This window comes from Pontibacter litorisediminis (assembly GCF_029360645.1).
Taxonomy (GTDB): domain Bacteria; phylum Bacteroidota; class Bacteroidia; order Cytophagales; family Hymenobacteraceae; genus Pontibacter; species Pontibacter litorisediminis.
Window position 1 is genome coordinate 113223 of the sequence record NZ_JARDUA010000003.1, and the last position, 113261, is coordinate 226483.

Annotated in this window: 115 protein-coding genes, 4 tRNA genes and 1 riboswitch (2 of these 120 cut by a window edge); of the genes, 88 read left to right on the forward strand and 31 right to left on the reverse strand. The window is 51.6% G+C overall.

The features are described from left to right. Positions 1–770: the 5' portion of a TraB/GumN family protein gene (locus tag PXG97_RS10350; protein WP_276497688.1), read on the reverse strand. It extends 115 nt beyond the left edge of the window; 770 of the gene's 885 nt are visible here — the first part of the coding sequence; it begins with the start codon at positions 768–770; its stop codon lies off the left edge, out of view. Positions 771–969: 199 nt separating this feature from the next. Here PXG97_RS10350 and PXG97_RS10355 point away from each other — a divergent pair, with 199 nt between their 5' ends. The 4 genes from PXG97_RS10355 (at position 970) to PXG97_RS10370 (ending at position 10433) form a co-directional block, all read left to right on the forward strand. Then, positions 970–2643, forward strand: a complete 1674-nt coding sequence (locus tag PXG97_RS10355) for an amidase (RefSeq protein ID WP_276497689.1) — start codon at positions 970–972, stop codon at positions 2641–2643. A 123-nt stretch (positions 2644–2766) separates the two neighbouring features. Beyond that, positions 2767–5172, forward strand: coding sequence for a prolyl oligopeptidase family serine peptidase (locus tag PXG97_RS10360; RefSeq protein ID WP_276497690.1), 2406 nt, complete (start codon positions 2767–2769; stop codon positions 5170–5172). 441 nt (positions 5173–5613) lie between these two features. Then, positions 5614–8835, forward strand: a complete 3222-nt coding sequence (locus PXG97_RS10365) for a SusC/RagA family TonB-linked outer membrane protein (protein ID WP_276497691.1) — start codon at positions 5614–5616, stop codon at positions 8833–8835. 14 nt (positions 8836–8849) lie between these two features. After that, positions 8850–10433, forward strand: coding sequence for a RagB/SusD family nutrient uptake outer membrane protein (locus PXG97_RS10370; protein WP_276497692.1), 1584 nt, complete (start codon positions 8850–8852; stop codon positions 10431–10433). A gap of 82 nt (positions 10434–10515) precedes the next feature. On the opposite strand, the gene PXG97_RS10375 is transcribed toward PXG97_RS10370, so the two are convergent. Beyond that, on the reverse strand, positions 10516–11319 hold the full coding sequence (locus tag PXG97_RS10375; protein WP_276497693.1) for a phosphatase PAP2 family protein: 804 nt from the start codon (positions 11317–11319) through the stop codon (positions 10516–10518). Positions 11320–11321: 2 nt separating this feature from the next. After that, complete coding sequence (locus tag PXG97_RS10380) at positions 11322–12125, reverse strand: phosphatase PAP2 family protein (RefSeq protein ID WP_276497694.1); 804 nt, start codon at positions 12123–12125, stop codon at positions 11322–11324. Between the two features lie 258 nt (positions 12126–12383). On the opposite strand from PXG97_RS10380, the gene metK reads away from it, so the two are divergent. After that, positions 12384–13688 carry a methionine adenosyltransferase gene (gene metK / locus PXG97_RS10385; protein ID WP_276497695.1) on the forward strand — a complete coding sequence of 435 codons (1305 nt, stop codon included), beginning with the start codon at positions 12384–12386 and terminating at the stop codon, positions 13686–13688. 77 nt (positions 13689–13765) lie between these two features. Here the strand turns inward: metK and hpf are convergent, their stop codons facing one another. From hpf to PXG97_RS10405, 4 genes are all read right to left on the reverse strand, one after another. After that, complete coding sequence (hpf, locus tag PXG97_RS10390) at positions 13766–14068, reverse strand: ribosome hibernation-promoting factor, HPF/YfiA family (RefSeq protein WP_276497696.1); 303 nt, start codon at positions 14066–14068, stop codon at positions 13766–13768. A 28-nt stretch (positions 14069–14096) separates the two neighbouring features. After that, positions 14097–14975, reverse strand: a complete 879-nt coding sequence (locus PXG97_RS10395; RefSeq protein ID WP_276497697.1) for a tyrosine-type recombinase/integrase — start codon at positions 14973–14975, stop codon at positions 14097–14099. A gap of 71 nt (positions 14976–15046) precedes the next feature. Further along, positions 15047–15241, reverse strand: coding sequence for a 30S ribosomal protein S21 (gene rpsU / locus PXG97_RS10400; RefSeq protein WP_276497698.1), 195 nt, complete (start codon positions 15239–15241; stop codon positions 15047–15049). A gap of 153 nt (positions 15242–15394) precedes the next feature. Continuing rightward, positions 15395–16534, reverse strand: coding sequence for an acyl-CoA dehydrogenase (locus PXG97_RS10405; protein WP_276497699.1), 1140 nt, complete (start codon positions 16532–16534; stop codon positions 15395–15397). A gap of 257 nt (positions 16535–16791) precedes the next feature. On the opposite strand from PXG97_RS10405, the gene PXG97_RS10410 reads away from it, so the two are divergent. The 13 genes from PXG97_RS10410 (at position 16792) to uvrB (ending at position 31472) form a co-directional block, all read left to right on the forward strand. Continuing rightward, positions 16792–17529, forward strand: a complete 738-nt coding sequence (locus PXG97_RS10410) for a tyrosine-protein phosphatase (protein ID WP_338088605.1) — start codon at positions 16792–16794, stop codon at positions 17527–17529. A gap of 36 nt (positions 17530–17565) precedes the next feature. Continuing rightward, positions 17566–18558 (forward strand): NAD-dependent epimerase/dehydratase family protein, encoded by a 993-nt coding sequence (locus tag PXG97_RS10415; RefSeq protein WP_276497701.1) that lies wholly within the window; start codon positions 17566–17568, stop codon positions 18556–18558. A 66-nt stretch (positions 18559–18624) separates the two neighbouring features. Continuing rightward, positions 18625–20022, forward strand: a complete 1398-nt coding sequence (locus PXG97_RS10420; RefSeq protein WP_276497702.1) for a tetratricopeptide repeat protein — start codon at positions 18625–18627, stop codon at positions 20020–20022. Between the two features lie 6 nt (positions 20023–20028). Next, positions 20029–20811: a phosphosulfolactate synthase gene (locus tag PXG97_RS10425; protein ID WP_276497703.1), complete on the forward strand. Its 783-nt coding sequence runs from the start codon at positions 20029–20031 to the stop codon at positions 20809–20811. A gap of 96 nt (positions 20812–20907) precedes the next feature. After that, a complete protein-coding gene (locus PXG97_RS10430; protein ID WP_276497704.1) occupies positions 20908–21861 on the forward strand; it encodes a polyprenyl-phosphate transporter in 954 nt (317 codons plus the stop codon). Positions 21862–21865: 4 nt separating this feature from the next. Next, positions 21866–22594, forward strand: coding sequence for a shikimate dehydrogenase family protein (locus PXG97_RS10435; protein WP_276497705.1), 729 nt, complete (start codon positions 21866–21868; stop codon positions 22592–22594). 106 nt (positions 22595–22700) lie between these two features. Then, the gene (locus tag PXG97_RS10440) at positions 22701–23093 is read left to right on the forward strand and encodes a YkvA family protein (RefSeq protein WP_276497706.1); all 393 of its coding nucleotides are present in this window, start codon (positions 22701–22703) and stop codon (positions 23091–23093) included. Between the two features lie 319 nt (positions 23094–23412). Next, positions 23413–23991: an RNA polymerase sigma factor gene (locus tag PXG97_RS10445; protein ID WP_276497707.1), complete on the forward strand. Its 579-nt coding sequence runs from the start codon at positions 23413–23415 to the stop codon at positions 23989–23991. Then, positions 23975–25690, forward strand: a complete 1716-nt coding sequence (locus tag PXG97_RS10450) for a porin family protein (protein ID WP_276497708.1) — start codon at positions 23975–23977, stop codon at positions 25688–25690. Before PXG97_RS10445 ends, PXG97_RS10450 begins: the two co-directional genes overlap by 17 nt. 279 nt (positions 25691–25969) lie before the next feature. Beyond that, entirely contained in the window at positions 25970–26347 is a 378-nt protein-coding gene (locus PXG97_RS10455; protein WP_276497709.1) for a hypothetical protein, read from the forward strand. 339 nt (positions 26348–26686) lie between these two features. Beyond that, a complete protein-coding gene (locus tag PXG97_RS10460; protein ID WP_276497710.1) occupies positions 26687–28084 on the forward strand; it encodes a DUF4270 family protein in 1398 nt (465 codons plus the stop codon). 9 nt (positions 28085–28093) lie between these two features. Continuing rightward, entirely contained in the window at positions 28094–29098 is a 1005-nt protein-coding gene (locus PXG97_RS10465) for a Kelch repeat-containing protein (protein WP_276497711.1), read from the forward strand. Between the two features lie 346 nt (positions 29099–29444). Next, the gene (gene uvrB / locus PXG97_RS10470) at positions 29445–31472 is read left to right on the forward strand and encodes an excinuclease ABC subunit UvrB (RefSeq protein WP_276497712.1); all 2028 of its coding nucleotides are present in this window, start codon (positions 29445–29447) and stop codon (positions 31470–31472) included. Between the two features lie 405 nt (positions 31473–31877). Here uvrB and PXG97_RS10475 read toward each other — a convergent pair whose 3' ends face one another. Then, the gene (locus PXG97_RS10475; protein ID WP_276497713.1) at positions 31878–32435 is read right to left on the reverse strand and encodes a fasciclin domain-containing protein; all 558 of its coding nucleotides are present in this window, start codon (positions 32433–32435) and stop codon (positions 31878–31880) included. A gap of 403 nt (positions 32436–32838) precedes the next feature. Between PXG97_RS10475 and PXG97_RS10480 the strand changes: the two genes are divergently transcribed. Further along, on the forward strand, positions 32839–33099 hold the full coding sequence (locus PXG97_RS10480) for a TPR end-of-group domain-containing protein (protein ID WP_276497714.1): 261 nt from the start codon (positions 32839–32841) through the stop codon (positions 33097–33099). A 4-nt stretch (positions 33100–33103) separates the two neighbouring features. After that, complete coding sequence (locus PXG97_RS10485) at positions 33104–33766, forward strand: DUF6624 domain-containing protein (protein WP_276497715.1); 663 nt, start codon at positions 33104–33106, stop codon at positions 33764–33766. Between the two features lie 45 nt (positions 33767–33811). Here the strand turns inward: PXG97_RS10485 and PXG97_RS10490 are convergent, their stop codons facing one another. After that, positions 33812–36019: a B12-binding domain-containing radical SAM protein gene (locus PXG97_RS10490; protein WP_276497716.1), complete on the reverse strand. Its 2208-nt coding sequence runs from the start codon at positions 36017–36019 to the stop codon at positions 33812–33814. Between the two features lie 299 nt (positions 36020–36318). Here PXG97_RS10490 and PXG97_RS10495 point away from each other — a divergent pair, with 299 nt between their 5' ends. Next, positions 36319–36627, forward strand: coding sequence for a hypothetical protein (locus PXG97_RS10495; RefSeq protein WP_276497717.1), 309 nt, complete (start codon positions 36319–36321; stop codon positions 36625–36627). A gap of 84 nt (positions 36628–36711) precedes the next feature. On the opposite strand, the gene PXG97_RS10500 is transcribed toward PXG97_RS10495, so the two are convergent. Then, positions 36712–36936 carry a DUF2798 domain-containing protein gene (locus PXG97_RS10500; protein WP_276497718.1) on the reverse strand — a complete coding sequence of 75 codons (225 nt, stop codon included), beginning with the start codon at positions 36934–36936 and terminating at the stop codon, positions 36712–36714. Positions 36937–36989: 53 nt separating this feature from the next. After that, complete coding sequence (locus PXG97_RS10505; RefSeq protein ID WP_276497719.1) at positions 36990–37151, reverse strand: hypothetical protein; 162 nt, start codon at positions 37149–37151, stop codon at positions 36990–36992. Between the two features lie 184 nt (positions 37152–37335). Between PXG97_RS10505 and PXG97_RS10510 the strand changes: the two genes are divergently transcribed. Continuing rightward, on the forward strand, positions 37336–37605 hold the full coding sequence (locus PXG97_RS10510; protein ID WP_276497720.1) for a hypothetical protein: 270 nt from the start codon (positions 37336–37338) through the stop codon (positions 37603–37605). A gap of 90 nt (positions 37606–37695) precedes the next feature. Here the strand turns inward: PXG97_RS10510 and PXG97_RS10515 are convergent, their stop codons facing one another. Both PXG97_RS10515 and PXG97_RS10520 read right to left on the reverse strand, forming a co-directional pair. Further along, complete coding sequence (locus PXG97_RS10515; RefSeq protein WP_276497721.1) at positions 37696–38787, reverse strand: L-dopachrome tautomerase-related protein; 1092 nt, start codon at positions 38785–38787, stop codon at positions 37696–37698. Positions 38788–38810: 23 nt separating this feature from the next. Continuing rightward, a complete protein-coding gene (locus PXG97_RS10520; protein WP_276497722.1) occupies positions 38811–40727 on the reverse strand; it encodes a TonB-dependent receptor plug domain-containing protein in 1917 nt (638 codons plus the stop codon). Between the two features lie 108 nt (positions 40728–40835). Further along, positions 40836–41039, reverse strand: a riboswitch (cobalamin riboswitch). Between the two features lie 102 nt (positions 41040–41141). Between PXG97_RS10520 and PXG97_RS10525 the strand changes: the two genes are divergently transcribed. Next, positions 41142–41741 (forward strand): DNA-3-methyladenine glycosylase, encoded by a 600-nt coding sequence (locus PXG97_RS10525; protein ID WP_276497723.1) that lies wholly within the window; start codon positions 41142–41144, stop codon positions 41739–41741. A 653-nt stretch (positions 41742–42394) separates the two neighbouring features. Here PXG97_RS10525 and PXG97_RS10530 read toward each other — a convergent pair. The 7 genes from PXG97_RS10530 to PXG97_RS10560 form a co-directional block, all read right to left on the reverse strand. After that, positions 42395–42823 (reverse strand): DoxX family protein, encoded by a 429-nt coding sequence (locus PXG97_RS10530; RefSeq protein WP_276497724.1) that lies wholly within the window; start codon positions 42821–42823, stop codon positions 42395–42397. An 86-nt stretch (positions 42824–42909) separates the two neighbouring features. Beyond that, positions 42910–43395, reverse strand: a complete 486-nt coding sequence (locus PXG97_RS10535; RefSeq protein WP_276497725.1) for a GNAT family N-acetyltransferase — start codon at positions 43393–43395, stop codon at positions 42910–42912. 113 nt (positions 43396–43508) lie between these two features. Continuing rightward, entirely contained in the window at positions 43509–44660 is a 1152-nt protein-coding gene (locus tag PXG97_RS10540) for an alpha/beta hydrolase-fold protein (protein WP_276497726.1), read from the reverse strand. 120 nt (positions 44661–44780) lie between these two features. Next, positions 44781–44960 carry a hypothetical protein gene (locus PXG97_RS10545; protein ID WP_276497727.1) on the reverse strand — a complete coding sequence of 60 codons (180 nt, stop codon included), beginning with the start codon at positions 44958–44960 and terminating at the stop codon, positions 44781–44783. An 18-nt stretch (positions 44961–44978) separates the two neighbouring features. Further along, positions 44979–45239, reverse strand: coding sequence for a hypothetical protein (locus tag PXG97_RS10550; RefSeq protein WP_276497728.1), 261 nt, complete (start codon positions 45237–45239; stop codon positions 44979–44981). A gap of 96 nt (positions 45240–45335) precedes the next feature. Further along, complete coding sequence (locus PXG97_RS10555) at positions 45336–45554, reverse strand: hypothetical protein (RefSeq protein WP_276497729.1); 219 nt, start codon at positions 45552–45554, stop codon at positions 45336–45338. 91 nt (positions 45555–45645) lie between these two features. After that, positions 45646–46833, reverse strand: coding sequence for a THUMP-like domain-containing protein (locus tag PXG97_RS10560; protein WP_276497730.1), 1188 nt, complete (start codon positions 46831–46833; stop codon positions 45646–45648). A 161-nt stretch (positions 46834–46994) separates the two neighbouring features. Here PXG97_RS10560 and PXG97_RS10565 point away from each other — a divergent pair, with 161 nt between their 5' ends. Continuing rightward, entirely contained in the window at positions 46995–47693 is a 699-nt protein-coding gene (locus PXG97_RS10565; protein ID WP_276497731.1) for a DUF4397 domain-containing protein, read from the forward strand. 151 nt (positions 47694–47844) lie between these two features. Next, positions 47845–49152, forward strand: a complete 1308-nt coding sequence (gene ahcY, locus PXG97_RS10570) for an adenosylhomocysteinase (protein WP_276497732.1) — start codon at positions 47845–47847, stop codon at positions 49150–49152. Positions 49153–49254: 102 nt separating this feature from the next. Here ahcY and PXG97_RS10575 read toward each other — a convergent pair whose 3' ends face one another. Both PXG97_RS10575 and PXG97_RS10580 read right to left on the reverse strand, forming a co-directional pair. Beyond that, positions 49255–50001, reverse strand: coding sequence for a LytR/AlgR family response regulator transcription factor (locus PXG97_RS10575; RefSeq protein ID WP_276497733.1), 747 nt, complete (start codon positions 49999–50001; stop codon positions 49255–49257). A gap of 29 nt (positions 50002–50030) precedes the next feature. Beyond that, positions 50031–53045 carry a ligand-binding sensor domain-containing protein gene (locus tag PXG97_RS10580; protein WP_276497734.1) on the reverse strand — a complete coding sequence of 1005 codons (3015 nt, stop codon included), beginning with the start codon at positions 53043–53045 and terminating at the stop codon, positions 50031–50033. A gap of 236 nt (positions 53046–53281) precedes the next feature. On the opposite strand from PXG97_RS10580, the gene PXG97_RS10585 reads away from it, so the two are divergent. After that, positions 53282–54058 carry a glycosyltransferase family 2 protein gene (locus PXG97_RS10585; protein WP_276497735.1) on the forward strand — a complete coding sequence of 259 codons (777 nt, stop codon included), beginning with the start codon at positions 53282–53284 and terminating at the stop codon, positions 54056–54058. Here PXG97_RS10585 and PXG97_RS10590 read toward each other — a convergent pair. Next, positions 54034–55131: a glycosyltransferase family 4 protein gene (locus PXG97_RS10590; protein ID WP_276497736.1), complete on the reverse strand. Its 1098-nt coding sequence runs from the start codon at positions 55129–55131 to the stop codon at positions 54034–54036. The genes PXG97_RS10585 and PXG97_RS10590 overlap by 25 nt on opposite strands. A gap of 303 nt (positions 55132–55434) precedes the next feature. On the opposite strand from PXG97_RS10590, the gene PXG97_RS10595 reads away from it, so the two are divergent. Genes PXG97_RS10595 through nadD form a run of 4 tightly spaced genes read left to right on the forward strand, consistent with a single transcriptional unit; the run spans position 55435 to position 57497 of the window. Continuing rightward, positions 55435–56028: a sigma-70 family RNA polymerase sigma factor gene (locus tag PXG97_RS10595; RefSeq protein WP_140620869.1), complete on the forward strand. Its 594-nt coding sequence runs from the start codon at positions 55435–55437 to the stop codon at positions 56026–56028. Between the two features lie 27 nt (positions 56029–56055). Beyond that, positions 56056–56337 carry a zf-HC2 domain-containing protein gene (locus PXG97_RS10600; RefSeq protein WP_276497737.1) on the forward strand — a complete coding sequence of 94 codons (282 nt, stop codon included), beginning with the start codon at positions 56056–56058 and terminating at the stop codon, positions 56335–56337. A 6-nt stretch (positions 56338–56343) separates the two neighbouring features. Next, on the forward strand, positions 56344–56928 hold the full coding sequence (gmk, locus tag PXG97_RS10605; RefSeq protein ID WP_276497738.1) for a guanylate kinase: 585 nt from the start codon (positions 56344–56346) through the stop codon (positions 56926–56928). Beyond that, positions 56925–57497: a nicotinate (nicotinamide) nucleotide adenylyltransferase gene (gene nadD / locus PXG97_RS10610; RefSeq protein WP_276497739.1), complete on the forward strand. Its 573-nt coding sequence runs from the start codon at positions 56925–56927 to the stop codon at positions 57495–57497. Before gmk ends, nadD begins: the two co-directional genes overlap by 4 nt. A gap of 128 nt (positions 57498–57625) precedes the next feature. Here nadD and frr read toward each other — a convergent pair whose 3' ends face one another. From frr to PXG97_RS10625, 3 genes are all read right to left on the reverse strand, one after another. Then, entirely contained in the window at positions 57626–58189 is a 564-nt protein-coding gene (gene frr, locus PXG97_RS10615) for a ribosome recycling factor (protein WP_276497740.1), read from the reverse strand. Between the two features lie 55 nt (positions 58190–58244). Further along, the gene (gene pyrH / locus PXG97_RS10620; RefSeq protein ID WP_276497741.1) at positions 58245–59015 is read right to left on the reverse strand and encodes a UMP kinase; all 771 of its coding nucleotides are present in this window, start codon (positions 59013–59015) and stop codon (positions 58245–58247) included. An 80-nt stretch (positions 59016–59095) separates the two neighbouring features. Next, positions 59096–59596, reverse strand: a complete 501-nt coding sequence (locus PXG97_RS10625) for an acyl-CoA carboxylase biotin carboxyl carrier protein subunit (RefSeq protein ID WP_276497742.1) — start codon at positions 59594–59596, stop codon at positions 59096–59098. Between the two features lie 85 nt (positions 59597–59681). Here PXG97_RS10625 and PXG97_RS10630 point away from each other — a divergent pair, with 85 nt between their 5' ends. From PXG97_RS10630 to dnaK, 53 genes are all read left to right on the forward strand, one after another. Further along, entirely contained in the window at positions 59682–62225 is a 2544-nt protein-coding gene (locus PXG97_RS10630) for a M1 family metallopeptidase (protein WP_276497743.1), read from the forward strand. 150 nt (positions 62226–62375) lie between these two features. Further along, a tRNA-Tyr gene (locus PXG97_RS10635) sits at positions 62376–62461 on the forward strand. 82 nt (positions 62462–62543) lie between these two features. Further along, positions 62544–62616 (forward strand) — tRNA-Gly (locus tag PXG97_RS10640). 109 nt (positions 62617–62725) lie between these two features. Then, positions 62726–62797 (forward strand) — tRNA-Thr (locus PXG97_RS10645). A 72-nt stretch (positions 62798–62869) separates the two neighbouring features. Continuing rightward, positions 62870–64057: an elongation factor Tu gene (gene tuf, locus PXG97_RS10650; RefSeq protein WP_276497744.1), complete on the forward strand. Its 1188-nt coding sequence runs from the start codon at positions 62870–62872 to the stop codon at positions 64055–64057. 108 nt (positions 64058–64165) lie between these two features. Next, positions 64166–64238, forward strand: a tRNA-Trp gene (locus PXG97_RS10655). A gap of 31 nt (positions 64239–64269) precedes the next feature. Continuing rightward, complete coding sequence (gene secE, locus PXG97_RS10660; RefSeq protein WP_266203993.1) at positions 64270–64461, forward strand: preprotein translocase subunit SecE; 192 nt, start codon at positions 64270–64272, stop codon at positions 64459–64461. Between the two features lie 11 nt (positions 64462–64472). Next, positions 64473–65033: a transcription termination/antitermination protein NusG gene (nusG, locus tag PXG97_RS10665; RefSeq protein ID WP_276497745.1), complete on the forward strand. Its 561-nt coding sequence runs from the start codon at positions 64473–64475 to the stop codon at positions 65031–65033. 13 nt (positions 65034–65046) lie between these two features. Beyond that, the gene (rplK, locus tag PXG97_RS10670) at positions 65047–65490 is read left to right on the forward strand and encodes a 50S ribosomal protein L11 (protein ID WP_276497746.1); all 444 of its coding nucleotides are present in this window, start codon (positions 65047–65049) and stop codon (positions 65488–65490) included. A gap of 14 nt (positions 65491–65504) precedes the next feature. Beyond that, the gene (gene rplA, locus PXG97_RS10675; protein ID WP_276497747.1) at positions 65505–66197 is read left to right on the forward strand and encodes a 50S ribosomal protein L1; all 693 of its coding nucleotides are present in this window, start codon (positions 65505–65507) and stop codon (positions 66195–66197) included. 4 nt (positions 66198–66201) lie between these two features. After that, entirely contained in the window at positions 66202–66726 is a 525-nt protein-coding gene (gene rplJ / locus PXG97_RS10680) for a 50S ribosomal protein L10 (protein WP_276497748.1), read from the forward strand. 42 nt (positions 66727–66768) lie between these two features. Beyond that, the gene (gene rplL, locus PXG97_RS10685) at positions 66769–67149 is read left to right on the forward strand and encodes a 50S ribosomal protein L7/L12 (RefSeq protein WP_046310164.1); all 381 of its coding nucleotides are present in this window, start codon (positions 66769–66771) and stop codon (positions 67147–67149) included. 160 nt (positions 67150–67309) lie between these two features. Then, complete coding sequence (rpoB, locus tag PXG97_RS10690; RefSeq protein WP_276497749.1) at positions 67310–71182, forward strand: DNA-directed RNA polymerase subunit beta; 3873 nt, start codon at positions 67310–67312, stop codon at positions 71180–71182. 102 nt (positions 71183–71284) lie between these two features. Then, positions 71285–75601 carry a DNA-directed RNA polymerase subunit beta' gene (rpoC, locus tag PXG97_RS10695; protein ID WP_276497750.1) on the forward strand — a complete coding sequence of 1439 codons (4317 nt, stop codon included), beginning with the start codon at positions 71285–71287 and terminating at the stop codon, positions 75599–75601. A 6-nt stretch (positions 75602–75607) separates the two neighbouring features. Continuing rightward, a complete protein-coding gene (locus PXG97_RS10700) occupies positions 75608–75925 on the forward strand; it encodes a DUF3467 domain-containing protein (protein WP_276497751.1) in 318 nt (105 codons plus the stop codon). A 103-nt stretch (positions 75926–76028) separates the two neighbouring features. Then, positions 76029–76442: a 30S ribosomal protein S12 gene (gene rpsL / locus PXG97_RS10705; RefSeq protein WP_025609048.1), complete on the forward strand. Its 414-nt coding sequence runs from the start codon at positions 76029–76031 to the stop codon at positions 76440–76442. Positions 76443–76460: 18 nt separating this feature from the next. Then, positions 76461–76928 carry a 30S ribosomal protein S7 gene (gene rpsG, locus PXG97_RS10710; protein ID WP_046310169.1) on the forward strand — a complete coding sequence of 156 codons (468 nt, stop codon included), beginning with the start codon at positions 76461–76463 and terminating at the stop codon, positions 76926–76928. Between the two features lie 3 nt (positions 76929–76931). Beyond that, positions 76932–79037, forward strand: a complete 2106-nt coding sequence (gene fusA, locus PXG97_RS10715; protein WP_276497752.1) for an elongation factor G — start codon at positions 76932–76934, stop codon at positions 79035–79037. 9 nt (positions 79038–79046) lie between these two features. Beyond that, the gene (rpsJ, locus tag PXG97_RS10720) at positions 79047–79352 is read left to right on the forward strand and encodes a 30S ribosomal protein S10 (protein ID WP_007654312.1); all 306 of its coding nucleotides are present in this window, start codon (positions 79047–79049) and stop codon (positions 79350–79352) included. 180 nt (positions 79353–79532) lie between these two features. After that, positions 79533–80150, forward strand: coding sequence for a 50S ribosomal protein L3 (gene rplC, locus PXG97_RS10725; RefSeq protein ID WP_276497753.1), 618 nt, complete (start codon positions 79533–79535; stop codon positions 80148–80150). 1 nt (position 80151) lies between these two features. After that, complete coding sequence (gene rplD, locus PXG97_RS10730; RefSeq protein ID WP_276497754.1) at positions 80152–80781, forward strand: 50S ribosomal protein L4; 630 nt, start codon at positions 80152–80154, stop codon at positions 80779–80781. Then, the gene (gene rplW / locus PXG97_RS10735) at positions 80781–81068 is read left to right on the forward strand and encodes a 50S ribosomal protein L23 (protein WP_073853798.1); all 288 of its coding nucleotides are present in this window, start codon (positions 80781–80783) and stop codon (positions 81066–81068) included. The genes rplD and rplW overlap by 1 nt, the downstream gene beginning before the upstream one ends. A gap of 10 nt (positions 81069–81078) precedes the next feature. Continuing rightward, positions 81079–81906, forward strand: a complete 828-nt coding sequence (gene rplB / locus PXG97_RS10740; RefSeq protein ID WP_276497755.1) for a 50S ribosomal protein L2 — start codon at positions 81079–81081, stop codon at positions 81904–81906. Positions 81907–81909: 3 nt separating this feature from the next. After that, on the forward strand, positions 81910–82188 hold the full coding sequence (gene rpsS / locus PXG97_RS10745; protein WP_025609055.1) for a 30S ribosomal protein S19: 279 nt from the start codon (positions 81910–81912) through the stop codon (positions 82186–82188). A 2-nt stretch (positions 82189–82190) separates the two neighbouring features. Continuing rightward, entirely contained in the window at positions 82191–82586 is a 396-nt protein-coding gene (gene rplV, locus PXG97_RS10750; protein WP_276497756.1) for a 50S ribosomal protein L22, read from the forward strand. Positions 82587–82591: 5 nt separating this feature from the next. Beyond that, positions 82592–83353, forward strand: coding sequence for a 30S ribosomal protein S3 (gene rpsC / locus PXG97_RS10755; protein ID WP_276497757.1), 762 nt, complete (start codon positions 82592–82594; stop codon positions 83351–83353). 29 nt (positions 83354–83382) lie between these two features. After that, complete coding sequence (gene rplP, locus PXG97_RS10760; protein ID WP_266050566.1) at positions 83383–83805, forward strand: 50S ribosomal protein L16; 423 nt, start codon at positions 83383–83385, stop codon at positions 83803–83805. A 1-nt stretch (position 83806) separates the two neighbouring features. Beyond that, positions 83807–84007 carry a 50S ribosomal protein L29 gene (gene rpmC, locus PXG97_RS10765; protein ID WP_276497758.1) on the forward strand — a complete coding sequence of 67 codons (201 nt, stop codon included), beginning with the start codon at positions 83807–83809 and terminating at the stop codon, positions 84005–84007. A gap of 14 nt (positions 84008–84021) precedes the next feature. Beyond that, the gene (gene rpsQ, locus PXG97_RS10770) at positions 84022–84276 is read left to right on the forward strand and encodes a 30S ribosomal protein S17 (RefSeq protein WP_140620843.1); all 255 of its coding nucleotides are present in this window, start codon (positions 84022–84024) and stop codon (positions 84274–84276) included. Between the two features lies 1 nt (position 84277). After that, a complete protein-coding gene (rplN, locus tag PXG97_RS10775; RefSeq protein ID WP_025609061.1) occupies positions 84278–84646 on the forward strand; it encodes a 50S ribosomal protein L14 in 369 nt (122 codons plus the stop codon). A gap of 18 nt (positions 84647–84664) precedes the next feature. Beyond that, positions 84665–84988: a 50S ribosomal protein L24 gene (rplX, locus tag PXG97_RS10780; RefSeq protein ID WP_276497759.1), complete on the forward strand. Its 324-nt coding sequence runs from the start codon at positions 84665–84667 to the stop codon at positions 84986–84988. 1 nt (position 84989) lies between these two features. After that, the gene (rplE, locus tag PXG97_RS10785) at positions 84990–85544 is read left to right on the forward strand and encodes a 50S ribosomal protein L5 (protein ID WP_276497760.1); all 555 of its coding nucleotides are present in this window, start codon (positions 84990–84992) and stop codon (positions 85542–85544) included. 2 nt (positions 85545–85546) lie between these two features. Beyond that, complete coding sequence (gene rpsN, locus PXG97_RS10790) at positions 85547–85816, forward strand: 30S ribosomal protein S14 (protein ID WP_140620840.1); 270 nt, start codon at positions 85547–85549, stop codon at positions 85814–85816. A gap of 90 nt (positions 85817–85906) precedes the next feature. After that, positions 85907–86305, forward strand: coding sequence for a 30S ribosomal protein S8 (gene rpsH / locus PXG97_RS10795; RefSeq protein ID WP_276497761.1), 399 nt, complete (start codon positions 85907–85909; stop codon positions 86303–86305). Positions 86306–86319: 14 nt separating this feature from the next. Next, positions 86320–86874, forward strand: coding sequence for a 50S ribosomal protein L6 (gene rplF, locus PXG97_RS10800; protein ID WP_276497762.1), 555 nt, complete (start codon positions 86320–86322; stop codon positions 86872–86874). An 8-nt stretch (positions 86875–86882) separates the two neighbouring features. Next, positions 86883–87230, forward strand: coding sequence for a 50S ribosomal protein L18 (gene rplR / locus PXG97_RS10805; protein WP_276497763.1), 348 nt, complete (start codon positions 86883–86885; stop codon positions 87228–87230). A gap of 5 nt (positions 87231–87235) precedes the next feature. Then, positions 87236–87754, forward strand: coding sequence for a 30S ribosomal protein S5 (gene rpsE, locus PXG97_RS10810; protein ID WP_046310186.1), 519 nt, complete (start codon positions 87236–87238; stop codon positions 87752–87754). Between the two features lie 5 nt (positions 87755–87759). After that, on the forward strand, positions 87760–87939 hold the full coding sequence (gene rpmD, locus PXG97_RS10815) for a 50S ribosomal protein L30 (RefSeq protein WP_276497764.1): 180 nt from the start codon (positions 87760–87762) through the stop codon (positions 87937–87939). Between the two features lie 2 nt (positions 87940–87941). Then, a complete protein-coding gene (rplO, locus tag PXG97_RS10820; protein WP_276497765.1) occupies positions 87942–88388 on the forward strand; it encodes a 50S ribosomal protein L15 in 447 nt (148 codons plus the stop codon). Positions 88389–88400: 12 nt separating this feature from the next. After that, a complete protein-coding gene (gene secY / locus PXG97_RS10825; RefSeq protein WP_276497766.1) occupies positions 88401–89717 on the forward strand; it encodes a preprotein translocase subunit SecY in 1317 nt (438 codons plus the stop codon). Between the two features lie 3 nt (positions 89718–89720). Then, the gene (gene map / locus PXG97_RS10830; protein WP_276497767.1) at positions 89721–90494 is read left to right on the forward strand and encodes a type I methionyl aminopeptidase; all 774 of its coding nucleotides are present in this window, start codon (positions 89721–89723) and stop codon (positions 90492–90494) included. Further along, the gene (infA, locus tag PXG97_RS10835; protein ID WP_025609076.1) at positions 90495–90713 is read left to right on the forward strand and encodes a translation initiation factor IF-1; all 219 of its coding nucleotides are present in this window, start codon (positions 90495–90497) and stop codon (positions 90711–90713) included. A 5-nt stretch (positions 90714–90718) separates the two neighbouring features. Further along, complete coding sequence (gene rpmJ / locus PXG97_RS10840; protein WP_007654264.1) at positions 90719–90835, forward strand: 50S ribosomal protein L36; 117 nt, start codon at positions 90719–90721, stop codon at positions 90833–90835. A 9-nt stretch (positions 90836–90844) separates the two neighbouring features. After that, positions 90845–91222 carry a 30S ribosomal protein S13 gene (rpsM, locus tag PXG97_RS10845; protein WP_276497768.1) on the forward strand — a complete coding sequence of 126 codons (378 nt, stop codon included), beginning with the start codon at positions 90845–90847 and terminating at the stop codon, positions 91220–91222. Between the two features lie 10 nt (positions 91223–91232). Continuing rightward, complete coding sequence (gene rpsK / locus PXG97_RS10850; protein ID WP_046310192.1) at positions 91233–91625, forward strand: 30S ribosomal protein S11; 393 nt, start codon at positions 91233–91235, stop codon at positions 91623–91625. A gap of 23 nt (positions 91626–91648) precedes the next feature. Beyond that, a complete protein-coding gene (gene rpsD / locus PXG97_RS10855; RefSeq protein ID WP_276497769.1) occupies positions 91649–92254 on the forward strand; it encodes a 30S ribosomal protein S4 in 606 nt (201 codons plus the stop codon). 37 nt (positions 92255–92291) lie between these two features. Next, positions 92292–93281 carry a DNA-directed RNA polymerase subunit alpha gene (locus tag PXG97_RS10860; RefSeq protein ID WP_276497770.1) on the forward strand — a complete coding sequence of 330 codons (990 nt, stop codon included), beginning with the start codon at positions 92292–92294 and terminating at the stop codon, positions 93279–93281. Between the two features lie 73 nt (positions 93282–93354). Next, a complete protein-coding gene (gene rplQ, locus PXG97_RS10865; RefSeq protein WP_276497771.1) occupies positions 93355–93882 on the forward strand; it encodes a 50S ribosomal protein L17 in 528 nt (175 codons plus the stop codon). Positions 93883–93962: 80 nt separating this feature from the next. Continuing rightward, a complete protein-coding gene (gene carA, locus PXG97_RS10870) occupies positions 93963–95078 on the forward strand; it encodes a glutamine-hydrolyzing carbamoyl-phosphate synthase small subunit (protein ID WP_276497772.1) in 1116 nt (371 codons plus the stop codon). Between the two features lie 20 nt (positions 95079–95098). Then, complete coding sequence (eno, locus tag PXG97_RS10875; protein ID WP_276497773.1) at positions 95099–96376, forward strand: phosphopyruvate hydratase; 1278 nt, start codon at positions 95099–95101, stop codon at positions 96374–96376. Positions 96377–96464: 88 nt separating this feature from the next. Then, the gene (locus PXG97_RS10880) at positions 96465–96761 is read left to right on the forward strand and encodes an FtsB family cell division protein (RefSeq protein ID WP_276497774.1); all 297 of its coding nucleotides are present in this window, start codon (positions 96465–96467) and stop codon (positions 96759–96761) included. A 71-nt stretch (positions 96762–96832) separates the two neighbouring features. Next, complete coding sequence (locus PXG97_RS10885) at positions 96833–97609, forward strand: hypothetical protein (protein WP_276497775.1); 777 nt, start codon at positions 96833–96835, stop codon at positions 97607–97609. A 99-nt stretch (positions 97610–97708) separates the two neighbouring features. Next, positions 97709–99574: a molecular chaperone DnaK gene (gene dnaK / locus PXG97_RS10890; RefSeq protein ID WP_276497776.1), complete on the forward strand. Its 1866-nt coding sequence runs from the start codon at positions 97709–97711 to the stop codon at positions 99572–99574. Positions 99575–99679: 105 nt separating this feature from the next. Here dnaK and PXG97_RS10895 read toward each other — a convergent pair whose 3' ends face one another. Beyond that, positions 99680–100027, reverse strand: a complete 348-nt coding sequence (locus PXG97_RS10895) for a hypothetical protein (RefSeq protein ID WP_276497777.1) — start codon at positions 100025–100027, stop codon at positions 99680–99682. 11 nt (positions 100028–100038) lie between these two features. Beyond that, positions 100039–101106 (reverse strand): Ldh family oxidoreductase, encoded by a 1068-nt coding sequence (locus PXG97_RS10900; protein ID WP_276497778.1) that lies wholly within the window; start codon positions 101104–101106, stop codon positions 100039–100041. Positions 101107–101311: 205 nt separating this feature from the next. On the opposite strand from PXG97_RS10900, the gene PXG97_RS10905 reads away from it, so the two are divergent. Next, positions 101312–103690, forward strand: coding sequence for a tetratricopeptide repeat protein (locus PXG97_RS10905; protein ID WP_276497779.1), 2379 nt, complete (start codon positions 101312–101314; stop codon positions 103688–103690). A 561-nt stretch (positions 103691–104251) separates the two neighbouring features. Here the strand turns inward: PXG97_RS10905 and PXG97_RS10910 are convergent. The 3 genes from PXG97_RS10910 to PXG97_RS10920 are packed head-to-tail and all read right to left on the reverse strand — an operon-like array spanning position 104252 to position 107002. Then, positions 104252–105193 (reverse strand): Ppx/GppA phosphatase family protein, encoded by a 942-nt coding sequence (locus tag PXG97_RS10910; RefSeq protein WP_276497780.1) that lies wholly within the window; start codon positions 105191–105193, stop codon positions 104252–104254. 53 nt (positions 105194–105246) lie between these two features. Continuing rightward, positions 105247–106071: an abortive infection family protein gene (locus PXG97_RS10915; RefSeq protein WP_276497781.1), complete on the reverse strand. Its 825-nt coding sequence runs from the start codon at positions 106069–106071 to the stop codon at positions 105247–105249. Between the two features lie 37 nt (positions 106072–106108). Beyond that, entirely contained in the window at positions 106109–107002 is an 894-nt protein-coding gene (locus PXG97_RS10920; protein WP_276497782.1) for a class I SAM-dependent methyltransferase, read from the reverse strand. Between the two features lie 107 nt (positions 107003–107109). Here PXG97_RS10920 and dapF point away from each other — a divergent pair, with 107 nt between their 5' ends. The 4 genes from dapF to deoC all read left to right on the forward strand — a co-directional run. Then, the gene (gene dapF / locus PXG97_RS10925) at positions 107110–107886 is read left to right on the forward strand and encodes a diaminopimelate epimerase (protein ID WP_276497783.1); all 777 of its coding nucleotides are present in this window, start codon (positions 107110–107112) and stop codon (positions 107884–107886) included. Positions 107887–107990: 104 nt separating this feature from the next. Beyond that, a complete protein-coding gene (locus PXG97_RS10930; protein ID WP_276497784.1) occupies positions 107991–108506 on the forward strand; it encodes a GNAT family N-acetyltransferase in 516 nt (171 codons plus the stop codon). A gap of 978 nt (positions 108507–109484) precedes the next feature. After that, complete coding sequence (secA, locus tag PXG97_RS10935; RefSeq protein ID WP_276497785.1) at positions 109485–112859, forward strand: preprotein translocase subunit SecA; 3375 nt, start codon at positions 109485–109487, stop codon at positions 112857–112859. A gap of 120 nt (positions 112860–112979) precedes the next feature. Continuing rightward, positions 112980–113261, forward strand: partial view of a deoxyribose-phosphate aldolase gene (gene deoC / locus PXG97_RS10940; protein ID WP_276497786.1) — the start only. It continues 381 nt past the right edge of the window; the window shows 282 of its 663 coding nt (coding positions 1–282); the start codon lies at positions 112980–112982; its stop codon lies beyond the right edge, outside the window.

A 113261-nucleotide genomic window follows, 5' to 3' on the forward strand; every position in this document is an offset into this window, starting at 1 on the left:
ATGCGCTCCATCACCGGTATCCAGTTTTTGTTGCGCTGCACTAGAAACACCTCACTAAACTTGTTATAGTTCTCCTCGGAGTAGTCGCGCTTCATGAGCTCCTGTAGTCCCTTCAGGTCCTGGGCCAAATATAGGGTCACCATCTCCTGGTAATCGGCCTTGGACTGGGGAAGGTCAGTGGCAGTGCGCACCAGCATATCGGCATAAATCTCGTTTGGCAGCTTGTCTACAGCTTCCATCTGCTGCTGCACGCTTTCAATGCCTACCACCTCTTTCTGCTGGCTGTGTGCCAGCTCCATCAGCTTCTGCTCATAAGACTCCGGCGTGCATTCCGTCATTACCGGTATAAGCATGGTATATAGCATAAAGGGCTTCATGTTGTCCAGGTGCTGGATGTCCATGCCATAGCTCGTCGAAAAGAGATCTGCCAGCGCTTTGTACTGCTCTTCGTTAAACATGGCCTTCAGCGACTGCCCCGCTGGTAGCTTCACCAGCTGCATGATCTGTGCCGTCATCTCAGGGTCATCCATATCCAGCTCCAGCGACAGCTGTTCCGTTTGGCTCACGGAAGCTCGCAGGGCCTCCGAAATCGCCATTTTGTCCGGGCAAATGGCGTGGATGGTGCCATAAAGGTAAGACGGCTTCTTTAGTCCTTTGCCCGTAATCTTCCAGAGCAACGCGTTTTCATCTTTCCCGGGGCCGGCCCAGGCAGGGGGCAGCTGCGTCAGCACCAGCAGCAGGGCCAGCAGTAAGTTTAATTTTCTTTTCATGATTTAGGTTGATAACAGGCGCAAACTAATGAATTTCTGGAAGAATGCTGGGAATAAACTGAATTGTGACGCCTGGCTGGCGCGGCTGTTGGCAACTTAGGCTATGCTGTTATGCTTGGTGGAAGAGGGCAGGCTGGGATGGCTTCTCTTATTTGTGCGGCAAAATACTTATCTTAGAAGGTTCAAACTCCTAAACTACATGAAAAACAGAACCATTGCCTTACTTGGCGCCGCCTGCTTTCTGTCAGGTGCTTTCGTGGCCAGGGTGGCAGACGATAAGATAACCGTAGAGGTGCTGCAGGATGCCCAGAAGCTGATCGGGCTCAACTTTACGGATGCCCAGCTCGACTCTACCATATCCGAGTTGGAAGAGCTGAAAGAAAGCTACGAGGTAATCCGCAAGCAGAACCTGCCCAACAGCGTACCGCCTGCGCTCACGTTCAACCCAATCCCGGTAGGCTATACTTTCCCAACAGGCAAGTCGGCCTTTGAGGCGGAGCGGCCGCAAAATGTGAAGCTGCCGAAAAGGCGCGAAGAGCTGGCTTTTTACAGCATTCCGCAGCTGGCGGAGCTGATCCGGACGCAGCAGATATCTTCCGAGGAACTCACGAAGTTCTACCTCGCCCGCCTGAAAAAGTATGGCCCCACGCTGGAGTGCGTGACCACCTTAACCGAGGAGCTGGCGCTGCAGCAGGCGCGCCAGGCAGACCAGGAGATAAAGGCCGGCAAGTACAGAGGCTTGCTGCACGGAATTCCGTTCGGGGTGAAGGACCTGCTCTCCACGCGCAAGTATAAAACCACCTGGGGCGCCATGCCTTATAAAGACCAGGTGATAGACGAGGACGCTACCGTGGTGCAGCGCCTGCAGGATGCCGGTGGCGTGCTGGTGGCCAAACTGACCTTGGGCGCGCTGGCGATGGGTGACGTGTGGTATGGCGGCAAGACGCGCTCGCCTTGGGATATTAACCAGGGCTCCAGCGGTTCCTCCGCGGGGTCGGCGGCGGCAGTGGCCGCAGGCCTGGTGCCTTACGCTATCGGCACCGAAACACTGGGCTCGATCGTGTCGCCGGCTACGGCCACAGGCGTAACGGGGCTGCGCCCGACCTATGGCCGCGTAAGCCGCCACGGCGCCATGGCCCTGAGTTGGTCTATGGATAAGATAGGGCCTATGGCGCGCTCCGCCGAGGACTGCGCCATCGTGTTCAACGCTATCTATGGCCCGGACGGCAAGGACCAGTCGGTGTATGACGCGCCGTTTAACTATAACCAAAGTATAAACCCGAAGAAACTGCGCGTCGGTTACCTGAAAAACGACTTCGCCAAAGAGTATGGCTTTAAGCAAAACGACCAGGCGGCGCTGGATGCGCTGCAGAAGGCAGGCGTGGAGCTGGTGCCGATCTCGCTGCCGGACTTGCCGGCCCGCGAGCTGACGCTGACCATATCGGTAGAGGGAGCCGCCGCCTTCGACGAGCTTACCCGTAGCGGCCGCGACAGCCTGTTGGTGGCGCAGCACAAAAACGCCTGGCCGAACATCTTCCGTACAGGGCGCTTTATACCTGCCGTGGAGTACCTGCAGGCGCAGCGCGTGCGTACCCTGCTGGTGCAGCAGATGCAGGAGACGCTGAAGGACGTGGATGTGTACATCAGCCCGTCTTTTGCCAGCAACAACCTGGTGGTAACCAACCTTACCGGCCACCCCTGCGTGGTAGTGCCAACAGGCTTCCAGAAAAACGGTATGCCTACCACCATTACGTTCATGGGCAAGCTGTTCGGAGAGGCGGAGTTGCTAAGCTTTGCCAAGCTCTACCAAAGTATAACGCCGCATGAGGAGCAGCACCCAAGTATGAACTTCAGTAAAAAGAGGAAATCTTAAACGATAACCTCCTTGCCGCCGCCCCTAAGCGACACGCTCTTAGGGGCGGCTTTTTGTATACTTCGTGTTTATACTTTATTTTGAGGATCGAACCTAACAAATCTACCTAAACCTAAACCAATCATGCAACTGAAACAAAGAGTTGTGGCGCTTGCGGCCCTGCTGCTACTGGGCAGCGCCGAACTGCAGGCGCAGAACGACAAGCTGGAGCTCAGCGTGGAGAAGATCATGCGCGACCCGAAGTGGATCGGCACCTCTCCGAGCAACGTGTTCTGGTCTGAAGACGGCAAGAAGATCTACTTCAGCTGGAATCCGGACGGCAACCGGTTTGACTCCCTGTACAGCGTGAGCGCCGACGGCAGAAACCTGCAGAAGGTGAGCCCGCAGGAGCGCCGCAGCCTGCCTGCGCAGCGCGGGGTGTACAACCGTGCCCAAAACAAGAAAGTGTACGAGAAGAATGGCGACATCTACTTGTATGACGTAAAGTCCGGGAAAACGCAGCAGGTAACCAACACCGTAGAGCGCGAGAGCAACCCTGCCTTTAGCCACAACGAGCAGAAGGTGGTGTATACCAAAGACAGCAACCTTTTCTCCTGGAGCATCAGCAGTGGGCAAACAGCACAACTAACCGACTTCAAGAAAGGGCGCAAGCCGGCAGAGGAAGGCAAAAACCAGCAGCGCGACTGGCTGAAGGAGCAGCAGCTGACCCTGCTCCAGATTGTGCGCGACCGCAAAGAAAGCAAAGAGGCCAACGAGAAGCAGCAAAAGCTGGACGCACCCAATAGACCGAAAGAAATCTACGTAGAGGAGAAGGTCGTGAACAACGTGACGCTGGGGCCCAATGAGCGCTTTATCACGTATCAGCTGATCTCACGCCCGAAAAATGCCAAGGTGGCCATCGTGCCGGATTTTGTAACAGAGTCGGGCTACACGGAGGATATCAACACCAGGACCAAGGTGGGGGATGCGCAGAACGGCTACGAGTTCTTTGTATACGATACCCAGCGCGATACAGCCTATGCGGTGTTGATGAACGATGTGGAAGGCATTTACGACCAGCCTGCTTACCTGCTGCAGCAGGAGGCAAAGGCCAGCGCCTCGTCCAGTGCCGCCGACAGCAAGACCAAGAAGCCCGAGCCACGGGCAACCGCCATCTATGGCCCGTACTGGTCTGACAATGGCAAGCATGCGGTGGTGGTGGCCCGCTCCGCCGATAACAAGGACCGCTGGATCATGAAGCTGGACCCGGCAACCTCCAAGCTGACGGTGCTGGACCGCCAGCGCGATGAGGCCTGGATCAACGGCCCCGGCATCAGCTATGGGCCTGGGGAGATTGGCTGGATGCCGGACGGCGAGAGCGTGTGGTTCCACTCTGAGGAGAGCGGATATTCGCACCTGTACGCTGTAAACGTGAACAGCGGCAAGAAGAAAGCCCTTACTAGTGGCAAGTTCGAGGTGTCGGATGTGCGCCTGTCGGACGATAAGAAGCATTTCTACTTCACGGCCAACAAAGTACACCCGGGTGAGAAGCATTTCTACCGCATGCCGGTAAACGGCGGCGAGATGGTGCAGCTGACCAGTTTGCCAGGCGCCCACGAGGTGGAGCTGTCGCCGGACGAGAAAAAGCTGGCTATACGCTACTCTTACAGCAACAAGCCGTGGGAGCTGTATGTGATGGATAACAAGAAAGGGGCGAAGCCTAAACAGGTTACCAACTCTCTGACAGAGGAATTCAAGTCCTACAGTTGGCGGGAGCCGGAGGTAATTACCTTTAAAGCGCAGGACGGAGCGGATGTGTATGCGCGTGTGTATCAGCCTAAGAACCCGCAGCAAAATGGCCCTGCCGTTGTTTTTGTGCACGGAGCCGGTTATTTGCAGAATGCGCACAAGTGGTGGAGTTCCTATTTCCGCGAGTATATGTTCCACAACTTCCTGGCAGACCAGGGCTACACGGTGTTAGACATTGATTACCGCGGCAGCGCCGGCTACGGCCGTGACGTGCGCACGGGCATTTACCAGTTTATGGGCGGTAAAGACCTGAGCGACCATGTGGACGGGGCCAGGCACCTGGTGGAGAAGTACAACGTGGATCCGAAGCGCATTGGTATCTACGGCGGCTCCTACGGTGGCTTCATCACCCTGATGGCCATGTTCACGGAGCCTGATGTTTTTGCTGCTGGTGCCGCGCTACGCTCTGTAACCGACTGGGCGCACTACAACCACGGCTATACTTCCAACATTCTTAACACCCCATACACGGACAGCACAGCCTATGCCAAGAGCTCCCCGATCTACTATGCCGAGGGGCTGCAAGGTGCCCTGCTGATCTGCCACGGTATGGTGGATACCAACGTGCACTTCCAGGACGTGGTGCGCCTGACGCAGCGCCTGATCGAGCTGGGCAAAGACAACTGGGAGCTGGCAGTGTACCCGGTAGAGGACCACGGCTTCACAGAGCCAGCCAGCTGGACAGACGAATACAACCGTATTTTTAAGCTGTTTGAGGAAAATCTGAAAGAGACGAAGTAAGAGACTGCAGCTTAGTACAGGAAAGGCGTGTGGGCGAAAGCCCCCACGCCTTTTTTATTGCCTGAGTGCTGTGCAAGAGGTAAATATAGGTAAAAATGTATATGTGAAAAGTATAAAATAGCTAAAGGAGGGGGCTAGCTGTGCCTGAGGAGAGCTGTTTTGTGAATGGTGAAAGAAAATAGGATGGTAAATAGAACATATACCTTGTTTTATAAATGTTTTAACACTGCAGAGGAATAGTAATAATTAGTTTTGGGACAGTGGCAACTGTCTAGAAAATAGGTGTTTAGTCTGCGCATGAACATGGCTTTGGCATTAAAATATGCCTTTGGTTCATTGGCAGCGGCAATTTTTTTGATTTGGAATGGGAAGTGTTGCAACATTGATATATATTTGAAAAACAACCAATAACTATTTTACCAAACAATCTAATCTAACTTTATGAGAAAAGTTCTATTATTTAGTTTGGTGATGCTCCTAACGCTTGTTAACCAGGCATGGGCGCAAAGCCAAACTGTAACAGGTAGAGTGACCGACGCCAGTAGTGGGCAACCATTACCTGGAGTTGCTGTCATTGTAAAAGGTACCACAACAGGTACGACAACCGGGATAGAAGGCAATTACAGCGTGAATGTGCCTTCTGGAGATGCAACGCTTATATTTAATTTTCTGGGTTATGTAGCGCAGGAGGTTAAAGTATCTGGCAGAAGCACTATCAATGTGACTCTTTCTGAGGATGCCAAAGCACTGGAAGAGGTAGTGGTAGTAGGTTACTCTACGACAACAAAAGAATCCTTTACTGGTACTGCGAAAGTGGTAAGCGCGCAAAAGCTGGAAACCAAGAGCGTATCAAACGTTTCGCAGGCGCTAGCCGGTGAGGTTGCGGGTGTAAGAATCGTAAACACAAGCGGCCAGCCAGGTACCGAGGCTACGGTGCGTATCCGTGGTATCGGCTCTGTGAACGGTAACCGTGATCCGCTGTACGTAGTAGACGGTGTTCCTTTCAATGGTAGCATCAACTCTATCAACCCAGCTGACATCGAGTCTACCACAGTGCTGAAAGACGCTGCCGCGACAGCTATCTACGGTTCAAGAGGTGCGAACGGTGTAATCGTGATCACCACAAAAACAGGTAGAGGCAAAGACAACTACATCGAGGTAGATGCCAACTTTGGTACTAACCAGGCGCTGCTCCCTCGCTACAACACTATCAAGTCTCCTGAGCAGTTCATTGGCTTAGGCTGGGAAAGTTTGTACAATTATGGCGTGGCTGCAGGCAACTACAACGACGCACAAGCAACAGCTTATGCAAACTCAAGACTATTCTCAAACTCAGGTATCAACCCTAAGTATAACCTCTGGAGCGCCACTGGTGCTGAACTTATTGATCCAGCGACAAGAACAGTTAGACCAGGTGTAACAAGAAAATATAACCCAGAGAACTGGGAAGACTATGGTTTTCAGAACTCGGGCCGCTCTGAGGTGAACGTGAAGTTCGGCGGTTCTTCTGATAAAACACACTACTACTCTTCTTTCGGTTACCTGAAAGACGTAGGTTACCTGATCAACTCTGATTACGAGCGTCTTTCAGCTCGTTTAAACCTGACCCAGGAAATTAACAACTGGCTGACAGGTGCTTTTAACTTCAACTATGCCCGTTCTGAGACAAACAATAATGGTCAATCTTCAGACTCAGGAAGCATCTTCTGGTTCGTAGATAATATTCCATCTATCTACCCGCTGTACAGCAGAGATGCAGAAGGTAACTTCGTGTCAGACCCTATCTTTGGTGGCAATCAGTTTGATTATGGTGTAGGCCGTGGTTTTGGCGCTCTTACGAACGCTATCGCCGATGCTACTTATGATACGAACAGAAGCAACCGTAACGAACTGAATGGTAATGCCAGCCTGAACGTGAACATTGCTGAAGGCCTGACACTGGAGAATAGAATTGGTGCGCAGTACTACCACAATAAGTTTCTAAACAGAGGCAACAAATACTATGGTGGCTCTGCGTCACAAAATGGTAGCCTGTTCCACCAGAGAACAGAGGTTTTCTCTTACAACCTGCTGAACTTGCTGCGCTATAACAAAAGCTTTGGCCAGCACAATGTTGAGGCGCTTGCTGCCCACGAGGTAACAGATTGGGAGCTTAACCGCATCACTGCTTCAGGACAAAACTTGGTTGATCCAAACATCGAGGATCTTAGCAACGCAGTAGTGCATAACCCATCTGCTGGTTTTACAGAGCAGTATACTCTGGAAAGCTACTTTGCCCAGGTTAATTACGACTTCAGCAACAAATACTTCTTGTCTGCTACTATCAGAAGAGACGGTTCTTCCCGCTTCAGAAAAGACAAGTGGGGTACATTTGGCTCAGTTGGTGCCGGTTGGATGATCACAAGCGAAGATTTCATGAGCAACCAGAATATCTTTGATATGCTGAAACTGAAGGCGAGCTACGGCCTGATTGGTGACCAGGCCGGTGTAGGATACTATCCAGGTTATGACATTTTCAATATTGATAATCTAAATGATAATCCTGCTTTCTCTTTCTCTACGAAGGGTAACCTCGATCTTACTTGGGAGACTTCAAGACAGTTCCAGACAGGTATTGACTTTGAAGTGGCTAACAACCGCATCTATGGTTCCGTGGACTATTACATCAAGAACACGACTGACTTGATCTTCGAGAGAAGAGTAGGTCCATCACTTGGATACGCTTTGATTCAGGTAAACGACGGTAACCTGAGAAACCAAGGTCTGGAGTTTGACGTGACAGGTGATGTGTTCCAGGGTAAGGATTACCGCTTGAGTCTAGGTGTGAACGGTGAGATTTTCTCTAACAAGATTACTGAAATGCCTACCGATCCTGTAAAAGGTCAACCTAAGCCAATCGACGTGCAGGGACAGTATGCTTGGTCTAAAGGCCACTCTATCTACGATTTCTATCTGCGTGAGTGGGCTGGTGTAGACCCTCAGGATGGTACTGGTATGTGGAATGTGGTTTACAACGATGCTAACGGTAACGACATGCTGGACGATGGCGAAGGCATTGCAAACCTGAACGACTATCTGTACAACAACCCTGATGTAAGCGAAGGTGACCTGAAGACAACGACTACCAAAAAATATTCAGCTGCTACGCTGAAGTACAACGGTAAGTCTGCTATTCCAGACGTACGTGGTGCGGTTAACCTGAGCGGTGGTTACAAAGGCTTCGACCTGAGAGTTCAGATGCTGTACAGCTTTGGTGGCTACGCTTATGACGGCGCTTACGCGAACTTGATGCACAACGACCTAGTTGGTAGCAACAACTGGCACCAGGATATCATGAACAGATGGCAGAAAGAAGGCGACGTAACAGATGTGCCGCGTCTGTCTCGCGGCTACGATGCAAACGTTGCTTCTTCATCTACTCGCTTCCTGACCAAGGCTAACTACATGGTGCTGAACAACGTGCGTCTGACGTACACGGTGCCTAGCAACTTCGTGAGCAAGTATGGTATCGGTGGTCTATCTGTTTGGTTGTCTGGTGACAACCTGTGGATTAACACTGCGCGTGATGGCTTCAACCCATCAACTGCAGAAGCAGGTAGCTCCAGCACATACCGTTATTCTCCGCTGTCTACTTTCACGGCAGGCTTAAGAGTTAAAATTTAATTTGACTGATTATCATGAAGAAGAATTTATATATAATTGGCGCGGCTGCTCTCACTCTTACGCTGAGCAGTTGTGAAAAAGACTTTCTGGATGTAAAGCCTTCCGGTAACGAAATTTCGCCGGAGCAGTTGGCTGAGGCAGCAGAAAAAGATCCATCACTCCTGAACGGTAACATTGCTGGTTTATACTCCACTATGTACAACACAGGTACAGGTGGCACAGACCTGAACCACGATGACTTCGGGCAGAAGAGCTGGGATATGTACATGGACTTCATATCCTCTGACATGGTGTTGGCTGGTGCAACGTATGGTTGGTATGAAGGTGTCGTTAGGTATCAGGATACAAAAGACTATACGCAGACTGAAGGTTACATGCCATGGAGATACTATTATCGTATCATCTTTGGTGCCAACACTGTAATTGATGCTTTGGGTGGAACTGATGCTGAGCAGACAGAGCCGCTGCAGCGCCACATTATGGGCCAGGCAAAGGCTATGCGTGCCTACGCATACTTCTACCTTGCTCAGCTGTACTCCAAAGGATATGGTACAGGGTCGGAGAAGATCCTACCAATCTATACAAACACCCAGGTTCCAAACCAGCCGAAGGCTACCTCTGAAGAGGTCTACAACCTGATTGTGGATGACCTTACTCAGTCAATTGAATATTTATCAGACTTCAACAGGACTTCTAAAGACCAGATAGATCAAACTGTAGCAAAAGGCTTGTTAGCTTACACGCTTGCCGCTAGAGGAACACAGGCTGACCTGCAGCAGGTTGTAACTCTGACTGATGAACTGATAGCTAGCAAGTACCGCATCACAAACAAGGGGGAGCTCTTTGCTCAGATTAACCCTACTACAGGTGTGTTGACTAACCCACAGTCAGGCTTCAACAACGTAGCTACTCCAAGCTGGATGTGGGGTGTAGACCTAACACTGGCAAACGGGCTGGATCTGGTTTCATGGTGGGGTCAGATGGACGTTTTTACCTACAGCTATGCTTGGGCCGGAGATCCTAAAACTATCGATATCAACCTGTACAAGGCCATTCGGGCAAATGACTACAGAAAGAACTGGTTTGATCCAGAAGGTGGTGGCTTAGAGGCAGCTTATGCGGAAGATGGTTACGAAGAGGGTGATTTCGACTTGATGCCACTCAATAAGTTCTTTGATCCGAACAGAGTAATTGGTGGTCAGAGAAACGTTACCACCGACTATGTATACATGCGTGTTGAAGAGATGGTCCTGCTGAATGCTGAGGCACACGCAAGGCTTGGACAGGATGCGCAGGCAAAAGATGCACTGAAACTGCTGATGCAGGAGAGATTCGACGCTGAGGCATACGCAGAGTATGAGACTTACCTGAATGGACTTGGCGGACAGTCGCTGAAAGATGAGATCCTGCTGCAGACTCGTATCGAGTTGTGGGGTGAAGGTAAGACTTACCTGGCTATCAAGCGAAACAAGGTGAATGTAACCAGAGGTGAGAACCATATCTTCCTTCCTGGGCAAACCTTCGCATGGGACTCTGATGAGTTGACATTCGAGATTCCACAGGCAGAGGTATTGAACAACCCTGTTCTGAATCAGTAGAATTATAAGCGCTATCTGCAATCAGTTGCAGTAGTTTTAGGAAAAGGCCACCCAATTGGGTGGCCTTTTTTATTGCCATACTTTAGAACGTATACGTTACAGCCATCCCGTCATACCACCCATTGCTCTCGGGTGCCAGCGAGAACCTGGAGCCCCGCTTGTGCAACTCCGGCACCAGTATGCCAATGGTGGTGCCGACAGCATAACCCACCAAGTTGTCGCTGAGGAAATGCTTGCCTGCCTTCAAGCGCAAAAAAGCCACAGCAGCCGGAACAGTGGCCGCGGCGGCCCATACGTAAGGCCGGGCCGGGGAGTCCGGGTTGAAGTCGTGGTACACTTTGGCGAGAAAGAACGTAGCGGTGGCCGTGGCGGCGGTGTGGCCGGCGTAGAAAGAGTTTGTTGCCTGTTTGTCTGTTTTCAAGCCTACAGGAGCATCGGCGGCATACACGTAGGGGCGCTTGCGTTTGGTAAGGCCGGCCGTCATGCTGTACATGCCGCCTGCGATAGACAATGCCTGCCCATACAGCAAGTATACTTGTGGCGCGTTCTGCTTTATGTCGTCATCCAGCAGGAGCAGCAGCGGGGCAAGGAAAGAGCCATAGAACGGAAAGTCGCTTAAGGTCTCGGCGCTGGTGCTGTAGTTGCCTGCCGCAAATCTGTCAAACCCATTCACATCGTTTTTAGACAAGGCTGCCAGGTCGGCAGTGCTAACCCTGTCCTTCTTTCCAATCAGTATGTTTCCGGCCACGGTGGCCCCTATAGCTCCAACCGTGATGCCTCCATCGCGCAGCCAATCCGTTTGGTAAGGCGAGGCAGCACCATCCTGTGCATTGGCAGCAAGCGGTAAAAGCACAACCGCCAAGAAGAGACACAGCCGCCGTTTCATGTTTAGAAAGTGTAGGTCATGAGCGCGCCGTTGAAGTACCTGCCCGAAACCGGCATCAGGCTGATGTTGCGCTTGTTGGATTTCTTGTGGAGCTGCGGCACCAGTATACCGGCGGCGGCTCCCATGGTATAACCCAGCAGGTTATCTGTCAGGAAGTGTTTACCGGCTTTCAGGCGCAGGTAGCCCACTGTGGCAGGTATGGCGGCCGCGGCGGCCCATACATAGGGGCGTGCCGGGGAGTCCGGGTTAAAGTCGTGGAAGATCTTGGCGGCGAAAAACGTGGCGCTCGCGGTGGCGGCGGTGTGGCCGGCGTAAAACGAGTTAAGCGCGTTCGCGTCGTTCTTGTCTGAAATATCCACCTCATCACTGTAAACGAGCGGGCGCACGCGCTCCACATTGCCGTTCGTCATCGTGAAAAAGGCGCCTGTTACAGCCATGGTCTCTACGTACAGCACCAGTACCTGGCCGGCTTTGCCGCCCACATTTTTGTTCAGCATCATCAGGAGCGGGGTAGCAAAGGAGCCATAGAACGGGAAGTCGCTAAGCTTTTTGGCGTTGTCAGAGTCATAGCCTGCCGAAAAACGGTCAAAGCCGTTCACGTCCTTCTTGCTTAGGGCCATGATCTCTTCTTGGCTCATCCCGCTCTTGTCCTTCATCAGGGACAAACCATAGGCGCTTAGGCCCATGCCCGCCGCAATAATGGGGGCGTCTACTTTAAAAGACGTTTCATAAGGAGAGTCGTTTTGGGCAAATGCGCTGCCTGTTAGAAAAGTTATAAGGCAGAATATAGTTAATATGCGTTTCATAAAGGGCATTTTCAAATGATACAATTTTTGTAGATGAACGGACTGCTATTTTAAAAGGTTGTGCCAAGACCCCTGCCGCACCACTGCCAACAAGGGGCGTGGCGCATGCCTCAGGGTGTAACTTTTTGTGGCTAAATCGTTACAAGCCATTGTGCAGGCCTGATAATCGTTTTAAGTATGGCAGATTTGTCTTAGCTTTGTACCCGCTGCCAAGGGGGGCAGCCGGTTTATACTTTGTACCTAAACCCAAAGAAAAAAATGCCTTATTTATTTACATCTGAGTCTGTGTCAGAAGGACACCCGGATAAAGTGGCTGATCAGATTTCGGATGCCCTTCTGGATGAGTTCCTGAAGCAAGACCCGCAGTCCAAAGTAGCCTGTGAGACCTTGGTAACCACTGGCTTGGTGGTGCTGAGCGGGGAGGTGAAGACAGAAGCCTACGTAGACGTACAGAAAGTTGCCCGAAACGTGATCAAGCGTATCGGTTATACAAAGTCAGAGTATATGTTCGATGCAGATGCCTGCGGTGTGATCTCCGCCATCCACGAACAGTCTGCTGATATAAACCAGGGCGTAGAGCGCGCCAATCCCGAAGATCAGGGGGCCGGAGACCAGGGGATGATGTTCGGCTACGCTACTGACGAGACGGATGACTATATGCCGCTTGCCCTGAGCATTTCGCACCTGCTGCTGCAGGAGCTGGCTGCTATCCGCAAGGAAGGCAAAGAGATGACCTACCTGCGCCCGGACGCCAAGTCGCAGGTGACCATCCGCTACAGCGACAACCACGTGCCGGAGAAGATAGACACCATCGTCATCTCCACCCAGCACGATGAGTTCGTAAAAGCCGATGGTGACAGCACGGAGGCAAAGAACGAGGCGGAGCGCCAAATGGTGGCCAGCATTCAAGAAGATGTGAACAATATCCTGATACCGCGCGTGCTGAAGCTGTTGCCAGAGCGTATCCAGAAGTTGTTCGATTCTAATATCACCTACCACATCAACCCTACCGGCAAGTTCGTGATTGGCGGCCCGCATGGCGATACAGGCCTAACAGGTCGTAAGATCATTGTGGATACGTACGGGGGCAAAGGGGCACACGGCGGCGGCGCCTTCTCTGGCAAAGACTCGTCTAAGGTGGACCGCTCTGCCGCTTATGCGGCGCGGCATATCGCCAAGAACCTGGTAGCGGCCGGCGTGGCCAGCCAGGTGCTGGTGCAGGTGGCTTACGCCATCGGCGTAGCCAAGCCTGTAGGCCTGTATGTAACAACGTATGGCTCCACCAAGGTGAAGGACGCAAACGGCAACATCATGAGCGACGGAGAGGTTGCCGAGCGCGTAAACAAGCTATTCGACATGCGCCCTTACGCTATCGTGCAGCGCTTCGGCCTGCAGAATCCGATCTTCTCCGAAACGGCAGCCTATGGCCACATGGGCAGAACACCAGGAAGGAAAACTGTAGAAGTTACAGTAGACGGCAAGAGAGAGGTAAGAGAGTTCGAGACCTTTACTTGGGAGAAGCTGGACTATGTGGATAAGATAAAGGCTGAGTTTGGCCTGTAGGCAAGAAGCCTGCTTATATAAAAAGAGCGGCCTGCTAAGTATAGCAGGCCGCTCTTTTTGTGTGTATCAAGTATGGCTTAATGGTGCGCCATTTGCTTCTGCTTAAAACGCTTCAGCTGTCGGCGCATGGCTTCTACGGCAGCATCGGCGGCGGCTTCAAAAGATGGGGCGTCCTCCTGCGAGAACAACGTAGAGCCTGGCACAAACAGCTTGATCTCAACGGTTTTGTTGTCTATGCCGTCCTTGTTATTATGTTTAAGAAACACTTCGCCTTCCACTATGCGATCGTAAAATGTTTCGAGTTTGTCTACTCTCTGCTGAACGAAGTCAGTAAGTTGCTTGTCTGCCTCGAAGTGGATGGAATGCATCTGTAGCTTCATATGCTTTACATTTAAAAAGTTAAACTTATTATGCTTTGGGGTGAGCCTTCTCAAAAATAGATTTGAGCTGCTCGATGGAATTGTGCGTGTATACTTGGGTGGCTGCCAGGCTGGCATGGCCCAAGAGATCTTTGATCGCGTTAAGATCGGCTCCCTTGTTCAGCAAATGGGTAGCGAAGGAGTGTCGCAGCACGTGCGGGCTATTATGTTCAGAGGTGGTAATCAAGCTGATATATTTTTTTACGACACGGTATACAAACTTCGGGTACAAGGGCCTCGCTTTATTAGTAACGAGCAATTTTACCGAATTGTTATTCCCGAAAAAATGACTTTTCTCAGCTTGGTACGCGTCTAATGCCAGCAGCAGCGAATCGTTGAGCGGCAGGATGCGCTCTTTGTTTCCTTTGCCTAACACGCGCACAGTTTTGGCGCTAAGGCTGATGTCGGCAGGCTCTATGTGGATAAGTTCGGCAAGGCGAATGCCCGTGCCATAGAGGAATTCCAGGATCAGCCTGTCGCGCTGGCCCTCAAAGGTTTCTTCAAACGTAAAGCTATCGAGCAGCTGGTTGAAAGGCTCCTCCTGCACAAAGGCAGGCAGTTTTTTACTGGCCTTCGGCGCTTTGATGCGCAGCATGGGGTTTGCTTTAATGCGTTCCTGCGCCAGCAGAAACCTGTAGTAGGAGCGGAGGCAGGCAATCTTCCGGTTTATGGAGCGCGGCTTGATGTTGTTCTGCACCAGCGTCAGTATCCAGGAGCGGATAATGGTGTGGTCGGCCTCGGCGGCATCGGTGATCTGGTATACCTCTTTCAGGTAACCGGCAAATTGCCCCAGGTCGGTGTGGTAGGAGGTAAGGGTGTGCGGGCTGTACCGCTTCTCGTACTGGAGGTACTTGAAAAATAAATCCATAAATTAGTATACCTGGTTAGGTTAGCCAGGTATACTAATTTATGGAAAAATAGAATATCTTGTTAGATATACTAGTAGTTTTCGCTAGCAAACATCTGCTGCTTGTACACAGCTCTCTCCTTTTGCTTTCTCTTAGCCACAGAAGGCTTCTCGAAATACGCTCTTGAGCGCAGTTCTTTCAAAACACCAGTTCTCTCGAATTTCTTCTTGAATCTTTTCAGAGCACGGTCTACAGACTCGTTATCTTTTACGTTTACAATAATCATATTTTTCCTCGCTTCTCTTTGGATTTAAGGTTGCAAATTTAAGCAACCTTATACTTAAAAATCAACTCCTTGGCTAAATATTTATCAGCCCTATATGTTTTATGGGGCAAAAGCCGGGGAGAAGGCTGTTTGGGCCTCCTCCTGCAGCCTTTTTTACTTTAACATAGCACGGGATATAACAAGCTTCTGTATCTCGCTGGTTCCCTCCCCAATGGTGCAGAGCTTGGCGTCGCGGTAATATTTCTCCGCCGGGTAGTCCTTCGTGAAGCCGTAGCCACCGAAGATCTGCACCGCCTCGTTCGCTACCCTCACCGACACTTCGGAGGCAAACAGCTTGGCCATCGCCGATTCCTTGTTTACGTTCAGGCCACGGTTTTTCATGTCGGCTGCCTGGTAGGTAAGCAGCGATGCCGCCTCTACTTCTGTAGCCATGTCAGCCAGCTTGAAGGCGATGCCCTGGAAACTGGAGATTGGCTTGTTGAACTGGTGGCGCTCCTTGGAGTAAGCTACCGCAGCATCCAAGGCACCCTGCGCGATGCCCAACGAGAGCGCTGCAATAGAGATACGGCCGCCGTCCAACACCTTCATGGCCTGGATAAAGCCTTCTCCTACCTTACCCAGGATCTGGTCTTTGTGTACGCGGCAGTCCTGGAAGATAAGCTCTGTGGTCTCGGAGGCGCGCATGCCTAACTTGTCTTCCTTGCGGCCGGCGCTAAAGCCTTCCGTTCCTTTCTCGATCACAAAGGCTGTCATGCCGTGGGAGTCGCCCACCTCCCCGGTACGCACGATCACTACGGCCACATTGCCCGACTTCCCGTGCGTGATAAAGTTCTTGGCGCCGTTGATTACCCAGTAGTCGCCGTCTTGCACTGCTACCGTGCGCATGTTGCCCGCGTCTGATCCTGTGTTAGGCTCCGTCAGGCCCCAGGCCCCGATCCACTCGGCGGTGGCCAGCTTGGGCAGGTACTTCTTCTTCTGCTCCTCATTGCCGAACTGCAGGATATGGCCGGTGCACAGCGAGTTGTGCGCCGCCATCGACAGGCCGATGGAGCCGTCTATCTTGGAAAGCTCTGCAATGGCGGTAACATACTCCAGGTAGCCGAAGCCCGACCCGCCGTACTCCGTTGGCACGAGCACGCCCATCAGCCCCAGCTCACCGAGTTGCTTGAATACCTCTACCGGGAATTCCTGCGACTCGTCCCACTCTCTCATTTTAGGCTTGATGTGCTTGGCGCCAAAGTCGCGGACCATGTCCGCAATCATGCGCTGGTTTTCAGTTGTTTTTAATTCCATGTATAGTATTGGGTTCGTAATAAGGTGATGTGTCGCTAGTATAACGGGATAAGAATATCCGTTGTTTACAAAGCTATATAAATATGGGCAAAGCGCCAATCGGGTATATAGATTTAATCGTATGTAAAAGAGGCTACTGCAGGGCGGCACCTTTATTTTGACAGTGAGTTTAATTTCCGTTATTTTGGTGTTTGTTTGCTGTGCTGCCCTTAGCAGCAGGGCCACAGGGACTACTTATTGGCAAGATGATACAGTTTTTGAAAAACCTGTTTGGAGGGAATGAGCCTATGCTGGAGGTCTCGCTGAGTGAGCTCGGCGTGGACATGCATTCGCATATACTCCCCGGCATCGACGATGGCTCCGACAGCCTGGAGCAGTCGCTGGAGCTGGTGCGGGGCATGAAGGAGCTTGGTTACCGGAAACTGATCATGACGCCGCACGTCATGAGCGACTTCTACAAGAACACGCCCGAGATCATCCGCGAGAAGCTGCAGCTGCTGCGGCAGGCTGTAAAAGAGGCGGGCATAGCCATGGAGCTGGATTGTGCCGCCGAGTATTACCTGGATGAGGGCCTGCTCGATAAGTTGGAGAACGACGAGGAGCTGCTGACCTTCGGGGAAAAGTACCTGCTGTTCGAGACGTCTTTCCTGAACGAGCCCCTGAACCTGCGTGAGGCCATCTTCAGGATGCGCTCCAAAGGCTACCAGCCGGTGCTGGCACACCCCGAGCGCTATACGTACTTCTATGGCAAGTTCGAGGAGCTGGTGGCACTGCGGGAGCACGGCGTGCTGTTTCAGCCGAACCTGAACTCGCTGGTGGGGTATTATTCGCCGGGAGCCAAAGACGTGGCCGAGCGGCTGATAGAGCAGGGGTATGTGGACTTTCTGGGCACCGACACGCACGGCATGAAGCATATTACCACCCTGCAAAAGGTACTCAGCACAAAACACATTGTAAAGGCCCTAGCGTTGCCGCTGCGTAACCGGCAGCTATAGATCTTTCCTTATCCATACTTTATACTTCCACAAACCATGGTATTTGTAACGGGCGGCAGTGGCCTGATCGGCAGTTTTCTGATTCCGGAGCTTTTGCGGCAGGGGCACCAGGTAAAGGCGCTCTACCGCGGGCATGTGCCTGCCGTAGCCGGTGCCGGGCAGGTGCAGTGGGTGGAGGGCGACATCCTGGACCCCGCGCTGCTGCGCGCCGCGCTGGCCGATGTGAAGTATGTGTTTCACAGTGCGGGGCTGGTATCGTATGCGCCGCAGGATGAGGAGCTGCTGAAGCAGGTGAACATAGAGGGAACCGCCAACATCGTGGATGCCTGCCTGGAGGCCGGAGGCATAAAGCTCTGCCACGTGAGTTCCATCGCGGCAGTAGGCCGGCCAAAGAACACGGAGGTGCTCACCGAGAAAACCAAGTGGGACCCTGCCGCGGAGGTATCGGCCTACGCCAGCTCCAAGTACTTTGGGGAGCTGGAGGTGTGGCGTGGCGTGGCCGAGGGGCTGGATGCCGTGATTGTGAACCCGTCCATCATACTTGGCCCCGCCGACTGGAGCCGCAGCAGCACGCAGCTGTTCCGGTACGTGTACAACGAGCGCCCTTTTTATACTGCCGGCGAAGCCAATTTTGTGGATGTGCGCGATGTGGTGGAGGCGATGCTGCGCCTGACTTTCTCAGAGGTATCGGGGGAGAGGTTTATCCTGAATGCGGAGCGGATGAGCTACAAGGCGTTTTTTGAGGAGGCAGCAAACTGCTTCGGCAAGAAAGCGCCAGGCATAAAGGTGCCGGGAGGGGTGGCCGAGGTGGTGTGGCGGCTGGAGCACGCGCGCGCCTGGCTTACTGGTGCCCGCCCCCTCATTACCAAAGACACGGCCAGGGTATCCCGTAAAACGCACTTCTTCAGCAGCGGCAAGATCCAGAAAATGATAGGCTTTGGCTTCAGGCCCGTGTCAGAATCAGTGGGTTGGGTGTGCCGCGAGCTGCAGGGGCACATGGCCAACGGAAGACTGCAAAGTGCCGAGTAAACTATTTGCAGGGTTAATATGTAGTAAGAAAAAAGCTGTTTTAGTGCAGCTAGACGGATACTGGAGATGAAAGAGAACTTTGACGAACACAGCGAGGAGCTGGAACTAATACAGCGTTACGAGCGCATGCTCGGCAACAACGAAACGGCGTTTTTCGATCTCACAGACTTTGAGTATATCATAGATCATTATACCGCAAACTTTGAGTATAAGAAAGCCCTGGCGGCCTGTGAGTCCGCCTTGGTGCAGTACCCCTTCTCTTCGGAGCTGCAGATAGACAAGGCGCAGCTACTGGCCATGTCGGGGAGCTTTGAGGAGGCGTTGGAGCTGATCAACAAGGTGGCAGAGGTAGAGCCGGAGAACGCCGACGTGCAGCTGACGCGCGGCATTATCTATACGCAGCGCGGCGAGTTCCGCGACGCCATCGACTACTTTAAGAAAGCTCTCGCCTATGCCGATGACCGTGACGATATTTACTTTAACATCGCCCTGGCCTACCAAACCTGGGGCAAGCTGGCATCGGCGGTGAAGTACTATAAAAAGTGCGTGGAGCTGAACCCGGAGAACGAGGCGGCCATGCAGGAGATACTTTACTGCCTGGAGGTGACGAACACGGTGAGCGAGAACGTGCCGTTCTTCCAGAAGTTCGTGGACGATGACCCTTATTCCTATGTGGCCTGGTTTAACCTGGGCAACGTGTACAACAAGATGGGCGCCTACGACAAGGCCATCGCCGCCTACGACTATGCCACCATCATCCGCTCCGACTTTATTACGGCTTACAACAACATGGCCAACGCCCTGGTGTACATGGGCGAGTACAGCAAAGCCATAGAGGCCTTTAACGCCATGATAGAGCACGGGCAGCCGAACGCGGAGATCTACTGCAACATCGGCGAGTGCTATGAGAAACTGCAGCAGTGGGACCTGTCGCGGCGCTACTACCAGAAGTCGGTGGACCTGGACCCGGAGATGGACGAGGCCTGGTTTGGCATAGGTGTGATACTGGATGCGCAGGGCAAGTGGTACGAGGCGATACACTTCTTTAAAAAGGCGGTGGACCTCTACGACGACAGCGCCGATTACTGGGTGGCCCTGGCGGCGGCCGAGTACCATGTAGGCCATGTGGTGTCGGCGCTGGAGAGCTACGAGCGGGCCTCAGAAATCCGCCCGGATGATAAGAATATCTACCTGAACTGGTCGATTATACTTTATGAGCAGGGAAATTTTGAGGAGGCCACCGATATCATCCTGAATGCCATAGAGCTGCAGCCGCGAGAGGCAGAGCTGTTTTACAGGGCCTGCGCTTACATGCTTTCTGCAGGAAAATACCGCGAGGCTTATAATTATCTGGAAAATGCATTAATTTTGGACTTCGACAAGCACAAGCTGCTGTTTGAGTTCTTCCCTGAGCTGGAGTCGCAGCGTGCATTGGCCCGATTAATTGATCAGTACCGCAAATAAAATCAAATGAATTACACCCTTAAGAGCATTCCGGAACGCGAGGCAAAGCCGCGTGAGCGCGGTTTTACCATGGCCATGGATAAAGGCCTGAGCATTCGGGAGGTAGAGGACTTCCTGGAGATAGCCGGAGAATACGTTGACATCGTAAAACTGGGCTGGGCCACGTCTTACGTGACACCTAACCTAAGAAAGAAGCTGGACGTTTACAGGGCGGCCGGTATACCCACTTACTTCGGTGGCACGCTGTTCGAGGCTTTTATCGCCCGCGACCAGTTCGATGATTACCGCCGCGTGCTCGATAAGTACGAGATGACCTTTGCCGAGGTGTCGGACGGCTCTTTGGAGATGCCGCATGAGGCAAAGTGCGGATACATCGCCAAACTGGCCGAGCAGGTAACGGTGCTTTCAGAGGTAGGCTCCAAAGACGCCGAGAAAATCATCCCGCCCTACATGTGGATCCGGCTGATGAAGGCAGAACTGGAAGCAGGCGCCTGGAAAGTGATCGGCGAGGCGCGCGAGGGGGGCAACGTTGGCTTGTTCCGTTCCACCGGCGAAGTGCGCAGCGGCCTGGTAGAAGAAATCCTGACGCAGGTGCCTTTCGAGAAGATCCTGTGGGAGGCTCCGCAGAAAGCGCAGCAGGTGTGGTTCATTAAGCTGCTGGGCGCGAACGTAAACCTGGGCAACATTGCGCCAAGCGAGGTTATCCCGCTGGAGACGATCCGCCTGGGCCTTCGTGGCGACACCTTCGACCATTTCCTGAACATGGAAAAGGCAGGCCAGAAAATATAAAGTATAAGTATGAAAGTATAAATTGCCCGTCGGTGTGGCCGCACGGGCAATTTATGTTTTACGGAAGGCTACAACTGAGTATAGCTTCATCAATTTATGGAAAGAAGATCTCTGAAAGAGTATTTGCTGCTGTTTTCGAAGGGCGTGGGCATGGGCGCGGCCGATGTGGTGCCCGGTGTTTCCGGTGGAACGATCGCTTTTATCACCGGTATCTACGAGGAGCTGCTGGGCTCGATCCGCTCGGTGAACGGGGAGGCGCTGAAACTGCTCTCCCGCTTCGACTTAAAAGGCTTCTGGAGGCACATCAACGGCAATTTCCTGGTGGTGCTCATCTCGGGCATCCTGTTCTCGATCGCCTCGCTTTCACGCCTTATCCTGTACCTGTTAGAAAACCATCCGGAGCTGCTCTGGTCGTTCTTTTTCGGCCTGATCGTGGCCTCTGCCGTGGTGGTGAGCAAGAAGATCACCCGCTGGACGCCAGGCGTGGTGCTGGCCGGGCTGGTTGGTGCTGCCATTGCCTACTACATTACCGTGGCGACACCAACGCAAACACCGGAGGCTTACTGGTTCATCTTCCTTTCCGGGGCCATTGCTATCTGCGCCATGATTCTGCCGGGTATTTCGGGAAGCTTCCTGCTGGTGCTGTTGGCCAAGTATGAGTTTATACTTAACGCCGTGAAAGAGCTGCGGGTGGATATTGTCGCGGTGTTTGGCCTTGGCTGCGTTACCGGCATTCTGGCTTTCTCGCATGTGCTTAACTACATGCTCAAGCGCTTCCATAACGCCACAGTGGCCTTGCTTACTGGCTTTATGGTGGGCTCCCTGAACAAGGTATGGCCATGGAAACAAACTCTGGAGACCTACACCGACCGCCACGGGGAGGTGAAGCCGCTGGTGCAGGAGAATGTGCTGCCAGGGGCCTACGAGGCCCTGACAGGGCAGGAGCCATACCTGTTGTATGGTGTTCTGCTGGCCGTGCTCGGCTTTATGCTGGTATACTTCGTGGACCATTTCACGGATGACACTGCCACACCTCAGGTACAAGTATAACAGTATGCGCAAGTTCGGACTCATCGGGAAAAAGCTCGGCCACTCTTTCTCCAAGAAGTACTTCACGGAGAAGTTCGCGGCGGAAGGTATAACGGATGCCGCCTACGAGCTGTATGAACTGCCGCAGGTGCAGGAGTTGCCGGAGCTGCTGCGACGGGAGCCGGAGCTGGTGGGCCTGAACGTGACGGTGCCTTACAAGGAACAGGTGCTTCCGCTGCTGGACGAGCTGGAGGAGGCCGCAGCCAGAATAGGCGCCGTTAACACAATAAAGATAAGCGGCGGGCGCACCAAAGGCTTCAATACCGACTACATCGGGTTCAAGGAATCGCTGGAAGCGTTTTACACGGAGCGGGAGCAGGCGCTGGTGCTGGGGACAGGCGGCGCGGCCAAGGCCGTGTGGGCGGCCCTGGATGCCCTGCATATCCCGTACCTGCGTGTCTCCAGAGCGGAGGCGGCGGGGCAGGTTACCTATGCCCAGTTGAGCCCGGAGCTCCTGCAAAAGTATAACCTCATCATCAATACCACCCCCTTGGGCATGTACCCGCAGGTGCAGGAGGCGCCGGAGCTGCCCTACACAAGTATAACAGCCCGCCATTACTGCTACGATTTAGTGTACAATCCCGCGCAAACGCTTTTTTTGCAGCGGGCTGCCGCGCAGGGAGCGAAAACGGCAAATGGCTTGACCATGCTGCACTTGCAGGCAGAGGCGGCCTGGAGTATTTGGAATCTTTAATATTTTATATTACACTTGTGTGAAGTGTAAAAAAGCCGGCTTCAGTGCAACTTTGCCCTGTGTTATTTGCGTTTAAGAAATAGAACGCGAAACAAAACACAACTGCATGCTGCAACTTTACACCCTAAAGCAAAAGGCTCATTCATTCCATACTGAAGTTTACGCCCTGTACCTGGCTTACCGCGATGCACGCGTGAAATGGTATGCTCGGTTGCTCCTGGCCGTTACCATTGCCTACAGCGTAAGCCCACTGGACTTTGTCCCGGACCTGGTCCCCGTTTTCGGCTACCTGGATGATGTGGTGCTGGTGGCGATGGGGTTATCAGGCTCCTACAGGCTTTTGCCTAGGGCCGTGTTGCAGGAGGCAAAGCTGCAGGCGTACGAGGACATGAATGAGTCGGTGCTGGCCCTGAGGGCGATTAGTTATACTTGGGTGCTGCTGCTGACACTGGTTGCCATACTTTGTTATAAGTTACTCTATATGCATTTGCTGTTTTAAGGCAAAGAAGATCTTTTGAGCGAGGTTTAAGATGATTTACAACTACTAAAACTTGCTGCGAAAGAAGAAAGCCTCCCTCCCCGGGAGGCTTTACTTTTTAATAAGCCTGCGGATTCTATAAACCTGGTACTTTTATTAGTAAGTTTAAAGATAATCCTAGTGGCGGCTGCCTCGGCTACCATAGAATTTGCCTATCTTTACCCAAGCAATCGTGCCTTTTTCGGACGGTTGTTCTGTTTCTTTAAATTTTTTTGCCTGCTTGCAACCATCCGCGCCCGGCAGGAATCATAGGAGAAAGAAAACGTAAAGCAGGCAACATTTGAAGCTTTTTACAAAACCAAAGTCAGACGAGGACAAGCTCATAGAAGGGTGCATCGCGGGCAAGCGCGACATGCAGCGCCTGCTCTATGACCTGTACTCGAAAAAAATGATGGCGGTTTGCCTGCGCTACGCTCCCACTACTTTTGAGGCCGAGGATATCATGCAGGACGCCTTCGTGAAGGTGTTCAACCATATCCACAGCTTTAAAAAAGACTGCCCGCTGGAGTTCTGGATTCGCCGCATCATGATCAACACTGCTTTAAAGCACCTGCGCAGCAAGCAGCTGCTCACGGTGTCGCATGAGGCGGATGAAGTGGCCAACCTAAGTTCTGACGACGTGAGCCTGAGCGGCTACACTATGGATGAGCTTCTGAGCATGATCCAAAGCCTGGCGCCCCGTTACCGCATGGTGTTTAACCTGTATGCCATAGAGGGCTACAACCATAAGGAGATAGGGGAGATGCTGGGCATATCAGAGGGAACCTCGAAATCACAATATTCGCGCGCAAGGGCTATTCTGCAAAATATGCTCCTGCGCCAGGACAAAAAAGTAAAGGAACATGTCATCAGCAACTAACCATAATCGCGGAGGCTTGGAGGAAGAGTTCCGCCGACGCATGCAGGACGCTGAGGCTTCTCCGTCCGCAGACCTTTGGGCCCGCATAGACCATAGCCTGACGGTACAGGAAAACGGGCAGTACAAGCGCGACGTGCTGTTTTACCGGCAGCTTGCCGCCGCATGCATCGCGCTGCTGCTGGTAGCAGGCGGTTTTGCCGCTTACTATTTCGGCGGGCCTGCCGCCATACCGATGGCTAACGTGCAGCAGCCGGAAAGCAGTGTAGCCACTGTAGCAGCTGCTAATGAAGCCACACCCAAAGAAGAACCAAGCATTACGGACGAGGCCATTGCCGCTGCCATGCAAAAAGCGGTGCAGCCGCTAGAGCTGGAGCCGACCGCATCCAAACCTGACCAACAGCGTGTAGCTGTGGCCGCCAAAGCCGCTAAGGCAGCAGCCCCTGCGGCGACACGTGTAGCCACGGCGCAACTTAACAATGCAGCAGAACCTGCAGCTACTGCAACCACCGTTAGCCCGGACCCTAGTGCGTGGCACAGCGTGCCGGCCGGTAAGTATACTGCCGCTGCTGCACAAGGCTACACCGGCGGCCGCGAAAGCATGAACATCCGCAGCATGTTCTCCCGCCTGGAAAGCATGCACCGCGCGTTTACGGAGCGCCCTGCCGCTTCCTCTGGCTTTGTGTCTTCTGGAGCCCCGGCGCTTTCCAGCACTACTCCAGGGGCCACAGAGGATCATAGCAAGATGAGCGAGTTGGTGATGGGCCGCATGAAACAGCTGAAGGCAGAGCAGGAGGCTGTGCAGCAGCTGTATAGAGCCGAGCAAAAAACCTTGGCTGCCGCCGGTGCCGCCAGTACGGAGAAAGAGAGCGCTGCAACTGGAAGATGGTCATTGGGTATGGCCTACGCACCAAGTTACTTTGAGCAGAACATCGGCATCCCTACCCAAATGATGGGGCAAAAGAACAGCTTTGCCTCTTTTGCGCCTCCTACCGCCATGCAGCAGTCTGCCCGCATGATGGATGAGGCCCGTGAGGAGCATGAGGAGGAGGTGGAGCCGGGATTCTCTTTTGGCGTGGAGGCAAAGGCAGGCTTTAAGCTGGGCAAGAAGTGGAAGCTGCTGGGAGGCCTGGGCTTCACGCAAAACACTGCCCGCTCCAAGTCCAGCTACGTGATACAGCAGTTCTGGCGCAAGCCGGGCGCAGAGCAGGCCGAGACGCCCGGCGCAACCACTATTTTTGTGCCATCGCTTAGCAGCAACTACGCCTCCGACTCGCTGAGCGTGGCCAAGACCGATGAGTTTAACGTGTTGTACCGGTACCGCCACCTTACCGTGCCGGTGGGGGTGCAGTACGAGGGGAAAATAGGCAAAGACTGGTTCTGGTTTGCCGGGGGCGGCGTGGCTGCCAACATTCTGCTGCAGACCTCTATACTTGCCTCCTCTGCCGAGGTGCGCGACGTTGATTACGAGCTGAGTGACGACAACTCACCGTTCCGTAAGCTGCAGTGGTCCGGGAACGTAACAGCAGGCGTGGGCAAGCGCTTATCCAACAACTTGTCTATTGCCATAGGGCCAGAGTACAGGGGCTACTTCGATACCATGCTCTCCTCGCCAGAGAAGGCGCAGGCGCCGCAGGGCAAACCTTATACCATGGGCATTAACATGGCCCTGAACTACGACCTAGGCCCAGGCCGCAAATAAGCAGTTATTTTTTTCGGCGGCTTGCAACGCGCCGGGGAGTTTCAGGGTCATCCTGGTAGAGAAGACATAAAGCCTGCGGCCTATGAAACCACTGCTAAACCTGCTGGAGTTGCTCGCCTTCGCGGCACGCGAGAACCTGTATGGGTGGTACCTGCTGCTGGTGCTGTTGCTCTTCGCTATACTTTAAAATTAACTGTGCCTTCTTCTGAGCTATGAACCTTGGCTGCAGCCGTTAGGCTGGGCTGGCAATACAACACCCCTTTACCATCCGCTATACCTATGAAAACCTTGTGCTACATCATCCTGCTTTACCTCTGCCTCGCGCTGCTGGTATCGGGCTGTGCCGAAACAGCGCCAGTACCCGCTTGCACAATGGCAGAGGTGGTAGCCCAGGACTGTGACCCCGGCTGGTACATCCTGAAGCTGCAGGATAACTCGGAGGAGGTTGCCGGAAAAACAGGGACTTATGTAGGGCAGCTGCACGGCGGCTATGTTAGCACCGGCACCCTGCCGGAGCAGTACAGGCAGCCAGGCCGGAAAGTGAGCCTGCGCCTGGAGCTGGACGGGGCTGATGGCCCCCGCTGTACCGCCAATGCGATGATGTACCCTACGGTGAAGGTGCTGAGCGTGTGCGGCGAGCCCGACGCTTCTATCTGAAAAAGAATTATTAAGTGTAATGTGATTGATTAAATAAGGTGAGCGAACACAGGAGGCCTGCATGGCAGGCCTTTTGTTTGCCTTGCCCATGGCAGCACCCCTGTGGGTTTAGCCCTCCGCCTGATGCAATATTCCGCCGGGTTTGTAGTTTACAGAAAGTAATATCTTTCTGATGAAGAAAATAATAGTGTTATATTTGAAGCTGAATAAATTGTGGCTTTGCGGCTATAATTTAGAAAAGAATCTATACACGATGTTTCTCTTCAAGATCAGGTGAGGTAAGCACAACAAAAGCATCTCTTCTTTATTGGAGGAAAACCTGTTTTTCACGGTCAACATATGTTACTCCCGACACCAAAATCACTCTTCAAGAACAAGATTAACCACCTGCTCTGCTGCCTTGGCGCAGTGCTGTTGCTAGCCTCCTGCGAGGACCCGAATGACCTGGGACTGGAACTGGTAGAGGACAATGTCTCCGGTACATTCACAGATACGCTTACCATCAACCTCTCCACTGTGAGAGTAGACTCTATTGCCACCTCGGGTAAAGGAAACATGCTGGTGGGGCAGTACACGACCCCGCAAACCGGAACGCTGCGTGCCTCCACTTACTTTCAGGTGGGGCCGGGAAGCTCGCTGGCAGCCCCGGCAGCAGAGGCCACTTACGACTCGCTGAAGCTGTTCCTCCTGCCTACTTCAGGCTACTACTACGGTGATACCACACAAAGCATCACCCTTAGCATACACGAGCTTGCCTCTGCGCTAACGCCCCGTGCCCTACCTCCTACGGTGCCGCAGGAAGAGCCGAACTCATACTTCTACCAGGGCTCCGGCCTCTACAACACCACCAAGGCTACCGTTAAGCAGGACCCGCTGGGCACCTATACTTTCGCCCCACGGCCGGTGCGTAAAGACACCCTGGCTATTCCGCTGAGTGACGAACTGGGGCAGCAGTGGTTCGACCTGAGCAAGGCAGGCGATGAGAGGCTGAAGAGTAACGCCAGCTTTGTCGCGTACTTCAGAGGGTTAGGCATTATGGCCACGGCCGGTAACGCGGTGCTCGGCTACCCGGCATCAGGGGCTGTGGTGCGCCTGTACTACTCCGAGCCATCGGCATCAGGCGGTGCCAGAACAGTGAAGACTTACGATTTCTTGCCGGCTAACAGTAACCTGCAGTACAACAAGTTCGATGGGAACTACACAGGCACACCGCTCGAAGGCCTCCAGAACAGCAAGGAAGTGCCAGCCAGTGCGTCTAACGGGATAAGCGTGGCGCAGTCCGGCACGGGCCTGGTGATAAAGCTGGAGATACCGCACCTGGAGAAGCTGAAGGAGAAATTGAAGCCAGAATTCATCAACAAGGCCACGCTGGTGATAGAGCCTTTCAGGGGGGCTACCACCACCTATCCTTTCCCGGTACCGGCAGTTGTAGGGCTGCATGAGACCAGCAACAACGTGCTGTACGCCCCGCTTACCATGGAATACGGCAGACCCGACCAGCCTGTGGCCCTGACCTCCACCTTCGTGAAGAGCAGCGAAACAGCCACCGACGGGCGCTATGAGTTCTCGGTCACAGAGTTCCTGATCCAGCGGTTGAAAAACGAGCGCCTCACAGGCAGACCACTCTACCTGATTCCGGGTGATTTCGGGAACGGCGTCAGCCGCCTGGTGGTGGGCGCTCAGGATCCGGCCATTAAGAATGTACGCCTCCGCATCTACTATACTACTATCCAATAATCTACTACTATGAAAAATCCGTTTAAAAACACCCGCCTGTTCATGCTGATGGCTTTGCTGCTGTCGGTGGGCATGCTCTCCTCCTGCGAGAGCGACTTTGATGACGAAGTGCTGCTGGGAGAGTGGCAGAAGCAGTCTGACTTTGCCGGTGTGGCCCGCAGCAGCGCCGTGTCGTTTATCATCGACGGTAAAGTATACGTGGGCACTGGCTACGACGGCTCCAAGCGCCTGAGCGATTTCTGGATGTATGACCCGGCTGCAAACAACTGGGTGAGAAAAGCTGATTTCCCGGGCGCGGCCCGCAGTGCGGCAGTGGCCTTCTCGGCAAGCGGCAAGGGCTATGTTGGCACCGGCTACGATGGCACCAGCTACCTGCAGGACTTTTATGAATATGACCCTGCCACGAATGCTTGGGTGCAGATAGAGGACTTCCCTGCCTCTGCCCGCTATGGCGCTATTGCCATGTCGTTTGCTAACGAGGGCTACGTAGGCGCCGGCTTCGACGGCAACTACCAGAAAGACTTCTGGAAGTATGACCCGGCCACCGCTACCTGGACCGAGCAAGTAGGTCTGCAGGGGGCCAAGCGCCTGAACGGTTATGCCTTTACCGTGAATGGGAAAGGGTACGTAGGCGGCGGCGTGAACAACAGCGTGTACCAAACCGACCTGCTGGAGTTTGACCCGGCTACAGGCCAGTGGAAAACGCTGAAGAACCTCACCGACGAGCAGCGCCCGGACAAGGTATACCCAGCACCGCGCACGTATGCGGCTACCTTTACCATCCACAACAATGCTTACCTGGTAGGCGGCAGCAACGGCGCACAGCTGAACGATGTCTGGAAGTTTGATCCGGCCACCGACACCTGGTCTAGGCTCGGCGAGTTTAAAGGCGGTGGAAGAATGGGCGCCATTGGCTTCGGCATCGGCGAGTACGGCTATGTGGGTCTCGGCAACACCGGCTCGGTACGCTTCGACGACCTGTGGCAGCTGAACCCTACCATTGTGAATGAATAACAGCAAAGAGAGCTATACTTTAAAGCAGCCCGGCCACACGCTGGGCTGCTTTTTTTATACTTGCCTGTAACCAAATCAGGCCCATGGCGGTTATGTAGGTAAGGGCCTAAGCGCTAGCAGGATAAAGTTGCCTGCCATGCCTGGCAGGAGCCTTGTGCAGGCCCTTCTCAAAAAAGAATTTTCTGTAATATAGTGCACTAAGCCTGTTGTTCTGCAGCAGGCTTTTTTCATGCCCCTCAAGCCTTTTGCAGCTGCGGCCGTACAGCAAGTATAAACGGCAGCAGGGTAAACTTACGCTACATTTTAAATGTTATAGTTTATCTTTACTAATCCGTAAAACAAGCGAATGGATTTTAAACTGACATCCGAGTTTCAGCCGACCGGCGACCAGCCCAAGGCCATAGCTCAGCTAACAGAAGGTATAAACAACGGAGAGCCTGCGCAGGTGTTGCTCGGTGCCACGGGTACCGGTAAAACGTTTACCATGGCCAACGTGATCAAGAACACAGGCAAGCCCACGCTGGTGCTGTGCCACAACAAAACGCTGGCCGCGCAGCTCTACGGAGAGTTCAAGCAGTTTTTCCCTGAGAACGCCGTGGAGTACTTTATCTCCTACTACGACTATTACCAGCCGGAGGCTTACATTGCTTCTTCAGATGTGTTCATCGAAAAGGACCTGCAAATCAACGAAGAGATCGAGAAGCTGCGCCTGCATACGACGTCGGCCTTGCTTTCGGGGCGCCGCGATATTGTGGTGGTGGCGTCGGTGTCGTGCATCTACGGTATCGGTAACCCCGAGGAGTTCGGCAAAAACGTAATTTACCTGGCGCCGGGGCAGCGCTACAGCCGCAACAACCTGCTGTATACGTTTGTGCAGATCCTCTACAGCCGCACCGAGGCCGAGTTCACACGTGGAACATTCCGGGTGAAGGGCGACACGGTGGACATTTTCCCGGCCTATGCCGATTTTGCCTACCGCTTATACTTCTTCGGCGATGAGCTGGAGGCAATACACCGCATCGACCCGCAGTCCGGTAAAAAGCTGTCGGATGAGAAGGCGGTGACGCTTTACCCGGCAAACCTTTTCGTTACAGGCAAAGACACGCTGCAGCAGGCTATACATGAGATACAGTACGACATGGTGGCGCAGCATACTTACTTCCTGAAAGAAGACCGCCCAACAGAAGCCAAGCGCATTAAAGAGCGTACCGAGTTTGATCTGGAGATGATCCGGGAACTGGGCTACTGCTCCGGCATCGAGAACTACTCCCGCTACTTCGACCGCCGCGCCCCCGGTGCTCGCCCTTTCTGCCTCCTGGACTATTTCCCGGATGACTTCCTGATGGTGATTGATGAGAGCCACGTGACGGTGCCGCAGGTGCGGGCCATGTGGGGCGGCGATAGATCCAGAAAGGTGGCGCTGGTGGAGTATGGCTTCCGGTTGCCGGCGGCCATGGATAACCGCCCGCTCACCTTTAATGAGTTCGAGAGCCTGATGCACCAGGTGGTGTTCGTGAGCGCCACGCCCGGCGATTACGAGATTCAGAAATCCGAAGGTGTTATTGTGGAGCAGATCATCCGCCCAACCGGCCTGCTGGACCCTGTGATAGAGGTGCGCCCAAGCACCAACCAGGTAGATGACCTGCTGGATGAGATTGATGAGCGTGTAAAAGAAGGTGCCCGTGTGCTGGTAACCACCCTTACCAAGCGCATGTCCGAAGAGCTGACCAAGTACCTGGAGCGCCTCAACATCAAAGTAAAGTACCTGCACTCCGAGGTGAAGACCCTGGACCGTGTGGAAATCCTGCGCGAGCTGCGCCTAGGGGAGATAGATGTGCTGGTGGGCGTAAACCTGCTGCGCGAAGGCCTGGACTTGCCGGAAGTAAGCCTGGTGGCTATACTGGATGCGGATAAGGAGGGCTTCCTTAGAGACCAGCGCTCGCTGATACAAACCATGGGACGCGCCGCCCGAAACGAGAAGGGGAAGGTAATCATGTATGCCGACCGCATCACGGGCTCTATGCAGCGGGCCATGGATGAAACAAACCGCCGCCGTGCCACCCAAATGGCCTATAACGAGGAGCACGGGATTACGCCGCGCACGGTGCTGAAGTCGAAAGGCGAGATCATGGAGCAAACCTCCGTTGCCGACTCTAAGAAGAAAGAGGTGAAAATGTATGCCGGTTCGGAAGAGGTATCGATTGCGGCTGAGCCGATCATCCAGACCATGAAGCGCGAGGAGCTGGAGAAGCTGATCAAGAAAACGGAGAAGCAAATGGAAGCCGCCGCCAAGGACCTGGACTTCCTGCAGGCCGCCAAGTACAGAGACGAGCTGTCCGAACTGCGGAAGCTGCTCAAGAACAAGCGCGACTAAAGCAAGCAAGAGGCTAGATAGGGGGACAGGTACATAAAGCCTGGCCTTCCTATAGATAGAGAGTATAAAAGATGTCTAAAAATGAAGAGCACCTGCGGCCTAGGCTGTGGGTGCTCTTCGCTTTATGCAGAAATAGAGTTAGGTGTTGCCGGGGGAGTCCTGGTGTTCCTGCCCCGGCAGCACGAAGATGCAGGGGCAGGGCCAGGTTTTCATCATAGTTTTACTTGGTAGTAGGTAGTGGTAGTAGTCTGAAAGCTGGCAGCTTTAGTGCCGGCTTCCGATAGTAAGATGCCGAAACAGCGGCAGAGGTTGCAAGGGAGATAAAATTTTTTCCAGAAACCAGGAGCGCCCTCCCTTTACTTGATAAGTAGGGGGAGGGCGCTCCTGGTAGTTGCCTATTTATACTTACTGCGGCAACAGCACTTTGTCGATTACGTGGATCACGCCGTTGGAAGTGGGGATGGAAGCCAGGATGTTTGCCCCGTTCACGGTCACCTTGCCGTCTTTCACGCCCATGGTTACGCGGCCGCCGTTTACCTGTCCCAGGCTCTGGCCATCCTCAAACCTGTCGGCATTCAGCACGCCCACGTACACGTGGTACTGCAGGATGTTGCGGAGGTCGCTGCGTTTCTCAGGCTGCAGCAGGCTCTCTACCGTGCCGGCAGGCAACTGCTTGAAAGCCGCGTTGGTTGGGGCAAACACTGTAAACGGACCCGCATTAGTGAGCACGTCTACCAGCCCCGCTGTCTGTACGGCTTTCACTAGGGTGGTGTGGTCGGGGGAGGAGACCGCTACCTGCACCACGTTCTTCTGCGACTCATCGTCCTGCACGGCAGACTGGCCTGTGGTGGCCGTTGCCTCGTTTTGTACCTCTTGGGTAGCGGTTTGTTCCTCTGGCGAACTGCAAGCGGCCATCATAGCACCTGCTGCTACGACCACGGCCATTGGTAAAATTCTTTTCATATCCTTTCGTTTGATGTGCTGTGTCGGCACAATATTGCTACACAAACGCATCAGGAAATATGATCTTGGTTATTCGCAAAAATGACTTTGGTTATGATTTTGTTGATAGCGGTAAGGGGCAGAGTACAGCTGTTTCCCAGATGCGTGGGAGGGTGCCGGAACTGCCAAAAAGGTGAAGCTTGCCGAAGGGTGAAAAAAGGAGATTTTGCCTTAGCACCCGTGGTTGCAAACTATGTACTCTTTCCACTCGTGAGTTGGTCATCGTATCATCCGGCTCCAGATCTTGAAGAAAATATCCCTGTGCCTAGAAAGCGAGAGGAACATCAGCCTTAAAATATAAACTAAATGATTAGTTTATTTAAGTCTTGCTCTATATCTTCCTATACACTAAACATAAAGTACTATGAAGAAGATCATGAGTACGGCACTCTTGGTAGTTGCCTTGGCTGTTACGGTATCTGCTCAAAGCATAGGCGAGGCAAGCGCCAAGTATGATGCGAAAGAGTATAAGGCATCGGGAGAGATGTATGAGAAGGCGTTTGCGAAGGGTAAAGGCAGCACGACTGACTACTATAATGCGGCCTGTTCGTGGGCGCTAGCCGGTAACAAAAACAAAGCCATGGCCTACCTGCAGCAGGCCGTGGAAGGGGTACACCAACCTTAGCCATTTGAGGCAGGACACAGACCTGAACAGCCTTCATGGGGACAAGCGCTGGGCTGCCTTGGTGCAAGACCTGGAGAAAAAAGTGGCGGCGCTGGAGGCAAGCTACAATAAGCCACTGAAAGCGCAACTGGAGAAAATCTATGAGACGGACCAGGGAGTAAGAAGGAAGATCGGGCCTGCACAGGAGAAGTATGGGAATGACTCACCAGAGATGCAAGCGCTCTGGAAGGAGATGATAGCGGTTGATGAGGAGAACAGGAAAGCAGTAATAGCTATCATAGAGGAGCATGGCTGGCCAGGTACAAGTATGGTGGGGCCGCAGGCCAGTTCGGCTGCGTTTTTAGTTATCCAGCACATTCCTCAAGAGGAGAAGGAAACTATGGAAAAGTACCTGCCCCTGCTGCGGGAGGCGGCGGCCAAAGGCGAAGCCGAAAAAAGCCACTTAGCGTTGATGGAAGACAGGGTGCTGATGTATAATGGACAGCCGCAACTGTACGGCAGCCAGCTTCGCATGAACAACAATACAGGAAAATATGAACTCTACACGATAGAAGATGAGGCAAACGTAGACAAGCGCCGGGAGGAAATGGGCTTGGAGCCGCTGGCCGACTACATGAAAAGGTACGGCATAGAGTATAAAGTGCCACAGGCCAAGTCTGAGAACTAGCTATAAAGTATAAGCCCGAAGCTTTTCCTGCTTCGGGCTTATACTTTATAGCAACAACAGGCCCCGCTCCCTTAGGTCAAACCAGCTCGGTGAGCTTAGGAACTCAGCAAAACTCAGGTGCGCCTCCGCCGGGAAACTCGCCTCCAGCTGCTTCAGAGTTACAGCTTCCGGATTATCGGGCGTTACTTTCTGCAGCACCTCGAACAGCCACTGGCCGATGATGGCGGTGGTCTTCACCTCAAAATCCTCGCCTTTCTCAAAGAAGGTAAGCAGGCAGCGTTCGATGGTCTGCCCTTTCTGAGCAATCATGGTAAAGTCCAGGGCCGGGGTATTGCCCAGCCACAGTACGCGCGCGTTGGGGCGGGTGCTGTCGGGGCGGTGTGGGGCAGCGATAGCCTCGGCAATCAGGTTCGGGTCTTCTGTGGCGCGGGGCACTTTAAAATCAAACCAGAACGAGAGCTTCTCCTCCAGGCCAATGCCGTGCATGTAGTTGTAAAGCGCCTTCGCCAGTCCCTCGCCAAACATGCTGTGGTCGGTGCCTTTCGGGTCGTCGTGCCAAAGGTCGTTGTTGGCAAAATCCCCTTCGGGCGGACCAACCTTCACCACGCCATACTTCTCGGGGTTCTTGCCGATGGGGCTGTGCGCCGTCATGCTGAAGCGGTGCCAGTAACCTGACTGGATCACGTTGTTGAGGAACAGCTGCCGCACCACCTCCAGCGAGTCAATCGTTTCCTGAGCCGTTTGGGTTGGGAAGCCATACATGAGGTAGGCATGCACCATGATACCGGCCTGCGTAAAGCTATCCGTCACGCGGGCTACCTGCGCTATGCTAACGCCTTTTTCCATGAGAGCCAGCAAGCGGTCAGAAGCTACCTCCAAACCACCCGACACGGCAATACAGCCCGAGGCAGCCAGCAGGCGGCACAGGTCTGGCGTAAAGGTTTTCTCAAAGCGGATGTTCCCCCACCAGCTTATTTTCACGCCACGGCGAATAAGTTCGATGGCCATGTCGCGGAGCGGGGCAGGCGGGGCCGCCTCGTCTACAAAGTGAAAGCCGGTCTGCCCGGTCTGGGCAATAATCTGCTCGATGCGGTCTACCAGCAGGGTGGCGGGGGCCACATCGTAGCGGTTGATGTAATCCAGGGTGATGTCGCAGAAGGAGCAGCGCTTCCAGTAGCAGCCGTGGGCGATGGTGAGCTTGTTCCAGCGGCCATCGCTCCAGAGGCGGTGCATGGGGTTGATCACATCGATCACCGAGAGGTAATCGGGTAAAGGCAAATCGCTGTAATCGGGCGTGCCTACCTCGTTGTGCGGAATGTCGGCATCGGTGCAGCCATTGACATACTTCACCTCGCCATCGGCAAGTAAAAAAGTGCGCTGCAGCTGCCCAGTCTCGCGCTCGCCCTGCAGGTGCTCCAGCAGTCTCAGCCACGGGCCTTCGCCATCATCCAGCGTCACGAAATCAATGTACTTAAACAGGCGCGGCTCGCGCAGGCTGCGCAGTTCCGTGTTCGGGTAACCGCCGCCCATGGCTGTCCTTATACCTGGGTTATGCTCTTTGATATACTTTGCCATCCGCAGGCCGCCGTACAGGTTGCCCGGGAAAGGGATAGAGAAGCCCACCACATCCGGCTGTACCTGCTGCAGGCGCTCCTCCAACAGCTCCAGTAACATAAGGTCCACGAGGCTTGGGGCCTGCTGCAGGGCCTCCTCCAGTGGGTTGAACGAGGTGGCCGACAAGGCCAGTTTTTCGGCGTAGCGGCTAAAGGCAAAGTAGGGCGAAATAGTTTCCTTGATCAGGTCGCCGAGGTCCTCTAAGTATAAAGTAGCCAGGTAGCGTGCCCTGTCGGTGATGCCCATACTTCCGAAGGCCCAGTCGATGTCCTCCACCTGATCGAAGCGCGAAGCCTCGGGCAGAAAGCGGCTGTAGCTGATCTGCTGCGCCAGTGTGTGGTCCTTGTTCTGCAGAAAGCGGATGACCGGCTCTATGGTGTTCAGGTAGTCGCGCTTAAGGTGCAGGATGCGCAGGCTGTTGTCCGAGAGTTCGTAATTGCCCTGCTCTATGGCCTCAAAGATGCGCTGGAGCCCTTTGCGGGAGAACATGCGCAGCACCAATTCAATGCCCAGATCGGCCTGCACCACCTCGTAGCCACGGCCGGTTAAAAAGCCTTTCAGGTAGGCGGTGGCAGGGTAAGGGGTGTTCAGTTGCGTGAGCGGCGGCGTAATGAGCAGGATGGTTGGCTTCTTCTCCAAGGTAAGTCAGCTTATAAAGTATAAATGTTGTGGCAGCGGCCAAAGTACAAAAGTACAGATAATGGCGCACAGTTTCAGGCGCACTGCCTATGCAACAGTTTGCCGGGGGGTAGAGGTTCACCTGCCCGCTACAAAGCCGTCTATGGGCGGCGCCATGGCTCAAACCGGTTGTTATACTTAAAAAATATTTAATATAATTTATTTTGCATATTAGAATAGGGTGCTTATATTTGTTTCATGAAATAGAATTGTTGCTGAGGAACTTATCTTTTGACCCTGCTATGCAAAAGGCCTCCCCTATGACTACCCAAAAAAGCCTGCAGATGGTACTTACCACGCTGCTGTTGGTACTTGCCGTGCTGCTAATGCACTGGCAGGAAAAAGCTGTGCTGCGAGGGAGCATCCTTGCCAAAGCGTTAGAGGTTTCGATGGCGCCGGCGAAAACGGTAGCTTATACCCACTGCTGCCTATACCACGGCCTGCAGGCAGCCAAGGGAGCCCGTGTATATGCCAACGGCATCCTTCCACAAGATGTGGTGCAGACTGTTAACCTAAAGGCGCTGCAGCAGAATGACTCCATAAGCCATACAGGAGTATTCAGGTTTTAGACACTGTCCCCTTACCAACTACACCCTATAAAGCAAAAGCCTGCGCATAGTCTGTGCAGGCTTTATTTGTGATAAGGGGATGTTCTATTTCAGTACTTTGTCCACAGCTTTGCTCACGCCCGGCACAATAGCCAACACCGTGAGCGATACCAGCACAAACAGCACAAAGAAGCTGCGCAGCAACCTGCCCGGGAAATCAGCGTGCAGGCCGAAAACATACAGCTCCAGGGCCGATGCCAGCAGCAGGCAAGTGATGGCGATAAGCACCAGCTTTCGGCGTAGGTGCGGTTTCAGGACAGGCTTCGGCATAGGTTGCAGTGGTTATTGCCCAAAGATAGGGTAGCGGCGGGTACATTTAAAAATCAGGCGTGGCCTTTTTCAGCCTCGCGCTCCTGTTCAGTGTGCTCCTCCTCTGGTTCCGGCTCCGGTGGCGGGGCCGGTTTGCCCTGCCGTACTTTTTTTACATCCGAGGAGTCGTCTTTGGTCGTTTCTTTGGGCGGTTGCTTGGGCTTGTTCTCTTCCATGGCAAGTATAGGTATGGTTCTTTGCTGATGTACGGAGAACACCGCCCACCGATATGGGTTTCAACTATAAACTGCACCGTAACGTACATTCACTAAACCCGGGGCAAGCGATTAAGGCCCTGGTAACTATGTTTAACGGCAAACTGAAAAGATAATGAATACACAAAAGATAAGATCTGCTTTTTTGACACTGATAGCTACGGGCATGGTTTCCTTTGGGATGGTGGCCTGCAGTACGGGCACAGACCCGGGTGAAGTGAACACCGAGCGAAGCGACATCAAAGAGGAGGGAAGTATGGTAGGCAGAGAGGAAGGCGAGGACTACACTAAAAAAGCCGAGCAGGATTCCTTGGAGCAGCCTTATGAGCGCGCTGAGGAAGGCTCTGCCGTGCATGCGGGTGATGGCCAACGGGATGGCGTAGACCGCGAAGATGTACAGGAGCAGCAGGAGTAAGCTGTCAGAAAGAAACAAGCATTCTAAAAACAGGAAAGCCTGCCCCATGTAAGTATAGGGCAGGCTTTCCTGTTTTCAAATGCCTCTCGTTTAGTTAAACACAAAGCCATTCGGGCCGATGCCAGCCCTGAAGCTGCCTATCTGGTTGCCCTGTGGGTTGTAGATGTACACCGTGCCGTCACCGTCAAAACTGTTCTCATCGCCGCCGTAGATGTTGCCTGTCTCAGGGTCTACGCCCAAGCCGTAAAAGCTGCGGTTGATGAGCGGCGTGGTATTTAGCGCAGTGGCGTTGATGTCTTGCTGGTGCACGGCGCCATTGTAAAGGAAGTACAGCATATCCTTATTGCCGTTGATGAGTAACTTGCTCGCCGAGGCGGTGGCCTCTGGGAAGGTGATCGTGCTCGTAACGGTGTTGTTGGCGATGTTGATCTTAGAAAGAGCGCCTGCCGTGTGCTCAGATGCCGGTGCGTTCCAGTCTTTATAACCCGAGCTTAGCACCCACAGGTTATTGTTGCGGTCTAGTGCCAGGCTGTTGGGGCCGTGGGTAACCTCGATCGTCTTCACCACCATGTCATTGTTCGTATCAATAACGTGCACAAGCGGAGTACCTGAATTGGCTACATACAAGTTGCCGCCTGCTAGCAGCAGCTGCTCAGGTTGCACATCCACCTCAATCGTTTTAACTACTTTATACGTTTTTAGGTCGATAACTGAAACGCGCCCTCTGTTGTAAGACCAGTCTGCATTAGGAGGAAACCACTCTGTAACGTAGCCTTTCTCGTTGTTGAGGGCCACAAAGTAGCGGGGAGCGCTCAGGCCTTCCACCACACCCACAGATTTGAAAGTAGCGGCATTCACGACCTCAATCTTGTTGCTGTTGTTCATCACGATGAAGGCGCGGTTGCCGGCCAATTCCATGTCCTGCACCACATCGCCAAGCAACCGCCCATCGTTTTCTTTTTGAAAAACATTTTGCTGCGCCTGTTCTGTGCTGTTGCTGTAAAAAGAGATAGAAGCATTCGACTCCCTGAAGTTCCCTTCGTTCAGGACGAATACACCGTCTTCGGCATAGGCGCCGCTTGGCCCGTCGCTGTCATTGCTGTCGCAGCTGGTGAAGGCAAGGGAGCTGACGGCCAGGGTGGCAGCCAGGAAGAAGCTACGGAAATAGTTGCGTTTTTTCATTATGGTTTAGGTATGAGTATAAATTAAGGGATAATAAAGCGTAAGCTGAAGGTATAGCCGCGCGGCGGCATAGGGCGGTAAGCCATGGTCTGGTACTCGGCATTGGTCACATTATCGGAGCGGAGCGTGAGCAGCAAGGTGTTTTGCCCCAGCTGCAGCCTTCGGCTCAGGGCCAGGTGCAGCAATATAAAGTCGTCGAGGTGGCTGGTTTCGGAGTTGGAAGTATAGCGCAGGCCGGTGTAGTTCAGGTTGCCCAGCAGGCTCCAGCTTTTATACTTGCCCTCCGCCGAAAGTATGGCCTTGTGACGCGGCACATACATCAGCTGCTTGCCCAGGTCGCCTGTTCCTTCATACACCTTTACCTGCTCCGACGAAGTATAAGTATAGGCCGCCGTGCTAATCAGTTTTACTTCCCCTAGCTTGGCGGTGGCGGTGGTACTCAGCTCCAGCCCTTTGCTTTCCACCTTCTGCAGGTTGGTGGGGCGCCAGAGGCCGGTACGGTTCGGCGACCACTGTATCCAGTTATCAATCTGCATGAGATAGCCAGTGGCCTCGGTCTCTAACAAGAAGCTGTTGTCCTGTACCAGCACGTGGCGCAGGCCCAGCTCGTAGTTCCAGCCGTGCTCCGGCTTTAGGTCTGGGTTGCCGGCACCTGCCCAAAAGCGGTCGTTGAGCGTTGGTACGCGGTAGCTGCCGCTGGCATTGCCTTTCAGGGATACCTGGTGCCGGTTGCTGTTGAAAAACTTCCAGTTAAAGCCCAGCGCTGGCGTAAGCGGCGGGTTATAATGCTCTACCAGCGCCTGGCGCAGGTTCAGCGACAGCTGCAGCGGCTGCACCGGGTCGAAGCGGAAGAGGGCAAAAAGCGCGGCGCGGTTCTCGTCCTGCTGCCCGTTGTAGCCGTCGTTTGTCGCCTCGAAGCGCTGCAGGTTAAGGCCACCGCGCAGACTCCAGCGCTCGCCGGAAGTATAGGTTTGCTCCGCCTGTAGCTGGTAGGTGTTTACATCCGCTACGGAGTTGTTGCTGCGGTCGGTGTAGTGCAGCAGGTCGTTGAACCAGGCGGCTTTTATACTTGTCTGCCCCAGCCGGCTCTCGTGCTCCAGCTCTGCCATGAGGCGCAAGTTTTCGTCTTTTTGCTTCGCCTCAGTGTCGGCGGAGCCCATGGCAGGCGGCAGTTCGCGGTCTGAGAACGTGTACCAGCCATGCAGGGCCAGCGCCGTTTTCGGGGAGAGTTGCCAGCGCAGGTCCTGAGTAAGGCCATGCTGCTCCAGCTGCGCGTGCTGTAGTCGCACTTCCGGGGTGCCGAAGCGGCTAAGGTCATTATACGTAAAGCTGTTTTCTGCCTGATGCCGGTAGAGACTGAGGCCGTAGCTGAAGTTTTTGCTGCTATAGCCAGCGCTGCCGCTGCCAAAGTAACGGCCAAAGCTGCCAGCCTCCAGTTTCACATCGGCCCCAAAGCCCTGGGTTTTATACTTGGGAGAGTTTAGCAGTACCGCCCCGCCAATGGCCCCGCTGCCGTAGGTCGCCGCTGCCGAGCCATATTGCAGGGCCACCTCACCGATGCCGCTCAAAGGTAGGGTAGAGAAGTCGGCCTGGCCCAGGGTGGGGGAACCGATGTTTAAGCCATTCCAGAGCACGGCTGTTTGTGAGGCGTTGGTACCCCGGAAAGCTACCGTAGAACTTCCGCTGGCCCCGTAGGTTTTGAGGTATACGGGCGTGCGGGCCTGCAGCGCCTCGGCCAGGGTGCCGGAACTGTAGGTGCTCAGGTAGGCGCTGTCCACCTGCACCACGCGGCTGCCGGCAGCATACACCTCGGCAGGCTTGCCAAACACCTCCACGGTGCGCAACTGGTGCTGCGTGGTGTCCTGCTGCGCCATAGCCACAGAAGCCGTGCTGCACAGGCAGGCACAGAGCCATACTTTCAGAAAAGAGAATTTTGCCAAAATAAACGTTGCTTACATCCCGAAGCATGCTATTGGGGCAAAGGCAGGAACAGCAAACGCATGAAATACAGCGGCGGCCGTGCAGCTTTTTACCCGAAAGCATACGACAAATCGTGTGTCGGACTGGCAGGTCTCCTGGCTCTCTTCAGTTAGCGCGCCTTCCCATGCAGCGTGTGCAGCACAGTGGCTAAGGTGTTGGCTAACCCTTTTGTTGAAGATGACAGTTGCGGGAACAGCGCAGGACTCACACCTGCTTCCCTTTTAAGGCCATAAAACGGCAGTTTTACAGCCACCAATCTGAGGGCAAAGGTAGGGAACATTTTTCATTTATCAGTTAACATTTATCATGGCTGTTAACTCTGCTCCTAAGCGCACGTACCCCAACAACGAATAACAACCAACAAACAACCAACCGTGAAGCTTCCGAAGGAATTCTATACCCGGCCCGATGTGGTGCAACTGGCGCAGGAGCTGCTGGGCAAGCACCTCTATACTTGTGTGGATGGCATGCTGACCGGTGGGATGATCGTGGAGACCGAAGCTTACTCTGGAGAAAACGACCGCGCCTGCCATGCACACCTGAACCGCCGCACCGCGCGCACCGAAATCATGTACAGCGAGGGCGGCGTGGCCTACGTTTACCTGGTCTACGGCATGTACCACCTGTTCAACATCATCACCAACGAGAAAGACAAAGCCGACGCCGTGTTGGTGCGGGCCATTGTGCCGGAGGTGGGGGTAGAGGAGATGCTCCTGCGTCGCGGCTTCCAAAGTATAAAGCCAAACCTTACCGCCGGCCCGGGCGTGCTCAGCATTGCCCTGGGCATCGACAGAAAGCTCTACGGCGCCGATCTGACCGGCGACACTGTTTGGCTAGAAGATAAGGGCGTCGTGCTGCCCGAGGAAAGTATAGCCACCGGCCCCCGCATCGGTATAGACTATGCCGGCGAGGATGCCCTGCTGCCCTGGCGGTTTTGGGTGAAGGGAAATAAGTGGGTGAGTAAGAAGAGGTGAGTTCTGCTTGTGCCTCTCTTAGCCATCGCTAATGCGAGCTTGTAGCTCGTGCTTTCTGCAGCAGGACCCAAGCTATTCTTTCTAACTGCTGTTCACCCACAGCCTTACAACCAACTTGTTCTATAGTATACTTTATGCTCTCCAGCCCGAGAGGGCTCGTCCTGGGGGTAGGGGCCCTCGATAAGGGCATCGCGCTGTGTTCCCTCCTGCGCCAGGGCGCTGCCACTAGCGTGGCACCGGATCTCACAAGGCGCTCAACCCAAGGATTGGGAACAGAACCAATAGCCTCTGCCTTTGCTATGGACTAAGTATAGTCCCCCTTGGAAGGGGGCAGGGGGATGAGCCCCTCCTTGGAGGGGCTAGGGGTGGGTTTATACTTTGTAGGAACAGGTCTCGACCTGTCCGCGCTATACGAGCGACAACGACGCTTATACTTCTGTACCAGTAACTACAGGCTCCCCTCCTTGGCTAAGGAGGGGTAGGGGTGGTTTGATTCGATACAGCAGAGGCTCCCTCCCCTGTCCTTAGGGGAGGGTTGGGGAGGGGTAGCCACCCTTCGAAGCGGGCAGGGGGATGATAATCGTCCATGATTCCCCACCTTGTTCTTAAGGGGTAGTCCTGAGCTTAAGAGAAAACTTACTGTATTCCCTGCTCTAATCCCTGTGCGCCAACTTCCTGTCCACAGCCCAGCAGCCGCCTCCTTTTATCAGCAGGAAAATACTACCCAGCAGCATGGCCCAGTCCGTGCGAAAGGCGTGCAGCATCTCCCAGAGGCCGTCGTTTGCCAGAATCCCGAGTTTGGTGGTGGTCAGGGCTACAAGCATTATAACAATAAGCGGAATACTAGCCAGGCGGGTGAGGAGCCCCAGCAGGATAAGGAAGCCACACACGGTTTCGAAAGAGCCTACGAAGTAGCCCAAAAACTCAGGCGATGGTAGCCTGATCTTCTCGAAACGCCCAGCGCCACGGGTACCCGCGAACAGGAACTTCTGTATTCCCTCGGATAAGAAAACCACCCCTACCATGAGCCGAATCAGAATGGTTGTTTTAGCACGATCAGTCTGTAGAACTCTTCTCAACATAGATGGGGGAAGGTATGATGTTGTTATGCTTGGGATATATGAAGTAAAGCGAAAAGCTACGCTTCACCAAAAGAGGCTTGTTATACTTACTCCTTGTGCTTTTCTGAGACCGTTGCCATACTTTTGTGCATGATGGTGATGCCGTTCTTGCCGACCAGCTTGGTATACACGCGCCAACCCAATTCATAGTAAAAGCTTACCCTGTCGGTTGCCACCAGGTACAGATCACAGAAGCCAGCCTGGATGGCATGCTGCTCCAGCGCCTGTACCAGCTGCTTGCCCACGCCTTGCCCCCGATACTCCGGCAGTACATACAGTGCCGCCAGCCAGGGTGTCAGGTCCGGCAAGGCGTCCACGCCGTCGCTCTCGATCAGTAGCACGGATCCTGCCGGCTCCTCACCGTCCAGCGCCACAAGGGCAGCGGGCAAAGGTTGCGCCTGCAGGTGCTCGCGCAGGGGCATTTTTACCACCTCTGCGGTGTTGCCTGGCTTCTGCCACCACTGCCGGTAAATCCAATCGGCCACGGTGTCGAAGTGCTGCGGAACCTCGTGTAAGTATCTGATCTCTAGCATTGCCTTTGCTTCTGTTGCCGAATAGCTTTTTCAGGTGTAAAGGAAGGAGCAATATAACTATAAACGGCCTTTGGGCAATGCCTTACGCGTGAAGCAAATGATTATTTTGCACGTTATTTTGCCGGAAACAGAAGCTTTAGAGCCTGCGGCATCCGTTTGCCCCAGGCCGATTCAAAATGCTTGGCCTGCTCGTCTTTCACCCAAGTGTACTCTTTGCCCTCGCGGTAGCCTTTCTGTTGCAGCGCCTGCAGCATGTCGTCTATGCCGGGCTGTAGCTGCTGCTCCAGCTCCACACCGCCGTTATCGATGTAAAAGTATACAGGCTTCTTTTTCCCTTTGTAGCCCAGCACGTCATCCACGTAATCAATGTCTTGTATCTTAAAGGCAGGCGACATGCAAATGGCTTTCGAGAAAACCTCCGGGTACTCCCAAGCCAGCATAAAGGCCACGGTGCCGCCCGTCGAGGAGCCACCCGTGGCGGTGTGCCTGGGGCCTGGCCTGGTGCGGTAGGTGCTGTCGATAAAAGGCTTTACCGTGTTCACCACATACTCCATGTAAGCAGAGCCCTTCTTGCCCGGCACATACTCCTGCATGCGTGCTTCGGTGTTGTTGATGCCCACGATGATGATAGGTTCTATGGCACCGGCGCGGATCAGGCTGTCGGCGGTCTCATCCACACGCCAGTCCACTCCAAAGGAGCTGGTTTTAGGGTCGAATAGGTTCTGGCCATCGTGCATGTAGAGCACCGGGTACCGCTTCTTTTTGTCTTGCGCATAGTTTGGCGGCAGCCACACCACCAGGTCGCGCGCCGGAATGGTACCGTTCCTGCCCACTTTTTCGTGGCGCGCCAATTCGCCTGTAACCCCACCTGCCACAGGCCCCTTGCTGTCGCCGTTTCGCCAGTTGGTTACCCTGTTCTTTACCTGCAGGCTACTCTCTACCTTCACCGTGTAATTCTCAAGCGGGCTCCCGGTGCTGTCGGCGGCCTCCTGCTCCCAGCTGCCGAGGGTATACTTATACTCCAGCAGCATGGGCTCGCGCAGTATGATTTCTTTCTCCCAGGTATCGGCGCCGGTGCGCTCCATTCTTACTTTGGCCGGGTTCCAGTTGCCGAGCTCGGGGGCGCTGCCGGTGATGTACACTTGTGCGGTGTCGGGCAGGCCGGGGGTGTGCAGCATAAACGTCACGACTTTTTCTACAGGGGCCTGCGCCGTGGCGGCCAAAGCGCAAAGAACGGCTAGCAGGAGCGGGAGGATGGGTTTCATAGTTGTAGGCACTTATATGTGAATACGGACAAGGTAAGGATTTTGCAAATATGCCTGCTTAATGCAAAACAGCCACAGCATGTGTTGCTGTGGCTGTTTCGGTGGAGTATAGTGTCGTTATTAGCTCTTACGCTTTTTGCTTTCACGGTCCTGCTCGTTGTCGGTGCGGGCCTGAGGCGTTTGTTTGCCGCTCATCTTGGTGTCCGTCACGTCGCGCTCCAGGCTGTTGCTAATGTCCTTGCTGTTGCCTTTGCTCTTGTTGGTCAGGTCGCTTTTCTTGCTTTTATCTTGATCTTTCATGGTTCTTGTTAAGTTTAGTTATTCCTCAGAAGACCCGCTGTCGGCTTTGTTGCTCACGCTCTGCCAGCCTTTGCCGCCTTTTGCCGGTCTGCCCTGGTGGTTGTTACTTTCTCCTGCGGATGGTGCAGGCTTTGCCTGGGTGTTGGAGCCGGTGTTACCCATGCCCCGCAGCGAGTTCTCGATCGCCAGCCTGTTTCCTTTCCTGCCTGCCTCAAAAGATTTTTCAGGGTTACTTGCAAAGCCGTGGAATTCCAAGCTTTTCTTTTTCTGATCTTTCATCCGTTCTCATAGATTTTGTGGTGAAACATAGTGCCTTACCGCTAAGGCCGTTTTACAGTGTACGGTTGTTAGCCGCCCATGTTGGCTTGCCGGGGGCTAGTACTTCTTGTCGCTGCTCTCTTCGGCGTCTTTGCCTGTGCGGATGTTGGTAACGCCGCCTCCGGTGCCGCCAACGGTGGGGGAGGTGGCGTCGCTCTGCGAACTGGTGCCGCTGTTCTTGATCGATTTGCCCGGTTTCATGGTGCGTGATGTCTCGTTGACGTCCTGCTTCATCCTATCCTGGCGCTGCTGGTCCTGGTCTTTCTCCTGTTTCATAGCTTGTGTGTTATAAAGTAAAGTATAAACCGGCCATACTTGTGGCACGGCGTTTATACTTTGTACGGGCTACAAACAGGCTTGTTTGGGGCTATGCTTTCTCGCAGATGAGCACCACCGGCTTCTGGTGCATGTCGGTGGTGAAGAACAGGTACGTACGGCCGCCTTCTTTTAGGCCGGTTTTCTTGCGGATGTCTGCCACAGCCTCCGGAAAGTTGCGCACGGTGATGTTGGCTTTTTTCTCCGGCAACTGCCTCAGCAGCTCCTTTTTATTATAGCGGCTCACGCCGAGGCACCTAAAGCTGCGGCCGGGAAAGTGGGGCAGCAGCTGCGCAGCAGTGTAAAGATGGCTGTTGGGGTGCAGCTTGCTTAACTGCAGGTGCTGGCCCAGGTAGCGGTAAGCGCCCGCCTTCAGTATGGCGGCATTAGGCTCATACACGTACTCCTGCGGATCGGCGTAAACAGGGGCGGCGGCTTCTTCCTGGGCGCGGGTGAAGGTCAGGAGCTGGGGCTCGGCACTAGGCAGCAGGTTCACGGTTGTGCGGGGCACGTTGGCCGGGGCGGGAGCTGTGGGCCGCAGCAAGTATAACACCTCCTTTACCTCGTTCTGCAGCGCCACCACCCACACGTGTTCCACGTGGGCCAGTTCCTGCAGCGCCTGCTCAATGTCCAGCATGGGCGAGGTTTTCAGCAGGATGGCGTCGGCCTTTTGGAAGAGCAGCGGCAGCAGGTGCAGCACGTCCGGCTCACAGTCCTGCAGCAGGTGCAGCTTCTGGTCGCGGTCGCCGCGGCGGGCTGGGTCCAGGTACAGCACATCGGCCTTCTCCTCCAACGTATGCAAAAAGTCCTCGGCCGTGGTGTTTATACTTTGGATGTTCGCGGCGCCCAGCAAGCCGAAGTTATACGTGGCCACCTCCTGTAGCTCCTGGTTCTGTTCCACGTGCATCACCCGCCCAAAGCTGCGGGCAAAGTAGAAGCTATCCACCCCAAAGCCGCCGGTTAGGTCCACCAGCAGTTTTCCGCGCACCAGGCTTGCCTTGAATGCCGCCGTCACCTCCGAAGAACTCTGCTCTACCGACAGCGCCACCGGAAACACCGCCTGCGGGTGCCCAGCCCAGGTAGGCAGCTTTTGCGCAGCCTTCTGCCGTGCCTTTATCTGCTGCACCAGCTCCTGCACCGGCAGCTGCGGGTAGCGGCCGGCCTGCAGCATCAGCTGGGCCACGTCTTGGTGCTGGTGCTGAAGTATGAATTCCTGCTCTTCGGGGGTAAAGGTGCGCATGGCGGGTTCTGTTTATGGGTGCTGCAAAGATATTGATTAAAAAAAGGAGGCGGTATGCTAATTTGTTTAACGTATTCACATATTTGTTAAACAAAACTTCAGCATCGCAGTTAAAGAGAAAATGAGTTAATCAATTATCAAATTTAATTTCTTAATGAGCTATGAAGTATTGGATGAAAAAAATGGCAATGTTGGCAGTGTTACCTGCCTTGTTCCTAGTAAGCTGCGACGACGACGACGATGATATCGATCTTAACACGGATGATGCCGAGGTGATGGTGGTGCACGCCTCCCCTGATGCGCCAGGCGTTGACCTGCTGATCAACGACGTGAAGGTAAACACGTCGCCGCTTACCTTCCCTAACAACACCGGCTACCTGGAACTGCCAGCAGGCAGGCAAAACGTGAAGGTGAATGCCGCCGGTACCTCCACCACCGTGATAAACGCCAACCTGGACCTGGAGGCGGACAAGGATTACTCCGTTTTCGCCATCAACACACTGGACAACATCGAACCCTTGGTGTTGGAAGACGACCTGACCGACCCTGCCAGCGGTATGGCCCACGTGCGCTTCGTGCACCTTTCTCCTGATGCTCCTGCAGTCGATATAGCCGTGCAAGGGGGACCAGTGCTGTTTAGCAACAGAGCGTTTAAGTCTGCCACTGACTTCACACCCGTAAGCGCCGGTACTTATACCCTAGAGGTTCGCCCGGCCGGTACTACCACGGCAGTGCTCACCATCCCGGATGTGGAGCTAATGAGCGGAAACATCTACACCGTGTTTGCCAGCGGCTTCCTGACCCCACCGGAGGGTAACACCAACATGCTCGATGCGCAGATCATCATGAACGAAGAATAACTCCTTTACTACCTATAGCTGCAGCGCCTGCCATATGTTTGGCAGGCGCTGTTTTTTTCTGCTCACCACTTCTTAGGGGCTACAAACCAGCTATTATTGATGAAGTGCAACAAATTGCGTAAATTTGTGTTTTATTTGAAAAAACGAGAAAATGGTAGAGACATATCTGAAGTACAAGGTAAAAGATATATCGCTGGCCGAGTGGGGCCGCAAAGAGATTAGATTGGCTGAGGCCGAGATGCCGGGCTTGATGGCCATCCGCGAGGAGTATGGCCCGAGCAAGCCGCTGGCGGGTGCCCGCATCGCCGGCTGTCTGCACATGACGATCCAGACGGCAGTATTGATCGAGACGCTGGTGGAATTGGGTGCTGAGGTTACCTGGTCTTCCTGCAACATCTTCTCCACACAGGACCATGCCGCCGCTGCCATTGCCGCTGCGGGTATTTCGGTTTACGCCTGGAAAGGCATGACGGCCGAGGAGTTTGACTGGTGCATTGAGCAGACATTGTTCTTTGGCGAAGACCGCAAGCCGCTGAACATGATCCTGGACGATGGTGGCGACCTGACCAACATGGTGCTGGACAAGTACCCTGAGCTGGCTGGTGCTATCAAAGGCTTGTCCGAAGAAACAACGACAGGTGTTCACCGCCTGTACGAGCGCATGAAGAACGGCACGCTGCCAATGCCTGCCATCAACGTGAACGACTCTGTAACCAAATCCAAGTTTGATAACAAGTATGGCTGCAAGGAGTCTCTGGTAGACGCGATTCGCCGTGCCACGGACGTGATGATGGCTGGTAAAGTAGCCGTGGTGGCTGGTTATGGCGACGTGGGCAAGGGCTCAGCGGCCTCCCTGCGCGGTGCCGGTGCCCGTGTTATCGTTACCGAGATCGACCCGATCTGTGCCCTGCAGGCTGCCATGGACGGTTTTGCCGTGAAGAGAATGGTAGACGCCGTGAAAGAGGCTGATATTGTGGTGACAGCCACAGGTAACAAAGACATCATCGGGGAGCGCGAGTTCCGCCTGATGAAAGACAAGGCTATCGTGTGTAACATCGGCCACTTCGACAATGAGATCGATATGGCTTGGCTGAACAAGGCGTACGGCAACACCAAAGACGTGATCAAGCCGCAGGTAGATCTGTATAACATCGACGGCAAAGATATTATCGTACTGGCCGAGGGGCGCCTGGTGAACCTGGGTTGCGCCACAGGCCACCCATCGTTCGTGATGTCTAACTCTTTCTCTAACCAGACACTGGCACAGCTCGAGCTTTGGACAAACACGGAGGCCTACGAGAACAAGGTTTATACCTTGCCGAAGCACCTGGATGAGAAAGTAGCCCGCCTGCACCTGGGTAAGATCGGTGTGGAGTTGGACGAATTGACGCCAGACCAGGCCCGTTACATCGGCGTGGAAGTGGAAGGTCCGTTTAAGCCAGAGTACTACCGTTACTAGGTATACCTGCCTGTAAGTATAAAGAGAGGCCGGTGCTGTGGAAGCACCGGCCTTTTTCTTTTCAGTAGTAGCTGGAAATGAGGTGAGGGGGAATCGTTATGCTTAAATGATGTTGAACCGGGACATCAGCGCCTTTTTATAGGATTTACCAATCGGGATCTCTCCCTTGGAGAACACCACGGAGTTTTCCTCCAGCGCCTCTATTTTGTCGAGGTTGGCGATGTAGGAGCGGTGCACCCGCACAAAGTTCTGCGCCGGCAGCTTCTGTTCCATGTCCTTCAGCGTGGAGCTGACCAGGTACTTCTGGTCGGCGGTAACGATAAAGGAGTAGTTGTCATACGCCTCCACCCACAGGATATCGCTGTAGTGCACTTTAATGATGCGGTGCTTTACCTTTACAAAGATATAATCGGCATTGACCTCTTTGTCTTTGGCGTTAACGTTGGAGCCGTTCGCCGGCTTGCCATCTTTGTGGTTGCTATCGTGCTTGTACAAGGCTATCTCAATGGCCGAGCGCAGGCTCTTCTCATCAAAGGGTTTGACAAGGAAACCATCGGGCTCTGTTTTCTTAGCACGATCAATAGTGGCCGGGTCGGCATACGCGGTAAGGTAGATGAACGGAATACCGAACTCCTCGCGGATCCGCGAACCAATGTCTACTCCGTCAGCATCGCCTTTGAGGTTGATATCCAGCAGTACCAGGTCGGGCTGTGTCTCCCGAATCATGTCGATCGTGTCTTCTCCCGAGTCTATGGCGCACGTCTCGTAACCTAATTCTTCCAGGCTAGCCGCTAGATCTTCCGCGATGATGACCTCATCTTCCGATATAAGGATTTTAGGTTTTGTCATAGCATTAGGTTCATACGTGAAAAATAAAATTATGATGGCAAAACAAAATAAAATATTGTTTTTGTGCCATGGTTATTGTAGAAACTTATGTTCCCCTCCAATTTGCGGCTTAACGACTGCACAAGCTTCAGCCCAAACGATTGCCCCTGCTGCTGCTTTTCGAAAAAATCCACTGGTAACCCGCGGCCATTGTCGCTGATGGTGAGGGTATATTGCACCTCATCGTGCTTCACCAACTCGATGCGTAGCAACCCATGCTCACCGCCCGGGAAAGCATACTTTAAAGTGTTAGATACCAATTCGTTTACGATCAAGCCCAGGGTGATAGCGGCATCCACGTCAACCTTTGTGAAAGGTATATCCAGTTCCAGCCCGACCCTATCCATACTTACGCCATATGAGGCATAAAGGCTCTCGCAAATCTCCAGAAAGTATTCCTCCAAGTTTATCTGCTCCAGATCGTTGTGGCGGTAGAGGCGCTCGTGCAGCAGCGACATGGAGCGTACCCGGCTGCGCAAGGCCTGCATCACCTCCTGCGCGCCCGTGTCCTGCACGTGGCGGGCCTGCAGGTTCAGCATGCTGATCACAATCTGCAGGTTGTTTTTTACCCGGTGATGAATCTCCTGCAGCAGGATTTCCTTCTCTCTGTTCTGGCGCTCCAGCAAACGGGTACGGTGGTCCACCTTCAGTTCCAGCAGGGAATTCATCTTAACCAGGCTCCGCTCGCGCAGGCGCACGACACTCAGCACTGCCCCGGCTACCACCACCAGTAGCAGCCCGATAAACCACTCGCGGCGCCAGATGGGTGGCACAATAGAGAAGCTGTATGTGAGCGGCTCAGGTGTCCAGTCGCCGTCGTAGTTGCGGGCCAGCAGCTCAAAGGTGTAATCGCCCGGCGACAGGTTCGCATAGGTAGTATAGGAGCGTTCCGTTACCTGCGACCAACTGTTGTCGTAGCCTTTTAACCTGTACCGGTACATTACCTGCTCGGGGCCAGACAGCGAAATGCCGTGGAAGTTGAAAGACAGGTGGTTCTGTGTATAAGCCAGGCGAGGGTTGTCAGGCAAACCGGTAAGGCTGTCTATACTGTAGCCTAGCGCCTGCCAGTCGGTGGGGTTGGCGTAGAGCAGCACCTCTGTTAGCACCAGCTTAGGGTAAGATGGGCGCTGTCGGTCCAGGTGGGGCAGGTAGCAGGTAAGGCCCTTCGTCGTGCCAAACCACATGCGCCCGTCCGGCGTCTGCAGCATGGCGTTGTCGCATACCTCCTGACCTCTGAAGCCGCTGGGGCTCGTGTATGTGCGGTAATTGAACTTGCCTTGCTTGTGCAGCAAAGGCAGCTCAACCTTTAGCAGCTCACGGTTGGTGGCTACCCACAGGTTATCGTTGGCATCGGCATAAATGGATTTTATAGCTTCGTTTGGCAAGCCGCTTTTAGAAGTATAAAGTGTGGCCTTTTTCCCCTGGAGCAACAACAGCCCGTTGTTAAAAGAGGCAAAGTATAAGTTGCCGTGCCTGTCTTCGGTAATGGAGCGGACTTCTGTCAGGCCCAGGTCTTTCAACTCCTGCGGCAGCACCAGCTTTCCCTGCTCCACCAAAAAAGCTCCCTGTGCGGCCCCTACCCACAGCCTGTCCTGGCTATCGCGGAAGACGGTGTTTGCCTTAAGGGGACCGCCGCTAAACGGTATGTGCTTTAGGGAGTCCTGCTCCAACACCACCAGGCCGCCTGCCGTGGCAAAGTATAGCTTGCCGTCTGGGCCGGCCGCCCCATGATAAACATCAGGGGAGGGGAGGCCTTGGGCGGCGGCATAGCGCTTGGGGGCGCCCTTGCCCAGGCGCCAGATGCCGTTGCTGGAGCTTATCCACATCTCATTGGCCACCGGCAGGAAATGATACAGGGTGGCGCCGCGTGGCCAGGGGGTTGAGTTTTGCCACTCCGGCCCCTGCGGCTGCATTCGGGCAAGCTCTCCCTCATCTGTCCCGAACCAGAGTGTGCCGTTGCTATCCTGGCCAACCGCTGTTATGCGTGGCTCCGATATGGTGGCAAAGTCGAAGAAGTGCACAAACCAGGGTGCCCTATACTGTTGCAGGCCGTAGCCGTTGGTGCCTATCCACACGTTCCCTTCTGTGTCGGAGGCCAGGGCTGTGATGCGGCTGGTGCGAAGGCCGCTGCGGCGGGTTATGTAGGTAAAGCCGCTGCCGTCATACTTCAGCAGGCCGTTGCGCAGCATGCCTATCCAAAGGTTATTGCTGCTGTCGTGGGTAAAGCTGGAGATATGGCTGTCGTTTAGCTGCCCCGGTAACCGGATCAGGCGCAGCGAGTCGCCTGCTTTTGCCAGTCCCTGGGCGGTGCCTATCCATACCTGGCCGTCCTTGTCCGTGGTGATGGCCGTGACTTGGTTGTGCGGGAGGGCGCTTTCAGCAGCGGTATAGTGGGCTACTTCGTTGCCGGAGACCCGGTAAACCCCATTTTGCAGCGTGCCGGCCCAAAAGTCGCCGGACGCAGTAGAGGCGATAGCTGTATAGTGGTCATCGGGTAAGGCTTTATACTTCTCAATGCTGGAGTCGGTGATGTAAAAGATGCCGCTGTCGGTGGCCAGCCAGATGTTCCCTCGCCGGTCTTCGCAGATACTGTTTACGGCCTGCGCCTGCAGTCCATGTCCCGGCCCATACTGCTCAAACGAGAAGCCGTCGAAAAGCTGCAGCCCGGCATCAGTCGTGCCGATCCAGAGGCGCTGACGACTGTCGATAAACAAGGTGGAGATGTTGTGGCTGCTCAGGCCGTCTTCCTTGGTATACGTAAGAAAGTCGATGCCATTAAAACGGCTAAGGCCGGCGCGTGTGGCCAGCCACAGAAAGCCTCTGGCGTCCTGCTCTATGGCCATCACCTGCGACTGCGGCAAACCCTGCTCCAGCGTCCAGCTGCGGATGTTGTACTGTTGGGCAGAGGCGGCGGCAGTAACCAGTAACAGAAAAAAAGTTATGCGCAGAAAGTACATTATCCGTTTCCATACAAATAAGCCCAGGTGGCGGGTGAGTCTTTGCAAGTTCCAACACAAAGGCGGTTAAGTATAGTTTGCTTACGCAGGCAAGACTAAAAAGTATAGCGATACGGGTTACATTTTATTGGCGACAAGAAGAAACTTCCGCGTGAACAGCCTGCATTTAGCGGGTAAGGGGAGCAAGTCAGGATTTTAGGATACCTTTGAAGTATAAATTTGGCCGGGTACGTTAACCCATTGTAAAAAGAAACAAGGATAATTGCCGCTTTTACCGAATTACTATGCCTGTTAAACTTTCTGTTGTTGTCATCACCTATAACGAGGAGCGCAACATTGCCCGCTGCCTGGAGTCTGTGAAGAATGTGGCGGATGAGGTAGTGGTGGTGGACTCCTACTCCACAGACCGCACCAAAGAGATTTGCCTGCGTTACGGGGCCAGGTTTACGGAGCATCCCTTTGCCGGACATATCGAGCAGAAGAACTATGCGCTCGCAGAGGCTGCTTACCCGCACGTGCTCTCGCTGGATGCGGATGAGGCCCTGAGCCCGGAACTGGAACAAGCGGTGCTGGAGGCAAAGAGCAACTGGCAGGCCGATGCCTACAGCATGAACCGCCGCACCAACTACTGCGGCAAATGGATCCGCCACTCCGGCTGGTACCCCGACACGAAAGTGCGCCTGTTCGACCGCAGCAAAGCCGTCTGGGGCGGCGAAAACCCGCACGACAAGATCATCCTGAGCAAAGGGGCTACCTTAAAGCACCTGCCCGGCGACCTGCTGCACTACTCTTACTATACCGTGTCCCAGCACCTGGGGCAGATAAACAAGTTTACGGATGCCTCGTCTACGGCTATGTTCCGGAAAGGAAAGAGAGCGACCTGGAGTGCTCTGTTGTTCAAGGCGCCTTTCCGCTTCTTTAAATCATACATCCTGAAGCGTGGCTTCCTGGACGGGAAAGAAGGCTTCTATATTGCCATCACCTCGGCCTTTGTCGTGTACACCAAGTACATGAAGCTGCACATGCTGCAGCAGGATCAGGAGGACAAGACCTCTTTGTAAATCGATAAGGTTTTAAGCGCTGTCTGCTGCTTGGTGAACTCAAGTACTTTTTGAGAGGCGTTTTCTACCAGCGTATCACGAAGGTCTTGATTACGCAGTACCTGTAGGCATTTTTGCGCCAACTCTCCCGGAGACTTAACAGGGGCTAACATGCCGGTTACGCCATCAATTACCATTTCTGGGATTCCTCCTGCATTGGTGGCCACAACAGGAGTACGGCACGCAAAGGCGTTCAATACGCTGTTCATCAAACCTTCCTTTAGGGTGGTGGTAAGAAAAAGATCCAACTCGGGAAGCACCTCGCTCACATTAGTCAGGAAGCCCGTAAATATCACGTCTTCCTGCAGGCCCAGCTTGGCCGTGTATGCTTTTATCTCTTGCTCCAAAGCGCCGCTCCCTATGGCGAAGTATTTCGCCTTTACCCCATTCTGCTTTAGCAAGTATGCGGTGTCCAGAAAGGTAAAATAGTCTTTGTGTTTGTCCAGCGCCGATACATTCCCGATCAGCGTATAGCCTTCTCCAATGTTATAGGTGCTGCGCAAAAAAGAGGCATTCTGTCTGTTGTAGCGCCTGAAGTTCTCCAGCTCAATGCCGCTGTGCACGGTTACGCACTTGCCGCCGTCAGCTATGCTCTCTGCCATCACCCTTCGAACATTGTTGGCTACGCAAATGATGCGCTTGACGCCTCTGTAGTTGTACTTAAAAGTAGAAAGCGGATTTGTGCCGATGCCGAACTCCACTCGCCGGCTAAGAACGAGGTCTGCCTGGGCACCCATGAGGTGGGCAAGCACACCTAAGGTGTGAGCCAGGCTGGAGTGCATGTGTATAAGCTGTATGCCGTTCGCGTTCACATACTGTTTTAGACGCAGCGCACTTAACGGCAGGAGGGGCTTAGCAAAAGAAAGGGATAGGTGAGGGATGTTGTGCTGCTGGCAGTAGGCTTCGAAAGCTGAGCCAGACCGGCAGGCGACATAGTTGTGCACCTGCTGCTGCTGCAACTCCTCTATCAGGTAGGCGATTTGTTGCTCGCCTCCTCTCCATGTCTTTTCGGATGCTATGTGTAGTACGTGCATGTGCTGTTCAGTCAGTTGTTTTTACAAGGATAAGGGACCTTGTTTCTGCAAAAGTACCACAAAAACGATTTATGGGTGGATTTGCACAAAAACTTCACCCTGCAAGCCTCATCCGACGTAAAAACCTAAAACCATGCGGTTTCGCCTGGGTGACCTTATCGTGCCGAAAAGAAAATATTGCTCGTGTGTGGTAAGGCCAACTGCAACCCTGAGGCGCCAAGCGTGGTATGTAATTAAAATTCCTATATTTGCGTTTAACGCGCGATGGAGGACTTCACCAAAGTACAAAATCCATTAAAGTAGATGAGCGATCAAACAGGTAAACAGCTGAGTAAGGAGGAAAAGGACGCACGGTTCGAGGCCGAGCTGTTGCCCGTGCTCGACCCTCTGTACAATTTTGCCTACAGGCTCACCCTAGACGAGGACGACGCCAACGACCTGGTGCAGGAGACTTATCTAAAGGCATATCGCTTTTTTGACTATTTCGAGCAAGGAACTAATGCAAAAGCATGGCTGTTCCGAATCCTGAAGAACTCCTTCATTAACGAGTTCCGGAAAAAGAGCAAGCAGCCCGCCAAAGTGGACTACAGCGAGGTGGAGGGATACTACAACTCCGACGATGTAGAGGGCGAGAGCGGCGTGGCTTCCACCACCGACATGCGCACCGAGAGCGTGCAGGACCTGATCGGTGATGAGGTGGCCAGCGCCCTGAATGCACTTCCCGTTGACTTCAGGACCGTGATCATACTTTGCGACCTGGAGGGCTTTACCTACGAGGAGATGGCCAAGATCCTGGACATCCCGATCGGTACTGTCCGCTCAAGGCTGCACAGGGCCCGGAACTCTTTGAAAGAGAAGTTGGAAAAGTATGCGAAAAGCATGGGATATAACAGTTAGAGAAGACATTTAAGAGTTTGAGCAAAGATGGAATCAAAATTTACAGAAGCGTATCCGAAAGCACCAGATGAGGTGAGGGAGGCAGATTGCGAGAAAGTGTCCGGTATGCTGGACCTGATGATTGACGGTGAAGCCTCCGCAGAGGAGCAAACATTCTTTAACCACCATATTGAGGAGTGTGTCAGCTGCTTCGAGAACCATCAGAAGCAAAAGCTCTTGAAAGGGTTGGTGTCAGGCCACCTGAAGCGCGTGATTGTACCACAGAGCCTGGTGCAGTCGATAAAAGCGAGGATTCAAGAAACGTTATAACCCCTAATGCAAGGCAAGATTATTATCTTCTCGGCTCCCTCCGGAGCCGGTAAAACCACTATTGTAAAGCACCTGCTCAGCATCAACCCTAATCTGAGCTTCTCCATTTCGGCCTGCACCCGCGACAAGCGCGGCCGCACCGAGGAAAACGGCAAAGACTACTACTTCATCACCCCGGAAGATTTTAAGAAAAAGATCGCCAACGACGAGTTCGTGGAGTGGGAGGAAGTATACGAGGGCGCTTTTTACGGAACGCTGAAGTCTGAGATAGAGCGCATCTGGAAAAGCGGCAAGCATGTGATACTGGACGTAGACGTAAAAGGAGGATTAAGCATAAAGCATTTTTACAAAGAAAGAGCGCTGGCTGTTTTCGTAAAGCCACCAAGCATAGACGAGCTGGCCAAGCGCCTGACGGCCCGCAACACCGACTCGGCCTCCAGCATCAGTAGCCGCGTGTTCAAGGCCAAGTTCGAGCTCGGGTTCGAGGACCAGTTCGACGAGGTGATCGTGAACGACGACCTGGAGCGTGCCTGCACTGAAGCCGAGAAACTGGTAAATGATTTCCTAAAGTCAGAACCTGCGATTGTATGAAGGTAGGGCTGCTGTTCGGCTCCTTTAACCCCATCCACATCGGGCACCTGATACTTGCCAACTTCATGGCCACCAACACCGATCTGGACACGGTCTGGCTGGTGGTGTCGCCGCAGAACCCGTTTAAGCCCAGCAATACGCTGCTGCACGAGTTCGACCGGCTACACATGGTAGGCCTGGCAATAGCAGACAACCCGAACCTGGGAGTGTCGAACATCGAGTTCAGCATGCCCAAGCCGAGCTATACGATTGACACGCTGACGTACCTGCAGGAGAAGTACCCTAGCTACGAGTTTGTGCTGATCATGGGGGAGGATAACCTGCCGCTGTTCCCGAAGTGGAAGAACTACGAGAGCATCCTGGCCTACCACAAAGTATACGTGTACCCGCGCTCCGGCTCTGTGACCACCGAGCTTCCGGACATGCCCGGCATCACGTTCGTGAAAGCGCCTATCCTGGACATCTCCGCCACCTTTATTCGGCAGTGCATCCGAGAGGAGAAAAGCATCAAGTACCTGGTGCCCGATGAGGTAGCCGAGTACATCAGTGTGCACAAGCTGTATCAGTAGTACCTGGCAAAAGATCCAAAACCTTATACTTGTTACAAAAAGAAGCCCCGCAACATACATTGCGGGGCTTCTTTTATACTTTGGAGAAAGTGGTTTGTCCTTCGTCCTTCAGTCTTTTTCTAACAGCGTTAGATCGTCATGATCTCTGCCTCTTTCTTAGAGAGCAGCTCATCTATCTTTACGATGTACGAATCGGTCAGCTTCTGCACCTTGCCTTCCGCGTCACGCACGGCGTCTTCGGCGGTGCCTTCTTTCTGCAGCTTCTTCAGCGTGTCGTTCACATCTTTGCGGATGTTGCGGATAGCTACCTTGCCAGACTCCGTTTCGTTTTTTACCTGCTTTACCAGGTCGCGGCGGCGCTCCTCGGTCAGGGCCGGGATGTTCAGGCGCACCGCGTCAGCCTCCTGCTGCGGGTTCAGGCCTAGGTCACTGTTCTTGATGGCTTTGTTGATCTCGCCCAGCATGTTCTTCTCCCAAGGCTTGATAAGCAATGTGCGCGCATCCGGTGCCGCAATGTTGGCTACCTGAGAGATAGGGGTTGGCGTGCCGTAGTAGTCCACGCGCAGGTGCTCGACCATGGCAGGAGAGGCCTTGCCCGCTCTGATTTTGGTTAGCTGTGCGCCGGTGTGCTGCACCGCCTTCTGCATAGACTCTTCTGCCTCGCTTAGGTAAAACTGAATTTCTTCCGTCATATCGGTTTACTTATTGAGTTCTTAAATACTTTGGGCAAAAATAGTAAATAAAATTTTATCCGTTCTTTGTGCCCGACTGCATCTGGTCCACCGTCTTCTTCAGCGTGTCGCCCAGGTCGTCCATGCTTACCAGAGTGCCTACTTCCTCGCCCTGTACCAGGCGCTTCAGGTTGCCGGCCGTGTTCATGTCAAACACGATGATTGGCAGGCCGTTCTCCTTGCAAAGCGTAAAGGCAGTCATGTCCATTACGTTCAGGCCCTTCTCAAACACATCCTTGAACGAAATGTTTCTGTAGAACACGGCATCCGGGTCTTTCTCCGGGTCAGCAGAGTAAATACCGTCTACGCGGGTGCCTTTCAGTACTACGTCGGCCTCAATCTCGATGGCTCTCAGCGATGCTGCTGAGTCGGTGGTAAAGTACGGGTTGCCGGTGCCGGCACCAAAGATAACCACGCGGCCTTTCTCCAGGTGGCGAACGGCGCGGCGGCGGATGTATGGCTCGCATACCTGCTGAATGTTGATGCCCGACAGCAGACGGGTATAGACTCCCAGCTTCTCCAGGGCGCTCTGCAGCGCCATGCTGTTGATAACAGTGGCCAGCATGCCCATGTAGTCGCCCTGCACGCGGTCCAGGCCCACCTGCTCGGCCTGCACGCCTCTGAAAATATTGCCTCCGCCAATCACCACGGCCACCTCTACACCAAGGCTGGCTACTTCTTTTATCTCTTGGGCATACTGCAGCAGTCGGTTAGAGTCAATGCCATACTGCTGTTCGCCCATCAGTGCCTCGCCACTCAGCTTCAGCAAAATTCGTTTATACTTCACGGTAAACTATCTGTATAGGTTATGGATTCTTTTTACACAACAAAGCGGCCACCGTGGCAGCCGCTTTCGCAAATCTAAAGTTATTGAAACAGGATCAGCACCTGGTTCTTCTCCACGTTCTGCCTTACCTGCACCTTCACCTCCTTCACCACGCCGTCTCCCGGCGACTTGAGGATGTTCTCCATCTTCATGGCCTCCAGGATCATGATCGGGTCTCCTTTCTTTACCTCCTGGCCTGGCTGCACCTTCACATCAAGTATAAGCCCTGGCATGGGAGCTTTTACGTCGTTCACCTTCTGCGCGTTGGCGTTGCTCATGCCCAGCTTATCCAGCAGCAAATCGAAGCGGTCTTTTACGCTAACGGTTTGGATGGCCCCGTTGATCTTGAACGTGAAGCTCTTCTCCTGATAGTTTGCCGAGACTACCTCGGCGGTAAAGGAGCGTGCGCCTTTGATGATGTGGAACGTGTTGGGTCCGATAGGGGAGATGTCCCAGTCGAAAGGGGAATTATTGAGAAGTATGGTATCTTTTTGGATATCAACCTGCCATGTTTTGCCGTTACCGGTTTTTACCTGGAGCATCTTCTTTTCGTGTGGTTTCGACCTTAAAGTTAGTGTTTTCTCAGAGTATTTTAGAACTTCACCTCAAAATTAAAACTTTCAGCGCATGAATCATAGGTTTCTGAGTATAGTAGGCCTTGCCGCTGCCATGGCATTTGCCGGTGGGTGCAAAACCAATAAATCTGTTCTCGATGCAAAACCCACACTGCCATCAGCGGCAAAAACTGAAACGCCGGTGGGCCAAGAGCCGGTGTGGGCGCCTAAGAAGTATACATTCAACCCGTCGCGCACCCGCGAGCACGATTTGCTGCACACCACCCTCCGCATCAGCTTCGATTGGGAGAAGCAGTACCTGCACGGCTTGGCAGAGCTTACCCTGAAGCCATACTTCTATCCGCAGCGCCAACTGGTGCTCGACGCCAAAGGCATGGACATCCACAGCGTGCACCTGATGAAGGGGTATGACGGTACTCCGCTGGAATTCGACAATGACGGACAGAAGCTGACCATCGACCTGGGCCGGGAGTATACCCGCAACGAAGAATACACCCTAGAGATAGACTACACGGCCAAGCCGAACGAACTGGCCTCCGGCGGCTCCGATGCCATTACCGACGATAAGGGGTTATACTTTATCAACCCACTAGGAACCGAGCCAAACAAGCCGCAGCAGATCTGGACCCAAGGCGAAACAGAGGCCAGCTCCGCCTGGTTCCCGACCATCGACGCCCCCAACGAGCGCATGACGCAGGAGATATACATCACGGTGGACCCGAAGTTCACCACCCTCTCCAACGGCACCTTTATGTACTCGCGGCAAAACGCCGACGGTACCAAAACCGATTACTGGAAGCAGGAAAAGCCCCACGCCCCATACCTGGCCATGCTGGCCATTGGCGAGTACGCCGTGGTGGAGGACAAGTGGCGCGACGTGGAGGTGAACTACTACGTGGAGCCGGAATATGAGAAAACGGCCAAGAAAATCTTTGGCAACACGCCCGAGATGATGGAGTTCTTCTCGCAGAAGCTGGGCGTGGATTACCCGTGGGCCAAGTACGCGCAGGTAGTGGTGCGCGACTTTGTGTCGGGGGCGATGGAAAACACGTCGGCCTCTACCTTTATGGAAGACCTGCAGCTGAACGAGCGTGAGCTGCTGGACAAGAGCTGGGACGGCATCATCGCCCATGAGCTGTTCCACCAGTGGTTCGGCGACCTGGTTACCACCGAATCATGGGCCAACCTGCCGCTGAACGAAGCTTTCGCCAATTACTCCGAGTACCTGTGGGCCGAGCACAAGTATGGCGCCGACGAGGCCGCCTACCTGAATATGGAGGAACTGGAGCAGTACCTGGATGAGGCGGAGACAAAGCGGGAACCACTCATCCGCTACTACTATAACGACCGCGAGGACATGTTCGACAGCCACTCCTACGCTAAGGGCGGCCGCGTGCTGCACATGCTGCGCAAACTTGTTGGCGACGATGCCTGGTGGGCTTCCCTTAACTTATACTTAACCCGCAACAAGTACAGCGATGTGGAGGTGGCGGAGCTGCGGATGGCCTTTGAGGACGTGACCGGCAAGGACCTGATGTGGTTCTTTGACCAGTGGTTTATGAAGCCAGGCCACCCGGAGCTGCTGGTGACGCAGCGCTACAACAAAGGACAGTTGCAACTGAATGTGCAGCAACTGCAGGATACCGCTTATGTGCCGGTTTACCGCCTGCCATTGCAGGTAGCCGTTTGGGCGGACGGCAAAAAGCAAGTATACCCTATCGTGGTAGACAAGGCCAGGCAGACATTCACGTTTGATGTGGCCACACAGCCACAGTTGGTGCTGTTCGATGCCGAGCAGCAGTTGCTGGGGGTAGTGGAGCATGAGAAGACAGAGGAAGAGCTGCTGTACCAGTTCCGCAACGCGGGCCATCTGGCGCCAAAGCTGGAAGCGCTATATGAGCTGCAGGAGCAGGCTGCCCGCCCGCAGGTGCAAAGCATGTACAAAGAAGCGCTGCAGGATGAGTACTGGGCGGTGCGGAGCACAGCCTTAGGCATTGTGAGTCGCCTGAAAGAAGGGCAGGCGTCGGCACTGGAACCGATTGTAAGGCAAATGGCGACGAAAGATAAAAAAGGAGCTGTGCGTGCCGAGGCCATACTTGCGTTGGCAGGCTGGGGCGGAGACAAGTATAAAAGCCTGTTCAGCCAAGCCATGAACGATAGCTCCTACCAGGTTTCGGCGGCTGCCGTGCTAGCGTATGCCGGTACTGGCGCCAGTGACGCAAAGCAGAGGCTGGCGCAGTTTGAGCAGGAGGACAACGAGGAGATCGTGCTGGCGCTGGCCACCTTCTATGCCGTGCAGGCAGGGCCGGAAAAGTATGACTGGTTTATGCAAAAGATAAAATCAGCTAACAGTGGTGAGCTATACTACCTGCTGCAAAGCTTCGGCGCCTACCTGGCCAGCAACAGCCAGACCAACACCCCAGAGGTGATCGCCATGTTGGGAGATATTGCGCGGAACCACCGGCTGTACTACGTGCGCGCCGCTGCCTATCAGACACTTATGGTCATGTCTGAAAAACCGGAGGTGGAAGAGCTGATGCAGCAGATAAAGGCAAACGAGAAGGACGAGCGGCTGCTTCAGATGTATGGCATGTAGGCCTTCAGAAATTTTTTCACATTTTTTTGCGACAATATTTGACTTGAAACAAAAAGGGCTTAATTTTGCATCTCCTTAGAACAAAGAACACGGCGCAAGCGGTGGAAGTCTAAGGAAAAGTTCTGCTGATTTGATGTAGAAAATAGTCTTGGGGAGATTCCAGAGCGGCCAAATGGGACGGACTGTAACTCCGTTGTCTTACGACTTCGCAGGTTCGAATCCTGCTCTCCCCACCAGTTAGTGAGTGAATAGCTGAATGTCTAAATGAGTGGATGCTGATTTATTCGTTCTTTTATTTCCTCGGTTAATATTATTGAAGCGGGAGTAGCTCAGTTGGTAGAGCGATAGCCTTCCAAGCTATAGGCCGCGAGTTCGACCCTCGTCTCCCGCTCTTTTAATGTCAGAAAATACTTGCTATTATGACTGGAGAAGGAAATTCATGCAGATGAGCTTCCTTTTTAGTGTAAATAGGGATTTGGTTTTTCTGACGGATTTAAGAAGCCGACGTAGCTCAGGGGTAGAGTACTTCCTTGGTAAGGAAGGGGTCGTGGGTTCAATTCCCATCGTTGGCTCACAGTCCGTTACGTGTAATTAAAAAGCGCGACAGAAACTTAAACGTTTTAACCTTAATTTAATATCATACAATGGCTAAAGAAACATTTGACCGTTCCAAACCGCACGTAAATATCGGTACTATCGGTCACGTTGACCACGGCAAAACTACTTTGACTGCTGCTATCACTACTGTGCTGGCTAACAAAGGTCTTGCTCAGCTGCGTGACTTCTCTTCAATTGACAACGCTCCTGAAGAAAAAGAAAGAGGTATTACTATCAATACATCTCACGTAGAGTATGCTACTGAGAACCGTCACTATGCACACGTTGACTGCCCAGGTCACGCTGACTATGTGAAGAACATGGTTACTGGTGCTGCCCAGATGGACGGTGCTATCCTGGTGGTTGCTGCTACAGATGGTCCAATGCCACAGACTCGTGAGCACATCCTGCTTGCCCGTCAGGTAGGTGTACCTCAGCTGGTAGTTTTCATGAACAAAGTGGACATGGTGGATGACCCAGAGCTTCTTGAGCTGGTTGAAATGGAGATCCGTGAACTGCTTTCTTTCTACGATTTCGACGGTGACAATATTCCAGTGATCCAAGGTTCTGCTCTTGGTGGCCTGAACGGTGATCCGAAGTGGGTTGCTACTATCGAGGAGCTGATGAACGCTGTTGATACTTGGATTCCACTTCCAGAGCGTCTGGTTGACCTTCCATTCCTGATGCCAGTTGAGGACGTGTTCTCTATCACTGGTCGTGGTACAGTTGCAACTGGCCGTATCGAGCGTGGTGTAATCAACTCTGGCGAGGCTGTAGAAATCCTTGGTATGGGTGCTGAGAACCTGAAGTCAGTAGTTACTGGTGTGGAGATGTTCCGTAAGATCCTTGACAGAGGTGAAGCTGGTGACAACGTAGGTCTGCTGCTGCGTGGCATTGAGAAAACCGATATCCGTCGTGGTATGGTTATCTGTAAGCCAGGTTCAGTTAAGCCTCACACGAAGTTCAAAGCAGAGGTTTACGTTCTTTCTAAAGAAGAAGGTGGCCGTCACACGCCGTTCTTCAACAAGTACCGTCCACAGTTCTACTTCAGAACCACAGACGTTACTGGTGAGATCATGCTTCCAGAAGGCGTAGAAATGGTTATGCCAGGTGATAACATCACTATCGAGGTAAACCTGATCAACGCGGTAGCAATGGAGAAAGGCCTGCGTTTCGCTATCCGTGAGGGTGGTAGAACAGTAGGTGCCGGTCAGGTAACTGAAATCCTTGACTAATACTATGTTTTCAAACCCGATCTTGAAAGATTTTTTGGGATCGGGTTTGTTTTCATAAAACTTATAGATAAATTTGCACTCCAATTCATAATTGGCGTGCATTTTTTTACGGGTGTAGCTCAATTGGTAGAGTAGTGGTCTCCAAAACCATTGGCTGGGAGTTCGAGTCTCTCCACCCGTGCAACATTTTTCACCATCTGGTAAGCGAAGCGATGAGCAATATTAGAACCTACATTAACGACACTGTCGAGGAGATGAAGAACAAGGTCTCTTGGCCTTCATACGGAGAGTTGCAGAACAGTTCTGTGCTGGTGTTGATTGGTTCATTGATTTTTGCTTTGGTTGTTGGTGCTATGGACTTCGGGTTCGATACGGTGCTGACTTGGTTTTACAACCAGTTTTAAATTAGGAATACATGGCTGATTTAAAGTGGTATGTAGTTCGCGCGGTAAGTGGCCAGGAGAAAAAGGCAAAAGCCTACCTGGAGAATGAAATAATGCGTCACGGCCTTACAGAATACGTTCCGCAGGTGCTTATCCCTGCTGAGAAAGTATACGAGATGCGTGGTGGCAAGAAAAGGATCCGGGAGCGTAGCTTCTTTCCGGGTTATGTACTGGTTCATGCTGACCTTTCTCACGGTGAGGCAGAACACATTATCATCAGTACACCAGGAGTGATTGGCTTTTTAGGGACCGATGAGAAAGGTTCGCCAAGCAAAAAGCCAGTGCCTTTGCGCCAGTCTGAGGTAAACAGAATACTGGGTACAGTGGACGAGGCCGAGGAGCAGGCAGAGGTGCTCGATACACCATTCGTGGTAGGCGAAATCGTGAAAGTAATGGACGGTCCATTCAGCGGTTTCTCTGGCACAGTAGAGGAGGTGTTTGAAGAGCGCAAAAAGCTGAACGTAATGGTGAAGATCTTCGGAAGAAACACCCCGGTTGAGCTGAACTACATGCAAGTAGAAAAAGAATCGTAGTAAATAAATATTAATGGCAAAGGAAATAAAAGGTTATCTGAAACTTCAGATAAAGGGAGGTGCCGCGAATCCATCGCCACCGGTTGGACCTGCACTTGGTTCAAAAGGTCTTAACATCATGGAGTTCTGCAAGCAGTTCAATGCTAGAACCCAGGAGAAGGCTGGCCAGGTGTTACCAGTTTTGATTACTATCTACGCAGACAAGTCTTTTGACTTCGTTGTTAAGACTCCACCTGCTCCAGTGTTGCTGATGGACGCTGCCAAGATTAAGGGCGGTTCCAAAGAGCCTAACCGTAACAAGGTTGGTTCGGTAACATGGGATCAAGTAAGAGAGATCGCCGAGACGAAGATGCCTGACCTGAATGCTTTCAAACTGGAGTCAGCCATGAAAATGGTAGCAGGTACAGCAAGAAGCATGGGCATTACAGTATCTGGCACAGCTCCGTGGAACGAATAACAAGTTGAAGGAAAATGGCGAAAATTTCAAAAAATAGAAAAGCGGCTTTAGCCAAAGCCGATCTTACGAAAGAGTATTCTCTAACAGATGCCGCTTCGGTTGTAAAGGACATTACCTTCACAAAGTTCGATGCCTCTGTAGATATTGATGTACGTTTGGGCGTAGATCCCCGCAAAGCCGATCAAATGGTGCGCGGTATCGTTACGCTGCCTCACGGAACTGGTAAAGAAGTAAAGGTACTTGCTTTGGTTACTCCTGACAAAGAGCAGGAAGCTAAGGATGCTGGTGCTGACTACGTAGGTCTTGATGACTATATCCAGAAGATCGAGAAAGGCTGGACAGATGTGGACGTGATCATCACGATGCCAGCTGTTATGGCGAAAGTAGGTCGTTTGGGTAGAATCTTGGGTCCTCGTAACCTGATGCCAAACCCTAAGTCGGGTACAGTGACACAGGATGTAGCTAAAGCCGTGAAAGAGGTGAAAGCCGGTAAGATTGACTTCAAAGTCGACAAGTTCGGTATCATCCACACGAGTGTTGGTAAAGTTTCCTTCTCTGCAGAGCAGCTTGCTGCCAACGCAAACGAGGTAATCCAGACCCTGAACCGTCTGAAGCCTTCCTCAGCTAAAGGTACTTACATCAAGAGCATCACATTGTCTAGCACAATGAGCCCGGCCGTAATCGTTGACAAGAACGCAACTATCTAAGAAAATGACCAGGGAAGAAAAAGAGATAATTGTAAAAGACCTGAGCGAGAAGTTAGCTAACACAAACTACTTCTATATTACTGATGCTTCCACTATGTCTGTAGCCAGCATCAACGCGTTCAGAAGAATGGCATTCGATCGTGGTATCGAATACAAAGTGTATAAGAACACACTTATCAAGAAAGCGCTAGATACTTTAGAAGCCGATACTTCTGCGCTTGAGGATGTTTTAAAGGGCGCTTCCGGTATCCTGTTCTCGAAAGAGTCAGGCAATGCACCTGCGAAACTGATCCAAGACTTCAGAAAGAAAGGCAGTACGCTCCCTCTGCTTAAGGGTGCTTTCATCGACAGTGGTCTTTTCATTGGCGAAGAGCAGCTTAAGACGCTTGCAGAAATCAAGTCTAAGGATGAGCTTATTGGCGAAATCATCGGTCTTCTTCAGTCACCTGCTAAGAATGTGGTTTCTGCCCTTCAGAGCAGTGGCGGTAAGCTGGCGGGTATCTTGAAAACATTATCAGAAAAAGAATAATTTAAAAACGTAATCAATAAGTAACTTTTAATTTCTATAAAAATGGCAGATTTGAAAGCATTCGCTGAGCAGTTAGTAAACTTGACTGTTAAAGAAGTTAACGAACTAGCTACAATCCTTAAGGATGAGTATGGCATTGAGCCTGCTGCTGCTGCTCCAGTGATGGTTGCTGGTGGTGGTGCTGCTGAAGGAGGAGCTGCTGCAGAAGAAAAAACTTCTTTTGACGTAATCCTTAAATCAGCTGGTGCTCAGAAACTAGCAGTTGTTAAGCTTGTAAAAGAGCTTACTGGCCTTGGTCTGAAAGAAGCTAAAGAAGTAGTAGACAGCGCTCCTAAAGCTCTGAAAGAAGGTGTTGCTAAGGACGAGGCTGAGTCACTGAAGAAATCTTTAGAAGAAGCTGGTGCTGAAGTGGAGGTAAAATAATCCCGCTTTATCAACATACTGAGAACAGGTAGACCTGGCAAATTCGTCAGGTCTTTTCCTGTTTGTATACAGATTCAAGATAATTGGATCTTTTTTTTGCCCACAGCTGTTTTGGACTCTGTGTGCTCGTAACCGATTATAAACGTAAAATTCCAAGGCTTTGGCTAAGAATAAAACGACAGATAGAATCAATTTTGCCTCTATAAAGTCGGTGATTGATTACCCTGACTTTTTGGATGTTCAGGTGCAGTCATTCCAGGACTTCTTTCAGCTGGAGACTCCTGCTGAAAATAGAGCGCAAGAGGGGCTGTTCAAGGTATTTGCCGAGAACTTTCCCATCTCAGATTCACGCGAAAACTTCGTACTGGAGTTCATCGACTATCATATAGATCCTCCAAAATACTCTGTTGATGAGTGTATTGACAGGGGCCTTACCTATTCTGTTCCGCTTAAAGCAAAACTTCGCCTGATCTGTAATGATGAGGACAACGAGGACTTTGAAACGATTGAGCAGGAGGTGTTCTTAGGCAACATCCCATACATGACTGAGAAAGGCTCCTTTGTGATCAATGGGGCTGAACGTGTTATTGTATCGCAGTTGCACCGCTCTCCGGGTGTGTTCTTTGCACAGAGCAAGCATACCAACGGAACCAAGCTTTATTCTGCCAGAATCATTCCTTTCAAAGGTTCTTGGGTTGAGTTTGCGACAGACGTGAACAACGTGATGTATGCCTACATCGACCGTAAGAAGAAGTTCCCGGTAACAACCCTGCTCCGTGCGATTGGTTACGGTACAGATAAAGACATCCTGGACCTGTTCGGCCTTTCTGAGGAAGTGCCTGCAGACAAGAACACCCTGAAAAACTCAATCGGCCGCAGGCTGGCTGCCCGTGTTCTGAGAACATGGACAGAGGACTTTGTGGACGAGGATACAGGGGAGGTAGTTTCCATAGACCGTAACGAGGTGCTATTAGAGCGTGACTCTGAAATCACCCCAGAAGATATAGATGTTATACTTGACTCAGGTGTGCAGTCTATCATCCTGCACCGAGAGAATGTAAACATCGCTGATTACGCCATTATATATAACACGCTTCAGAAGGATAACTCCAACTCTGAGAAGGAGGCGGTAGAGCAGATCTATCGTCAGCTTCGTAACACGGAGGCGCCGGACGAAGAGACTGCGCGTGACATCATCCAGAAGCTGTTCTTCTCAGACAAGCGCTATGACCTGGGTGAAGTTGGCCGCTACAGAATTAACAAGAAGCTTGGCCTGGATACAAACTGGGATGCGAAAGTGCTGACGAACGAGGACATCGTCCTGATCGTGAAGTACCTGATCGGTTTGATCAACTCCAAGGCTGTAGTGGATGATATTGACCACCTGAGCAACCGCCGTGTAAGAACGGTAGGTGAGCAGCTGTATGCACAGTTCGGCGTAGGTCTGGCTCGTATGGCCCGTACCATCAAGGAGCGTATGAACGTGCGTGACAACGAAGACTTCAAGCCGGTTGACCTGATCAACGCGCGCACGCTGTCTTCAGTGATCAACTCGTTCTTCGGAACAAACCAGCTTTCCCAGTTCATGGACCAGACCAACCCGCTGGCGGAAGTGACGCACAAGCGTCGTGTTTCTGCCCTGGGACCAGGTGGTCTGTCTAGAGAGCGTGCCGGTTTCGAGGTACGTGACGTGCACTATACACACTATGGCCGTCTGTGTACCATCGAGACACCGGAAGGGCCGAACATCGGTCTGATTTCTTCCCTGTGCGTGCACGCCCGCGTGAACCACATGGGCTTTATCGAAACGCCTTATAGAAAGGTTGTGGAAGGTAAAGTAGTGGTAGACGGTTCTGTAGAGTACCTGACAGCCGAGGAAGAAGATACCCACCACATCGCTCAGGCTAACGCCCCGATTGATGATAACGGTAACTTCCTGAATGATCGTGTAAAAGGCCGTTTCGAAGGTGACTTCCCGGTTGAAGAGCCAACGACCTATACATACATGGACATTGCGCCGAACCAGATCGTATCTGTGGCGGCCTCGTTGATTCCGTTCCTGGAGCATGACGATGCTAACCGCGCCCTGATGGGGTCGAACATGCAACGTCAGGCGGTGCCACTTCTGAAGCCTGAGGCTCCGATTGTAGGTACAGGCCTGGAAGGAAGAGCTGCTATTGACTCCAGAGCACTGGTTATCGCAGAGGGAGACGGTGTGATCGACTTTGTAGATGCGAATAAGATCGTTGTGAAATATGATCTATCGGATGAGGAGAAGCTGGTTTCCTTTGACGCCGAGTACGTGACCTACAAGCTGGTGAAGTTCAGAAGAACAAACCAGGATACTTGTATCAACCTGACACCGCTTGTTAAGAAGGGCGAGCGTGTAACCAAAGGCCAGCCACTGTGCGAAGGCTATGCTACTAACAACGGAGAGTTGGCTATTGGCAGAAACATGCAGGTGGCCTTCATGCCTTGGCAGGGATATAACTTTGAGGATGCGATCGTAATATCTGAGCGTGTAGTACGTGACGATATCTTTACTTCCATTCACATTGAGGAGTTTGAGCTGGAGGTGCGTGAGACGAAGCGTGGTGAGGAGGAACTGACATCAGAGATTCCGAACGTAAGCGAAGAGGCTGTACGCAACCTGGACGAGAACGGCATTATCCGTATTGGTGCTGAGGTTCGCGAAGGCGATATCCTGATAGGCAAGATTACGCCAAAGGGAGAAACCGACCCAACACCGGAGGAGAAGCTGCTTCGCGCCATCTTCGGTGACAAGGCCGGCGATGTGAAGGATGCTTCGCTTAAGGCGCCGCCCTCATTGAACGGTGTGGTTATTGAGACCAAGCTGTTCTCGCGTCCGAAGAAAGACAAGAACCTGCGGGCCAAGTCGAAGAAAGAAGTTGAAGAGCTGAAGGTAAAGTATGCCAAGGAGCTGACTGTCATCAAAAATGTGATGGTAGACAAGCTGGTAGACCTGCTGGAAGGCAAAACATCTCAGGGCATCCGCCACAAGTTCGGTGATGAGATCCTGACGAAGGGCGTTAAGTTCTCACGCAGAAACATCACAGAGGCCCTGTTTCCTGAGAAGAACCCTTACAAGGACGAGAGCAACTATGCGGTTCCGGAAGAGGTGAACATGTTCAAAGACCTGATCCTGGAGAACTGGACTGCGGACGAGAAAGTAAACAGCATGCTGGTAGAGCTTGTGAAGAACTATAACAAGCGCCGTAACATCGTTTCTGCCCACTTCAAGCGCGAGCGCTTTACGTTGGAAGTAGGAGACGAGTTGCCAGCAGGTATCGTGCAGTTGGCCAAAGTGTACATCGCGAAGAAGCGCAAGCTGAAAGTAGGTGATAAGATGGCCGGTCGCCACGGTAACAAGGGTATTGTAGCGCGTATCGTACGCGATGAGGATATGCCATTCCTGGAGGATGGAACTCCTATGGACATCGTGCTGAACCCGCTTGGTGTACCTTCCCGAATGAACATCGGACAGATTTACGAGACTGTACTTGGATGGGCAGGTCTGAAGTTAGGACGCAAGTATGCGACACCAATTTTTGACGGTGCGACAGAAGAGCAGGTTTCTGCTGAGTTGGCCGAGGCGGGACTGCCTAAGTTTGGTAGAACCTACCTGTACGACGGTTTGTCTGGCGACAGATTTGACCAGCCAGTAACAGTAGGTGTGATCTACATGCTGAAGCTGGGCCACTTGGTTGACGATAAGATGCACGCACGTTCTATCGGTCCATACTCTCTTATCACACAGCAGCCATTGGGTGGTAAAGCCCAGTTCGGTGGCCAGCGTTTCGGTGAGATGGAGGTGTGGGCACTGGAGGCCTTCGGTGCTTCCAACGTGCTGCAAGAGATTCTTACAGTGAAGTCGGATGATGTGATAGGCCGTGCGAAAGCTTATGAGTCTATTGTGAAAGGCGACGTACTGCCAAAGCCAAATATACCGGAGTCATTCAACGTACTGATTCACGAGCTAAGAGGCTTGGCTCTGGAGATAACACTGGAGTAGAAAGTATAAAGCGAAGCGCTGCGGCAAGAGCCAAAGCGCTTCGCATACTTATACTGGTTAAGCTGTAAGGCATATTCATTGTATCGACATTATTCTAATAATATGGCATTTGCGAAAAACAAAAAGCTAACTCAGGACTTCTCAAAAGTTACGATCAGCTTGGCTTCCCCGGAGTCAATCCTGGAGCGTTCCAACGGAGAGGTAGTAAAGCCTGAGACCATAAACTATAGAACCTATAAGCCTGAGATGGGTGGTCTGTTCTGCGAAAGAATATTCGGACCCGTGAAGGACTGGGAATGCCACTGCGGAAAGTATAAAAGAATCAGATACAAAGGCATCATCTGCGACCGTTGCGGCGTGGAGGTGACGGAGAAGAAAGTGCGCCGCGAGCGTATGGGCCACATCGAACTGGTGGTTCCGGTTGCGCACATCTGGTACTTCAAATCTCTTCCAAACAAAATAGGTTATCTGTTAGGCCTGCCAACCAAAAAGCTTGACCAGATCATCTACTATGAAAGATATGTAGTTATCCAACCAGGTATCCTTGCAGAAGACGGCGTGAACACGCTGGACTTCCTGACAGAGGATGAGTACCTGGACATGGTGGATAAACTGCCGCGCGAGAACCAGATTCTGGACAACAACGACCCGAACAAGTTCATCGCGAAAATGGGTGCTGAGGCACTGCAAATGCTACTGGAGCGCATCAACCTGGACGACCTTTCTTATGAGCTGCGCCATGCAGCCGCGCACGAAACGTCGCAGCAGCGTAAAGCGGAAGCGTTGAAGCGCCTACGTGTAGTAGAGGCGTTCCGTGATGCAACCACAAGAATCGAGAACAGACCAGAGTGGATGATCATCCGCATGGTACCTGTTATTCCGCCAGAGCTTCGTCCGCTGGTGCCGTTGGATGGTGGCCGTTTCGCTACCTCTGACTTGAATGACCTGTACAGACGCGTTATCATCCGTAACAACCGTCTGAAGCGTCTGATCGAGATCAAAGCCCCTGAGGTAATCCTCCGTAACGAGAAGCGTATGCTGCAGGAAGCGGTAGACTCGCTGTTCGACAACTCACGTAAAGTGAACGCTGTCCGTGCAGAAGGTAACCGTGCGCTGAAGTCTCTTTCTGACATGCTGAAAGGCAAGCAGGGACGTTTCCGTCAGAACTTGCTTGGTAAGCGTGTGGACTACTCCGGCCGTTCGGTAATCGTGGTTGGTCCTGAACTGAAGCTGCACGAGTGCGGTCTGCCTAAGAACATGGCAGCTGAGCTCTTCAAGCCATTCATCATCCGCAAGCTGATCGAAAGAGGAATTGTTAAGACTGTAAAGTCTGCAAAGAAAATAGTAGACCGTAAGGACCCTGTCGTTTGGGATATCCTGGAGAACGTGCTGAAAGGCCACCCAGTGCTCCTAAACCGTGCCCCTACACTACACAGATTAGGTATTCAGGCATTTCAGCCAAAACTGATCGAAGGAAAGGCGATCCAGCTGCACCCACTGGTGTGTACGGCATTCAACGCCGACTTTGACGGTGACCAGATGGCGGTGCACGTTCCACTTGGACCGGCGGCTGTACTGGAGGCTTCGATGCTGATGCTTGCTTCGCACAACATCCTAAACCCTGCGAACGGTGCTCCAATTGCAGTACCTTCTCAGGACATGGTACTTGGTTTATACTATGTATCAAAAGGAAAGCGTAGCACCGAAAATGAGAAAATCGCTGGAGAAGACATGAGCTTCTACTCTGCGGAGGAAGTGATCATTGCTATCAACGAAGGCAGAATTTCGAAGCATGCTTACATCAAGGTAAGAACAAAGGTTAAGAACGAGAAAGGCGAACTGGAGACAAAGTTGATCGAAACTGTTGCCGGCCGCGTGATCTTTAACCAGTTCGTGCCTGAGGAAGTAGGTTATCTGGATGAGCTGTTGACGAAGAAAAAGCTGCAGCAGGTGATCTCCCGCGTGTTCAAAGAAACAGGTATGGCGCGCACAGCGCAGTTCCTGGACGATATCAAAACACTAGGATTCCAGTCTGCCTACAAAGGCGGTCTGTCCATGGGTCTGGGTGATATTCAGATTCCGGCGGAGAAGGAAGTGCTGGTAGAGCAGGCCAAGAAGGATGTAGATGCCGTGTGGCAGAACTACTCTATGGGTCTGATCACCGACAACGAGCGCTACAACCAGGTAATCGATATCTGGACGCGTATCAACAACCAAATTACGGAAACGTTGATGCGCCGCCTGGAGAACGAGAACCAGGGCTTCAACTCGATCTTCATGATGATGCACTCCGGTGCCCGTGGTTCGAGAGAGCAGATCCGTCAGCTGGGTGGTATGCGAGGTCTGATGGCCAAGCCACAGAAATCCCTTCAGGGATCCGTAGGTGAGATTATCGAAAACCCAATCCTCTCCAACTTTAAGGAAGGTCTGGATGTAATCGAGTACTTCATCTCCACACACGGTGCCCGTAAAGGTCTTGCCGATACAGCCCTTAAAACGGCCGACGCTGGTTACCTGACCCGTCGTCTGGTGGATGTGTCTCAGGACGTAATCGTGAACGAGGAAGACTGCGGAACGCTGCGTGGTCTGGAGGTAAGCGCACTGAAAGACAACGAGGATATTGTAGAGTCTCTGTCTGAGCGTATCCTAGGCCGTGTGGCAGTACACGATGTATATGACCCGATCACCAATGAACTGATTGTTGAGTCAGGCTCTGAGATCACGGAAGATATCGCGCGAGATATTGAGAACACAGCTATTGAGTCTGTAGAGATTCGCTCCGTGTTGACTTGCGAGTCGAAGCGCGGTATCTGTGCCAAGTGCTATGGCCGTAACCTGGCCACTGGTTTCATGGTGCAGAAAGGCGAGGCTGTTGGTGTAATCGCCGCACAGTCCATCGGTGAGCCGGGAACGCAGCTGACACTTCGTACTTTCCACGTGGGTGGTACGGCATCGAACATTGCCGTAGACGCTACGATCATGGCTAAGTTCGGCGGTAAGATCGAGTTCGAGGACGTAAGATCCCTGGACACGGTGAACAATGAGGGCGAGCCAGTGAAGGTGGTAATGGGACGTTCCGGTGAAGTAAAAGTAGTGGATCCTAACACAGGAAAACTGCTGATCAGCAACCACGTGCCATACGGTTCCTTCCTGCATGTCAACGAAGGACAGGTGGTAGAGAAAGGCGCTGTACTGTGTAATTGGGATCCGTACAATGCGGTTATACTTTCTGAGTTCGACGGTGAGGTTTCTTACGAGTCGATCATCGAAGGCGTGACGTACCGAGAGGAGTCTGACGAGCAGACAGGTTACCGTGAGAAAGTGATTATCGATACAAAAGATAAGACACAGAACCCGGCAATCGTTGTGACGCCGAAGAGCGGCGAGTCGAAAGGGTACAACATCCCGGTAGGTGCCCACCTTACTGTAGAAAATGGCGAGAAGATCAAAGCAGGACAAATCCTGGTGAAGATCCCGCGTGCTATCGGTAAGACAAGAGACATTACAGGTGGTCTGCCACGCGTTACAGAACTGTTCGAGGCGCGTAACCCATCTAACCCGGCAGTAGTGTCTGAGATAGACGGTGTAGTGACCTATGGTAGCGTGAAGCGTGGTAACCGAGAGATCTTCATTGAGTCGAAAGACGGAGTGAAGAAGAAATACATGGTGCCGCTTTCGAAGCATATCCTGGTGCAGGACAATGACTTCATCCGAGCGGGTATGCCGCTGTCTGACGGCGCTATCACGCCAACAGACATTCTGAACATCCAGGGCCCGGGTGCCGTGCAAGAGTACCTGGTTAATGAGATTCAGGAGGTTTACCGTCTGCAGGGTGTGAAGATCAACGACAAGCACATTGAGGTGGTAGTACGGCAAATGATGCAGAAAGTAGTTGTGGTAGATCCAGGAGACACAAGCTTCCTGGAGCACCAGACGGTGGACAAGGTTACCTTCATGGAGGAGAACGACCATATCATCGACATGAAAGTGGTTGAGGATGCGGGAGACTCTACGAACCTGAAGCCTGGTCAGATTGTAACACCGCGCAGGTTGCGTGATGAGAACTCTAGCCTAAAGCGCCGAGACCTGAGACTGGTGACCGTGCGTGATGCACAACCATCTGTTTCACGTCCAACGCTGCAAGGAATCACTCAGGCCTCGCTTGGAACGCAAAGCTTTATATCTGCGGCGTCGTTCCAGGAGACTACAAAAGTACTGAGCGAAGCTGCCATCAAAGGCAAGGCAGACGAACTGCTTGGCCTGAAGGAGAACGTAATCGTAGGTCACCTGATTCCTGCAGGTACTGGTCTGAGAGAATACCAGAACCTGATAGTGGGAAGTAAGGATGAGTATGAGGCGCTTGTGGAGTCGAAAAAGACAACGACCAAAACAAAGCAGCAGGAGTTACAAAGTAAATAAAGAGCCATGGCAGAAAATCTGCAGAAACAAAATCAGATCAACATCGAGCTATCGGAAGAGGTAGCCGAGGGAGAGTATGCGAACCTTGCCATGATTGCTCATTCGAGCGGTGAGTTCGTGATCGATTTTATAAGGTTGATGCCAGGGTTGCCAAAAGCTAAAGTCAAATCAAGAATAGTTATCACACCAGAGCATGCCAAAAGACTTTTGGCTGCTCTGGCAGATAACGTCAAGAAATTTGAGGCTAGCTTCGGGGAAATAAAGCAGTCTCAGGACAGTCCTTCGTTCCCGATGAACTTCGGGGGCACAGTGGGAGAGGCCTAAGACGCAGAGAATTAATGGATTAAAATTTTGAATTTGCAAAGTGATTTTTATACCTTTGCAGACCAAATTTTAAAGTGGAAAATCTATAATTAACTACTAGTAAATGCCTACTATACAGCAATTAGTAAGAAAAGGTAGAGAAAAGTTGACTTTCAAGTCAAAGTCTCCTGCCTTAGATTCATGCCCACAGCGCCGTGGAGTATGTACAAGAGTATATACAACTACGCCAAAGAAGCCTAACTCTGCCATGCGTAAAGTAGCCAGAGTAAGACTTACAAACGGCAAAGAAGTAAACGCCTACATCCCAGGTGAAGGACACAACCTTCAGGAGCACTCAATTGTGCTGATCAGAGGTGGTAGAGTGAAAGACCTTCCAGGTGTGCGTTACCACATCGTACGTGGAGCGCTGGACACAGCCGGTGTGAACGGCCGTCTGCAGTCACGTTCTAAGTATGGTGCCAAGCGACCTAAGCCAGGACAGCCGGCAGCTGCTGCAGGAAAAGGTAAAAAGAAATAATCCTAGAGTTTTAATACAATGAGAAAAGCAAAGCCTAAAAGTAGAATTCTCCTTCCTGACCCAAAATACAAAGAGACCCTGGTAACACGTTTCGTTAACTACCTGATGGAAGACGGAAAGAAAAGTGTTGCTTATGGTATCTTTTATGATGCTGTAGAACTAGTAGAGCAAAGAACAAAAGAAAACGGTCTTGAAACTTGGAAGAAGGCATTGAACAACATCATGCCATCTGTAGAAGTAAAAAGCCGCAGGGTAGGGGGTGCTACTTTCCAAGTGCCGACTGAGGTTCGTCCGGACCGCAGAGTATCTCTTGGTATCAAGTGGATGATATCATATGCTCGCAAGAGAGGTGAGAAGACAATGAAAGACAGATTAGCAGGTGAGATCATCGCAGCTGCTAAAGGTGAAGGTGCTGCCGTTAAGAAGAAAGACGACACGCACAGAATGGCAGAAGCGAACAAAGCATTCTCTCACTTTAGATTCTAAATTATGAATACTCGCGACTTAAAATACACAAGAAACATTGGTATTGCCGCTCACATCGATGCTGGTAAAACAACCACCACCGAACGTATTCTCTACTATACTGGTGTAAGCCACAAGATTGGAGAGGTACACGATGGCGCAGCTACCATGGACTGGATGGAGCAGGAGCAGGAGCGTGGTATCACGATCACTTCCGCTGCAACAACAGTAAGCTGGCCATACAGAGGCAATACCTACCACATCAACGTAATCGATACTCCAGGTCACGTGGACTTTACCGTAGAGGTAAACCGCTCCCTGCGCGTACTTGATGGACTGGTATTCCTGTTCTCTGCCGTTGACGGCGTGGAGCCGCAGTCGGAGACAAACTGGCGCCTGGCAGACAACTATAAAGTAGCGCGTATCGGTTTCGTAAACAAAATGGACCGCTCTGGCGCTGATTTCCTTGCCGTATGTAAGCAGGTGAAAGAAATGCTGGGAAGCAATGCCGTAGCGCTTCAGCTGCCAATTGGCTCTGAGGACAACTTCAGAGGCGTGGTTGACCTGGTGAACAACCGTGGTATCATCTGGAACGAAGAAGACAAAGGAATGACCTTCACGGAAGTTCCTATTCCGGATGATATGGTTGAAGAGGCAGAGGAGTACAGAGAAAAACTTCTGGAAGCTGTGGCAGAGTATGATGAGACTTTGATGGAGAAATACTTCGAAGATCCAAACTCAATCACAGAAGACGAAATCCTGGCCGCCCTTCGTGCTGCAACCATCGATCTTGCAATTGTTCCTATGCTTTGCGGTTCTTCATTCAAGAACAAAGGCGTACAGACAATGCTGGACTATGTAATGGCTTTGATCCCTTCTCCGCTGGACAGAGATAACATCAAAGGTACCAACCCAGATACAGGCGCCGAGGTTACACGTAAGCCTAGCTATGACGATCCTTTCGCAGGTCTAGCATTCAAAATTGCTACAGACCCATATGTAGGACGTCTTTGCTTTGTACGCGCTTACTCAGGTGTACTGGAGTCTGGATCTTATGTGTTCAACACACGTTCAGGCAACAAAGAGCGTATCTCCCGTATTTTCCAGATGCACGCCAACAAGCAGAACCAGATCGAGAGACTGGGTGCAGGTGACATCGGTGCGGTAGTAGGCTTTAAAGATATCAAGACCGGTGATACACTTTGCGACCAGAGCGCCAAAATCGTTCTTGAGTCAATGGAATTCCCAGAGCCGGTAATTGGCTATGCCATTGAGCCAAAGTCTCAGGCTGACTCTGATAAGATGGGTATGGCTATCGCCAAACTTATCGAAGAGGACCCAACCCTGCAGGTGAACACCGATGAGGAGACTGGCCAGACTATCCTTCGCGGTATGGGTGAGCTCCATCTGGAGATCATCATCGACCGAATGAAGCGTGAGTTCAAGGTAGAGCTGAATCAGGGTGCGCCACAGGTAGCTTACAAAGAAACTATCACGAAGAGTGTTGAGCACCGTGAGGTATTCAAGAAGCAGTCTGGTGGTCGTGGTAAGTTTGCCGACATCGTGTTCGAAATGGGACCACGTGAGGACGGAAAGCAAGGCCTTGAGTTTGTTAACGGTATTGTTGGTGGTGTGATTCCAAAAGAATTCATCCCAGCCGTTCAGAAAGGTTTCGAAGAAGCGATGAAGAACGGTATCCTGGCAGGCTTCCCTATAGACTCCATGAAGGTGCGCCTGTTCCATGGTTCTTACCATGATGTGGACTCTGATTCACTTTCATTTGAGCTTGCTGCTCGTCAGGGCTTTAAAGAAGCCGGCAAGCAGTGTGCGCCTAAGCTTCTGGAGCCGATAATGGCTGTTGACGTTGTTACGCCAGATGAATACACTGGTCCGGTAACAGGTGACTTGAACAGAAGAAGAGGTATCATGAAAGGAATGGATACTAAAGGTACCGCTACAGTTGTTAAGGCTGACGTTCCACTTTCAGAACTGTTTGGTTATGTGACTGACCTCCGTACCATTACTTCTGGTAGAGCTACTGCTTCGCTTACTTTCTCACACTATGAGCAAGTACCGCAAAACTTAGCAGACGCTATCATTGCCAAAATAAAGGGAACAGCAGCAAAATAGTAGTATAAGATGAATCAGAAAATCAGAATAAAGCTTAAGTCTTACGATCACAATCTGGTGGACAAGTCTTCAGAGAAGATTGTGAAAGCGGTAAAGGCTACAGGTGCCATCGTTAGCGGCCCTATTCCACTTCCAACAGAGAAGGACAAGTTTACAGTTCTTCGTTCACCACACGTGAACAAGAAGTCTCGCGAGCAGTTTCAGCTTTGCACTTACAAGAGATTGGTAGATATCTATTCTACAAGCTCTAAAACAGTAGATGCCTTAATGAAGCTAGAATTGCCAAGCGGCGTTGATGTTGAGATCAAAGTTTGATAGCATCGGATAATCAAAGAAAAAGAGGAGGGCGCAAGTCCTCCTCTTTTTTTATACCTGCTTGAGAATAAATATTTTAGAGAAAGTTTGAAAAGAAGGCTAAAAAATTATTAACTTTGCACTCCCTTAGCAAAAATAGGGGACAATGAATTATTGTATCCATCTCTAAACAAAAGTTGAATGCCTGGAATTATCGGTAAAAAAATCGGAATGACAAGCCTCTTCACAGCAGATGGTAAATACACACCTGTAACGCTTATTCAAGCAGGCCCGTGTGTAGTTACTCAGGTGAAGACGGTTGAGAATGACGGCTACGCTGCAGTGCAGATTGGCTACGGCGACAAAAAGCTGAAGAGAGTAACGAAAGCGGAAGCTGGTCACTACCAGAAAGCTAACACTGCTCCCAAGAAGAAAGTAGCTGAGTTTGATGTTGAAGGAGTTTCCTTCAATTTGGGCGACGTAGTTGATACGACGCTTTTTGAGGAAGGCGAATTCGTGGATGTAGTAGGTACATCTAAGGGTAAAGGTTTCCAGGGTGTTGTGAAGCGCCACAACTTTGCTGGTGTAGGCGGTCAGACGCACGGTCAGCATAACAGAGCAAGACACCCAGGTTCAATCGGTGCGTGCTCTTGGCCATCAAGAGTATTCAAAGGTATGCGCATGGCAGGAAGAATGGGCGGTAACAGAGTAAAGGTGCAAAACCTTACAGTGCTACGCATCATTGCTGAAAGAAACCTTATTGTTGTTAGTGGCTCTGTTCCTGGTGCCAGAAATTCTTACGTGTTAATTGAGAAATAAAATGGAGCTCTCTGTATTAAATATCAAAGGTGAAGATACAGGCAGAAAGGTGACCCTTTCTGATGCTATATTTGGTCTGGAGCCAAATGAGCATGCCATGTATCTTGACGTGAAGCAGTACCTGGCTAACCAAAGACAGGGTACGCACAAGTCTAAGGAGCGTAACGAGGTTGCAGGCTCTACTAAGAAGATCAAGAAGCAGAAGGGTACTGGCGGTGCGCGTGCTGGTAGCTTAAAGTCGCCTGTGTTTATTGGCGGTGGCCGTGTGTTCGGTCCTAAACCAAGAAACTACAGCTTTAAGCTGAACAAGAAGTTGAAGCGTGCGGCTCGTCTGTCAGCTCTTTCTCTGTTGGCACGTGATAACCGTGTGGCTCTGGTGGAGTCATTCTCACTGGAGGCCCCAAAGACAAAAGAGTTCAAGGGAATCCTGAGCAACCTGCAGTCAACCGGCAAAACACTGGTAGTGCTTCCTGCTGTAGACAAGAACATCGTGCTTTCTGGCAGAAACCTGCCGAAGGTGAAAGTGTCTACTGTGAAGGATGTGAACACCTATGACCTGCTGAACACGGAGAAGCTTCTTCTAGTTGAGCAATCAGTAAACGAATTAGAAAACCTCTTTAGCGCGAAATAATGAACGTTCTGAAAAGACCAATTATTACTGAGAAGTACGCTGCCTTGAACGAGGTTGGTAAGTATGCTTTTGAGGTAGAGAAAAATGCCAACAAAGTAGAAATCAAGAAGGCAGTAGAGAAGATGTATGGCGTAACTGTGGACAAAGTGTCTACGATGCGCTCCATCGGAAAGAAAAAGACTAAGTATACGAAGTCTGGAGCTGTAACTGGCCGTACCTCTCTGATTAAAAAGGCAATTGTAACCCTGAAAGAGGGTGAAGTAATAGACTTTTACAGCGGCATATAATTAAGTTAAAATGGCTTTAAAAAAGTTAAGACCAATAACACCAGGTCAAAGATTCCGAGTAGCCCCTGGCTTCGATGAGATAACAGCGACTACTCCAGAGAAATCTTTGTTGGCACCCCTCTCAAAATCTGGTGGACGTAACAACTCAGGCAGAATGACCATGCGCTACATGGGCGGTGGTCATAAGCAAAAGTACAGAATAATTGACTTCAAGCGCACCAAGCACGGTGTTCCTGCTACAGTGAAGACAATTGAGTACGATCCGAACAGAACAGCCCGCATTGCGCTGCTTCACTATGCTGACGGAGAGAAAACTTATATCATTGCTCCTGCAGGACTACAGGTTGGAACCGTAGTTAACTCAGGTCCTGGTATCGCTCCGGAAGTAGGAAATTGCTTGCCTCTTTCTGATATTCCTCTAGGTACTATCATTCACAACATTGAGCTTCAGCCGGGTGCTGGTGCGATCTTGGCCAGAAGCGCCGGTTCATACGCACAGCTAGTGGCCCGTGAAGGACGCTATGCTACCATCAAATTGCCTTCTGGCGAGCTGAGAATGGTGCTGGTGAACTGTTCTGCCACTGTTGGAACAGTTTCCAACGCAGAGCACATGAACGTGAAGCTTGGCAAGGCTGGTCGCAACAGATGGTTAGGTAGACGTCCACGCGTACGTGGTGTAGCCATGAACCCTGTAGATCACCCAATGGGTGGTGGTGAAGGTAAGTCTTCAGGCGGTCACCCACGCTCTCGTAAAGGCCTGTATGCAAAAGGTCTTAAGACGAGAAACACGAATAAATATTCTGAGAAGCTTATAGTTAATAGAGGTAAGAAGAAATAGTAAATGGCTAGATCGTTAAAAAAAGGGCCTTATATTGACTTTAGGCTCGAGAAGAAAGTAACTGTAATGAACGAGGCAGGCAAGAAGTCTGTTATCAAGACCTGGTCTCGCAGATCAATGATCTCTCCTGATTTCGTTGGTCATACTTTTGCAGTTCACAACGGAAATAAATTCATCCCTGTGTATGTTACTGAGAACATGGTAGGCCACAAATTGGGTGAATTTGCTCCGACAAGAAACTTTAGAGGTCACATTGCTAAGAAAGATAAAGGCAAGCGTTAATAATGGAAGCAGTAGCAAAACTTAGAAATGTCCCTACCTCCCCTCGTAAGATGAGGATGGTAGCTGACTTAGTACGCGGTAAAAGCGTATCAAAAGCTCTTGGTATTCTGAAGTTCGAAGCCAATGCTGGTGCAGCCAAAGTTGAGAAGCTTGTCCTGTCTGCGTTAGCAAACTGGCAGCAGAAAAACGAGGATGCCCGCATAGAGGATGCCAACCTGTACATCAAGACCATCTTCGTTGATGAGGGTAAAATGCTGAAGCGTCTTCGCCCGGCTCCTCAAGGCCGTGGTTACAGAATCAGAAAGAGATCGAACCACGTTACGCTGGTGATCGACAGCATGACCGAGGAGCAACTCGAGCAGCAGCAGTCTAAGAAATCTAAAAAAGCCAACAAGTAAGAATTATGGGACAGAAAGTTAATCCGATAGGTTTTCGACTAGGTGTTATCAAAGGTTGGGATTCTAACTGGTATGGCGGCAAAGATTTCGCTGAGAAGCTGATCGAAGACGAGAAAATCAGAAAATATATACTAGCTCGTATTCCTAAAGGCGGTATTTCTAAAATTATAATTGAGAGAACGCTTAAGCGCATCACCATTACAATCAACACGGCCAGACCGGGTGTTGTAATCGGTAAGGGCGGCCAGGAAGTAGATAAGATCAAGGAAGAGCTTAAGAAGCTTACGAACAAAGATATTCAAATCAATATCTTTGAGATTAAGCGTCCGGAGCTTGATGCCAAGCTGGTAGGCGAGTCAATCGCACAGCAGCTGCAGGCTCGTATCTCTTTCCGCCGTGCCATGAAGCAAGCAATTGCTTCTGCGCTACGTGTAGGTGCCGAAGGTATCAAAGTACAGGTATCAGGCCGTTTGGGTGGTGCTGAAATGGCAAGAACAGAGCACTACAAAGAAGGTAGAACTCCGCTTCACACCCTGCGTGCTGACATCGACTATGCTTTATCTGAAGCGCAGACAGTTTATGGCAAACTAGGTATCAAAGTATGGATCTTCAAAGGCGAGGTTTATGGTAAGAAGGATCTTACTCCAAACGCTGGCCTGGAGAGCGGAAAAGGACCTGGTTCGGCCTCTGGCGACAGACGTGGTGGTGACCGCCGCAACAAAAAAGGTGCTGGTGAAGGTGCCCCTAAGCGCAAGCGTCGTCAATAATCAAGTGTTAACATTATAAGTTTTAGAAAATGTTACAGCCTAGAAGGACTAAATATAGAAAAATGCAGAAAGGCCGCGTAAAGGGTCTGGCTCACAGAGGCAGCTCTATTGCGTTTGGTTCTTTCGCTATCAAGTCTCTTGAGTCAACTTGGATTACGTCGCGCCAGATTGAGGCCGCTCGTATCGCCATGACAAGAGCAATGAAACGTGAGGGTCAAGTTTGGATCCGTATTTTCCCTGACAAACCTATTACGAAAAAGCCTGCTGAGGTTCGAATGGGTAAGGGTAAAGGTTCTCCTGAATATTGGGTAGCAGTGGTTAAGCCAGGTACAATCATGTTTGAGTCTGATGGTGTACCTCTTGAAGTAGCGAAAGAGTCTTTGAGACTTGCTGCTCAGAAACTGCCAGTAAAAACAAAGTTTGTAGTACGTAGAGATTACGTTGAGAAATAAGATGAAAAATTCAGAGATAACGGCTTTATCTGCGGAAGAACTGCAAGAGAAGCTTAACACTGAGAAAGCTAACCTGCAGAACATGCGTTTTGCACATGCGATATCTCCACTGGAGAACCCAATGAAAATCCGCGAGACGAAGCGACTGATCGCCAGACTAAGCACTGAAGTTCGTCGTCGTGAAATAGCAGCTAACTCTTAATATTGATTAAGATCATGGAGAGAAACCTAAGAAAAGAAAGAAGCGGTAAGGTTGTTAGCAATAAGATGGACAAGTCTATTACTGTACTGGTGGAGAGCAGAATGAAGCACCCTATGTATGGTAAGTTTGTTAGCAAATCTACCAAGTTCATGGCTCACGACGAGAACAACGACTGCAACATCGGTGATGTAGTTCGCATTCAGGAGACACGTCCGCTCAGCAAGAACAAGAAATGGCGTTTAGTAGAAATCATAGAAAGGGCTAAATAAGATGATACAGCAGGAATCAAGACTAAGTGTAGCTGATAACAGCGGTGCCAAAGAAGTTCTTTGTATCCGTGTGTTGGGCGGTACTGGTAAGAAGTATGCATCTGTTGGCGACAGAATTGTTGTGACAGTAAAGTCTGCCCTTTCTTCTGGTAACGTTAAAAAAGGAACTGTTTCAAAGGCAGTTATAGTAAGAACTAAGAAAGAGGTTAGAAGAAAAGACGGTTCGTACATTCGTTTCGACGATAACGCCGCCGTTCTTTTGAATGCCAACAACGAACCACGCGGTACGCGTATTTTTGGACCGGTAGCCCGTGAACTTCGTGAAAAGCAATTCATGAAAATTGTTTCGTTAGCTCCTGAAGTTCTATAACTACAAATTCAGATTAAAATGAATAAGAAAAAACTTCATGTAAAGACTGGCGATACAGTTAAAGTACTAGCCGGTGACGAGCGCGGCAAAACTGGCCGCATTATCGCTGTAAATACAGAAAAACAAAGAGTTACTATTGAAGGCCTGAATCTGGTGACGAAGCATCAGAAGCCTAGTGCCCAGAACCCACAGGGGGGCATCAAGAAGGTAGAAGCTCCTATTCACGCTAGCAACGTGGCGTTGGTGGATCCAAAGACTGGTGAAACTACCAAGGCTGCTAGCAGAAAGAACAGCGAAGGTAAGACAGAGCGTTATTCTAAAAAGACAGGAGAGGTAATCTAAGATGGCAACTGCAAGATTAAAAGAGAAATATCAGAACGAGGTAGTACCTGCCTTGAAAGAGAAGTTCCAGTATAAGAACATCATGCAGGTGCCAAAGATCACAAAGATCTCTATCAACAAAGGTATCGGTGCTGCCGTTGCCGACAAGAAGTTGGTAGATATCGGCGTAGATGAACTTTCGATCATCACTGGCCAGAAAGCTGTTCCTACCATTGCGAAGAAGTCTGTTTCTAACTTCAAGCTTCGCGAAGGGATGCCAATCGGTGCTCGTGTTACCTTGCGTGGTGAGAGAATGTATGAGTTCCTGGACCGTCTTCTGACAGTGGCTTTGCCACGTGTTCGTGACTTCAGAGGTGTAAATGACAAAGGCTTTGATGGCCGTGGCAACTATACCCTGGGTGTTAAGGAGCAAATCATTTTCCCTGAGATCAGCATTGACAAGATCAAGGCAATTTCTGGCATGGACATCACTTTTGTTACAACCGCTAAAACTGACGAAGAGAGCTACGAACTGCTGAGAGCGTTCGGTATGCCATTCGCTAATATCAAGAAATAACCATGGCAAGAGAATCAGTAAAAGCCAGAGAGCTTAAAAGAGAAAAGCTTGTAGCAAAATATGCTGCAAAAAGAGCTGAACTAAAGGCCAAAGGTGATTACGAGGCGCTTGATAAGCTGCCGCGTAACGCATCTCCTGTAAGACTGCATAACCGTTGCAAACTGTCAGGAAGACCAAGAGGATACATGAGAAAGTTCGGTATTTCTCGCGTGGTTTTCAGAGAGCTGGCGGTTATGGGTAAAATTCCTGGTGTTACAAAAGCGAGCTGGTAATTTTTTAAGATTCTCACTAAGAATCTTAAAAAGATATTACTATCTTTGCCCCTCGCTTAGATAAAGCATTCATTATTACATTCATTCATAATGAACACAGATCCAATAGCAGATTATTTAACTAGAGTGCGTAACGCCATTAAGGCTAACCACAGAATAGTTGAGATACCATCTAGCAAGATAAAGAAAGAGATCACAAAAGTATTGTACGACAAAGGGTATATTCAAAGTTATAAATTTGATGACTCTAGCGTACAAGGCACGATTAAGATAGCTCTGAAGTACAACCCTAACACTAAGCAGTCTGCTATTGTGAAACTGGAGAGGGTAAGCAAGCCAGGGCTTCGTAAATACGCCGGCATGGATACCTTGCCAAGAGTATTGAACGGCCTTGGTGTAGCCATTTTGTCTACATCGAAGGGTGTAATGACAGAGAAAGAGGCTAAGTCACTCAATGTAGGTGGCGAGGTGTTATGTTATGTATATTAATAGGAGGATAGACAATGTCACGTATAGGAAAATTGCCAATCACCCTGCCTAACAACACGCAAGTTACCATCGGTGATAACAATGTAGTAACAGTAAAAGGACCTAAAGGTGAACTTTCTACTGTTATTGATAAAGACATGATTGTAAAGCAGGACGAAAATACTGTTATTGTAGAGCGTCCTACTGAGCAGAAGCGCCATAAGGCAATGCATGGTCTTTACAGAGCTCTTATAAACAACATGGTTGTTGGCGTAAGCGAAGGCTACAAAGAACAACTTGAGTTTGTTGGTGTAGGTTACAAAGCCGCAGTGCAGGGTAAAGTTCTGGAGATGTCTCTTGGTTACTCACACAACATCTACCTGGCTCTTCCTGATGAGGTAATCGCGACAGCTGTTACTGAAAAAGGTAAGAACCCAGTGGTAACGTTGGAGAGCAATGACAAGCAGCTGATCGGACAGGTTGCTGCTAAAATCAGATCACTGCGTAAAGTTGAGCCTTACAAAGGTAAGGGTATCCGCTTCGTAGGAGAAGTTATTAGAAGAAAAGCTGGTAAGACAGCTTCTAAATAATCGTCATCATGTCTACTAATAAAATAAGCAGAAGACTAAGAATTAAAAAAGGTATCAGAAACAGGATTTCTGGTACCGCTGAGAGGCCAAGACTTACTGTGTTCCGTAGCAACAAAGCTATCTACGCACAGTTGGTTGATGATACTACTGGTGTGACACTAGCGGCAGCCTCTTCAGTTAAACTTGATGATGCTAAAGCTAACACTGAGACCGCAGGTAAAGTTGGAACGGCAATCGCTGAGCTGGCCCTTGCAAAAGGTATTTCGCAGGTGGTGTTCGACCGTAACGGTTACCTATATCACGGTAAAGTAAAATCATTGGCAGAAGGCGCTCGTGAAGCTGGCCTTAAATTCTAAATAATATGTTGAAGAATAATATACGTAGCGTAAAGGCGAGCGAAATCGAACTAAAGGAGAGAGTAGTAGCCATTAACCGTGTAGCCAAGGTTGTAAAAGGTGGTAGAAGATTCAGCTTCGCTGCTATCGTGGTAGTTGGAGACGGTAATGGTGTAGTTGGTTACGGACTTGGTAAAGCCAACGAGGTGACTGACGCAATTGCCAAAGGCATTGATGATGCGAAGAAGAACCTGGTAAAGGTGCCTGTGTACCATAACACTGTTCCTCACGCAATTGAAGGAAAATACTCTGGTGGTTTCGTGTTGGTTAAGCCAGCCGCTCCAGGTACCGGTGTAATTGCTGGTGGTGCGATGCGTGCCGTACTGGAAAGTGCCGGTATCAAAGACGTACTTTGCAAGTCTAAAGGATCTTCTAACCCACACAACGTGGTGAAGGCTACTTTTGACGCCCTTTCTAAAATGCGTGATCCTTTGGCCGTAGCTCAGCAGCGTGGTGTTAATTTACAGAAAGTATTCAACGGATAATTGAAATGGCTAAAGTAACAATCACTCAAGTTAAGAGCATTATCGACAGACCAAAGAGCCAAAAGCTGACTATCAAAGCGCTTGGCCTTGGCAAGATAAGCAAATCAGTATCTGTTGAGTATACTCCTCAGATTGCTGGTATGGTAAAGAAAGTCCACAATTTGGTAGAAGTAAAAGAACAATAATCATGTACTTACATTCTTTAAAACCTGCAGAAGGTTCTGTAAAAGACAGAAAGAGGATTGGTAGAGGTGCTGGTTCAGGTAGAGGTGGTACTTCTACACGTGGCCACAAAGGTGCCAAGTCTCGCTCTGGATATTCACAGAAGGCCGGTTTCGAAGGTGGCCAGATGCCACTGCAGAGACGCGTGCCTAAGTATGGCTTTAAGAACATCAACCGTGTTGAATATAAGGCTATCAACTTAGATGTTATTCAGGCGCTGGCCGAGTCAACGAACGAAACCGTTATCAACTTTGACTTCTTCAAAGCCCATGGTCTTGTTCAGAAGAACGACAAGGTTAAAGTTCTGGGCAGAGGAGAGTTGAATAAAGCAGTTGAGGTTCATGCTCATGCTTTCTCTGGAACTGCAACATCATCAATAGAAAAAGCAGGCGGTAAAACAGTTGCTCTTTAATCAGTAGGAGGTATGAAGAAGTTTATAACAACGTTAAAGAACATTTTTGCTATCGAAGACCTTAGGGTAAGAATACTTAATACCCTGTTTTTTATAGCTATTTTCAGACTTGGTTCTTATGTTGTTTTACCCGGCGTTGATCCTAATCAGCTACAGGCTAACACATCCGGCATCTTCGGTTTGTTAGATACCTTTTTAGGTGGTGCATTTAGCAATGCTTCCATCTTTGCGTTAGGTATCATGCCGTATATCTCCGCTTCTATCGTACTGCAACTGCTTACCATAGCTGTTCCATATTTCCAAAAGATGCAGAAAGAGGGTGAATCTGGTCGAAAGAAAATCAACCAGATCACTCGCGTTCTGACAATCGTGATCACCCTTGCACAAGCTGTAGGCTTCGTTGCAACTATTAATGCTGAAGCGATAGCGATCAATCCGACCTTGTTCACTATTACTTCCATGATCGTTCTTACCTCCGGCACCATCTTCTGTATGTGGCTAGGTGAGAAAATCACAGATAAAGGTATCGGTAACGGTATCTCTATGCTGATCATGATCGGTATTATCAGCAGATTTCCTGGCGCTATACTTTTCGAAGCTACTTCGAAGCAGTTGGATGGAGCTCTTTTGTTCATCTTTGAGCTTATCGTGCTGTTCCTGGTTGTTATGTCTGTTGTGATGCTTACGCAAGCTGTTAGGAGAATACCTGTACAGTACGCGAAGCAGGTTGGAGCTAGCTCTCTGTACAGCGGTCAGCGCCAGTTTATACCTTTGAAGGTGAATGCTGCCGGTGTGATGCCAATTATCTTTGCACAGTCACTTATGTTTCTGCCATCCATGATCGCTTCGATCTGGGCGGAATCAAATGAAACAGCCAATTACATCGGAGCTACGTTCTCCGACTTCACCTCATGGCAGTATAATGTGGTGTTTGGCCTGTTGATACTAGTGTTTACTTATTTTTACACTGCCATCAGTGTAAACCCAAACCAGATTGCGGATGATCTGAAGCGTAGTGGTGGATTTATACCTGGAGTAAAACCAGGCCGAGCTACGTCAGAGTACATTGACGCTATCTTAACTAAAATAACATTACCAGGCGCAATCTATCTGGCGCTGGTAGCTATAGCCCCTGCTTTGGCCATGCTATTTGGTGTTACCAGGGAATTCTCCCAATTCTTCGGCGGAACCTCTTTGCTGATCATGGTTGGGGTTGTGCTTGACACGCTGAAGCAAGTTGAGAGCTACCTTCTTATGCGTCACTATGATGGTATGATGAAGTCAGGAAAGCTACGCGGCAGAACTGAGAACATTGCCATGGTATCCTAATCGATGATTATTTACAAAACGGAAGAAGATATTGAGCTGATTCGCCAAAGTGCTTTGATATTAAGCAAAGCACATGGCGAAATTGCTCGTGTAATCAAGCCTGGTATAAGCACTCTTCAACTAGATAAAATAGCTGAAGAGTTTATTCTTGATAACGGAGGCAAGCCGTCCTTTAAAAACTATAACGGGTTTCCTTATAGTTTGTGCATATCAGTTAATTCTGTGGTAGTGCACGGCATGCCGAGTAGCTATACTTTGAACGAAGGCGATATTATTTCTGTTGATTGTGGAGTTTATAAAAACGGCTTCCACAGTGACTGTGCTTATACACATGCTGTAGGTGCAGTTGCGCCTGAAGTGCAAAAGCTCCTTGATGTAACGAAAGAGTCCTTGTTCAAAGGCTTAGAGAAAGCTACAGTAGGGCAGCGGCTTGGAGACCTCAGCTTTTCTATCCAGGAGCACGCTGAGAAGAACGGCTTCTCCATTGTACGGGAGCTAGTAGGGCATGGCATCGGAAGAAACTTACATGAGTCTCCCGAGGTGCCAAATTACGGTAAGCGAGGACAGGGGGTAAAGCTACAGGAGGGACTGGTTATTGCGGTTGAGCCGATGGTTAACCTAGGTGCAAGACATATTGTGCAGGAGGATGACGGGTGGACCATTAGAACTAAAGATAACAAGCCTTCTGCCCATTTCGAGCACACAGTGGTGGTTCGAAAAGATAAAGCGGAGATATTAACAACGTTTGATTATATAGAACAAGCTAAAAAAGCATAAATGGCAAAACAGTCATCCATTGAGCAAGACGGTACAATCGTAGAAGCTTTATCAAATGCCATGTTTCGGGTTGAGCTTGAAAATGGTCACCAGGTTGTTGCTCACATATCTGGTAAAATGCGCATGAACTATATCAAAATCCTCCCAGGTGACAGAGTAAAGTTGGAGATGTCTCCCTACGATCTTACTAAAGGCAGAATTGTTTACCGATATAAATAAATCCAATGAAAGTTAAAGCATCAGTAAAAAAGAGAAGTGCTGAATGTAAAGTTATCCGCCGTAAGGGGAAGCTTTATGTCATCAACAAGAAGAATCCAAGATATAAACAAAGACAAGGTTAATTTATTTTTATGGCTAGAATAGCAGGAGTAGATATTCCGGACAACAAGAGAGGTGAAATCGCACTGACCTACATTTTTGGTATTGGTCGTAGCCTTTCTAAGCAAATCCTAAGCAAAGCCGGGGTGGATCTTGACAAAAAGGTAAAAGACTGGACTGAGGACGAGGCCGGTGAGATTAGAAATATTATTGCTGCAGACATCAAGACTGAGGGTGTATTAAGATCTGAAGTTCAACTGCACATTAAGCGTCTTCTTGACATTGGTTGCTACCGTGGTTTGAGACACCGTAAAGGATTGCCAGTGCGTGGTCAAAGAACTAAAAACAACTCTCGCACGAGAAAAGGTAAGCGTAAGACAGTAGCTAACAAGAAGAAAGCATCTAAATAATCACTAGATCATGGCTCAGAAAAGAAAAGATAAAGCTAAAAAGCGTGTTGTAGTTGTTGAACCTACTGGCCAAGTACACATCAAAGCTTCTTTCAACAACATTATTATATCAGTAACCAATAACGCAGGACAAGTTATTTCTTGGGCTTCTGCTGGTAAAATGGGCTTTAAGGGTTCTAAGAAGAACACTCCTTATGCTGCACAAATGGCCGCTGCTGACTGCGCGAAGGTTGCTTACGACCTGGGAATGCGTAAGGCAGAAGTTTTTGTTAAAGGTCCAGGTGCAGGTAGAGAGTCTGCTATCCGTACAGTGCAGAACACAGGTATCGAGGTAACGACCATTAAGGATGTTACGCCACTACCGCACAACGGTTGCCGCCCTCCAAAACGCAGAAGAGTTTAATTTTAAAATTGACAATTTAAGAAATGGCTAGATATACAGGTCCTAAGAGTAAAATCTCAAGACGTTTCAATGAGGAGATTTTTGGCCCAAGCAAAGCGCTGAAGAAGAAGAGCTACCCTCCGGGGCAGCATGGCCGTGGTCGCCGCAAGAAGCAGTCTGAATATGCAATTCAGCTGGCTGAAAAGCAGAAAGCTAAATATATTTATGGTGTTCTAGAGAAGCAGTTCGCTAACCTGTTCGACAAAGCGCACAGAAAAGGCGGCATCACAGGTGAGAACCTGCTTGCCCTGCTCGAGTCTAGATTAGACAACACTGTTTACCGTTTGGGTATTGCCCCAACCAGAAGAGCTGCACGCCAGCTTGTATTGCACAAGCACGTGTTGGTTAATGGTGAAATTGTAAATATCCCTTCTTACTCTCTGAAAGTAGGTGATGTTGTGGCTGTACGTGAGAAGTCTAAGTCCCTTGAGGCGATCACAACTAGCTTAACGGTGCGCAATGCTCGTCAGTTTGGCTGGTTAGAGTGGGATGGCAACGCGATGGCTGGTAAATTTGTGGCTACTCCACAGAGAGACCAGATTCCTGAGAAGATTCAGGAGCAGCTCATCGTCGAGCTATACTCTAAGTAAGCAGCTTAATCAATTTATAACCTTTAACACTGCAAGTATGTCAATATTAGCATTTCAAATGCCAGAGAAAGTTGTAATGGAAAAAGCCGACGACTTTCATGGTTTATTTGAATTCAAGCCGCTTGAAAAAGGTTACGGGGTAACCATCGGTAATGCGCTGCGAAGAATCCTTCTTTCTTCTTTGGAAGGATATGCCATTACGAGCATTCGCATTGGTGGTGTACTGCATGAGTTTTCTGCTGTTGAAGGGGTGGTTGAGGATGTGTCTGACATTATCCTTAACCTGAAGATGGTTCGCCTTAAGAAGATAAGCGAAGTTGTTGATGAGAAGATCACTGTTTCTTTCAGTGGACAAGATACTTTTAAGGCTGGCGATATCAACAAGCATACCGCCAGCTTCGAAGTGCTAAACCCAGAGTTGGTTATCTGCCACCTGGATCCAAGCGTGAACTTCGAGATTGAGCTGACGATTCAGAAAGGACGCGGTTACGTGCCTGCTGAAGAGAACAAACCGCTTGATCAGGTATTCGGTCAGATTTTCATTGACGCCATCTACACGCCTATCAAGAACGTGAAGTACAGTGTTGAGAACACTCGTGTGGAGCAAAAGACTGACTACGAGAAACTAGTTCTTGACATACAGACAGATGGCTCTATCCACCCTGAAGATGCCTTGAAGGGGGCTGCGAACATCCTGATTCAGCACTTCATGCTGTTCTCTGACAACACCATGACCTTTGAGACGGCTAAGCCTGAAGAAGAGGAGGCTGTTGACGAAGAACTGCTGCACATGCGCAAGGTTCTGAAGACTCCACTCCAGGATATGGACCTTTCTGTTCGTGCCTACAACTGCTTAAAGGCTGCCGACATCAAAACACTTGGCGACCTGGTGCAGCTAGATATCGCGGACATGATGAAGTTCAGAAACTTCGGTAAGAAGTCGTTGACAGAGCTGGAGAACCTGGTTCAGGAGAAAGGTCTTACTTTCGGTATGGATCTTTCTAAGTATAAATTAGAGGAAGAGTAAAATTTAATCCTACGGCATAATTCCCGATCCCGCTTAGGTTGATCGACGGTATGCACGTGCACAATTCAAAATAATGAGACACGGTAAAAAAATTAATCACTTAGGAAGAACTGCTTCACACCGTAAGGCAATGTTGTCAAACCTGGCATCATCCCTTATCCTGCACAAGCGCGTTTCTACTACAGTAGCCAAAGCTAAAGCACTTCGTAAATACGTGGAGCCTCTGCTTACAAAATCAAAGAGTGACACGACGCACTCTAGAAGAACGGTTTTTGCCTACCTTCAGAATAAAGAGTCTATCAAGGAGCTGTTTGATGAGGTATCTGTTAAAATCGCTAACAGACCAGGTGGTTACACGCGTATCCTGAAGACAGGCTACAGACTGGGTGACAACGCAGAGATGTGTGTGATCGAGCTTGTAGACTACAACGAAGATATGCTGGCTACAACTGGTACTGCAGGTGCTGGTGCTAAGAAGACGCGTCGCCGCGGCGGTAAGAAGAAGGCAGAAGGTGCTGCTACTGAGGCGAAAGCCCCAGAGGCAACTGATGCTCCTGCTGCTGAGTCTAACGGTGCTAACGAAGAAGCAAAAGATGCTTAAGGAGCTCTGTTTGTAAATATTTTAAAGGGACATGACGTTAGTCGTGTCCCTTTTTTTATGTTTGTAATAAATCTTTACCAATGAAAAAACACACTTCCTCAGAGGCAATCCTATTACTTGAAGATGGAACCGTGTACAGAGGCAAAAGCTTAGGGCGCATCGGCACATCCGGTGGTGAGCTTTGCTTCAATACAGGAATGACCGGTTACCAGGAAATTTTTACAGATCCATCCTATTTCGGGCAGATTGTAGTTAACACGGTATCGCATGTGGGTAACTATGGCGTTCAGCATGAAGAGGTGGAATCAGACAGAGTGCAGATAAACGGTCTTGTTTGCAAAGACTTTTCGCACCACTTCTCCAGAAAGACAGCAGAGGGCTCCCTGCAGGATTATTTTGAAAAAGCTGGCGTGGTAGGTATCTGTGAGATTGATACACGCTCGTTAGTGCGCCACATCAGGGACAAAGGAGCGATGAATGCCATCGTGTCTTCAGAGATAATGGATGTGGAAGAGCTGCGTAAGAGGCTGTCAGAGGTGCCGTCTATGGCGGGCCTGGAGCTTTCCTCACAGGTAAGCACACCGGAGATGTACCACCTGGTGCCAGATGAGGTGAAGTTTAAGGTTGCTGTGCTTGACCTGGGTGTGAAGCGCAACAGCCTGAATAACTTCATGCAGCGCGGCTGTGAGGTGAAGGTGTATCCATACAACACTCCTTTTGAGGAGATGGAGAAGTGGAACCCGGACGGCTACTTTATCTCGAATGGACCTGGTGACCCCGCTGCGACACGTGATGCGGTAAACAGCGTGAAGCAGATACTGGAGATGGAGAAGCCAATGTTTGGCATCTGCATGGGCCATCAAATCCTCGCGCAGGCAAACGGGATTGCGACGTATAAAATGCACAATGGCCATAGGGGGCTGAACCACCCGGTGAAGAACCTGCTGACGGGGAGAAGCGAGATAACGAGCCAAAACCATGGCTTTGTCGTAGACATGGAGCAGTTGAAGAGCCACCCGGAGGTGGAGATCACGCATATCAACCTTAACGACAACACCGTGGAAGGCATGCGCATGAGAACCAAGCCTGCTTTCTCCGTGCAATATCACCCTGAATCATCACCAGGACCGCATGACTCAACCTATTTGTTTGATGAGTTTGTGGCCCTGCTCGAGAAAAGTAAAAACAAAGTATAACTATCGTAAAAACAGAAAGAATGAGCTTAATCACTGACATTAAGGCCAGACAGATCTTCGACTCGCGTGGCAACCCCACCGTTGAGGTAGATGTAATGACTGAAACAGGTATCATGGGCCGCGCTGCTGTGCCTTCTGGCGCCTCTACAGGTGTGCATGAGGCTGTAGAGCTTCGTGACAACGACAAAGGCATGTACATGGGCAAAGGTGTCCTGCAGGCCGTTAAGAACGTGAACGAAAAAATAGCGGAGGAACTGGTTGGTTTCCCGGTGTTTGATCAGAACCTGCTTGATAAGATTATGATCGAGCTGGACGGCACACCTAACAAGGGCAACCTGGGTGCCAATGCCATACTTGGCGTTTCGTTGGCCATTGCGCGTGCCGCCGCACAAGAACTGAACCTGCCGCTTTACCGCTATGTGGGCGGTGTAAACGCTAACACGCTGCCTGTGCCAATGATGAATATCCTGAACGGCGGTAGCCACGCAGATAATGCCATCGACTTTCAGGAGTTCATGATCATGCCAGTGGGAGCTCCTTCTTTCTCTGAGGCGCTTCGTATGGGGTCGGAGGTGTTCCATCACCTGAAGAACGTGCTGAAGAAGAAAGGCCTATCGACAAACGTGGGTGATGAAGGCGGTTTTGCACCGAACATTGCTTCCAACGTAGAAGCCATTGAGGTGGTGTTGCAGGCCATTGAAGCGGCCGGTTATCAGCCAGGAGACGATTTCATGATCGCCATGGATGCTGCCAGCTCTGAGTTCTACGATGCCTCTTCCGGTATGTACCACTTCAAGAAGTCGACAGGCGACAAGCTCTCTTCTTCTGACATGGTGAGCTATTGGGCCGAGTGGGTGAACAAATACCCGATTATCTCGATTGAGGATGGTATGGCCGAGGACGACTGGAAAGGCTGGAAAGAGCTGACCGATAAAGTTGGCAGCAAGTGCCAGCTGGTGGGCGACGACCTGTTTGTAACGAACGTGGAGCGCCTGCAGCAAGGTATAGACCAGGGTGTGGCTAACTCTATCCTGATCAAGGTAAACCAGATCGGTACGCTAACGGAAACCATCAACGCCATTAACCTGGGCATGCGACACGGCTATAAGAGCGTGATGAGCCACCGTTCAGGCGAGACAGAGGATAACACCATCGCTGACCTGGCGGTTGCCCTGAACACAGGCCAGATCAAGACAGGTTCAGCTTCCCGCTCAGACCGCATGGCCAAGTATAACCAGTTGCTTCGCATTGAGGAGGAACTGGGCGAGGTGGCTTACTTCCCGGGCAAGAAGTTCTAAAATACTATTTTTAGAAAATTTATTTTGTAAGGCTGTGGGTTATAACACTCACAGCCTTATTTTTGTGTACACACCTTAGCTTACGGTTATGATACAGCGCATCCCTAAAATATTCAGAAACTTCTACTTTATCGTTTCGCTTCTGTTTGTAGTATGGATGCTCTTCTTCGACTCCAATGACTTTGTAACGCAATACCAGATGCGCCACCAGCTTAGCGAGTTGGAGCGCGACAAGGAGCACTACCTGGAGAAAATGGCTGAGGTGGAGAAGGACCGGCGAGAGCTGATGGGCAACCCGGAACTGCTTGAAAAATTCGCCCGCGAAAAATACCTGATGAAACGCCCGAACGAGGATGTGTTCATCATTGTGCCGAAGGAGGAGTAGGCAATAGAGTTAAGAGATAAAAGTTTAGAGTGAGGAGTTGGCAGAGCTGCTCTGGAGTTTAGAACGTTCGTATGACTTGGCCACTGGACCTGTTTCTGTTTACTATTGTGATGATGTTCCTATGGGGGCTCATACTACAAAAAGTGAGCAGGAGTAACGCCGCTAAAGTCGTCGTGCTAGGCAATGTTGCAGTTTATATTCTTTATACTTTTTACTTTTTTAAGCCTTTCTTTGATATAGAGGCAGGCAGGGGTGGTGGCGCCTTTGCAGCCGGAATATATATTTACATACTTACGCCGCTGCATCTTTTAGCAGTATACTTCGCTGTACTAATTTTTAATAATTTCAGGGATATAGCTTGGTTAAAGCAAATATTAACCTTTGTTGTTCTACCTGCGATGGCCATTGCTTTTGGCTACAGCTTTGCCGTAAAGCAGCAGGAAATAGCAGATGATAAACAGCAACAGTATTTTTCAGAACTGAATAAGAGACTGGAACAGGAGGAGATTAGCAACAGCAGATCAGAGGCAGACTTTGAAAGATTCATATCTCGCTTTGTGTCAGATTCTGCCTTCCAACTGGATCATATGCGCCTGCCGTTACCGGAGTTCTATCTTACGTCAGAGCTAACAACTGATACCGTCAACCATTATTATGAGCATGCTGTTCCTTATTTTTTAAAGGGTGGAGGTGCAGGATACTTTATTTATGATGACTGGGAGAATAATGAGATAGTTTCGTCTAAAAGAACTTTGGTTGTAAATGAAAATGGTTGGCGTGTACACTATCACTTCAGCTATGACGGGAAATGGAAGCTTGTAGAGATCCAGAAGTATAAACCCCACTAACCTCATTCCCCTCAAAACAAATCCCTCCCCAAATAATTTGTAACTTTGTAGTATAGCGCCGCCGCCGATTGGTGGCGGGCTCACGTAAATACAGATACTATGGCAAAAGTTGCAATAAACCTTTCTACCGGATCTCTTCAGCAGGAAGAGGTAATTGTAGGTATAGATTTAGGAACGACCAACAGCTTGGTGGCCTATATCCATCCTGAGGACAAAAAGCCGATCGCGATAAACGACCAGGGCCGCGGCTCCATTGTGCCGTCGGTGGTGCATTTCACGCAGCAAGGCGAAACGATAGTCGGCACTGAGGCAAAAGAATACCTGATCACCGATCCGGCTAACACTATTTACTCTGTAAAGCGCCTGTTGGGCAAGTCGTACAAAGACCTGGGCGAGCACAAGGATTTTTTCGGGTATAAGATCATTGACGATGACTCTGAAGGACTAGTGAAGATCCGTGTGAAGGACAAGTTCTACTCTCCGATAGAGCTGTCGGCGGAGATACTGAAGGAACTGCGCGAGCGTGCGGAGCATTCCCTGAAAACGCCTGTGAACCGCGCCGTGATCACGGTGCCGGCCTACTTCAACGACTCACAGCGCCAGGCTACCCGCGATGCCGGCAAACTAGCCGGGCTGGAGGTGCTACGCATCGTGAATGAGCCTACCGCCGCAGCGTTGGCTTACGGTATAGGCATAGACCCGAACGAGGAGAAAACGGTGGCTGTGTATGACCTGGGCGGAGGTACGTTTGATATCTCTATCCTGAGCATCCACCAGGGTATTTTTGAGGTACTCTCTACCAACGGCGATACTTACCTGGGCGGCGATGACTTTGACCGAGCCATTATCAACCACTGGATTCAGGAGAACCAGCTGCTTGCCGATACCGTGAACCAGGACAAGCACCTGTTGCAGGAACTGCGCCTGAAAGCAGAAGAAGCGAAGAGAACACTAAGCGCGCAGGAAGTGTACACCGGCACCATCAACAGCACCATAGACTGCCACATTGAGCGCCATAAGTTTGAGGCCCTGATCGCCCCGGTCATTGCCCGCACCGTTGACAGCTGCAAGCAGGCGATGGCTGATGCTAAGCTGCAGCCGGAGCAGATCGATGCCGTGATCATGGTGGGCGGCTCTACACGCGTGCCGATGGTGTACGAGGCGGTATCGGAGTTCTTCGGCAAACCAGCCAACAATCAGCTGAATCCGGATGAGGTAGTAGCCTTGGGCGCCGCCATTCAGGCCGACATCCTGGCGGGTAACCGTAAAGACATCCTGTTGCTGGACGTGACCCCGCTCACGTTGGGTATCGAAACCATGGGAGGTCTCATGGACCCGATCATCCCCAGAAACTCTAAAATACCGACTAAAGCAGGCCGCCAGTACACGACCTCTGTGGACGGGCAGGTGAACATGAAGATATCGGTGTATCAGGGCGAGCGCGATGTGGTGAAGGAAAACCGCAAGCTGGCCGAGTTCGACCTGAAAGGCATACCTGCCATGCCGGCGGGCTTCCCGAAGGTGGACGTGAACTTTATTCTGAACGCCGACGGTATCCTGAAAGTAGAGGCCGTTGAGTTGCGCTCCGGAGTGCGCCAGGAGGTGGAGGTGAAGCCGCAGTATGGCCTCACCGACCAGCAGGTGGAGCAGATGCTGATGGACTCCATTATGCATGCCAAGGATGACGTGGCCACGCGCATGCAGATAGAGGCACGCACCACAGCCGAGCAGATGCTGTACCAGGTGGAGCGCTTTGTTGAAAAGAACGGGCAACACCTGGCGGCGGAAGAAATAAACCTGACCCGCGAAAACGTGCAGAAGCTGAAGGATGTGTTGGCAGCCGGCGGCGACAAGGACGCTATCTATGCCGCCATAGACAGGCTGGAGGAGCAGACAAGTCCGTTTGCCGAGCGTGTGATGCAAATCTCGATCAAGCAGGCGATGGCCGGTAAGAAGATTGAGTAGCAGTGTCCATCAGCCTGAGCAAACAAGCAGGTTGGCATAAGTAGGAAAAGGGGCGCTGGCTATACTTTAGCCAGCGCCCCTTTCCATATGCTACAGTTGTTATTGCTATGGCTCCAGGGCCTGTAGCACAAACTGCAGTAGGTTAAAATTAAAGTATAGCAGCGTAACGGCCACGATCACCCCCACCATCACATTGGCGTAAGGCGCCTCCGCTTCGTGCACCTCCCGCACACCCCAGTAAATGTAGCTGATCAGGGCGAGCAGGGCGTAAAGCAGCAGCAGGATCGGAATTGCCAGGAGCACCTCCACAGAGGCGAAGCGCCAGAAGTAGTTCAGGCCAAGCCAGAAAAGGTTCAGCGTCCACGATACGACCAGCATGAGGATGCTGCGCCTGCCAGAATTGAGGCCAATCCCCCTGAAAAACCTTGCCGCAGCCGTACCTCCCCTTGCCATACTTGCCTATACTATAGTTGGATGTTAAATCGCTGGCCCAGCGCCTCCAGGTCGCGCTCTACTGGTGGCAGCAGCGGAATGCCCTGTATCAGGCGTATCTCCTCCATCTCACGCTCCGGGTCGCCGGGGATAAGTACGGCGCGCTCGCCTTTTACCACGTTTGCCTTGCGGAACGTTTCAATCCAATTATCCATGTGCCGCTTAAACTCATCGGCCGGCCGGAAAGCATCCACACGCATCGCGCCTAGAAAGTGGCCTATTCCTTCGCCGGGCAAGTTATTTGCTACGGGCAGGAAGGCAACGAACGGCGGCACCCACGGGCCGTAGTTGGCACCCGAGAGTACAGCCGATAGAATGTCCACGATAGCCGAAAGCGCATAGCCCTTGTGGCTACCGTGGTCGCGGTCTGAGCCGAGAGGAAGCAGCGCGCCGCCGTCCTTCAACTCATTAGGGTTAGTGGACTCATAACCTTCCTTAGTCTGAATCCAGCCGGCTGGCGCCTTCTTCTCCTTGCGCTGCAAAATCTCCAGCTTGCCGTTAGCAGCGGCGGCAGTGGCCAGGTCGGCTACAAACGGCGGCTGTTCTTTGGCAGGCACAGCCACGGCAATTGGGTTGGTGCCCAGCATGCGGTCCGTAGAGAAGGTAGGGGCCACCAGTGGCGAGGCGTTCGTCATGGCGATGCCGATCATGTCGTCGGCCAGCGCCTCCATGGCGTGGTAACCGGCAATACCGAAGTGGTTCGAGTTCTTGACCGATACCCAGCCCGTGCCCACCTGCGTTGCCTTTTGCCTGGCAATGGCCATGGCACGCGGCGCCACGACCAGGCCAAGCCCGGCGTCGCCGTCTACAGTGGCGGTGCTGGGCGTTTCGTGCACCACGCGGATGTTCGGTTTAGGGTTGATGCGCCCTGCTTCCCACAGGCGCACATAGCCGCTCAGGCGGGCCACGCCATGCGAGTCAACGCCCCGCAGGTCGGCGGCAAGCAGTACTTCGGCGGCCAGTCGGGCATCGTCCGCAGGGCAGCCCATGTGCAGGAACACCTCCTGCGTGAAGTTGAAAAGTTGTCGGTATGGGTACATGTAAGCGTCTACTGTTAAGGGTGGCAAATTACTAAAATATCAAACCAATGCCTTGGCTTATAGTTTGCCATCCCTCACATACGGCTGATACTTTAATTTACCGCCCGTTCACCCATAATATTTTATTTTTTCTATACTTTTCGGGAGGAAACGGTAAAACTGGAACAAGCTTTGCCTTGGCCTCAGAAAGCTAAGCCCCTGTACTATGAAGAAAGCGCTACTACTTTTCGCCACTGCCCTCGCTGCCTTTGCCGCCGAGGCACAAACCAAGCTGCTGTTTGAGGAGAAGACTGCCGAAGCTTACCTGCTAAAGTATGGCTCTGGCTCCGGAAGCAGCCAGGCACAGCTTAACAGCATCATCAACATACTGAAAGAGCACCAGGTGACCACCCGCAGCGGCAGGCCACCCCGCACGCCAGAATTTACGCTCCGCTTTGAGCAGCAGGCACAGGTGGCAGATGCGGGGGACAAACTGCAGCTAAAGGTGCAGGTGGCAAAGGTGCAGGTAAGCGGCAGCACCGACTACAAAGGCTTTGACCTAGGGGATGCCTTGCTGCCGGACAAGTATAAAGCAAAGGTACAGCTGCTGAATGCTAAGAACGAGGTAGTGCAGGTTTACGACCGCACCGTAACGCTGAAGCCTAACGGGGTGACGCTACTGGAGGAGCAGCTACCAGACACTGCCGCTAACCCTGGCTATAAGCTACAGGTAGTGGAGGAGCAGGTGGAGTACACTGCCGTGGATGTGCAGCAGCTGCGGGAGCAACTGAACCTGGTGCGCGCCTATTTTGCCGCCGATGCCAAAGTGCTGCAGGCTCTGAACGAAGTGGCGCTCGTACTGCCGGACGACATTGACCGCCTGCCCCTGCACGACCGCAAGCTGCATGAGTTGGAGGAGCAGTACGAGTACCTGAAAAAAGAGAATTATACCGAAAAGCTTAATCTGAAGCAGCAGGATCCGCAACGCCTGAAATATAAAATGGAGCAGCTCGGGCAGGTGCTGGGGGAGCGCCGAAAGGCGATCAACTATACCTTGGCCACCATTCATGAGCATTTCTACAACCGGGGCGTGAGCCTGCTGAACAATGGCAATGCCTCGGTGGCACAGACATACTTTGCCAAGTCGGTGGAGGCAAACCCGAACTTTGCCCCGGCGCATGTACAGCTGGCCCGCATCGACCTGCGCAACGGCTACATCCACGAAGCTACTAACCGCACCCGCGATGTGCTCACCCGCATGCGCGTGGACCCACAAACCGAGCAAATGGCCCTGGCCCTGGCCCACGACATCTACGCGGCCCACATCACTGAGGGGAACCGCTTTACCACCCGTGGCGAGTACAGCTATGCCCTGGAGGCTTACGCCGAAGCGCGTGACCTGTTCAGCACCATTGGCGGGCTGCGCTGCAGCATGCAGGCGCTGAACGACGGGGAGGCCCGGGCTGCAAACGGCGTGTACCGAAGTATGGTGGAGAATGGTACACGCCTGTTGTCGCGCCACGATTTGCAGGAGGCGGAGCGGGTGGCGCAGGAGGCATTGGGCTTCCAGCGGGAGTATGATTACGTGCTGCACAACGCCACCGAGGCCAATGATTTGCTGAACCAGGTTAAGTTTCAGTACTACCTGGGCTTTATAGATGAGGGCAAGCGCTTCCTGGCGCAGCAGAACCACCGCGCGGCGCTGGGGCAGTTTGAGGAGGCGCTGGCGCTGGAGCAGCAGTATACTTTCAGGCCAGTGCAGGAACTGCGGCAGCTGTCGCAGAGGGCGGCTAAACCGGTGCTGCTGGCCATGCTGAGCGAAGGCTATGAGCAGGCAATGCAGAACAGGCTGGGCAACGCCCGCCAGACCGCCGCCGATGCCACGGCCATGCAGGAGCGCTTTGCGTTGGTACAGGATGTGGAGGTGCAAAGCAAGTACAGGCTGCTGCGCGAGCGCATCTTTACCCAGGAGTGTGTGAACACACAGGCTGCTTATGACAAACATTTCCAGAACGCGCAGGCGCTGGTGCGGGAGAAGAAGTTCATTGCAGCAGACCAGGCTTACGAAGCTGCCATCAAAGCAGCTGAGGGCATGTCGGAGTGTGGCGTGGCAACGTTTACGGCAACAGACGGCAGAGCTGCCATTGCCGCCGCCGCTAATTACCAGCGCAAGCTGGAGGAGACCAGCCGGCTGATCAGCAGGAATAAGTATAGCGAGGCAATTCTGAAGTATGAGGAAGCAAGAACATACTACCTGGCGCAGCAGGTAAATAAGTTCGGGCTGGACCATATCTCCCTCTTCAACTTCGCCAAAGATCATCCAAAGCTACCTTTCACAGCAGCTGTGGTAGGCCATTATGCGAATGAGGGGGAAGAGCAGGTGTCTGTTCAGCTGTTATCGGTGCTGCTGGAGAAGGGCTACCGCAAAGGCAAAACCAAGAAGGTGCAGCAGCAACTGGGGCAGCAGCTGGCGCTGAAAGATGTGCAGCAAGGGCAGCTGCAGGATGCTAAAATATTATCTGTAAAGTATAGCCAGAACAACCGGGCACTGAAGCAGCTGAAGAAAGCCTACGAGAAGGAGCGGAAGCGGCTGGCGAAAGGTTAAGTTTTCAGTAGCCTTGTGTCTTTCTTAGCCACTGCTTTTTGCAACTGGAGCCAAGCTATACTTTCTAACTACTGCTGATCCTCGGCCTTACAACCTGCTCGTTTCATTTCTGGCTTTGGCTCCCTCAGCCCGGGAGGGCTCGTCCTGGGGGTAGGGGCCCTCGATAAGGGCATCGCGCGGTGTACATTTCCTTTGCTCCTGCGTCGCAATTTCGCTAAAGCGAAACCAGAAATCTACAAGGCGCTCTTTTTCGAGGGCCCCTACCCCCACCCAAGGGCTGGGATCAGATTCGATAGCCACGGCTGACGGAGCTTGAACTAAGTCCCCCTTTGAAGGGGGCAGGGGGATGATAATCGCCTGCAGGCGCTCACTCTCCTGTTTTTAGGAGAGATTTGGGGAGAGGTAAAAATCCCCTCTCGGGAGGGGCAGGGGTGGGTTTACACCTGTAGGGACAGGTCGTGACCTGTCCGGGCTATACCAGCTGCAATGAAACTTATACTTTTGCCTTGGTAGTGTCAGACTCCCCTCCTTAGACAAGGAGGGGCAGGGGTGGTTAGATATCTACTTCCGCTCCTGCAGCATCTCATACAGTACGCCCTCTTTCAGCGCGTACGAGGAAACCCGGATCTCCTGCAGCTTATACTGCTGTAGCACAAAATCCACGGCTATACTTGCCAGCACAATCATGTCCACGCGCATTTCCAGCATGACTGGGATGGCCAATCGCTCGTCGTGGTTCTTGCGGAGCAGATCCTGGTGCATGCTGTAGTAATCTTCTATAGCCAGAGCGGAGGCAGGTGGTATACTTTGCTGGCGCGACGTGTCGCCGTGGCGGAGAGCGTTGATGTCGCAGAGGGTGTCGAAGGTGCCGGAGGAGCCTACAAGTATAGTGGGTTTATACTTGGCCACGGCGGCGGTTAATGGCTGAAGCTTTTCTTCGAGGTATGTTTTTTCGGCGGCTATACTTTCGGCTGGTATCGGATCCTGGGTAAAGAACTTGTCCATGAGGCGCTGTGCCCCTAACTCGAAGCTTTGCTTCCAAAAGATCTCATTTTGGTTGCAGATGATGAACTCCACGCTGCCGCCACCAATGTCCATGATCATCGCCGTCTGCTCGTCCAGCACACCGGCGAAGCGCACACCGTAGTAGATCAGTTCGGCCTCGCGGGCACCGTTTATCACTTCTACCTGAATGTCGGTCTGCTTAAAAATGTCCTTCACAAAATCATCGCCGTTGCTGGCGTTGCGCACCATGCTGGTGGCCATGGCCCGAACAGTTTTCGCCCCAAACTCATCAATGATTCTTCGGAACTCACGCAGGGTTTTCAGGGCACGCTCTGATGCCTCGGCCGTAATAGCTCCGTTGCTGATACCGCCCTGGCCCAGCCGCACGGGCACTTTGGTCTTGTAAAGCTCCGTAAGCTGGCCCTGTTCATCCACCTCCGTTACCAGCAGGTGAAAGGTGTTGGTGCCCATGTCGATTAGTGCGAGGCGGTTGGTCATAAAGGATTGATTTTATTTTTAAAGTATAATTCAAGATGAGGTAATTAATTACTTCAAACTTTGAATTCCTGCCATTCTAGAGAAACTTCTTCTTGCTGATTAACTATATGCTTCTCAATTGTATCTATAAATTTTATTGAACTTGAAATATTGTTGAATATTAAAACACTTTCATGATAGTTTAATATTGGGTTATCATGAGCAAAGCTTCTATTATTACGAACGTCATTAAATGCCTCCATAATCTGGATAGAGAACTTAAGAATTTTTTCAGCCATTGTTGATTGAATCAAGTTCTGACCTACTATATGTTTGACATACTTTCCGAAGATACTGTTTAGCGACTCTGAGGTATTGAATCCTATCTTATGTTTATTACATAATTCCCTAACATATTTAAAAACAAATGTGTGAAGTCTGTCAAGGGCTGTTTCAGGTTCACCCTTTTCTATACTTTCTCTTATTAGTTTGGCGAGAAGCGCAAAATCTTTATCGTCATTATTAGCTTTTATAGCATCAATATGCTCAACAGGAGAATCTTGTCTTAAGCGAGCAACTATGCGGAGGCAATCTTCTGATAAATCTCTTTCTTGAGCAGTAATCTCATCTTCGGTAATAATCTTTCTATCTACCCAGTGCTGTATTAGTGCTGCAGTTAAATGGCCTACAGTGGTATTGTTTTCTATCTCCCAAAACTTTCTTAATCTATTAGCTTTTGAGCCGCTGTGTAGTTTATACTTTTCAGATAGAATATCAAGCTCAGTTTTTTCTAGTATAAAATCTTGAAAGGTTCTGTCGGAAAAATTAAGTACATACCCATTACCCATACCAAAAAGCTTTTCAAGCTTGTGTTTTTCTACAGTAGTTAAATCAGACATTCTTTAAGATTTAGATTAGATAAGTTACCTTACTTTCCTACCTCCCCACAGAAGTAAACCTAAAGAAAGTCCCCAACGGCAACCTGCGTTCTCCACTATCGTGTAGGTACAACTCTCCGAGTTCCTCGTTCTTTACCATCTCCCCAAACGTATCGCGCATCAGGTTGTCAAGCACCATGGCCGAGAAGCCCATGGAGTAGAGGTTGATGAGCAGGAAATAATCGGTGCCATCCAGCATCTCGCGGCAGAGTTTGATCATCTCGTTCAGCTCGTTCTCCAGCTGCCACTTCTCACCGTTCGGGCCGCGGCCGTAGCTGGGTGGGTCCAGGATGATGCCGTTGTAGGTGTTGCCGCGCTTCACTTCGCGGCGGGCATACTTCATGGCATCTTCCACAATCCAGCGCACGTTGTCCAGGTTGCTGGCCTCCATGTTGTCGCGGGCCCAGAAGTTTACTTGCTTGATAGAGTCGAGGTGCGTAACATCGGCTCCGGCGGCTTTGGCGGCTAAAGTGGCAGCACCGGTGTAGGCAAACATGTTCAGCACCTTCGGCTGCGGCGTTTTCAGCTTTTTGGTAGTATCGTAAATAAACTTCCAGTTCGCGTCCTGCTCCGGGAAAAGCCCCACGTGCTTAAAGGAGGAGAGGCCGAGGCGGAAGCGCAGCTTCAGGTCGTTATACTGATAGTTGATAAACCACTGCTCCGGCATTCCCTTCTTCAGCTTCCACTGGCCTTTTTCCTGGCTGCCTTTGTCGCGGGTAAACACGGCATTGGCCAAGCGCTGCCACTCCTGCTCCGGCAGGTGCTTGTCCCAAATGGCCTGAGGCTCAGGGCGCGCCACATAGTACTGTCCAAATCGCTCCAGCTTCTCAAAATTTCCGGAATCCACTAACTCGTAATCGGGCCAGTTTTCTGTAGTTAAAAAGGAATACATATCTTTGTCGTTTATTTCAGGCGCAGAGGCCGGTAAGCGGTAAAATTACGCATTATCCGCCTAACCTTAAAAAGGCACGCAGCCGCTGTTTTATTTGTTTCAGTTATATGGCAATCAGCTTTTATAAATACCAGGGCACCGGCAACGACTTCGTGATGATCGACAACCGGAAGCTGAACTTCCCGGCACAGGACGAAGCGCTGGTAAAGCACCTCTGCGACCGGCGCATGGGCATTGGCGCCGACGGGCTCATCCTGTTGCAAGACCACCCGGACTATGACTTTGAGATGGTATACTACAACGCCGATGGCCGCCTGGGCTCTATGTGCGGAAACGGCGCGCGCTGCACGGTGCGTTTTGCCAGGCAACTGGGCGTGATCGAGGATGTGGCCTGCTTTCTGGCTGCTGACGGCGAGCACCAGGCAAGTATAGAGCGCGACGAAATCCACCTGAAGATGAGCGATGTGAAAGGCGTGGAGCAGATAGGGGAGGACTTCTACCTGAACACCGGTTCGCCGCACTACATCCGTTTTGTAGACGATGTAGAGAGCCTGGATGTGTATAAGGAAGGCCGCGCCATTCGCTACAACGATCGCTTTAAGGCCATAGGCACGAACGTGAACTTTGTGCAGAGAATAGGGGAGAATGAGGTGTTCGTGCGTACCTACGAGCGGGGCGTGGAAGATGAGACGCTGTCCTGCGGAACAGGCGTTACGGCGGCCGCACTGGTGGCAGGCATCAAGGGCTTGCAGAGCCCGGTGAAGGTAAAGGTGCTGGGTGGCCAGTTAAAAGTGGCGTTTGAACGCTCCGGTAACGAGTCCTTTAAATACATCTACCTGATAGGCCCGGCCAAGCTGGTGTTTACCGGCAGCATCACCGTTTAAACAAATTCGGAAAGTATAAACCAGATGAAGGATTCCGGCAAGTATAGACTGTCGGAAGTCTTTTCTTTTTTGTAGATTGATGCTGGTATAAAAGTATAAGCCCCGTGTTTTTGAAAGCCGACCAAACCTACCTGCGTGCCCTAGAGCCGACTGACCTGGATTTCCTATACTCGCTGGAGAACGACACTACTGTGTGGCACGTGGGCAACACGCTAACGCCATACTCTAGATTTGTGCTGGAGCAGTACCTGGAAAACGCCGCCCTCGACATTTACACCGTAAAGCAGCTGCGCCTGGTTATCTGCAACCACCACCACGAAGGCATTGGAGCTATCGATCTGTTCGACTTTGAGCCCCTGCACTGCCGCGCTGGCGTGGGCATCGTTTTGATGGCAGAGCACCGCGGCAACGGCCACGCCAAAGAAGCCCTGCACCTGCTGCTGGATTACTGCCACAGCAAACTGAAGCTGCACCAGGTGTACTGCAGCGTTACCGCCACTAACCTACCGAGTATAAACCTCTTCACGCAGGCCGGCTTCAAGCAAGTGGGGGTGCGGAAGGAGTGGCTCAGAACCACCGATGGCTGGGAGGATGTAGTAGAATTTCAGAAGGTGTTTTAAATTAAAAGGCTTTTGTAGCGACTACTGATAAGTACCATCGCCAACACCTCACTTCTCTTAAAAGCTGGGGAAGGAGTTCTCCTTTTCCGTGCCCAACCACCCCTGCCCCTCCTTGTCTTTTTCGAGGACCTCTACCCCCAAGAGGGGAGCTCGGTTCAAGCTCCGTCTGCCTTAGCTAACTAAAACTGTTCCCAGTCTTTGGGTTGAGCGCCTATGCGAGTTTTTCCGGTGCCGAAGGCATTGCGACGTAGGAGCAAAGGAAAAGCTCCCAGCGCGATGCCCGAAGACGAGCCCTCTCGGGCTGGAGAGCAAAAAGTATACTATGAAACGAGCAGGTTGTAAAGCCGTGGATGAGCAGCAGCTAGTAAGGATAGCTTGCATCAGGTTACAGGAAGCAGCGGCTAAGCACAGGCACAAGCGGACGCTTGCGCCAGGGAAGTATCAAGATAGCCAAAGCAAGTATGGCTTTTCAAGCCAGTCGAGTCACAGACTCAACACCATAGTAGGACACAAGCCTGAAGACTTGTGCCAGCAAAGTTGGCAAGTATAAGTATGGCTTGCGCGGACCTGAAGATTCGCAGCAGCGAAAGTCCCCGATAAGGAGGTCCGAAACAGCGAGGCAAGGCGTGGGCTGCAAGCCCGCGCCAGCAACGGATGAGAAATAGCGGCAGGAAAAGGCACAAGCGGAAGCCATCACTAGTAAGGGAAAGAGTACATCAGAAGCAAGTTCATAAACCTAACATCTACTTAAAAACGAACTTCTGCCACACTGCCACATGTTACCTATTATGGCATAGCCTATTAAGCCCTTAGAAGCTAAATAGAAAAATCACTATACTCTATCGGTAAATATGGCAGACTGCCCGCGTCCCATGCGTTCTGGTATTGTTTTAGTACAGAATGTTAGATATATCGGAAAAAAGGCTATTTTTGACGATATTGCGAACAGAAGAATTCATTTAAGAACAGCACATACAGATGTTTGATTTTTTCGGTAAAACCGTTGCGAAACTATTCGGCACCAAATCCGACAGAGATATAAAGGAGGTACTGCCTTACGTATCTAAAGTAAACGAGGAGTACGCCAAACTAACTACACTTACAGATGACGAGCTTCGTCAGAAAACCTTCGAAATCAAGGGAATCATTGACGAGCGCCTGAAGCCGATCGATGACAAAATCGCGGCCCTGCACAAGCGTATTGCCGATGAGCCGGAGCTGAACATCGTGCAGAAGGAGAACATCTTCTCGGTGATAGACGAGTTGGAGAAGCAGCGCAACAAAGACCTGGAAGTGGTGCTGATGGAGGTACTACCAACCGGTTTTGCCGTTGTAAAAGAAACTGCACGCCGCTGGAAAGAGAACGGCCAGCTGGTGGTAACTGCCACCGACCACGACCATATGATTGCGGGGCGCAAGCCAAACGTGCAGATCGAGGGCGATAAAGCTACTTGGGCGAACAAGTGGATGGCTGCCGGCAACGAGATTACTTGGGATATGCTGCACTACAACGTACAGCTGATAGGTGGTATCGTGCTGCACCAGGGTAAGATTGCCGAGATGGCCACAGGTGAGGGTAAAACGCTGGTGGCTACACTGCCGGCTTACCTTAATGCCTTGGCCAAGCGCGGGGTGCACGTGGTAACGGTAAACGATTACCTGGCCCGCCGCGACTCTGAGTGGATGGCGCCCTTGTTCGAGTTCCATGGCCTGACCATCGACTGTATCGACAAGCACCAGCCAAACTCCGAGGCACGCCGAAACGCCTACAAAGCCGACATCACCTACGGTACCAACAACGAGTTCGGCTTCGACTACCTGCGCGACAACATGGCCCGCGAGCCACAGGACCTGGTGCAGCGCAAGCACCATTATGCCATGGTCGATGAGGTGGACTCCGTGTTGATTGACGATGCCCGTACGCCGCTGATCATCTCTGGTCCGGTGCCGCGTGGCGATGAGCACGAGTTCTACCAGCTGAAGCCGCGCATTGCCATGCTGGTGGAGGCGCAGCGTAAGGTGGTGCAAAACTTCCTGACAGAGGCCAAGCGCCTGATCAAGGATGGCAACACGCAGGAGGGTGGCCTAGCCCTGTTCCGCGCTTACCGTGGCCTGCCTAAGAGCAAGCCGCTGATCAAGTTCCTGAGCGAAACGGGCAACCGTGCCATCATGCAGAAGACGGAGAATTTCTATCTGCAGGATAACTCGCGCCAGATGCCGGAGGCCGATGAGCCGCTGTACTTCACCATTGATGAGAAGCACAACCAGATTGAGCTAACAGAACGGGGCATTGACCTGATCACAGGCCAGGGCGAGGATCCGAACTTCTTCATCATGCCGGATATCGGTACGGAGATCGCCGAGATCGAGCATAACAAGGAGCTGGCCCACGAGGAGCAGCTGCATGCCAAAGAGAAATTGATCGCTGATTTCCAGGAGAAGTCGAAGCGTATCCATACCATCAACCAGTTACTGAAGGCCTACACGTTGTTCGAGAAGGACACCGAGTACATCGTAACGCCGGATAACAAAGTGAAGATCGTGGACGAGCAGACAGGCCGTGTAATGGAAGGCCGCCGCTACTCCGACGGCTTGCACCAGGCCATTGAGGCGAAGGAGAACGTGAAGGTAGAGGATGCCACACAGACCTATGCCACGGTCACGCTGCAGAACTATTTCCGTATGTACCACAAGCTTTCCGGTATGACGGGTACGGCCGAGACAGAGGCAGGCGAGTTCTGGGACATCTACAAACTGGATGTAGTGGTGATCCCTACAAACCGCCCTATCGCCAGAAAAGACGAGCACGACAAAGTATACAAAACCACGCGCGAGAAGTATAACGCCGTGGCCGATGAGATTGTACAGCTGACACAAGCTGGCCGTCCGGTGCTGGTAGGTACCACCTCGGTGGAGATATCCGAGCTCCTGAGCCGTATGCTGAACCTGCGTAACATCAGACACCAGGTGCTGAACGCCAAGCTGCACCAGAAAGAAGCTGAGATTGTGGCTGAGGCTGGTAAGCCGGGCACGGTAACGATCGCTACGAACATGGCCGGCCGTGGTACCGACATTAAACTGACGGCAGAGTCAAAATCTGCGGGTGGTCTGGCCATCATCGGTACAGAGCGCCACGAGTCCCGCCGTGTAGACCGCCAGCTGCGTGGCCGTGCCGGTCGCCAGGGTGACCCGGGCTCTTCGCAGTTCTTCGTTTCCCTGGAAGACAACCTGATGCGCCTCTTCGGCTCAGACCGCATTGCCCGTCTGATGGACCGCATGGGTCTGGAAGAAGGCGAGGTGATTCAGCACTCGATGATCACCAACTCTATTGAGCGTGCGCAGAAGAAAGTGGAGGAGAACAACTTCGGAATGCGTAAGCGCCTGCTGGAGTATGATGACGTGATGAACGCACAGCGTGAGGTGGTGTACAAGCGCCGCCGAAACGCCCTGTACGGCGAGCGCCTGGAGCTGGATATCTGGAACATGATCTACGATATCAGCGAAGATGTGATTGTGAGCTACAAGAACATCAGCGATTACGAAAACTTCCAGCTGCACGTGCTGCGTGTGTTCGGCATTGAGTCTGCCATCACGGAGGAAGAATTTAGATCGGGCAACGCAAACCAACTGGCAGAGCGCCTGTACAACGAGGCCCTGCACCACTACCTGGAGCGCAACAAGCAGATCGGGGCGCAGGCCTACCCGATCATTGCCGATATCCACCAGAACCGTGGGCCGATGATTGAGAACGTGGCGGTGCCGTTTACGGACGGTAAGCGCCAGCTGGCAGCAGTGGCTAACCTGACGAAGGCTTTCGAGTCAAAAGGACAGGAGTTGATCCGCTCAATGGAGAAGATCATTACGCTAGGCACCATCGACCAGGCCTGGACAGACCACCTGCGCGAGATGGACAACCTGAAGCAGAGCGTGCAGAACGCCGTGTACGAGCAGAAGGACCCGCTGTTGATTTACAAGTTCGAGTCGTTTGAGCTGTTCAAGCGCATGATCGGTAAAGTGAACGAGCAGACAATTGCTTTCCTGTTCCATGCGTTTATACCAGTGCAGGCCCCACAGCAGATGCAGCAGCCGGTAAGGCCGCCTATGGCCCCGAAACCGCCAGTGCTGAAGGAGCAGAAGCAGGAAGTGCATTCTTCCCTGGAGGACGAAGCCGGCCACACGTCGGCCCCAGCGCAGGAGCCGGAGAAAATCATGCCGGCTCACTCACAAAAGGTAGCCGGCCGCAACGACCGTGTAAGCGTGCAGTACAACGACGGCCGCGTGCTGAAGGACGTGAAGTTTAAAAGCGTAGAGGACGATTTGCAGAACAACCGCTGCGTACTGATTGAAGAATAAACTAGCGGCAGCCACTACATATGTTTAGTGGCTGCTTTCTATACTGTATTTGTTTGTAGCATAGAGGATGTAGGAGAAAGTATACTTTCATCTTATGTCCTTTATCTTTTATCTAACGTTATGGCAGGAGAAGATATCGCTTCCTACATAGATCATACGCTGCTGCGCCCCGAAGCTACAGTTGAGCAGGTCATGCAGCTCTGCGATGAGGCCCGCAGCTACGACTTTGCTGCTGTTTGCGTGCCGCCGTGCTACGTGCAGCAGGCCAAGGAGCGCTTGGGTGTGGGCACCCAGGTAAAGATCGCCACCGTGATCGGCTTTCCGCTGGGCTACCAGCATCCCAAGGTAAAGTTCCTGGAAACTCACCAGGCGATAGAAGACGGGGCCAACGAGATCGATGTG

Excerpts from the sequence above, each read along its gene's own strand:
- PXG97_RS10590 (WP_276497736.1), bottom strand. The coding sequence starts at position 55,131 with ATGCACGTACTACACATAGCATCCGAAAAGACATGGAGAGGAGGCGAG.
- rplC (WP_276497753.1), top strand. The coding sequence starts at position 79,533 with ATGCCTGGAATTATCGGTAAAAAAATCGGAATGACAAGCCTCTTCACA.
- PXG97_RS10545 (WP_276497727.1), bottom strand. The coding sequence starts at position 44,960 with ATGAAAGATCAAGATAAAAGCAAGAAAAGCGACCTGACCAACAAGAGC.
- nusG (WP_276497745.1), top strand. The coding sequence starts at position 64,473 with ATGGCTGATTTAAAGTGGTATGTAGTTCGCGCGGTAAGTGGCCAGGAG.
- rpsL (WP_025609048.1), top strand. The coding sequence starts at position 76,029 with ATGCCTACTATACAGCAATTAGTAAGAAAAGGTAGAGAAAAGTTGACT.
- eno (WP_276497773.1), top strand. The coding sequence starts at position 95,099 with ATGAGCTTAATCACTGACATTAAGGCCAGACAGATCTTCGACTCGCGT.
- rpsE (WP_046310186.1), top strand. The coding sequence starts at position 87,236 with ATGTTGAAGAATAATATACGTAGCGTAAAGGCGAGCGAAATCGAACTA.
- PXG97_RS10700 (WP_276497751.1), top strand. The coding sequence starts at position 75,608 with ATGGCAGAAAATCTGCAGAAACAAAATCAGATCAACATCGAGCTATCG.
- rplB (WP_276497755.1), top strand. The coding sequence starts at position 81,079 with ATGGCTTTAAAAAAGTTAAGACCAATAACACCAGGTCAAAGATTCCGA.
- PXG97_RS10375 (WP_276497693.1), bottom strand. The coding sequence starts at position 11,319 with ATGAAACGGCGGCTGTGTCTCTTCTTGGCGGTTGTGCTTTTACCGCTT.
- PXG97_RS10910 (WP_276497780.1), bottom strand. The coding sequence starts at position 105,193 with ATGACCAACCGCCTCGCACTAATCGACATGGGCACCAACACCTTTCAC.
- PXG97_RS10425 (WP_276497703.1), top strand. The coding sequence starts at position 20,029 with ATGAATTACACCCTTAAGAGCATTCCGGAACGCGAGGCAAAGCCGCGT.
- PXG97_RS10440 (WP_276497706.1), top strand. The coding sequence starts at position 22,701 with ATGCTGCAACTTTACACCCTAAAGCAAAAGGCTCATTCATTCCATACT.
- PXG97_RS10540 (WP_276497726.1), bottom strand. The coding sequence starts at position 44,660 with ATGAAACCCATCCTCCCGCTCCTGCTAGCCGTTCTTTGCGCTTTGGCC.
- PXG97_RS10355 (WP_276497689.1), top strand. The coding sequence starts at position 970 with ATGAAAAACAGAACCATTGCCTTACTTGGCGCCGCCTGCTTTCTGTCA.
- PXG97_RS10895 (WP_276497777.1), bottom strand. The coding sequence starts at position 100,027 with ATGGCAAGGGGAGGTACGGCTGCGGCAAGGTTTTTCAGGGGGATTGGC.
- rpsK (WP_046310192.1), top strand. The coding sequence starts at position 91,233 with ATGGCTCAGAAAAGAAAAGATAAAGCTAAAAAGCGTGTTGTAGTTGTT.
- rplF (WP_276497762.1), top strand. The coding sequence starts at position 86,320 with ATGTCACGTATAGGAAAATTGCCAATCACCCTGCCTAACAACACGCAA.
- rplE (WP_276497760.1), top strand. The coding sequence starts at position 84,990 with ATGGCAACTGCAAGATTAAAAGAGAAATATCAGAACGAGGTAGTACCT.
- PXG97_RS10560 (WP_276497730.1), bottom strand. The coding sequence starts at position 46,833 with ATGCGCACCTTTACCCCCGAAGAGCAGGAATTCATACTTCAGCACCAG.
- PXG97_RS10900 (WP_276497778.1), bottom strand. The coding sequence starts at position 101,106 with ATGTACCCATACCGACAACTTTTCAACTTCACGCAGGAGGTGTTCCTG.
- hpf (WP_276497696.1), bottom strand. The coding sequence starts at position 14,068 with ATGAAGCTACAGATGCATTCCATCCACTTCGAGGCAGACAAGCAACTT.
- rplK (WP_276497746.1), top strand. The coding sequence starts at position 65,047 with ATGGCAAAGGAAATAAAAGGTTATCTGAAACTTCAGATAAAGGGAGGT.
- rpsC (WP_276497757.1), top strand. The coding sequence starts at position 82,592 with ATGGGACAGAAAGTTAATCCGATAGGTTTTCGACTAGGTGTTATCAAA.
- PXG97_RS10555 (WP_276497729.1), bottom strand. The coding sequence starts at position 45,554 with ATGAAACAGGAGAAAGACCAGGACCAGCAGCGCCAGGATAGGATGAAG.
- PXG97_RS10860 (WP_276497770.1), top strand. The coding sequence starts at position 92,292 with ATGTCAATATTAGCATTTCAAATGCCAGAGAAAGTTGTAATGGAAAAA.
- PXG97_RS10500 (WP_276497718.1), bottom strand. The coding sequence starts at position 36,936 with ATGCCGAAGCCTGTCCTGAAACCGCACCTACGCCGAAAGCTGGTGCTT.
- PXG97_RS10455 (WP_276497709.1), top strand. The coding sequence starts at position 25,970 with ATGAAAACCTTGTGCTACATCATCCTGCTTTACCTCTGCCTCGCGCTG.
- dapF (WP_276497783.1), top strand. The coding sequence starts at position 107,110 with ATGGCAATCAGCTTTTATAAATACCAGGGCACCGGCAACGACTTCGTG.
- PXG97_RS10435 (WP_276497705.1), top strand. The coding sequence starts at position 21,866 with ATGCGCAAGTTCGGACTCATCGGGAAAAAGCTCGGCCACTCTTTCTCC.
- PXG97_RS10495 (WP_276497717.1), top strand. The coding sequence starts at position 36,319 with ATGACTACCCAAAAAAGCCTGCAGATGGTACTTACCACGCTGCTGTTG.
- gmk (WP_276497738.1), top strand. The coding sequence starts at position 56,344 with ATGCAAGGCAAGATTATTATCTTCTCGGCTCCCTCCGGAGCCGGTAAA.
- rpsN (WP_140620840.1), top strand. The coding sequence starts at position 85,547 with ATGGCAAGAGAATCAGTAAAAGCCAGAGAGCTTAAAAGAGAAAAGCTT.
- rplQ (WP_276497771.1), top strand. The coding sequence starts at position 93,355 with ATGAGACACGGTAAAAAAATTAATCACTTAGGAAGAACTGCTTCACAC.
- rplV (WP_276497756.1), top strand. The coding sequence starts at position 82,191 with ATGGAAGCAGTAGCAAAACTTAGAAATGTCCCTACCTCCCCTCGTAAG.
- tuf (WP_276497744.1), top strand. The coding sequence starts at position 62,870 with ATGGCTAAAGAAACATTTGACCGTTCCAAACCGCACGTAAATATCGGT.
- PXG97_RS10585 (WP_276497735.1), top strand. The coding sequence starts at position 53,282 with ATGCCTGTTAAACTTTCTGTTGTTGTCATCACCTATAACGAGGAGCGC.
- metK (WP_276497695.1), top strand. The coding sequence starts at position 12,384 with ATGCCTTATTTATTTACATCTGAGTCTGTGTCAGAAGGACACCCGGAT.
- rpsG (WP_046310169.1), top strand. The coding sequence starts at position 76,461 with ATGAGAAAAGCAAAGCCTAAAAGTAGAATTCTCCTTCCTGACCCAAAA.
- PXG97_RS10475 (WP_276497713.1), bottom strand. The coding sequence starts at position 32,435 with ATGAAAAGAATTTTACCAATGGCCGTGGTCGTAGCAGCAGGTGCTATG.
- PXG97_RS10515 (WP_276497721.1), bottom strand. The coding sequence starts at position 38,787 with ATGAAAAAACGCAACTATTTCCGTAGCTTCTTCCTGGCTGCCACCCTG.
- PXG97_RS10920 (WP_276497782.1), bottom strand. The coding sequence starts at position 107,002 with ATGTATTCCTTTTTAACTACAGAAAACTGGCCCGATTACGAGTTAGTG.
- PXG97_RS10360 (WP_276497690.1), top strand. The coding sequence starts at position 2,767 with ATGCAACTGAAACAAAGAGTTGTGGCGCTTGCGGCCCTGCTGCTACTG.
- PXG97_RS10575 (WP_276497733.1), bottom strand. The coding sequence starts at position 50,001 with ATGACAAAACCTAAAATCCTTATATCGGAAGATGAGGTCATCATCGCG.
- PXG97_RS10530 (WP_276497724.1), bottom strand. The coding sequence starts at position 42,823 with ATGTTGAGAAGAGTTCTACAGACTGATCGTGCTAAAACAACCATTCTG.
- fusA (WP_276497752.1), top strand. The coding sequence starts at position 76,932 with ATGAATACTCGCGACTTAAAATACACAAGAAACATTGGTATTGCCGCT.
- rplW (WP_073853798.1), top strand. The coding sequence starts at position 80,781 with ATGAACGTTCTGAAAAGACCAATTATTACTGAGAAGTACGCTGCCTTG.
- rpsM (WP_276497768.1), top strand. The coding sequence starts at position 90,845 with ATGGCTAGAATAGCAGGAGTAGATATTCCGGACAACAAGAGAGGTGAA.
- frr (WP_276497740.1), bottom strand. The coding sequence starts at position 58,189 with ATGACGGAAGAAATTCAGTTTTACCTAAGCGAGGCAGAAGAGTCTATG.
- PXG97_RS10595 (WP_140620869.1), top strand. The coding sequence starts at position 55,435 with ATGAGCGATCAAACAGGTAAACAGCTGAGTAAGGAGGAAAAGGACGCA.
- ahcY (WP_276497732.1), top strand. The coding sequence starts at position 47,845 with ATGGTAGAGACATATCTGAAGTACAAGGTAAAAGATATATCGCTGGCC.
- rpsD (WP_276497769.1), top strand. The coding sequence starts at position 91,649 with ATGGCTAGATATACAGGTCCTAAGAGTAAAATCTCAAGACGTTTCAAT.
- rplO (WP_276497765.1), top strand. The coding sequence starts at position 87,942 with ATGTACTTACATTCTTTAAAACCTGCAGAAGGTTCTGTAAAAGACAGA.
- rplN (WP_025609061.1), top strand. The coding sequence starts at position 84,278 with ATGATACAGCAGGAATCAAGACTAAGTGTAGCTGATAACAGCGGTGCC.
- rplP (WP_266050566.1), top strand. The coding sequence starts at position 83,383 with ATGTTACAGCCTAGAAGGACTAAATATAGAAAAATGCAGAAAGGCCGC.
- PXG97_RS10915 (WP_276497781.1), bottom strand. The coding sequence starts at position 106,071 with ATGTCTGATTTAACTACTGTAGAAAAACACAAGCTTGAAAAGCTTTTT.
- rpsS (WP_025609055.1), top strand. The coding sequence starts at position 81,910 with ATGGCTAGATCGTTAAAAAAAGGGCCTTATATTGACTTTAGGCTCGAG.
- rpsH (WP_276497761.1), top strand. The coding sequence starts at position 85,907 with ATGAACACAGATCCAATAGCAGATTATTTAACTAGAGTGCGTAACGCC.
- PXG97_RS10535 (WP_276497725.1), bottom strand. The coding sequence starts at position 43,395 with ATGCTAGAGATCAGATACTTACACGAGGTTCCGCAGCACTTCGACACC.
- PXG97_RS10565 (WP_276497731.1), top strand. The coding sequence starts at position 46,995 with ATGAAGTATTGGATGAAAAAAATGGCAATGTTGGCAGTGTTACCTGCC.
- PXG97_RS10550 (WP_276497728.1), bottom strand. The coding sequence starts at position 45,239 with ATGAAAGATCAGAAAAAGAAAAGCTTGGAATTCCACGGCTTTGCAAGT.
- rpsJ (WP_007654312.1), top strand. The coding sequence starts at position 79,047 with ATGAATCAGAAAATCAGAATAAAGCTTAAGTCTTACGATCACAATCTG.
- PXG97_RS10625 (WP_276497742.1), bottom strand. The coding sequence starts at position 59,596 with ATGCTCCAGGTAAAAACCGGTAACGGCAAAACATGGCAGGTTGATATC.
- PXG97_RS10415 (WP_276497701.1), top strand. The coding sequence starts at position 17,566 with ATGGTATTTGTAACGGGCGGCAGTGGCCTGATCGGCAGTTTTCTGATT.
- rplA (WP_276497747.1), top strand. The coding sequence starts at position 65,505 with ATGGCGAAAATTTCAAAAAATAGAAAAGCGGCTTTAGCCAAAGCCGAT.
- PXG97_RS10880 (WP_276497774.1), top strand. The coding sequence starts at position 96,465 with ATGATACAGCGCATCCCTAAAATATTCAGAAACTTCTACTTTATCGTT.
- PXG97_RS10480 (WP_276497714.1), top strand. The coding sequence starts at position 32,839 with ATGAAGAAGATCATGAGTACGGCACTCTTGGTAGTTGCCTTGGCTGTT.
- rpmC (WP_276497758.1), top strand. The coding sequence starts at position 83,807 with ATGAAAAATTCAGAGATAACGGCTTTATCTGCGGAAGAACTGCAAGAG.
- rplX (WP_276497759.1), top strand. The coding sequence starts at position 84,665 with ATGAATAAGAAAAAACTTCATGTAAAGACTGGCGATACAGTTAAAGTA.
- PXG97_RS10395 (WP_276497697.1), bottom strand. The coding sequence starts at position 14,975 with ATGGATTTATTTTTCAAGTACCTCCAGTACGAGAAGCGGTACAGCCCG.
- PXG97_RS10905 (WP_276497779.1), top strand. The coding sequence starts at position 101,312 with ATGAAGAAAGCGCTACTACTTTTCGCCACTGCCCTCGCTGCCTTTGCC.
- dnaK (WP_276497776.1), top strand. The coding sequence starts at position 97,709 with ATGGCAAAAGTTGCAATAAACCTTTCTACCGGATCTCTTCAGCAGGAA.
- secA (WP_276497785.1), top strand. The coding sequence starts at position 109,485 with ATGTTTGATTTTTTCGGTAAAACCGTTGCGAAACTATTCGGCACCAAA.
- uvrB (WP_276497712.1), top strand. The coding sequence starts at position 29,445 with ATGGATTTTAAACTGACATCCGAGTTTCAGCCGACCGGCGACCAGCCC.
- PXG97_RS10420 (WP_276497702.1), top strand. The coding sequence starts at position 18,625 with ATGAAAGAGAACTTTGACGAACACAGCGAGGAGCTGGAACTAATACAG.
- PXG97_RS10450 (WP_276497708.1), top strand. The coding sequence starts at position 23,975 with ATGTCATCAGCAACTAACCATAATCGCGGAGGCTTGGAGGAAGAGTTC.
- rplL (WP_046310164.1), top strand. The coding sequence starts at position 66,769 with ATGGCAGATTTGAAAGCATTCGCTGAGCAGTTAGTAAACTTGACTGTT.
- PXG97_RS10460 (WP_276497710.1), top strand. The coding sequence starts at position 26,687 with ATGTTACTCCCGACACCAAAATCACTCTTCAAGAACAAGATTAACCAC.
- rpmD (WP_276497764.1), top strand. The coding sequence starts at position 87,760 with ATGGCTAAAGTAACAATCACTCAAGTTAAGAGCATTATCGACAGACCA.
- rplJ (WP_276497748.1), top strand. The coding sequence starts at position 66,202 with ATGACCAGGGAAGAAAAAGAGATAATTGTAAAAGACCTGAGCGAGAAG.
- rpmJ (WP_007654264.1), top strand. The coding sequence starts at position 90,719 with ATGAAAGTTAAAGCATCAGTAAAAAAGAGAAGTGCTGAATGTAAAGTT.
- PXG97_RS10630 (WP_276497743.1), top strand. The coding sequence starts at position 59,682 with ATGAATCATAGGTTTCTGAGTATAGTAGGCCTTGCCGCTGCCATGGCA.
- PXG97_RS10430 (WP_276497704.1), top strand. The coding sequence starts at position 20,908 with ATGGAAAGAAGATCTCTGAAAGAGTATTTGCTGCTGTTTTCGAAGGGC.
- nadD (WP_276497739.1), top strand. The coding sequence starts at position 56,925 with ATGAAGGTAGGGCTGCTGTTCGGCTCCTTTAACCCCATCCACATCGGG.
- rplD (WP_276497754.1), top strand. The coding sequence starts at position 80,152 with ATGGAGCTCTCTGTATTAAATATCAAAGGTGAAGATACAGGCAGAAAG.
- secY (WP_276497766.1), top strand. The coding sequence starts at position 88,401 with ATGAAGAAGTTTATAACAACGTTAAAGAACATTTTTGCTATCGAAGAC.
- carA (WP_276497772.1), top strand. The coding sequence starts at position 93,963 with ATGAAAAAACACACTTCCTCAGAGGCAATCCTATTACTTGAAGATGGA.
- rpsU (WP_276497698.1), bottom strand. The coding sequence starts at position 15,241 with ATGATTATTGTAAACGTAAAAGATAACGAGTCTGTAGACCGTGCTCTG.
- PXG97_RS10365 (WP_276497691.1), top strand. The coding sequence starts at position 5,614 with ATGAGAAAAGTTCTATTATTTAGTTTGGTGATGCTCCTAACGCTTGTT.
- PXG97_RS10370 (WP_276497692.1), top strand. The coding sequence starts at position 8,850 with ATGAAGAAGAATTTATATATAATTGGCGCGGCTGCTCTCACTCTTACG.
- PXG97_RS10600 (WP_276497737.1), top strand. The coding sequence starts at position 56,056 with ATGGAATCAAAATTTACAGAAGCGTATCCGAAAGCACCAGATGAGGTG.
- rplR (WP_276497763.1), top strand. The coding sequence starts at position 86,883 with ATGTCTACTAATAAAATAAGCAGAAGACTAAGAATTAAAAAAGGTATC.
- PXG97_RS10405 (WP_276497699.1), bottom strand. The coding sequence starts at position 16,534 with ATGGAATTAAAAACAACTGAAAACCAGCGCATGATTGCGGACATGGTC.
- rpsQ (WP_140620843.1), top strand. The coding sequence starts at position 84,022 with ATGGAGAGAAACCTAAGAAAAGAAAGAAGCGGTAAGGTTGTTAGCAAT.
- map (WP_276497767.1), top strand. The coding sequence starts at position 89,721 with ATGATTATTTACAAAACGGAAGAAGATATTGAGCTGATTCGCCAAAGT.
- PXG97_RS10885 (WP_276497775.1), top strand. The coding sequence starts at position 96,833 with ATGACTTGGCCACTGGACCTGTTTCTGTTTACTATTGTGATGATGTTC.
- PXG97_RS10465 (WP_276497711.1), top strand. The coding sequence starts at position 28,094 with ATGAAAAATCCGTTTAAAAACACCCGCCTGTTCATGCTGATGGCTTTG.
- rpoC (WP_276497750.1), top strand. The coding sequence starts at position 71,285 with ATGGCATTTGCGAAAAACAAAAAGCTAACTCAGGACTTCTCAAAAGTT.
- PXG97_RS10505 (WP_276497719.1), bottom strand. The coding sequence starts at position 37,151 with ATGGAAGAGAACAAGCCCAAGCAACCGCCCAAAGAAACGACCAAAGAC.
- secE (WP_266203993.1), top strand. The coding sequence starts at position 64,270 with ATGAGCAATATTAGAACCTACATTAACGACACTGTCGAGGAGATGAAG.
- infA (WP_025609076.1), top strand. The coding sequence starts at position 90,495 with ATGGCAAAACAGTCATCCATTGAGCAAGACGGTACAATCGTAGAAGCT.
- PXG97_RS10380 (WP_276497694.1), bottom strand. The coding sequence starts at position 12,125 with ATGAAACGCATATTAACTATATTCTGCCTTATAACTTTTCTAACAGGC.